This window comes from Streptomyces polygonati, from assembly GCF_042650325.1.
Classification (GTDB): Bacteria; Actinomycetota; Actinomycetes; order Streptomycetales; family Streptomycetaceae; genus Actinacidiphila; species Actinacidiphila polygonati.
In genome coordinates this window covers 1-115343 of sequence record NZ_JBHSBB010000013.1, presented here as the reverse complement: position 1 = coordinate 115343, position 115343 = coordinate 1, and the positions used below count along the sequence as shown (strand labels likewise).

Annotated in this window: 83 protein-coding genes and 3 pseudogenes (1 of these 86 running past the window's edge); 40 read left to right on the top strand and 46 right to left on the bottom strand. The window is 71.2% G+C overall.

Annotated elements, in window-relative coordinates; genetic code table 11:
* Positions 1-1106, bottom strand: the 5' portion of a protein-coding gene (locus ACFO3J_RS18690) for a hypothetical protein (protein ID WP_386430585.1). The gene continues 196 nt to the left of window position 1, outside the view; 1106 of the gene's 1302 nt are visible here — the first part of the coding sequence; the start codon lies at positions 1104-1106; its stop codon lies beyond the left edge, outside the window.
* 303 nt (positions 1107-1409) lie between these two features.
* Here ACFO3J_RS18690 and ACFO3J_RS18685 point away from each other — a divergent pair, with 303 nt between their 5' ends.
* The 9 genes from ACFO3J_RS18685 to ACFO3J_RS18645 all read left to right on the top strand — a co-directional run bounded on the left by ACFO3J_RS18685 (position 1410) and on the right by ACFO3J_RS18645 (position 15009).
* The gene (locus ACFO3J_RS18685) at positions 1410-3539 is read left to right on the top strand and encodes a transglycosylase domain-containing protein (protein WP_386430584.1); all 2130 of its coding nucleotides are present in this window, start codon (positions 1410-1412) and stop codon (positions 3537-3539) included.
* A gap of 833 nt (positions 3540-4372) precedes the next feature.
* On the top strand, positions 4373-5629 hold the full coding sequence (locus ACFO3J_RS18680; protein ID WP_386430583.1) for a hypothetical protein: 1257 nt from the start codon (positions 4373-4375) through the stop codon (positions 5627-5629).
* Positions 5622-7847: a tetratricopeptide repeat protein gene (locus ACFO3J_RS18675; RefSeq protein ID WP_386430582.1), complete on the top strand. Its 2226-nt coding sequence runs from the start codon at positions 5622-5624 to the stop codon at positions 7845-7847. The genes ACFO3J_RS18680 and ACFO3J_RS18675 overlap by 8 nt, the downstream gene beginning before the upstream one ends.
* Positions 7848-7942: 95 nt before the next feature.
* Entirely contained in the window at positions 7943-9859 is a 1917-nt protein-coding gene (locus tag ACFO3J_RS18670; RefSeq protein ID WP_386430581.1) for a RiPP maturation radical SAM C-methyltransferase, read from the top strand.
* A 78-nt stretch (positions 9860-9937) separates the two neighbouring features.
* A complete protein-coding gene (locus ACFO3J_RS18665; RefSeq protein WP_386430580.1) occupies positions 9938-10600 on the top strand; it encodes a DUF5825 family protein in 663 nt (220 codons plus the stop codon).
* Positions 10601-10833: 233 nt separating this feature from the next.
* Positions 10834-12459 (top strand): Rieske 2Fe-2S domain-containing protein, encoded by a 1626-nt coding sequence (locus tag ACFO3J_RS18660; protein ID WP_386430579.1) that lies wholly within the window; start codon positions 10834-10836, stop codon positions 12457-12459.
* A gap of 240 nt (positions 12460-12699) precedes the next feature.
* Entirely contained in the window at positions 12700-13395 is a 696-nt protein-coding gene (locus ACFO3J_RS18655; protein WP_386430578.1) for a class E sortase, read from the top strand.
* 114 nt (positions 13396-13509) lie between these two features.
* Positions 13510-14355 (top strand): SDR family oxidoreductase, encoded by an 846-nt coding sequence (locus ACFO3J_RS18650; protein WP_386430577.1) that lies wholly within the window; start codon positions 13510-13512, stop codon positions 14353-14355.
* Between the two features lie 165 nt (positions 14356-14520).
* Positions 14521-15009 carry a DUF5709 domain-containing protein gene (locus ACFO3J_RS18645; protein ID WP_386430576.1) on the top strand — a complete coding sequence of 163 codons (489 nt, stop codon included), beginning with the start codon at positions 14521-14523 and terminating at the stop codon, positions 15007-15009.
* Between the two features lie 66 nt (positions 15010-15075).
* Here the strand turns inward: ACFO3J_RS18645 and ACFO3J_RS18640 are convergent, their stop codons facing one another.
* The 3 genes from ACFO3J_RS18640 to folE form a co-directional block, all read right to left on the bottom strand.
* Complete coding sequence (locus ACFO3J_RS18640) at positions 15076-15678, bottom strand: NUDIX hydrolase (RefSeq protein WP_386430575.1); 603 nt, start codon at positions 15676-15678, stop codon at positions 15076-15078.
* Positions 15675-17039 carry an MFS transporter gene (locus ACFO3J_RS18635; protein ID WP_386430574.1) on the bottom strand — a complete coding sequence of 455 codons (1365 nt, stop codon included), beginning with the start codon at positions 17037-17039 and terminating at the stop codon, positions 15675-15677. The genes ACFO3J_RS18640 and ACFO3J_RS18635 overlap by 4 nt, the downstream gene beginning before the upstream one ends.
* 71 nt (positions 17040-17110) lie before the next feature.
* The gene (folE, locus tag ACFO3J_RS18630) at positions 17111-17638 is read right to left on the bottom strand and encodes a GTP cyclohydrolase I (protein ID WP_386431019.1); all 528 of its coding nucleotides are present in this window, start codon (positions 17636-17638) and stop codon (positions 17111-17113) included.
* A 322-nt stretch (positions 17639-17960) separates the two neighbouring features.
* On the opposite strand from folE, the gene ACFO3J_RS18625 reads away from it, so the two are divergent.
* From ACFO3J_RS18625 to ACFO3J_RS18615, 3 genes are all read left to right on the top strand, one after another.
* Positions 17961-18611 carry a TMEM175 family protein gene (locus ACFO3J_RS18625; RefSeq protein WP_386430573.1) on the top strand — a complete coding sequence of 217 codons (651 nt, stop codon included), beginning with the start codon at positions 17961-17963 and terminating at the stop codon, positions 18609-18611.
* Between the two features lie 186 nt (positions 18612-18797).
* On the top strand, positions 18798-19124 hold the full coding sequence (locus tag ACFO3J_RS18620) for a DUF397 domain-containing protein (protein ID WP_386430572.1): 327 nt from the start codon (positions 18798-18800) through the stop codon (positions 19122-19124).
* 93 nt (positions 19125-19217) lie between these two features.
* Positions 19218-20141 (top strand): helix-turn-helix domain-containing protein, encoded by a 924-nt coding sequence (locus ACFO3J_RS18615; RefSeq protein ID WP_386430571.1) that lies wholly within the window; start codon positions 19218-19220, stop codon positions 20139-20141.
* A gap of 81 nt (positions 20142-20222) precedes the next feature.
* Here the strand turns inward: ACFO3J_RS18615 and ACFO3J_RS18610 are convergent, their stop codons facing one another.
* Positions 20223-21062 (bottom strand): SAM-dependent methyltransferase, encoded by an 840-nt coding sequence (locus ACFO3J_RS18610; protein ID WP_386430570.1) that lies wholly within the window; start codon positions 21060-21062, stop codon positions 20223-20225.
* A gap of 309 nt (positions 21063-21371) precedes the next feature.
* Between ACFO3J_RS18610 and ACFO3J_RS18605 the strand changes: the two genes are divergently transcribed.
* From ACFO3J_RS18605 to ACFO3J_RS18590, 4 genes are all read left to right on the top strand, one after another.
* Positions 21372-21878 (top strand): DUF6328 family protein, encoded by a 507-nt coding sequence (locus tag ACFO3J_RS18605; RefSeq protein ID WP_386430569.1) that lies wholly within the window; start codon positions 21372-21374, stop codon positions 21876-21878.
* Between the two features lie 151 nt (positions 21879-22029).
* The gene (locus tag ACFO3J_RS18600) at positions 22030-24630 is read left to right on the top strand and encodes an ATP-binding protein (RefSeq protein WP_386430568.1); all 2601 of its coding nucleotides are present in this window, start codon (positions 22030-22032) and stop codon (positions 24628-24630) included.
* A gap of 58 nt (positions 24631-24688) precedes the next feature.
* On the top strand, positions 24689-25699 hold the full coding sequence (gene pip / locus ACFO3J_RS18595; RefSeq protein ID WP_386430567.1) for a prolyl aminopeptidase: 1011 nt from the start codon (positions 24689-24691) through the stop codon (positions 25697-25699).
* A gap of 204 nt (positions 25700-25903) precedes the next feature.
* Entirely contained in the window at positions 25904-26857 is a 954-nt protein-coding gene (locus tag ACFO3J_RS18590; RefSeq protein WP_386430566.1) for an alpha/beta hydrolase, read from the top strand.
* 88 nt (positions 26858-26945) lie between these two features.
* Here ACFO3J_RS18590 and ACFO3J_RS18585 read toward each other — a convergent pair whose 3' ends face one another.
* Complete coding sequence (locus tag ACFO3J_RS18585) at positions 26946-30131, bottom strand: discoidin domain-containing protein (protein WP_386430565.1); 3186 nt, start codon at positions 30129-30131, stop codon at positions 26946-26948.
* Between the two features lie 415 nt (positions 30132-30546).
* Here ACFO3J_RS18585 and ACFO3J_RS18580 point away from each other — a divergent pair, with 415 nt between their 5' ends.
* Positions 30547-31383, top strand: coding sequence for an LLM class flavin-dependent oxidoreductase (locus ACFO3J_RS18580; RefSeq protein ID WP_386430564.1), 837 nt, complete (start codon positions 30547-30549; stop codon positions 31381-31383).
* Between the two features lie 125 nt (positions 31384-31508).
* Entirely contained in the window at positions 31509-31988 is a 480-nt protein-coding gene (locus ACFO3J_RS18575) for a nucleoside deaminase (RefSeq protein WP_386431017.1), read from the top strand.
* Between the two features lie 87 nt (positions 31989-32075).
* On the opposite strand, the gene ACFO3J_RS18570 is transcribed toward ACFO3J_RS18575, so the two are convergent.
* The 8 genes and pseudogenes from ACFO3J_RS18570 to ACFO3J_RS18535 form a co-directional block, all read right to left on the bottom strand.
* On the bottom strand, positions 32076-32528 hold the full coding sequence (locus ACFO3J_RS18570) for a cupin domain-containing protein (protein ID WP_386430563.1): 453 nt from the start codon (positions 32526-32528) through the stop codon (positions 32076-32078).
* Positions 32529-32587: 59 nt separating this feature from the next.
* A complete protein-coding gene (locus ACFO3J_RS18565; RefSeq protein WP_386430562.1) occupies positions 32588-33811 on the bottom strand; it encodes an MFS transporter in 1224 nt (407 codons plus the stop codon).
* Between the two features lie 51 nt (positions 33812-33862).
* Entirely contained in the window at positions 33863-35119 is a 1257-nt protein-coding gene (locus ACFO3J_RS18560; RefSeq protein WP_386430561.1) for an ATP-grasp domain-containing protein, read from the bottom strand.
* Positions 35120-35276: 157 nt separating this feature from the next.
* The gene (locus ACFO3J_RS18555; protein WP_386430560.1) at positions 35277-36566 is read right to left on the bottom strand and encodes an ATP-grasp domain-containing protein; all 1290 of its coding nucleotides are present in this window, start codon (positions 36564-36566) and stop codon (positions 35277-35279) included.
* A complete protein-coding gene (locus tag ACFO3J_RS18550; RefSeq protein ID WP_386431015.1) occupies positions 36563-37483 on the bottom strand; it encodes a PLP-dependent cysteine synthase family protein in 921 nt (306 codons plus the stop codon). The genes ACFO3J_RS18555 and ACFO3J_RS18550 overlap by 4 nt, the downstream gene beginning before the upstream one ends.
* Before the next feature lie 114 nt (positions 37484-37597).
* Positions 37598-38833: pseudogene (locus tag ACFO3J_RS18545) on the bottom strand (ATP-grasp domain-containing protein); the annotation flags it as partial.
* Positions 38834-38912: 79 nt separating this feature from the next.
* Positions 38913-39521 (bottom strand): serine O-acetyltransferase EpsC, encoded by a 609-nt coding sequence (gene epsC / locus ACFO3J_RS18540; protein ID WP_386430559.1) that lies wholly within the window; start codon positions 39519-39521, stop codon positions 38913-38915.
* A gap of 61 nt (positions 39522-39582) precedes the next feature.
* Entirely contained in the window at positions 39583-43629 is a 4047-nt protein-coding gene (locus ACFO3J_RS18535; protein WP_386431013.1) for an amino acid adenylation domain-containing protein, read from the bottom strand.
* 1909 nt (positions 43630-45538) lie between these two features.
* Here ACFO3J_RS18535 and ACFO3J_RS18530 point away from each other — a divergent pair.
* Positions 45539-46549 (top strand): alcohol dehydrogenase catalytic domain-containing protein, encoded by a 1011-nt coding sequence (locus ACFO3J_RS18530; RefSeq protein ID WP_386430558.1) that lies wholly within the window; start codon positions 45539-45541, stop codon positions 46547-46549.
* A 122-nt stretch (positions 46550-46671) separates the two neighbouring features.
* Positions 46672-47397 (top strand): TetR/AcrR family transcriptional regulator, encoded by a 726-nt coding sequence (locus tag ACFO3J_RS18525; protein ID WP_386430557.1) that lies wholly within the window; start codon positions 46672-46674, stop codon positions 47395-47397.
* 45 nt (positions 47398-47442) lie between these two features.
* Here ACFO3J_RS18525 and ACFO3J_RS18520 read toward each other — a convergent pair whose 3' ends face one another.
* Positions 47443-48720, bottom strand: a complete 1278-nt coding sequence (locus tag ACFO3J_RS18520) for an MFS transporter (protein ID WP_386430556.1) — start codon at positions 48718-48720, stop codon at positions 47443-47445.
* A 75-nt stretch (positions 48721-48795) separates the two neighbouring features.
* On the opposite strand from ACFO3J_RS18520, the gene ACFO3J_RS18515 reads away from it, so the two are divergent.
* The 5 genes from ACFO3J_RS18515 to ACFO3J_RS18495 all read left to right on the top strand — a co-directional run bounded on the left by ACFO3J_RS18515 (position 48796) and on the right by ACFO3J_RS18495 (position 53789).
* Entirely contained in the window at positions 48796-49848 is a 1053-nt protein-coding gene (locus ACFO3J_RS18515) for a DUF5937 family protein (RefSeq protein ID WP_386430555.1), read from the top strand.
* A 214-nt stretch (positions 49849-50062) separates the two neighbouring features.
* A complete protein-coding gene (locus ACFO3J_RS18510) occupies positions 50063-50737 on the top strand; it encodes a hypothetical protein (RefSeq protein WP_386430554.1) in 675 nt (224 codons plus the stop codon).
* A 362-nt stretch (positions 50738-51099) separates the two neighbouring features.
* Positions 51100-51414 (top strand): chaplin family protein, encoded by a 315-nt coding sequence (locus ACFO3J_RS18505; protein ID WP_386430553.1) that lies wholly within the window; start codon positions 51100-51102, stop codon positions 51412-51414.
* A 24-nt stretch (positions 51415-51438) separates the two neighbouring features.
* Entirely contained in the window at positions 51439-52758 is a 1320-nt protein-coding gene (locus ACFO3J_RS18500; protein WP_386430552.1) for a hypothetical protein, read from the top strand.
* A 71-nt stretch (positions 52759-52829) separates the two neighbouring features.
* Entirely contained in the window at positions 52830-53789 is a 960-nt protein-coding gene (locus ACFO3J_RS18495) for a hypothetical protein (protein ID WP_386430551.1), read from the top strand.
* Between the two features lie 16 nt (positions 53790-53805).
* Here ACFO3J_RS18495 and ACFO3J_RS18490 read toward each other — a convergent pair whose 3' ends face one another.
* The 8 genes from ACFO3J_RS18490 to ACFO3J_RS18455 all read right to left on the bottom strand — a co-directional run bounded on the left by ACFO3J_RS18490 (position 53806) and on the right by ACFO3J_RS18455 (position 67617).
* Positions 53806-54201, bottom strand: coding sequence for a HEAT repeat domain-containing protein (locus tag ACFO3J_RS18490; RefSeq protein WP_386430550.1), 396 nt, complete (start codon positions 54199-54201; stop codon positions 53806-53808).
* An 87-nt stretch (positions 54202-54288) separates the two neighbouring features.
* The gene (locus ACFO3J_RS18485; RefSeq protein ID WP_386430549.1) at positions 54289-59091 is read right to left on the bottom strand and encodes a DNA repair ATPase; all 4803 of its coding nucleotides are present in this window, start codon (positions 59089-59091) and stop codon (positions 54289-54291) included.
* A gap of 909 nt (positions 59092-60000) precedes the next feature.
* Positions 60001-62040 carry an SPFH domain-containing protein gene (locus ACFO3J_RS18480; RefSeq protein WP_386430548.1) on the bottom strand — a complete coding sequence of 680 codons (2040 nt, stop codon included), beginning with the start codon at positions 62038-62040 and terminating at the stop codon, positions 60001-60003.
* A 106-nt stretch (positions 62041-62146) separates the two neighbouring features.
* Positions 62147-62818, bottom strand: a complete 672-nt coding sequence (locus tag ACFO3J_RS18475; RefSeq protein ID WP_386430547.1) for a hypothetical protein — start codon at positions 62816-62818, stop codon at positions 62147-62149.
* Positions 62819-63266: 448 nt separating this feature from the next.
* The gene (locus ACFO3J_RS18470; RefSeq protein WP_386430546.1) at positions 63267-64640 is read right to left on the bottom strand and encodes a hypothetical protein; all 1374 of its coding nucleotides are present in this window, start codon (positions 64638-64640) and stop codon (positions 63267-63269) included.
* 294 nt (positions 64641-64934) lie between these two features.
* Entirely contained in the window at positions 64935-66173 is a 1239-nt protein-coding gene (locus ACFO3J_RS18465) for a copper resistance D family protein (protein ID WP_386430545.1), read from the bottom strand.
* Positions 66174-66530: 357 nt separating this feature from the next.
* Entirely contained in the window at positions 66531-67046 is a 516-nt protein-coding gene (locus tag ACFO3J_RS18460) for an SRPBCC family protein (RefSeq protein ID WP_386430544.1), read from the bottom strand.
* A gap of 13 nt (positions 67047-67059) precedes the next feature.
* Entirely contained in the window at positions 67060-67617 is a 558-nt protein-coding gene (locus ACFO3J_RS18455) for a cupin domain-containing protein (protein WP_386430543.1), read from the bottom strand.
* A 314-nt stretch (positions 67618-67931) separates the two neighbouring features.
* Between ACFO3J_RS18455 and ACFO3J_RS18450 the strand changes: the two genes are divergently transcribed.
* A complete protein-coding gene (locus ACFO3J_RS18450) occupies positions 67932-69446 on the top strand; it encodes a cryptochrome/photolyase family protein (protein ID WP_386430542.1) in 1515 nt (504 codons plus the stop codon).
* 58 nt (positions 69447-69504) lie between these two features.
* Positions 69505-70266 (top strand): alpha/beta fold hydrolase, encoded by a 762-nt coding sequence (locus tag ACFO3J_RS18445; RefSeq protein WP_386430541.1) that lies wholly within the window; start codon positions 69505-69507, stop codon positions 70264-70266.
* 6 nt (positions 70267-70272) lie between these two features.
* Here the strand turns inward: ACFO3J_RS18445 and ACFO3J_RS18440 are convergent, their stop codons facing one another.
* From ACFO3J_RS18440 to ACFO3J_RS18425, 4 genes are all read right to left on the bottom strand, one after another.
* The gene (locus tag ACFO3J_RS18440; RefSeq protein ID WP_386430540.1) at positions 70273-71016 is read right to left on the bottom strand and encodes an endonuclease V; all 744 of its coding nucleotides are present in this window, start codon (positions 71014-71016) and stop codon (positions 70273-70275) included.
* A gap of 60 nt (positions 71017-71076) precedes the next feature.
* Positions 71077-71694 carry a nucleotidyl transferase AbiEii/AbiGii toxin family protein gene (locus ACFO3J_RS18435; RefSeq protein ID WP_386430539.1) on the bottom strand — a complete coding sequence of 206 codons (618 nt, stop codon included), beginning with the start codon at positions 71692-71694 and terminating at the stop codon, positions 71077-71079.
* Entirely contained in the window at positions 71694-72017 is a 324-nt protein-coding gene (locus ACFO3J_RS18430) for a hypothetical protein (protein ID WP_386430538.1), read from the bottom strand. Before ACFO3J_RS18430 ends, ACFO3J_RS18435 begins: the two co-directional genes overlap by 1 nt.
* A gap of 432 nt (positions 72018-72449) precedes the next feature.
* Positions 72450-73364: a LysR family transcriptional regulator gene (locus ACFO3J_RS18425; RefSeq protein ID WP_386430537.1), complete on the bottom strand. Its 915-nt coding sequence runs from the start codon at positions 73362-73364 to the stop codon at positions 72450-72452.
* A 120-nt stretch (positions 73365-73484) separates the two neighbouring features.
* Between ACFO3J_RS18425 and ACFO3J_RS18420 the strand changes: the two genes are divergently transcribed.
* The 4 genes from ACFO3J_RS18420 to ACFO3J_RS18405 all read left to right on the top strand — a co-directional run bounded on the left by ACFO3J_RS18420 (position 73485) and on the right by ACFO3J_RS18405 (position 77596).
* A complete protein-coding gene (locus tag ACFO3J_RS18420; RefSeq protein ID WP_386430536.1) occupies positions 73485-74327 on the top strand; it encodes an LLM class F420-dependent oxidoreductase in 843 nt (280 codons plus the stop codon).
* 173 nt (positions 74328-74500) lie between these two features.
* Positions 74501-74908 (top strand): hypothetical protein, encoded by a 408-nt coding sequence (locus ACFO3J_RS18415; protein ID WP_386430535.1) that lies wholly within the window; start codon positions 74501-74503, stop codon positions 74906-74908.
* Position 74909: 1 nt separating this feature from the next.
* The gene (locus ACFO3J_RS18410) at positions 74910-75938 is read left to right on the top strand and encodes a hypothetical protein (protein WP_386430534.1); all 1029 of its coding nucleotides are present in this window, start codon (positions 74910-74912) and stop codon (positions 75936-75938) included.
* The gene (locus tag ACFO3J_RS18405) at positions 75935-77596 is read left to right on the top strand and encodes a hypothetical protein (protein ID WP_386430533.1); all 1662 of its coding nucleotides are present in this window, start codon (positions 75935-75937) and stop codon (positions 77594-77596) included. The genes ACFO3J_RS18410 and ACFO3J_RS18405 overlap by 4 nt, the downstream gene beginning before the upstream one ends.
* On the opposite strand, the gene ACFO3J_RS18400 is transcribed toward ACFO3J_RS18405, so the two are convergent.
* The 11 genes from ACFO3J_RS18400 to ACFO3J_RS18350 all read right to left on the bottom strand — a co-directional run bounded on the left by ACFO3J_RS18400 (position 77577) and on the right by ACFO3J_RS18350 (position 94431).
* Positions 77577-79319, bottom strand: a complete 1743-nt coding sequence (locus ACFO3J_RS18400) for an APC family permease (protein WP_386430532.1) — start codon at positions 79317-79319, stop codon at positions 77577-77579. The genes ACFO3J_RS18405 and ACFO3J_RS18400 overlap by 20 nt on opposite strands.
* Before the next feature lie 247 nt (positions 79320-79566).
* On the bottom strand, positions 79567-81312 hold the full coding sequence (locus ACFO3J_RS18395; protein ID WP_386430531.1) for a trypsin-like serine protease: 1746 nt from the start codon (positions 81310-81312) through the stop codon (positions 79567-79569).
* A 49-nt stretch (positions 81313-81361) separates the two neighbouring features.
* Positions 81362-83050 carry a trypsin-like serine protease gene (locus tag ACFO3J_RS18390; protein WP_386430530.1) on the bottom strand — a complete coding sequence of 563 codons (1689 nt, stop codon included), beginning with the start codon at positions 83048-83050 and terminating at the stop codon, positions 81362-81364.
* Positions 83051-83213: 163 nt separating this feature from the next.
* A complete protein-coding gene (locus tag ACFO3J_RS18385; protein ID WP_386430529.1) occupies positions 83214-83909 on the bottom strand; it encodes a protein phosphatase 2C domain-containing protein in 696 nt (231 codons plus the stop codon).
* The gene (locus tag ACFO3J_RS18380) at positions 83906-84712 is read right to left on the bottom strand and encodes a hypothetical protein (RefSeq protein ID WP_386430528.1); all 807 of its coding nucleotides are present in this window, start codon (positions 84710-84712) and stop codon (positions 83906-83908) included. The genes ACFO3J_RS18385 and ACFO3J_RS18380 overlap by 4 nt, the downstream gene beginning before the upstream one ends.
* 14 nt (positions 84713-84726) lie before the next feature.
* Positions 84727-86391 carry a hypothetical protein gene (locus ACFO3J_RS18375; RefSeq protein ID WP_386430527.1) on the bottom strand — a complete coding sequence of 555 codons (1665 nt, stop codon included), beginning with the start codon at positions 86389-86391 and terminating at the stop codon, positions 84727-84729.
* 7 nt (positions 86392-86398) lie between these two features.
* The gene (locus ACFO3J_RS18370) at positions 86399-87388 is read right to left on the bottom strand and encodes a hypothetical protein (protein WP_386430526.1); all 990 of its coding nucleotides are present in this window, start codon (positions 87386-87388) and stop codon (positions 86399-86401) included.
* The gene (locus ACFO3J_RS18365) at positions 87388-90669 is read right to left on the bottom strand and encodes a hypothetical protein (protein ID WP_386430525.1); all 3282 of its coding nucleotides are present in this window, start codon (positions 90667-90669) and stop codon (positions 87388-87390) included. Before ACFO3J_RS18365 ends, ACFO3J_RS18370 begins: the two co-directional genes overlap by 1 nt.
* Entirely contained in the window at positions 90669-93047 is a 2379-nt protein-coding gene (locus ACFO3J_RS18360) for a hypothetical protein (protein WP_386430524.1), read from the bottom strand. The genes ACFO3J_RS18365 and ACFO3J_RS18360 overlap by 1 nt, the downstream gene beginning before the upstream one ends.
* Positions 93048-93820: 773 nt before the next feature.
* Complete coding sequence (locus ACFO3J_RS18355) at positions 93821-94243, bottom strand: cyanamide hydratase (RefSeq protein WP_386430523.1); 423 nt, start codon at positions 94241-94243, stop codon at positions 93821-93823.
* The gene (locus ACFO3J_RS18350) at positions 94222-94431 is read right to left on the bottom strand and encodes a hypothetical protein (protein ID WP_386430522.1); all 210 of its coding nucleotides are present in this window, start codon (positions 94429-94431) and stop codon (positions 94222-94224) included. The genes ACFO3J_RS18355 and ACFO3J_RS18350 overlap by 22 nt, the downstream gene beginning before the upstream one ends.
* Before the next feature lie 633 nt (positions 94432-95064).
* Here ACFO3J_RS18350 and ACFO3J_RS18345 point away from each other — a divergent pair.
* A complete protein-coding gene (locus tag ACFO3J_RS18345) occupies positions 95065-95469 on the top strand; it encodes a pentapeptide repeat-containing protein (RefSeq protein WP_386430521.1) in 405 nt (134 codons plus the stop codon).
* A 143-nt stretch (positions 95470-95612) separates the two neighbouring features.
* On the opposite strand, the gene ACFO3J_RS18340 is transcribed toward ACFO3J_RS18345, so the two are convergent.
* Complete coding sequence (locus ACFO3J_RS18340; RefSeq protein WP_386430520.1) at positions 95613-98012, bottom strand: ricin-type beta-trefoil lectin domain protein; 2400 nt, start codon at positions 98010-98012, stop codon at positions 95613-95615.
* Positions 98013-98715: 703 nt separating this feature from the next.
* On the opposite strand from ACFO3J_RS18340, the gene ACFO3J_RS18335 reads away from it, so the two are divergent.
* Both ACFO3J_RS18335 and ACFO3J_RS18330 read left to right on the top strand, forming a co-directional pair.
* Positions 98716-101328: a lectin gene (locus tag ACFO3J_RS18335; protein ID WP_386430519.1), complete on the top strand. Its 2613-nt coding sequence runs from the start codon at positions 98716-98718 to the stop codon at positions 101326-101328.
* Positions 101329-101366: 38 nt separating this feature from the next.
* Complete coding sequence (locus ACFO3J_RS18330; RefSeq protein WP_386430518.1) at positions 101367-102821, top strand: glycoside hydrolase family 76 protein; 1455 nt, start codon at positions 101367-101369, stop codon at positions 102819-102821.
* Between the two features lie 152 nt (positions 102822-102973).
* Here the strand turns inward: ACFO3J_RS18330 and ACFO3J_RS18325 are convergent, their stop codons facing one another.
* Entirely contained in the window at positions 102974-103180 is a 207-nt protein-coding gene (locus ACFO3J_RS18325) for a hypothetical protein (RefSeq protein WP_386430517.1), read from the bottom strand.
* Positions 103181-103214: 34 nt separating this feature from the next.
* On the opposite strand from ACFO3J_RS18325, the gene ACFO3J_RS18320 reads away from it, so the two are divergent.
* Positions 103215-103535, top strand: coding sequence for a hypothetical protein (locus tag ACFO3J_RS18320; RefSeq protein WP_386430516.1), 321 nt, complete (start codon positions 103215-103217; stop codon positions 103533-103535).
* Positions 103536-103647: 112 nt separating this feature from the next.
* On the opposite strand, the gene ACFO3J_RS18315 is transcribed toward ACFO3J_RS18320, so the two are convergent.
* Positions 103648-104061, bottom strand: a complete 414-nt coding sequence (locus ACFO3J_RS18315) for a hypothetical protein (protein WP_386430515.1) — start codon at positions 104059-104061, stop codon at positions 103648-103650.
* A gap of 143 nt (positions 104062-104204) precedes the next feature.
* On the opposite strand from ACFO3J_RS18315, the gene ACFO3J_RS18310 reads away from it, so the two are divergent.
* Positions 104205-104453 (top strand): hypothetical protein, encoded by a 249-nt coding sequence (locus ACFO3J_RS18310; RefSeq protein ID WP_386430514.1) that lies wholly within the window; start codon positions 104205-104207, stop codon positions 104451-104453.
* Entirely contained in the window at positions 104446-104868 is a 423-nt protein-coding gene (locus ACFO3J_RS18305) for a hypothetical protein (protein WP_386430513.1), read from the top strand. The genes ACFO3J_RS18310 and ACFO3J_RS18305 overlap by 8 nt, the downstream gene beginning before the upstream one ends.
* Positions 104869-105332: 464 nt before the next feature.
* On the opposite strand, the gene ACFO3J_RS18300 is transcribed toward ACFO3J_RS18305, so the two are convergent.
* Positions 105333-105503 carry a DUF5670 family protein gene (locus tag ACFO3J_RS18300; protein WP_386430512.1) on the bottom strand — a complete coding sequence of 57 codons (171 nt, stop codon included), beginning with the start codon at positions 105501-105503 and terminating at the stop codon, positions 105333-105335.
* Between the two features lie 151 nt (positions 105504-105654).
* On the opposite strand from ACFO3J_RS18300, the gene ACFO3J_RS18295 reads away from it, so the two are divergent.
* Positions 105655-106155, top strand: a complete 501-nt coding sequence (locus tag ACFO3J_RS18295) for a YetF domain-containing protein (protein WP_386430511.1) — start codon at positions 105655-105657, stop codon at positions 106153-106155.
* A gap of 764 nt (positions 106156-106919) precedes the next feature.
* Here ACFO3J_RS18295 and ACFO3J_RS18290 read toward each other — a convergent pair.
* The 4 genes and pseudogenes from ACFO3J_RS18290 to ACFO3J_RS18275 form a co-directional block, all read right to left on the bottom strand.
* Positions 106920-108509 (bottom strand): WD40 repeat domain-containing protein, encoded by a 1590-nt coding sequence (locus tag ACFO3J_RS18290; RefSeq protein WP_386431011.1) that lies wholly within the window; start codon positions 108507-108509, stop codon positions 106920-106922.
* A gap of 162 nt (positions 108510-108671) precedes the next feature.
* Positions 108672-110771, bottom strand: a pseudogene (locus ACFO3J_RS18285) (nSTAND1 domain-containing NTPase); the annotation flags it as partial.
* On the bottom strand, positions 110768-111169 hold the full coding sequence (locus ACFO3J_RS18280) for a hypothetical protein (protein WP_386430510.1): 402 nt from the start codon (positions 111167-111169) through the stop codon (positions 110768-110770). The pseudogene ACFO3J_RS18285 and the gene ACFO3J_RS18280, both read right to left, overlap by 4 nt.
* 480 nt (positions 111170-111649) lie before the next feature.
* Positions 111650-112087 (bottom strand): IS3 family transposase, encoded by a 438-nt coding sequence (locus tag ACFO3J_RS18275; protein WP_386430509.1) that lies wholly within the window; start codon positions 112085-112087, stop codon positions 111650-111652.
* Positions 112088-113524: 1437 nt separating this feature from the next.
* Here ACFO3J_RS18275 and ACFO3J_RS18270 point away from each other — a divergent pair.
* Both ACFO3J_RS18270 and ACFO3J_RS18265 read left to right on the top strand, forming a co-directional pair.
* Positions 113525-114774 (top strand): annotated as a pseudogene (locus ACFO3J_RS18270) (IS256 family transposase).
* Positions 114774-115142 carry a hypothetical protein gene (locus tag ACFO3J_RS18265; RefSeq protein WP_386430508.1) on the top strand — a complete coding sequence of 123 codons (369 nt, stop codon included), beginning with the start codon at positions 114774-114776 and terminating at the stop codon, positions 115140-115142. Before ACFO3J_RS18270 ends, ACFO3J_RS18265 begins: the two are co-directional and overlap by 1 nt.
* Positions 115143-115343 lie beyond the last annotated feature (201 nt).

Here is a 115343-nt window from a genome sequence, read left to right as displayed (position 1 = left end):
TCGAAGTGGTTGCCGATGAAGAGCGGGGCGCGGCTGCCGTTGTAGACACGCTCGAAGCCGTCCAGGTAACCGTCGCGGGTCTCCTTCTCCCACGCCGGGTACTTCGCCGGGTCGCCCTCGGTGACATCGCCGCCGGACTGGTTGTAGAGGAAGTTGAAGTCCATCGACAGGGCCTGGAAGTCCTTGTCCGGGTACGGCATCAGCTGGAGCGGGAAGTCCCACACGCCGTCCTTCGCCGGCCACAGCTGGAAGTCGCCCTGGGAGCTGGCGTCGTAGCGCCAGCCCATCGCCTTCTCGGCGGGCAGCAGGTTCTTCTGCCCTTCCAGGCAGGGGGCCCGGCCGCCGACCAGTTCCGTCGCGTAGTCGAAGGGGAGCGGCGGGATGTCGGTGAAGCCGGTGTTGGTCTTCCAGTGCTCCACGAAGGAGTACGCCTGGGCCGTCTCGTTCTTCCAGTCGGCGGTGCTCCACTCGCCGCCGGCTCCCGGGTCGGGGGCGCAGAAGTGGCCGTTGAAGTGCGTGCCGATCTCGTCGCCCTCCTCCCAGGCCAACCGAAGTTGCTGCAAGGTCCACTTGATGTGCTCGTCGGTGGGGAAGTCGATCGCGGAGGAGCCCGCCGGGTGCATCGGCGGGTGGTAGAGCGTGCGTTTCGCGTTCGGCAGCAGATAGATGCCGGACAGGAAGAACGTCATGTTGGCGTTGTACTGCTGGGCGAGTTCGCGGAAGCGGGAGAACAGATGGTCGTCGTTCTCCAGCGCGCCGTCCCAGGAGAAGACCACGAACTGCGGTGGCTCCTCACCGGGTTTCAGCTTCTCGGGCTTCGGCTGGTGCGGCTGCGGGCCGGTGTAGGAGGTCGAACCGTCCCCGATCACCTCGTGCTTGCGGGAGTCGGGCTGCGGCGCGGCCGGCGCGCTCGGCGAATGGACCACTGTCTTCTTCGCCGACCGCAGCTCGGCCGAGCCATGGCTGCCCGTGGCTCCGCTTCCCCCCAGCTCCACGCCGGCCACCGTCGCACCGGTCAGGGCGACGGCCAGCACCCCGCAGACAAGTAACGTACGGGGCCGGTTGGCCGGGCTCACAAGGGATTTCCGGATGCTGGAGCGGTCCATGGGAAGGCCTCTCGACGGGCGAGCACCGCTTGCCGGGGCCGGCTGCCGGGCCCGGACAACGGCGGACCCGGGCCTCGCCCCAGCCTCCGGTCCTCCAGTGACAGGCTCTGGCCCATAGCGTCACAGGACCGTAACCGAGGCACGGTCGCCGACTCCCGCTGGTAATAAGGCAGTCAAGCCCTCGCCTCGGCTGTTACAGACCTGTGGCGAACTCATCGCGGGGGCGTCCGACGGGGTTCCTAGGCTCCTGAGGTCCAGACGGCGAGCGCCGTGACCGACGACCCGTCAGAGGTGGGAATTACCGTGCGGCGGCTTACGACCAAGGACGTGGCGGAGCGGCTGCGAGCGGTACGGGACGCCGTCCGGTCGGCGACGGCCTCCCGGCCGGGGCCGGCGCGGGCGCCGCGCGGGCCGCGGCGGCCGCGCGGCACGCGCGGGCTACGGCACCTACGGCATCTCGGCCGACTGCGTCCCCGCTACCCCCGCCCCGGCCAGCGCGGGCCGCGCCGCTGGCTGCCCTCGCTGCGGCAGACCCTGCTGCTCGGCACCTGGGTGATCCTCGCGCTGGCCGCCGCCGTCGGCATCGCCTACGAGCGCACCGCGATACCGAAGGACCTCAACGCGATCGCCGTGCAGCAGGACAACGTCTACTACTGGGCGGACGGCACCGAGATGGCCAGGGTCGGGCCGATCGACCGGCAGGCGATGCCGCTGAGCCGCATCCCCACCTCGGTGCAGTGGGCGGTGATGGCGGCCGAGAACGCCAACTTCTACGGGGACCACGGGGTTTCGCCCCGGGGCATCGCCCGCGCGCTGACGAAGATGGCGACCGGCGGCGATGTGCAGGGCGGTTCCACCATCACCCAGCAGTATGTGAAGAACGTCTACCTCGACCAGGACCAGACGCTGTCCCGGAAGTTCACCGAGATCCTCATCTCGGTGAAGCTGGACGACAAGGTGAGCAAACAGCAGATCCTGGACGGCTACCTCAACACCAGTTGGTTCGGCCGCGGCGCCTACGGGGTGCAGCGCGCCGCCAAGGCCTACTACGGCAAGGACGTCTCACAGCTCAACGCCAGCCAGGGCGCGTTCCTGGCCACCCTGCTCAAGGGCGCCGGGCTGTACGACCCTTCGGTGAGCCCGGCCAACCACAAGCGCGCCGTCGCGCGCTGGAACTGGGTGCTGGACCGGATGGTGAGCATCGGGCAGCTGTCGGCGCGGGAGCGCGCCACGTACAAGGTCTTCCCCGAGCCCAACGCCCCTGCCGTCCCACCGGGGTTGAGCGGGCAGACCGGCTATCTGGTCGACACCGCCCGGCAGTACGTCTCCGCGCACAGCGGCATCTCCGACGCGCGGTTCGACCTGGGCGGCTACCAGATCTACACCACCTTCGAGAAGCCCAAGGTCGACGCGCTCGCCGCCGCGGTGAAGCAGCGGCTGGGCGGCCTGAGTCCGGCCACCCGGCCCGCCGACCGCGACGTACGGGTGGGGGCCGCCTCGGTGGCCACCGACGGCCGTATCCTCGCGCTCTACGGCGGACCCGACTACATCAAGCAGGGCTTCGACGACGCGAACGTGGCGGTCGTGCCGGCCGGTACCACCTACGCGCCCTTCGTGTACGCCGCCGCCCTGCGCGACGGTGTGGTGCGCCAACGCGACGTGCCCCGCGCCACGGTGGGCCCGGACTCGCTCTACGACGGCGACGACCACATACCCATCCGGACGCCCGAGGGGCCCTACTGGAACCGGGACGGGAAGATCGTCAAGACCGCCAACGCCGGCAAGCGCTCCTGGGGGCGGATCAGCCTGCGCCGGGCGGTGGCCGACGGGGTCAACGGTCCGATCATGCAACTCGGTATGGATGTCGGTCTGAACCTGGTGCGCCAGGCGTCGGTGGACGCGGGGCTGCTTCCCGACAGTGGTTTCGGCGAGCAGATCCCCGCCTTCTCGCTGGGCACCGCGACCCCCAGCCCGATCCGGATGGCCGACGCCTACGCGACCTTCGCCGCGCACGGTACGCACACCGACCCCTACTCCGTGCTCCGCGTCACCCGTGACGGCGTCCAGATCCCCGTCCAACGGCCCGTCGCCACACACCCGTTCAGCCCGCAGGTGGCCGGCGCGGTGGACGACGCGCTCCGGGACGCGGTGACCGACGGCGCGGCCCGGCGCGCGGGCGGTACCGGGCAGGCCGACCACAGCGACCAGTCCGGCCAGGGGCTCGCCGGGCTGCCGGGAACCGCCCCGGACGGCACCTCGGGCTCCTTCGTCGGCTACGACCGGACGACGGCCACGGCGGTCTCCCTCTTCCGGATCGACCCCGCCACCCAGCGGCTCCTCCCCCTGACCGGACTCGCCGGACGCCCCGGGGTGGAGGCGAGCGGCACCTATCCCGCCGACATCTGGGACCAGTACATGAAGTCGGTCTCCTGACTTGCCCCATGGGAGCCGCCGCCCACCGCCGCCTGTCGGGCCCATATGCCGGCGGGCGGCGGCAGTTCAGCCGGAAAACCCACCGGCAAACCACCGGCAGCTCATTCATGAATTTCACATGATCCGCATCGCTAATCCGTGCGCGGCAAGCGGTTGAGCACCGTGAACCGCCCCGGCATGATCGGAATTAGGCCGGCCGGCGGCTATTGACAGACACTTCCCGAAAAAATCCGCGGCGGAAAAGGGAGAACTCGCAGCCTGTCGAACGGCGGCGCCCGATCTACGTATCCGGAATCACCCGCCCGGCGCCTGCCGTATCCGGCGGATGACGCAGACACCGTGCGTCCTCCGGAGGCGCGGGACGGGCGGATACGGCTGGGCAGTACGGCGGACGGCCGAAGCAATGGTGTTTATCCCGGCTACCCAGCGAAAAACCCAGTTCACCCGCGTTGTCGATGCCCGCTGAAAGAAAACCGGGCGGAACGCCGGAGAGCGCGGCATGGAAACAGGGTCTTGTGCCTTTCGAATCCGAGAAGTGATACTGCCAGGGCAGAGGCGGCCCGGCCCCTTCCGGCGGCCGGCCGTCCTCACCATTCATTTCGAGGGGAGGTTCTCCATGAAGAAGATCAATATCCGTCCGACCGCTCCGGTCAGGCTCACCAGCGCCGCGGCTTCGTTCTACAAAGCGGGATGCGGCGGCATCACCGTCCGGATCGGCGGCTAATCCCTTACTCGTTGATCCCGACCGGCTGTCGGGGGGCGGCTCCGGCACCGCGCGGTCCCCCGGCAGTCCCCGCCGTGAGCTACGCGTACCACGAACCGTCGGAGCGTCCATGGACAACGGCACTGTTCCGCTGCACCGGCTCACCTTCGTCGACGAAGGCCACGACGTGCTGATCGGGCGGCCCGAGATCGAGTCGTTCGCGCTGTTCCCCCCGGACGGCGCCGAGTTGGTGCGCCGCCTCCAGGCCGGGGACACCGTCGCGCAGGCCGCGCGCTGGTACCGCACGGCCTACGGCGAGGACGCCGACCTCGACGATGTGGTCGAAGCGCTGCGGAGTCTGGGCTTCGTCCGCACCGAGGACGAGGCCGAGGCGAAGTCGTCGGCCCCTCCGCTGCGTTGGCGGCGGCTGGCGAATGTGCTGCTGTCCCCTCCGGCGTATCTCTGCTACGTCGTGCTCGCCGCGGCGGCGGTGTATCTGGAGCTGCGCCGACCGGAGTTGCGTCCCGACTCCGGGAACTTCTTCGTCGGCAGGTCGCTGCTGCTGGTGATGGCCGCCGCTTATCTGGCCGAAGTGGTCGGGCTGTTCCTGCACGAGGGCTTCCATGTGCTGGCCGGCCGGCGGCTCGGGGTCGGCAGCCGGCTGGGCATCAGCCGCCGTCTGTACTTCATCGTCTTCCAGACCACGCTGACCGGGCTGATGGGAGTGGAGCCGCGCAAGCGCATCCTGCCGTTCTGCGCCGGGCTGCTGGCCGACGCGATCAACTACAGCCTGATGATCGTGGTGGCCGCGATCGACACCCGGATCAACGGCGGGCTCACCGTGGTCGGCCATTTCGCCCTGCTGCTGGCCTATCTGACGCTGCTGCGGATGTCCTGGCAGTTCATGATCTTCATGGAGACGGACCTCTACTACGTCTTCACCACCATCGCCCACTGCCCGAACCTGCTCCGGCTGACCCGGCAGCGGCTGCGCCGCGCGGCGCTGCGCGCGCTGCGTCTCCCGGCCCGTACCGGCGGCGAACTGGCCTCGACCCCGCATGAGTTGCGGGTGGTGCGGTTCTACCTGCCGGCGGTGGTCGTGGGCACCGCGGTGATGCTCGCCGCCGCCGTGGTGTTCGCGGTGCCGGTCACGATCGAGTTCGTCGTCCGGCTGGTGCACGGGATCACCGGCGGCCCGCTCGACGAGCGGTTCTGGGACTCGGCCGCGGCCGGCGGCCTCACCCTGGGCCAGATCGTCATCGTGGCCGTCGTCGCGATCCGCGAACGCCGGGCCCGCCGGACCGCCGAAGGCGCCGCTTCCGCGCCGGCACCTTCGCCGGAACCCTCTTCCGCGCCCTCATCGACAGGAGCGACCGACCATGAGTGACATCTCCGGCCACACGCATGTCGTGGGCGCGACCCGGGCGGACCGTCTCGCCGCCGTCGAGCGCGTGTGCGGGCAGGGCGCCGCCGCAGCCGGGCACACGGCGGACACAGCCGGCCCCCGGGTGCTGCGGGTCGACTGCCACCGCCGGCTGCGGGGCCCGTACACCGGTCTCGGTGGCGTCCTGCGGGCGCTCGTGCCGGAGATCCACGCCGCCGATCCCGCGCCGGCCCTCGCGCACCACCGGGAGATCGTCACGGTGGCCCCCGAGCTGACCGCGCTGCTGGGGACGCCGGCCGGCACGCTGACCTCGGAGTCGCGCGAGGAGGAACGCACCCGGTGGTATTCGCGGTTGCGCGCCCGGCGCGTCGCACACGGCATCGTGGACCTGCTGCGCGCGTACGCCGACGGTCCCGGCTCCGTACGCACCCTGGTCCTGGACGCGCTGCCCGAAGCCGACTTCACCGACCAGGAGTTCATCGCCATCGCGCTGCGCCGGCTGGACCCGGCCCGCCTGCGGCTGGTCGTGGCCGGCCGCGACGACGCGGTGAGCGCGGAACTCGAAGCGAGCCTGCGCGCGTACACCCGGCGGGTCGACGCCCCGCTGCTGGCGATCGCGCCCGGCGGCCTATCCGACGACCTCGAACGGGCCCGCGCCTTCGTCGACTCCGACGGCACGGACGACGACCCCGCGCTGCGCGCCGCCTACCAGCGGATCGGCGCCGACGACCGGCTGCGGCTGCACGACCGGCGGGCCGCCGAACTCGACGGCGCCGAGGAGACGTTACGACTCGGCGCCGTCCCCTACCACCTGCTCAACGGCACATCGGCGGACAGCGCCGGCTGGGACGCGGTCAGCGAGGCGGCCGACTACTGCCTGGCCACCGGGTTCTACGACGCGGCCCTGGAGTTCGCCGGCCAGCTGACCACCCGCGCGGACTACGACCGGGCGCCCCACCGGTACTGGGACGGCTGGTACCGCACCGCGCACGCGCTCTCCCAGTCGGACCGCGTCGACGAGATCAAGCCGATCTACGACGACCTGCTCGCGCGCTTCGACTCCCCCCACCCGCAGATGACCATGCACTACGCGCTCAGCATGCTCTACACCCGGCTGTACGGGCCCGAGGAGAAGGACCACCGGCTCGCGCTCGGCCACGCCAACACCGCGGTGGCCATGGCCGGTCTGCTGCCCGAGGAGGACAACCGGGCGTTCCACATCGCGTTCATGAAGAACGGCCGCGCGCTGGTGCAGATGCACCTGGGCGATCTGCGGGAATCGCTGAGCCTGGTGGAGGACGGCATCGCCCGGCTCGACCGCGAACTGGCCCCGGAGCGCCAGCGCCTGCACCGCTCGGTCCTGCACCACAACCGGGCGCAGCTGCTCGCCCGGCTCGGCCGCCCCGACGAGGCGATGGCCGAGTACGACGAGGTGATCCGGCTGGACCCTTACTACCAGGAGTACTGGTTCGACCGCGGCAATCTGCGCTACGAGCTGGGGCAGTTGGAGTCCGCGGCGGCCGACTACGAGCAGGCGGTCGCCCTCGGCTCGCCCTTCACCGAGCTGTTCCAGAACCGGGGGGCGCTGCGGGCCGCCGTCGGGGACCTGGAGGGGGCGGTGGCCGACTACCGCTATGTCCTGGACCTGGAGCCGGACCACCTGGACGCCCATGTCTGCCTGGCCTCCCTGCTGGTGGACCTCGGCCTGCCGCAGGACGCCGAGGTCCAGGCGCGGGCGGGGCTGAAGGCCGCGCCGGACGACGCGCGGCTGAACGCGCTCAGGGGGCTCGCGCTGCTGGGCCTGGACCGGACCGAGGAGGCCGGACAGGCCTTCGACCAGGCACTGGAGCGCGACGCCGGCAACCCGGTCGCGCTGGTCAACCGGGCCGTGATCGCCTGCGAGTCGGGCCGCCACGCCGACGCCCTGGCGGACCTGACCCGCGCGCTGGCCGACGACCCGGACAACGCGGATCTGGTGTTCAACGTCGGCTTCGTCCACGAGGCCGCCGGACGCGCCCTCGACGCGGTGGGCGAATACACCCGGGCGCTGGAACTGCCGGGCGCCGACCGGGCCGAACTCCTCTACCGGCGCGGCTCCTGCCACGCCGGACTCGGCCGCAGCGCCCAGGCGCACGCCGACTACGAGGCCCATCTGGCGCTGGGGCCCTCGCCGTACGCCACCGAGATCACCGCCTACCTGGAGACCGCGGCCGGCGTCTGACACCGCCCACCGCGGCGCCGGAACCTCCGGACCACCCCAACCGCCGCACCACCACCGCCGCACCACCACCGCACCGAACACTGTCGAGGAGAGACATGCGCGTACTGCTCGTCAACACCCCGTGGGCGGCGATCGACGTGCCGTCGCTCGCCCTCGGCATTCTGCGGCACAGCGTGCGGGACGCCCTGCCCGACGCCGAGGTCGAGGTGCTCAACGCCAATCTGGACTATGTCGACTGGATCACCGAGCGCTCCGACTTCGGCCTGGCCGACTACACCTACTACTCACTGGACACCTACTTCCTCGGCTGCGGCGACTGGGTCTTCTCCTCGGCCCTCTACGGCGATCCGCAGTGGCACGTCGAGCAGTTCACCGAGATGTACGCGGCGGTGATGACCGACGAGGAACTGGCGATGAACCTGCGCCTGCACGAACTCGCCCCGCAGTTCATCGCCGAACTCGCCGGGCGCATCGCGGCGTTCGAACCGGACGTGGTCGGCTTCACCTCCACCTTCCAGCAGAACGCCGCGGCCCTGGCCACCGCGCGGGAGCTCAAGCGCATCAACCCCGCCATCGTCACCATCTTCGGCGGCGCCAACTGCGACGGCGCCCAGGGCGAGGCGATGCACCGGAACTTCGACTTCGTGGACTATGTGCTGCGCGGCGAGGGCGAGGCCTCCTTCCCTGCCTTCCTGCGCGCGCTGACGGGCAGTCAGGACTTCGCGAAGGTCGAAGGCCTGTGCTGGCGGCCCGAGCCCGGCGCCTCCGCGGTGAATCCGATGAGCACCAGCCCGCTGCCGCCCGCCGCCATCCTCAGCCCCGACTTCGAGGGCTTCTTCGAGCGGCTGGAGCTGTCCACGGCGAGCAGCTGGATCGAGGGCAGGCTCGTCATCGAGGGCGCCCGCGGCTGCTGGTGGGGCGAGAAGCACCACTGCACCTTCTGCGGCCTCAACGGCTCCTTCATGCAGTTCCGCAGCAAGAGCCCGAACAGCTTCCACGACGAGATCCTCGCGATGATCGAGCGCCACCAGGTGCTGGACCTCATCGCCGTCGACAACATCCTGGACATGGAGTACCTCGGCTCGGTGCTGCCCCGGCTGATCGAGGCCGGCTACGACCTGCGGGTGCAGTACGAGGTCAAGTCGAATCTCCGCTTCGACCAGCTGCGCACCCTGGCGGACGCCGGCGTGGTCAGCATCCAGCCCGGCATCGAGAGCCTGAGCACCTCGGTGCTCAAGCTGATGGACAAGGGCGTCACCGGCTGCCAGAACATCAGGATGCTGCGGGACTCCCAGTCGCTGGACCTGACCGTGCTGTGGAACTACCTGCTCGGCTTCCCGGACGAGGACCCGGACGCCTACGAGGCGGTGATCGCCCAGCTGCCGGCCCTCTACCACCTGGAGCCCTGCTCCGGCACCTCGCGGGTGGCGATCGAACGCTTCAGCCCGTTCTTCAACCGGCCCGAGCTGGGCTTCTCCGAGCTGCGCCCCGCCCCGCAGTACGCGATGATCTACGACCTGCCGGAGCGGGAGCTGATGGACTTCGCCTATCTCTTCGCGGCGCCCGTCCGCGGCATCGGCGCGGACCTGGCCGATCGGCTCGACAGGGCGGTGACCGACTGGCAGCAGGAGCACCGGGCCAGCAGCCTGTCCCACACCGACCTGGGCGACAGGGTGATCCTGGTGAGCAACCGCCGGCACTTCGACTGGCATCTGCTCACGCTGGCCGACCCGGTCGAGCTGGCCGTCTTCCGGCTGCTCGAACAGCCGCGGACGGTGCCGGTGCTGGTGCGCAAACTGGCCGAGGCGGGCCACGCCGGGGCGGACGCTCCCGCCGTCGAGGCGATCCTCGCCCGTTGGACCGCGCTGGGCATCGTCTTCCACGACGACAGCGCGTACATCCACGTCGTACCGCTCGCCACCAACCAGGAACTCGTCCGGGTGGACCTGCGCAGGACGATGCTCCCGCAGCCGGCAGCCGAACCGGCCGACCTGACCCCCGCGATCGCCTGACGGCCCCCGCCGTCCCCAGCCGACCGGTCGGAGGCAGTCCGACCCGTGCCGAGAAGTCCGAAGGAGAAGGAGGACGCGTTGACCACGGCCACGCAGGACCAAGGAGCCGATATCGCGCTGGTGCACCGCCGGCACGCCGACCCGGCGACGATCACGCTGGAAGGGATGGGCGCCAGGGCGGCCACGCTCGGGGCCGATCCGATCGGCGCGGTGAGCGCGCTCTGGGAGCAGGGCGCCCGGCATGTCGTCCTCCCGGAGCCGGTCGACCTGTCCGCCGCCGGGGACGGGGAGCGGGCGGTCCGCGCGCTGGTCGCCCTGCGCGAGCTGACCAGCCGGGCGATCGCCGTCGAATGGCGGCTGCACCTCGGCGGCGACGCCGAGGCCGTGACCCCCTTCCGGCATCTGGCGCCGCCGCAGGCCGTCACCGGCGTCCCGGACGCCGCGGGGCTGCTGGACCAGTGGCGGACCGACTACTTCTTCGGCGCCTGCGTCTTCCGCCGGGGCCCCGGCTTCCTCCAGGTCAGGGACAAGCGGGACGGCCAGCTCAGCCGGATCACCATCGACGAGGCCGACTTCATCGCCGCCGTCGACGCGCTCGAAGCCGGGGCCCCGGCGGACGCGGTGTCCGCCGGGATCGTGGGCGATCTGGCGGCCGAGGGCCTGGTCGGCCGGGCCGGCGCCCATGTGTGGTGGACCCCCTGCCGGGTGCTCCGCTGGCCCACCCCCGCCATGCTCTTCTGAGCCGCTGACCTGGGCGGACGACCGCCCGCTGACGACCGTCCGCTGCCCCGCCGGCCCTGACCGGCGGGGCAGCGGCCGTTCCGCCGGGCGCGCGCCCCCGCGCGAGGCCGCCGTCACCGACCCCGTCATCCATCAAGCGCACTTAAGGGTGCGTACCGCCAGAAACCCGGACATAGTTTTTTACGTCTGGTGTATCTGACGTTTCCGGCGGATCGGGTTGAGGTGCTGCGACTATGCGTATAACGGGACTTGGGCACGCGGGGCTGTTCGTCGAGACATCGGCGGGGTCCGTGCTGTGCGACCCCTGGGTCAATCCCGCCTTCTTCGGCTCGTGGTTCCCCTTCCCCGACAACACGGATCTGGACTGGGCGCACTACGGACGGGCCGCGGACTACCTCTATGTGTCCCATCTGCACCGGGACCACTTCGACGCGGAGAACCTGCGCCGCACCGTACGCAAGGACGTCACCGTACTGCTGCCGGCCTTCGCCACCGACGAGCTGGAACGCGAGCTGCGCGCACTGGGGTTCAGCGAATTCCTGCGCACCCGCAGCGGGGTCCCGGTCGAGCGCGACGGCCTGCGCATCATGATCACCGCGCTGACCGGTCCCGGCGACGGTCCCATCGGCGACTCGGCGCTGTCGCTGGACGACGGCGAGACGGTGCTGCTCAACCAGAACGACGCGCACCCGCTGTCGATCCCGGCGATCCGCGAATTCGGCGAGGTCGACGCCTACTTCGCGCAGTTCTCCGGCGCGATCTGGTATCCCATGGTCTACCGGCTGCCGCACTCGGCGAAGCGGGAGTTCGCGGCCCGCAAGCGCCAGGGGCAGTTCGACCGCGCGCTGACCTACATCGACGCGGTGCAGGCGGCGCATGTCTTCCCCAACGCGGGGCCGCCGTGTTTCCTCGACGACGAGCTGTTCGAGTTCAACGGGACGGGCCGCGACGGGGAGAGCATCTTCGTCGACCAGCGGGAGTTCCTGGCACAACTCGCCGAGGCCAGGCCCGACTTGGCAGCGCACATGCTGCTGCCGGGGACCGTGGTGGAGCAGAAGGGCGCGGTCTGCGAGACCGACCACCCGTACTCCGAGGCGGAGATGGACCGGATCTTCATCGACAAGCGGGCGTATCTGCGGGACTTCGCCCGCCGGCAGCAGCCGGCCCTCGCCGCCGAGCGCGCCTCGCGGGAGCCCGCGCTGCCGCCCGAGCGCCTGCTGGCCGAGCTGAAGCGGTGGTGGGAGCCGCTGATGGCGCGCGCCGACCGGATCTGCACCGGAGTCGGCGGCCCGGCGCGGCTGGACGTGGGCGACACCGCGATCGTGGTCGACTTCCCGGCCCGGGAGGTCCGGTTGTGGGCCGGCGAGCGCTGCCGCTACACGCTGTCCACGAGCGGCGACCTGGTGGCCACCAACATCGCCCGCCGCGAGGTCGACTGGTCCAACAGCCTGCTGCTGTCGATGCGTTTCACCGCCAGCCGGGTCGGGCCGTACAACGAGTTCCTGTACGTGTTCTTCAAGTGCCTGTCCATGGAGCGGGTGGAGTACGTGGAGAACTACTACGACTCGCGCGAGGACGAGGGCGAGGACATCGAGGTCGACGGCTGGCGGATCCAGCGCCGCTGCCCGCACCTGGGCGCCGACCTCAGCCGCTTCGGGCAGATCGAGGAGGACGTGCTCACCTGCACACTGCACGGCTGGCGCTACGACCTGGCCAAGGGCCGCTGCCTGACCGCGGACGACCACGACATCCGCGCCACTCCCCTCGCCCCCGCCGAGCCCGCGGCCGCGGCCGTGTCGGCCGGGGACCGCGAGTGGGCCGCCGTCGTGGACACCGACGACCAGGCGGTGAACGCCTGACCGGCCGGCCGGAGCGGGCCGCGCACACCGGGTGACCTGCGGTGCACCCATCGGAGCCGGACGGCGGCGTACGTCCGGCTCCGTTTGACGTCCCGGGGGCGGAGTCGGACATTTGACGGGAAACAACCTGCCCGGCCGACGCCGTACCCCCGTCCACCAGGGGCCGGCGGCCGGCGCCGAGCACTCGGCGTCCAGGGCGGGACCCATCCGGCCACCGGTCGGCTACCCGTCAGGACTGCCATGCGCCGAACCCGAGCTGTCGTCCCCGCCCTCGCCGCCACCCTGGTCGTCGGGCTGGCCGGCGCCGCCGCCGCGCGGACCGGAGACCACCCCGCCGGCCAGCCCGCCGCCGCCCGCGCCCCGGTCGCCCAGGTCGCCGCCAAGACCCCCGGCGGCCCGCCGCCCGCCGCCACCGAGCCGCGGATCATCAACGCCTCGATGGCCATCCCGTCGATCGGCATCCGCTCGCTGGCCATCGTTCCCTACCAGGGGACGACCGACGACGCGCCGGGTACGCGGATACAGGACCGCGGCATCGCCGCCAGCCCCTTCGGACCCAACGGCGGCGTGGGCCCGGGCCAGGTCGGCAACTACCTCGTCACCGGTCACCGCGACTCCGCCGGCGGCCCGCTGCACATGGTCCCGTCGCTGAAGAACGGCCAGCAGGTCGTCATCACGGCCGGCGGCAAGGTCTACACGTACAAGATCACCCAGACCCGGGTCACCGACTTCCGCTCCCCCAGCTCGCTGGTCGAGCAGCGGGCCGCGGTCCCCGGTTTCCCCGGCAGGACCCCCACCCAGGCCATGATCACCGTCTCCACCTGCGCGACGCTGGAGGACCACGCGGCCGGCAACTTCTGGCACGACGCCGAGGACAACCCCCAGCACCGGATCGACAAGATCGGCGTCCTCGTCAGCACGCGTCCCGCGTCCTGACCCGCCGGGCTGCCGGCACCGTCCGCCGCGTCCGCCGTGTCCGCCCCGAAAACGCGTCCGCCCCCGGAAACCTCGCCCGCGCACGGCCGCCGACCGGCCGAGGAGAGAGGGATCATGAAGATTCTCGTCACCGGCGCCACCGGCACCGTCGGCAAAGAGGTGGCCGAACAACTGTACGAGCAGGGTCACGAGGTCAGGGCGCTGGTCAGGAATCCGGCGAAGGCCGACCTCCCCGGCGACGTGGACGTGGTGACGGGCGACCTCACCGAGCCGGACGACGTCCGCCGGGCGCTGACCGGCATGAACCGTGCCTTCCTGAACATGGCCGACGACGACGGAGCGGCCTTCGCCTCCGTCGCCGGTGAGATGGACCTCCGGCATGTCGCGCTGCTGTCGTCCTTCACCGTCAGCGTGCGGCTGCCCAGTGGTCCGGACAACGTGGTCACCGCCCGGCACGCCACCGGGGAGCGGCTGCTCGGCGAGGCGGGCGTCCCGTCGACCTTCCTGCGCGCCGCCGGATTCGACTACAACGTCCTGCTGTGGGCCGAGTCCCTGTCCGACGGGGTGGTCCGCACCCCCTTCCCGGACATCCGGCTGCCCGTCGTGCATCCGGGGGACATCGCGGCCTGCGCGGCGGCGGCGCTGAGCGCCGAGAAGCCGCCGGTCGGCGTGTTCTCCATCACAGGCCCGGAGCCGCTCTCCACCCGCGACCAGGTGCGCACCCTGTCCGAGCTGACCGACCGGCCGGTGAGCGTCGAGCAGATGACCATCTCGGAGGCGGTGGACGAGGCGTTCCCGGCCGGCACCCCGCAGTTCGTGTCGATGTCCGTCCTGGAGACGCTAGGGCTCGGCGGCCAGGCGGCCGCGCTGCCCGTCTCGGACGACGTCGCGATTCTGACGGGGCGGCCGCCGCGCGACTTCCGCCAGTGGGCGACGGAGAACCTCGCGTCCTTCGGCTAGGCCGGTCGGGCGCCGCTCCCGCGTCCTGACCGGGCGCCTCACCGTGCCCCACCGCGCGTCGCCCTGCCTTAAGCGGAGGGGGGCGCGGGGCCGCATGAGCCGGGGCGGACGGCTGCCTCTAGCGTAGGGGGGACGACAGCCGTCGAAGGACCGTGGAGGTTGGGCATGCCCGAGGACGAACTGATGGGCGATCAGGTGTATCAGCCCGACGGATCCGAGGTACAGGACGACGAGGGGCTGCTCGACCCGCTCGACACCCTGGAGGACCGGGGCGTCGAGGACGACGAGGACGAGGGCTATTCGCCGCCGGAGCGGCCACTGGGCGTGAACCGCTTCGGCGTCACCGCCCAGGAGCAGCGCACCGGCGAGTCGCTGGACCAGCTGCTGGCCGAGGAGGAGCCCGATGTCGCCCCGATATGGGGCGACGGCGTCGGCGACGCGCTCACCGACGGCGAGGCGGTCGACCCCGAGGCGGGTGAGTACCGCAGCGGGCGGCTGCTCTCCCACGACCCCGCCGTACCGCTGCCGGAAGGGGAGGCCGCCGACCTGTGGGCGACCGACGTCGGCATCTCCGGCGGCGCCGCCTCCGCCGAGGAGGCGGCGATGCACGTGGTGGACGACCCGCAGCAGTCCTCGTACGACGACGACCTCTGACCCCGGCCGCGCCTCCGGCCGGCGGTGGCGTACCCGGGCCGGGTACGCCACCGCCGACCGGAGGCGTCAGGTGGCCAGCAGCCGGTCGGCGTGCTTCTCGATCATGTGGGCCACCGCGAAGGTGAGCCGGTGGGTGCGGGCCTCGTCGAGGGAGAGCCAGACCGGGGACTCGCCCTCGTCGTTCACCGTCACCTCCGGCGCGGTGGGGAGGTCCAGGAGGTAGGCGTGCCAGAAGTGGGCGTCGGAGCCCCTGCGGCAGGCGTCGCCCAGCAGGTGCGCGCTCGCGATGGGCCGCAACGTCCCGGCGCGGATTCCGACTTCCTCCATGAGTTCCCGCCCCGCGGCGGTCTCCGGGGCCTCTCCGCGATCGACATGACCGGCCGGGACCGTCATGGCGAAGGGAAAGGCCCGCCGCCGGAAGAACAGGAATCTCCGTTCGGGGTCGCGGACGAATACGCCGGCGCTCTCGTGCCAGTATTCGCCGCTTTCGTCCGTCCACCAGGAAATTCCGGGATCGATGACGACGGCCCGGTCGGCCCGCTTGCCGCACGACCGGCAGACGGCTTTCTTTCTGCCGTCCGCGGTGAACCATTCGACGGCCGCCGCGTGGCAGTGCACGCAGTATTCGCCATAGGTGTCGTCGTACGGCTGGAGGAAATCGATTCTCATTCCGGCCTCCGGTGCAGGGCGTCCGCGGGTGCCGCCGCATCGGGTCCGTGACCGTGACCGTGCCGGTGACGTGAGCTGTCCAGGTGCCCTTGTCCGTGCCCGTGCCCGTGCCCGATGAACTGGGGCTGCCGGGGCGGGGACGGCGGCACGGTCTCCGGCGGGCCGGTCGTGGCGCTGCGGGCGGTGACCAGCAGCAGCCCGGCGCCCAGGGCCGTGAAGATCAGTGTCGCGACGACCGTACCGCCGCCCCACCCCGCCTGCCCCACCACCAGGCCGAAGAGCGGTGGTCCGGTCAGAATCCCCAGGCTGCCGAGCTGGGCGAGGGCGCCGCCCGCGAGATCGACCTCCTCGGGGCGCCGGGCGATGGCCGGCACGGCGGCGAACACCGCGGAGATGAGCAGCCCGTCGACCAGCAGGGCGAGGAAGGCCGCACCCACGGCCGCCGTGAGGGGCACGCTCCGGGAGAAGGCGGGCAGGCAGGCCGGCGGCATCAGGGCCGCCAGCGGGACCAGCGCTTTGCTGGGGACGCCCCGGCGCAGCAGCGCGCCGGCGAGCAGGCCCCCCAGCGCGCTGCCGGCCGAGACGAGGGCGACGACGGCTCCCGCCCGCGCGGAGGTCTCGTGCCGCTCCTTCATCAGATAGGTCGGCAGCAGGACCACCAGGGCCACGCCGACCAGTGACAGGCAGGCGTACGCCCCGGCCGGTCCGAGGAACCGGACCCAGGTGGCCGCGCCGGGCGGCCGGCGGCCGGGCGGGGTCGGGGCGGGCGGCGGGCGCGGCAGGGTGACCGCGAGGAAGGCGGCCAGCAGCAGGGGGCCGAGCCCGGTGACGCCCAGCCAGTCGTTCCAGCTCAGCATGTCCGCCAGCGCCCCTCCCGCCACGGCGGCGAGCGCGAGCCCGGTCGGCACGCACGTCCCCCACAGGGCCAGGGCCGCCGCCCGCGTACGCCCCCGGGTCAGTCCGGTGAGCACGATCGGGCCGGCCACGAAGACCAGGAGATAGCCGGCGCCCTCGGCCGTCCGCAGGCCGAGCAGCAGCGGCCAGGAGGAGGCGAGCGCACTGAGTCCGGCCGCCGCCGAGATGACGACGAGGCCGGCCGGCAGCGCGCGGCGGGCGCCGAAGCGGCTGGTCCACCAGCCGACCGGGACGCCGAACACCGCGCCCACGGCGGTCATGCCCGAGGTGGCGCAGGCGACCGTACTGAAGGACAGGCCCAGCGACGACTGGACGGCGGAGCCCACCGGCGCGACGGCGCCGAGTCCCACCGCGGCCTGCACACCGGCGAGCCAGGTCGCCACCACATGCCGCCAGGGCGAGGCCGGACGCTCGCGCCCGCGGTGACTTCCGTACCTGCTGAGCATGGGTTCTCCCGGTCGCGGCTCTGACGCGTGGCGGGAGGGAGACCGATCACCTCCCGCCACGCGCGCCCGGATCATTCAGCCAGGCCGTACTTCCCCAACAGCTCCTGGTGGCCGGCCACATAGGACGTGTCGGTGATGACCGTCTGGTCGGAGGGCCCCCGGCTGCACATGCACAGATGCCGGCCGCTGGAGGTCACCCGGACCGCCTGGGCGCCGCCGGAGGACATGATCTCCTCGGCGATGTCCCTGACCAGGTACTCCTGGATCTGGAAGCGCCGGCTGTAGGCCTGCACCAGCCGGGGGAACTTGCCCAGTCCGAGGATCCGGTCGCCGGGGACGTACGAAATGCTGACCTTTCCGAAGAAGGGGAGGAAGTGGTGGGCGCAGATCGAGAAGAAGTTGGCATCATGGACGCGCACGACTCCGTGATGCCCTCCTTCCACGAGGCAGGTAGTCTTGAGGATCTTCGAGGGATCGATCTCGTAGCCGCTCAGCAATTCTCGATAGGCGCGGATGATCCGGTCTTCGCATTCCGGTCCGCTGTACCAATCGAGTGCTCTCTCGTCGGTCGTGACATTCTGTTTCAGCCACTCCGCCATGGTCACGGTTGACCTCCGTTCCGCTCTCGCCAACAGGCCCAGAAGGGCTCAGATGGAGTAATGCGACTGTCGCGTCAAAATCAGCTTTTGGATAGACCTTTCCCCAATTGCCACTCGTCCAGCGCAATTTCGGGATGATCGCACCATCGGAAAGGCCGGCGATTACGCCGCCGGAGGCGGGGCGGAAGCGGGGCGGACGCCGAGGCTGGAGCGCGGGCGGCGAGCCGGCGGCCCGCCCCCGTTCGGCGCAATGGCCCGCTCCCGGGGGGGCAGTCGCGGGAAGCTCGGGGTCCGGAGCGGGCGAGGTGAGTGGCGGGGCGGCGTGGCAGCGCAGGACAGGCACTCTCTCAGCCGGCTGACGACACTGACGGACGGCGTCTTCGCGATCGCGCTGACGGTGCTGGTGCTGCAGATCCCCGTGCCGCGGATCGCCGATCACGACTCCGCCCGGCAGCTGCGCGCCGCGCTGGCCCGGCTGGAGGGGCAGTTCGTCAGCTACGCCGCCACCTTCGTCATCATCGCGGCCTTCTGGCAGCAGCACCGCCGGGTGTTCCGGCTGACCGGCCGGCACGACGAGACGGTGGCCCGGCTGAACTCCCTGTTCCTGCTCCTGATCGCCTTCCTCCCCTTCCCGTCCGCGCTGGTGGGCCGCTACGGGTCCAACGCCGCCGCGGTCGTCTTCTTCGACCTCTGCGTCATGGCCGTCGCGCTGGCCTTCATCCTGCTGTGGCTGCGGCTCCACCGGTCGGGCGACTTCACCGACCGGCTGCCGAGCGCCTACAGCCGGTGGATCCTGCTCCGTACCGTCTGCGTCTTCCTCGGCCTGGCCGTCTCCGCCGTGGTCGCCCTCTTCGACGCCGACGTCGGCACCTATGTGTGGCTCGGCGTCTTCCTGATGCTCTTCGCCCTGAACCTCCTCTTCCGCCCGGTGATCCGCCGCGCCGACACCACCGGCGAGGACACCGACGGCTGATCCCCCGCGTCGGGGCCCGGGGCGTGGCCGGGCGGCGGCCGGGCGGCGGCCCGCGTGCACGCCGTGCGCGCGGGAGTGCGGTCCGGATTCCCCGCACCCGCCGAGCACCCGCCCCGCATCCGATGGCGCGCGCTCCCGTGCCGCCGCGGCGCATGAAGACACCGGCCAGCGGTCATCCTTCAAGAGGTGCCGCCGCATCTGCATTTGCAGACGGCGCGCTTGATCATCGTTGCGGTGACAAGGAGAGGGCTCATGGCCGGTCAGAGGGGCAGTGCGGGGCGGGACGAACGGCTCATGGGGGAGGACGGCATCGCCGCTTCAGCCGTGGTGTGGCGGAAAAGCAGCCACAGCAACCACCAGAGTGCCTGCGTGGAAGTGGGCGACTTCGGTCACGAGACGGTCGGTTTACGCGACTCCAAGGACCCCGAAGGAGCAGTTCTGACCTTCAGTCGCAGCCAACTCCGGTCTTTCATTGCCGCGGTGGTGGCGGGCGAGTTCACTGGGGATCGGTAACCGGCCACTTCTGGCGGCAACTTCCGCCCCCATATGACTGAGGCAGGATGAGGGGTCCAGAAGCCGCCCCCTCGCACGAAGGAGCACCAGCCCGTGCCTGCCCAGCCGTCCCGCACCCCAACCCGATCCGCGCAGGGAGTCCGCAACGTCCGCCCGCTGTCCGGCCGCGCGCCGACCGCCCAGCGCATGATCTTCGGCGAGACGCTGCGAAAACACCGTGAGGCCCTCGGTCTCAAGGAGAAGGAGGTCGCGGAGGCGATCGGGGGGTGCTCGGCGTCCAAGATCAGCCGGCTGGAGAACGGCGAGCACGACTTCAAGGAGAAGGACGTCCTGTGCCTGCTGGACGTCTACCAGGTCGCGGACCCCGCCGAGCGCGAGCGGCTGCTGGCCCTCTCCCAGGAGGCCAACCAGAAGGGGTGGTGGGAGGCGTGGCGGGACGTGGCTCCCAAGGAGCTGCAGACCTACGTGAGTCTGGAGGACATAGCCGCGCGGATCCGCTCGTACGAGAGCGGTCAGCTGCTCGGGCTGCTGCAGACCGCCGACTACACCCGGGCCCTGGTCCAGGCGAACTCCCTTGAGCCGAGCGGCCGGACGGCCGACCGGATCATCGAGCTGCGGGCCATGCGCGCGCAGCGCTTCCTGGAGGAGTCCGCCACCCAGCTGATCTGCGTACTGGACGAGGTCACCCTGTCGCGCGGCTACGGCACGAATCAGATCATGCACCAGCAGATCGAGCACCTGATAGACCTCGCCGAGCACGAGCGGATCAGCTTCCGGCTGGCCCCCTCCGCCCGGCTCAATCTGCCGGTGCAGATCGGCACCACCACGATCTTCGACTTCACCGCCGACCAACTGCCCGCGATCGTCTATGTGGAGCGCTGCAACGGCGGCCTGTACTTGCAGGACCGGCACGAAGTCGACAGCTACGAAAGGGGCTTCGACCGGCTGATGGTCAACACCCTCGGCCCGGTGGCGTGTCTGCAGAAGCTGAAGGACTACAGCAAGAAGTACCGCTGAGGGCGGTCCCCGGTGGCGGCGGCATCCCCCGTACCGCCGCCGGCGGTCGTACGCCCCTGCGTCCTACGCCCCTGCCGCGGGTCAGGGCTTGCGCGCCACTCCCACGTACAGCGACGCCTCGGCGTCCGAGATCAGGCTCGGGCCGCTGGCCGCCTCCGGGTGCCACCGGTGCGCCACCTGCACGCCCGGCTCGGTCAGCTCCAAGCCGCCGAAGAACTCCAGCACTTCGGCGCGGCTGCGGACCCGGAGCGGGGTGCCGCCCTTGGTGTACACATCGACGATGGCCGCCCACGCGTCCGGGTCGAAGTCCGGGGTGCAGTGCGAGATCGTCAGATACGACCCCGGCGCGAGTCGCTCCACCAGCTCGCGCACGATGCGGTAGGCGTCCGCGTCGTCCGGTACGAAGTGCAGGACCGCGTTCAGGCTCAGCCCCACCGGCCGCGCCAGGTCCACGCAGCCGTCCCGCCGCACCACGTCCAGCAGGTGCGCGGGGTCGCGTACATCCGCCTCGACGTAACCGGTGGCGCCTTCCGGCGAGCTGCGCAGCAGGCTGTCGGCGTAGACCAGCACGATCGGGTCGTTGTCCACATAGGTGATCCGGGCCTCGGGCGCTTCGCCCTGGACCACTTCGTGCAGGTTGGGCGTGGTGGGGATGCCCGTCCCGATGTCGAGGAACTGCCGCACGCCGTGGTCCCGTGCCAGCAGGCGCGCCGAGCGGTGGACGAAGGCGCGGTTCACCCGGGCGACGGTCCGTATGGCCGGAAAGCTGCGGATGACCTTCTCCGCGGCGGAGCGGTCGACCTCGTAGTTGGTGTTGCCGCCGAGGAAGTAGTCGTACATCCGCGCGCTGTGCGGCAGATCCTGCCGCAACCGGTCCTCGACCTCGCCCCCAGCGCTGGCCTGCGGTAATTCTTCGCTCACACCGTGCCCCCATCGATCGTGCCCTGCCCGGTACGGGAATGGACCGAGGCCGGGCCCGCACCGCGCATCTGCTGACAGCACCTTATGCACGTGCGGGCGTCTTACTGAATACCCACCGTCCCCGGCCTCATCCCCCCGAGCCCACGGCCGGGGTGCGTCGCCCCGTAGCCGGGCAGAGATGGAGGGAGAGGCCCGTCGTGGTCGTGGTGGTGTCCGGCGCGGGAGGCAGGGCGGGCGGCGGTGGGCGGGGACGATGGGGGCCGGGGCCCGCGCCGCGCCGGGCGGCCTTCCGGAGGGAGAAGAGCGACGATGACGGAACACGGGAGCGGGCCGGGCAAGGGCGGTTGGGGACGGGACGAGACGCCCGAGGAACGGGCCGACCGGAGGTGGGGGGATCTGCTCCAGGAGCTGCGGGTGGCGCAGACCGGGGTGCAGATCCTCTTCGGGTTCCTGCTGACGGTCGTCTTCCAGCAGCGCTTCACCGACCTGTCCGCCGCCGACCGCCACATCTACACGGTCACGGTGGTGCTGGGGGCGGCCACCACCGGCGCGCTGGTGGGTCCGGTGTCCATGCACCGGCTGCTGACCGGGCGCCGGCTCAAGCCGGAGACGGTCCTGCTGGCCTCCCGGCTGACCGTGCTCGGGCTGGTGCTGCTGCTGTGCACCATGGCGTCGTCGCTGCTGCTGGTGCTGCGGGTGGCGATCCAGGACAGCTGGGCGCAATGGCTGGTGGGCGTGATGGTCGCGTGGTTCGTGCTGTGCTGGTTCGGGCTGCCGCTGTGGGCTCGCTACCGCAGCAACCCCGAGGAGGGGTAACGGATCAGTTGGCGGCGGCGGTTGGGCCGGTCCGGCCGGTCGGCGGCCGTCGGGGCCGCCCTCGGACGTGCGGAACCGCCGCCGCCGGACGGCGGCTCCTCGTAGGGTGTCCACTCCGGGTACGCCATCCGGCACAGGGAGTGGAGAGGGGGTGATCGAGGTGGACGCGATGTCCGAGGGCCCGGACGGTGCGGATCATCCGGGTCGGTCCGACGGGGCGGACCGGTCCCACCCCCCGAGCGACAGCCAGCACAACACCATCACCGGCGGTGTCTTCTTCCACGCGGTGATCCAGGGCCGCGACATCAGTGTCGTGCTGCCCCCGCGGATCACCCCGGCCCTGGCCGGCCTGCCTCCGCGGTCCAGCGTGTTCACCGGTCGTGAGGAGGAAGTACGCGGGCTGCTCGCCACCCTGGCCCCCGACTGGAAGGGCCGGCGGGCCGTGCTGGTGTCGGCGCTGGCGGGTATGGCCGGTGTCGGCAAGACCGAGCTGGTGCTGCAGAGCGCCGCCCGAGCGGTGAAGGAGACCGGCTGGTTCCCCGGCGGAGTGCTGTTCGTCGACATGTTCGGCTACGACCCGGACCGGTGCCTGTCCGCCGAGCAGGCGTTGGACGGTCTGCTGCGCGCGCTGGGCATGCCCGGGGACCACATCCCCACCGGGGCGCAGGACCGCTCCCGGCTGTACCGCAGTGTGCTGGCGGCCTTCGCCGAGCAGGGCCGGCGGATCCTGGTGGTCATCGACAACGTCTCCTCCGCCGAGCAGGCCCGCCCGCTGCTGCCCGGCGACGAGAGCACCGCGACCCTGATCACCTCCCGGCACACCCTGGACATCGACGCCCGCCTGCACGACCTGGACATCCTGGATCCGGATGCCTCGGTCCGACTGCTGCGCGAGACGGTCGAGTTCCGGCGCGAGGGCGACACCAGGGTCCGGGACGCGCCCGAGCACGCCGCGACGATCGCCCGCCTGTGCGCCGGTCTGCCACTGGCGCTGAGCGTGGCCGCGGGACTGCTCGTCGCCGCGCCGACCCGCCCGCTGGAAGATCTCGCCGACAAGCTCCAGGCGGCCCACACCCGGCTCAAGGAGTTAGGAGGTCCGGCGGGCGAGGACTTCCCGGTACGGGCCGCCTTCGAGCTGTCCTACCGGCAGTTGACCGAGGACCAGCGCCGTGTCTTTCGGCTGCTGCCGCTCAATCCGGGACCGGACCTGTCCACCGAAGCCGCCGCCCAACTGGCCGGCGCCGACCAGGAAACGACCGACAAGCTCCTCCAGTACCTGGCCCGGGCCCACTTGATCGAGCCGGGCCGTTCCTGGGGCCGCTGGCGGCTGCACGACCTGATGCGCCTGTACGCCGACGAGAGGGGACAGGCCGACGCCGTCGCGGACGGACGGGATCGGGCGTCGAGCCGTCTGCTCACCCACTACGTGATGAGTTCCGACCGGGCCGTCGCCCGACTCCGGGACCTCGCCCCGGACACCACGGACCGGTTCGCGAACGCCCAGCAGGCGGCGGCCTGGCTGGAGGAGGAACGCGCGAACCTGATCAGCGCGACCCTCGCCGCCACCGCCTCGGACCGCCCGCTGCCGGGCGTGGTCCTCTCCCTTTCCCTCGGCTGGTTCCTCGCCTCGAAGCGCGCCTTCGGCGAACTGCTGCTCGTGTCCGTGGCCGCCATGCTGCCCTGCCAGCTCCACGGGTTGCCCAGGGAACTCGAAGCGCCGGTGCTCAACCTCGTCGGTATCGCGATGCGGGAGGCGCGGCGGTTCGACGAGTCCGTCGCCGTTCACCGGCGCGCCGCCCTTTTCCAGCGGGAGATGGGCAACCGCTCCGGCCAGGCGGAGGCGTCGGTCAACCTCGGCCTGGCGCTGCGCGAAGCGGGACAGTCGCTGGAGGCGGCCGCAGCCCACACCGAAGCCATCGCGATCTACGAGGAGTTGGGCGACGACAGCGGCAAGGCCTCCTCGCTGACCGGCCTCGGACTGGCGCTCGCCGAGGCGGGGCGGGCGCGGGAAGCGGTCGAGGCGCACAGCGGCGCCGTGGCGATCTTCGCGGAACTGGCCGACGCCCGGGGCGAGGCCGGAGCCCTCAACAACCTCGGTATCGCCCTGCGCGCCCTCGAACGGCTCGACCGGGCCGGCGAGGCGTACGGGCGGGCCGTCCGGATCTACCACGAACTCGCCGACGCCTTCGGCGAATCCACCGCCCTGCGGAATCTGAGCACGTGCTACGCCGACACCGGGCAACTCGACCTGGCGATCGACGCCTCCGCGCGGTCGGCCGCGATCTGCCGGGAGACGGGCGACCGGGAACGCACGGCCGACGCCCTGGCCGACGTCGGCACCCTGCTGACCCAGGCACGCCGTACCGAGGAGGCCGTCGACACCCTGACCCAAGCCCTCGCTCAGTACCGTGACTTGGGCCATCGGCGCGGCCAGGCCGTCGCGTCGACCCACCTCGGACTCGCCCTGCAAGGGGAATACCGCTTCGACGAGGCCGCTCGTCATCACACCGAAGCCGCCGACATCTTCGCCGCCCTGGAGGACCACCACGGCCGGGCGACCGCGCTCAACAACCTCGCCGTCGCGCTGCGCTGGGCGAAGCGGTTCGACGAGGCCGCGCGCGTCGGCGCCGAAGCCGCCGCCCTCTTCCGTACGACAGGCGATGCCGCCGGCGAGCGGACCGCACGGGGCAACCGCCGCGACGCCCTCAACAAACGGCGGAGACCATGGCGTTGGCGCGGACGCCGCCGATGACGGCGGGGCGCCGGGAAAATCAAGGGACGCCGACCTGGCCCGCCCATAAGGTGCTCCGATGAGCCTCTACCCGGAGACCGAACCGTACGACCACGGCATGCTCGACGTCGGTGACGGCAACCACGTCTACTGGGAGGTGTGCGGCAATCCGCACGGCAAGCCCGCGGTCATGCTGCACGGCGGCCCCGGGTCCGGCTGCGGCCCCTGGTTCCGGCGCTACTGCGACCCGGCGGCCTACCGCATCGTGCTGCTCGACCAGCGCGGCTGCGGCCGCTCCACCCCGCACGCGAGCGCGTACGGCACCGACATGGGCGTCAATACGACCGGCCACCTGATCGCCGATCTGGAGCTGCTGCGTCAGCGTCTGGGGATCGAGCGGTGGCTGGTGTGGGGGGTGTCCTGGGGGTCGGTCCTCGGGCTGCGCTACGCGCAGACCCATCCGGCGGCCGTGTCCGAACTGGTCCTCACCGCGGTCGCGACCGGCTCGAACCCGGAAGTGGCGCTGCTGACCAGGGGACTCGGCAAGATCTTCCCCGAGGCGTTCGAGAAGTTCCTGGCGGAGCTGCCCGAGAGCGACCGCGGGGGGAATCTCGCGGCGGCCTACCACCGGCTCCTCGAATCGCCCGACCCGGCGGTGCGGGCGCGCGCCGCGCGGGCCTGGACCGACTGGGAGACGGCGGTCATTCCGGCGCCGCCGCGGTCGGTCGAGCGCTACGAGGACCCTCACTTCCGCATGGGCTTCGCCCGGACCGTCACCCATTACTGGGGCAACGACCACTTCCTCGGCGACAGCGACGCCGACAGCGGGAGTGGAAGCAGGAGCGGGAGCAGCGGCAACGACGCGGGCGTCGTGCTGCGCGACGCGCCCCTCCTCCGGGGCATCCCCGGCACCCTCGTCCAGGGCAGCCTCGACTTCGGCAATCTGCTCGGCACCGTGTGGCGGCTCCACCACGCCTGGCCTGGCAGCGAGTTGGTCCTCGTCGATGACGTCGGGCACACGATGGGGGCGTCCGGAGTGGTCGACGCGCTGGTGGCGGCGACCGACAAGTACGCGGCCACCGGGGCCTGAACCCGGCCACCGAGCCCAGCCGTAGGGCTTGCGGCCGAGCGGCCGGGACCGGGGCGCGCACCCAGGTGCTCACCCGGGTGCGTACCCCCGCGTCGGGAAACCCGCAGGTACAGGAGGTGCACCCCCCTGCACGGCCGCGAAGACACCTGTGCGAACGTCACTCCTGTCACATCTGGTCCGCGGATCAAGATCAGGAGAACGACCATGAGCAAGCCCGTACTCGAACCGGCCGCGCAGGAGTTCGTCACCGCCACGGCCGAGCCGCCGTACCTGTTCGACCTGGGCCCCGTCGAGGGCCGCACGACTGTCGACACCGTGCAGAGCCCCGAGATCGACGTGCCGGGTACCGAGAGGGAGTCCCTCACCGTGCCCGGCGGCCCGTCCGGCACGCTGTCGCTGACCATATTCCGGCCCACCGACGCCTCCGGTCCGCTGCCGGTCGTCCTCTTCATCCACGGCGCTGGCTGGGTCTTCGGCAACGACCACACCCACGGAAGGCTCGCCCGGGAACTGGCCCTCGGCGCGGGTGCGGCGGTGGTCTTCGTCAACTACTCGCTGTCCCCCGAGGCCCGTTACCCCGTCGCCAACGAGGAGAACTACGCGGCCGCCCAGTGGGTGGTCCGGCACGGCGCCGACCACGGCCTGGACCCGGCGCGCATAGCCGTCGCGGGCGACTCGGTCGGCGGCAACATGGCCATCGCGCTGACCCTCAACGCCAAGGAGCGCGGCGACGTCGCGCTCGCCGGCCAGGTCCTCTTCTACCCGGTCACCGACGCGTCCTTCGAGACCGGCTCCTACCACCAGTTCGCCGAGGGCTACTTCCTGCGCCGCGACGGCATGCAGTGGTTCTGGGACCAGTACACGACCGACCCGGCCCACCGCGCCGAGATCACCGCGTCCCCGCTCCGCGCCACCACCGACCAACTCGTCGGCCTGCCGCAGGCGTTGGTCATCACCGCCGAGGCCGACGTCCTGCGCGACGAGGGCGAGGCCTACGCCAACAAGCTCCGCGAGGCCGGTGTCCCCGTCACGGCCGCCCGCTACCAGGGCATCATCCACGACTTCGTGATGCTCAACCCGCTGCGCACCACCCACGCGGCCGAGGCCGCCATCAACCAGGCAGCCGCCTTCCTCGGCACCGTCCTGGGCACCCGCTAGGAACCGGCGCACACGAAAGGCGCGGCTCCGCCGCCGGGGGAAACCCGGCGGCGGAGCCGCGCCCGTGGTGTCAGCGGATCGGGTCGGGTCAGCTGTTCCAGACCTGGAACTCGGAGATCTGTCCGGCCGGCCAGCCGGTGTTCGCCGTGACGGTCACCCGGAAGTAGCGCTGGGTGGTCGCGGGGAAGGTGATGGTCACCGAGTCACCGGAGTTGGGGTCGAAGGTGTACGTGGCGGACGCCTTGACCGTGGTGAAGGTGCTGCCGTTGGTGCTGCCCGACACCGACAGCGTCTGGTTGCGGGCACCCCAGCTCGCAGGAAGCTGGAGGACGACCCGGCTCGCACTCTGCGCCGAGCCGAGGTCCACCTGCACCCACTGCGGGAAGGCGTTGTTGGCACTCTCCCAGTAGCTGCCCTGGTTGCCGTCCGTCACATTGCCCGAACCGTAGACATCCGTGTGCGAGGACTCGCCGGTGGCCTTGCCGGCCGCCAGGTTGGTGTTCGCGGCGACCGCGCCGGTGCCCGACAGGGTGACGGTGGTGGGGCTGTTCGTCGCGTTGCCGCTGATGGTCAGCGAACCGGTCCTGGCGCCCGAAGCCGTAGGCGTGAAGCGGACGTTGACCGTGCAGGAGGCGTTCGCGGCGATCGACGTACCGCAGGTGTTGGTCTGCGAGAAGTCACCCGAGGTGGCGACGGAGGAGACCGAGGCGGCCGCCGTTCCGGTGTTGGTCACCGTGACGGCCTGGGTGGCGCTGCTGGTGGAGACGGCCTGGCTGCCGAAGGTCAGCGCGGACGGGTTCGCCGTCAGGGAGGCGCTGCCACCGCCGCCGCCACCGCCGGTGAACTGGAAGCTGTTGAGGTTGAAGCCGCCGTTGTCCTGGTTGAGGGTCAGCACCTGCTGGCCGGCGGGCAGCGTCACCTGGGCGGTCGCGTTGCCCCAGGTCTGCCAGTCGCCGGTGGCCGGGAGGTTGACCGCGCCGCTGAGATTGGCGCCGGCCGCGTTGGACAGGTGCAGGGCTCCGGTGACGGCCGCGGGCGCGGCGACCCTGAAGCTCACCGTGTACGTACCGGCCGTGGCGACCTTGACGGTGTAGCGGAACCACTGACCGCCCGCCGTCCAGCCGACGTCGTAGCCGCCGCCGGTGTCCGAGGTGGCCTCCAGATTGACGCCGTCCCCGCGGTAGCCGTTGCCGTTGCCGTTGACCGAGGAGACGCTGTAGCCGACGCCCTGGCCGCCGGTGTCGTAGTTCTCGGCCTGCAGGACACCCGGGATCGCGGGGGCGGTGCCGCCGTACGGCCCCTCGCCGCCGCCGCCTCCGCCGCCGTTCTGCCAGCTGTTGCCGCTCAGCGTCGCGGTGAAGCCGGCCGAGTTGTTGATGAAGGGCTGCATCCCGTTGGCGGTCGCCAGGCCGGTGACGGTGTTGCCGGTGATCGTCGCCGATCCGGTGGGGGCCGGGTAGAACGGCGGGGCGATCACGATGCCGTTGCGCCAGGGCGAGGTCACCGTGTTGTTCTGGAGCAGCGTGTTGGTGGAGGTGGAGAAACCCACCCCGTCGTACAGCGAGTTGATCACCGTGTTGTTGGTGACCGTGACATGGTCGACGACGCCGACGTTCTGCCCGTCACCGCCGTTGCCCACCTGGAGGGCCGGCTGGCCCTGGCTGTAGCCGTTGCCGCCGGAGCGGACGACGGTGTTGCCGTTGACGGTGGCGGTGAGCAGGTCGCTGCCGTTGACGCCGAACCGGCCTGCGCCGAGACCGATGTAACGGGCGGTGTCCGAGATGTAGTTGCGCTCGACGTCCTGGTTGCTGCCGCCGTAGATGCCGATGCCCTTGCCGCCCCAGGGCGCGATGACGGTGTTGTTCGTCATCGTGATGTGCGACATCGCGGTGTAGTACGTCTTGTTGCCGTTGGAATCGGTGTTGTAGTTCACCGAGTTGATGGCCATGCCGTCGTCGCCGGTGCCGCGCACGAAGTTGTTCGTGGCGGTGATGTTGTTGCCGACGGTGTTGTTCAGCGACACGTTGTTGAGGTTGATGCCGTCGGCCCACACCGCGGTGACGCGGGCGTTCTCGACGGTGCCGCCGGTGCCGGAGGCCCAGTAGCCGGACTCGACGTGCTGGCTCCAGATCCCGTCGGACACCCAGTTGGTGCCGGAGGTGTCCATCGCGCCGCCACCGCCGTCGACCATCTCGCGGCTGGTGGAGTTGGAGTCCAGGTGGAAGTTCTGGACGTGGCACGAGGTGATCTGGAACAGGGCGCCCAGCGGGGTGTTGTTGGGCAGCGGGACCTGGCGGTAGATCGTGCTGTACCACATGCCCGCGCCCGCGATGGTGATCCCCTGGGCCTGGAGGCCCGCCGTGCCCTTGAGATAGAAGGTGCCGGCCGGGATCCACAGGATCTTGTTCTGGGACTGCGCCTGGTTGATGCAGTTCTGGATCGCCCCGGTGCTGTCGACGGAGGCGCTGTCCCCGGTCCCGTTGGTCGGGGTGTTGTCGGCCACCGCGCCGCAACTGGTGATGGAGATGGAGTTGGCGGGCTGGGCCACGGGGGCCGGCGGGTTCTCGGTGTCGACGACGTCGATGTAGTAGAAGGCGGCGGTGTTCGCGGCGTCCTTCTTCAGCGCGATCGTGCTGCCGGCCGCGATCGGTGTGCCGGTGACGAAGGTGTGCGACTCGTCGAAGAAGTCGCGGGGGTTGCCGTCGGCCGGGTTCTGGTCGCTGCCGTTGTAGTGGTTGCTGCCGCCCTCGTAGAACCAGCTCTGCCGCGAGTTGAGGTTCAGCGCCTGCCGGAACACACCGTCGACGTAGAGGTCGAGCGTCGCGGTGCTGCCGCCGCCGCTGGCGGAGTCCGGGATGCTCTCACGGACGTTGAGCGCGCTGATCGGGGCGCCGGTGGTGTTGGTCCACTGCACACCCTGGCCGGTGCCGGTCAGCTGTACGTAGGCGTGTCCGGACGCCTCGACCGCGGCACTGGAGTACTGCGTGGTCGGCGCGGAGGTCAGTGATACGGCGGTGGCTCCCCCGCTGAGGGTGCCCGCCTCGGCCTCGAAGCTGGTGAACGGGAGCGTCGCCCCGACACCGGCCGCCGCCGCGGCGGCACTCGTGGTGGCGGCGTTCGCCGCGGCCGGGTGGGCCGCCGTCGCGTGCGCGGCGGTCGCGGGTACGGTGGTGGCGCTCGGCGCGGCGGCGGCCACGGCCGCGGCGGCCGGGACGAGCCCGGATGCCGCGAGCAACGCCGTGACGACCACCCCGATCCAAGGTCGTGCGGCCATGTGCGGTAGGTGTCTCATCGGGTCCCTCCGGGTGGAACTCTCGGCGTGGGGGTGGGCGGACGACGTGGACGCGGCGGGAGAGCAGTGTGCGCCGGGGGGAACGTAGTCGGGTCGACAGCACAGCGCAATGGTTTGATGCATCTCTGCAAATATTTGACTTCTTTGCGGGTGTCACCCCCGGGCCCGGTCGCCGTCCGCCGCCGGTCGCCGGGGCGCCCCGGACCCCGCCGCGCGGTCCGTGAGAGGGGGTGGCCGCGACTTCCACGGCGGACGCGGCAGCCAGTACACTTCCCGGGCACCGGCCGAAAATGCCGGTGCTCCGGGCCCCAAAGCATTTTTCGCCGCCGGTCCGCCGGGCGGCGCCGGAATCGGGAAAGCCTCTCAGCGCGCGGTGCGGGCTTGCTAGCCTTGTGCCATGCGGATAGGCGTGAATGTCCCGAACTTCGGACCGGGCACCAACCCGGACGGCCTTGCCCGTTGGGCCAAAAATGTGGAGGGTCTCGGCTTCGACCTCTTGATGGTCTCCGACCATGTGGCGGTGACATCGGATGTCGCCAGACAGTATCCCGCCCCTTTCTACGAGCCGTTCACCACGCTCGCCTGGCTGGCCGGTATCACCGACCGGATAATGCTGGGCACCACGGTTCTTATTGTTCCTTATCGCCACCCCCTGCTGATGGCCAGAATGGCGGCCAATCTCCATCAGCTCAGCGGCGGCCGGCTGATTCTCGGTGTCGGCGTCGGCTGGGCCAAGGAGGAGTTCGAGGCGCTCGGCGTGCCCTTCGAGCAGCGCGGCGCGCTGACCGACCACCATCTCCAGGTCATGCGCGACGCCTGGGAGGACGAGGCCGACTACGGCTGCGGGCAGATCCCGATCTGGGTGGGCGGCAACAGCGACGCCGGGATACGCCGGGCGGTACGCCTCGGTGCGCCCTGGCATCCGCTGCGGTTCACCATGCCGTGGTACCGGGAGGCGCTGGACCGGCTGAAGGGCTTCGCCGTCGAACTCCAGCTGCCGATTCCGGACTTGGCGCCGCGCATCACGCTCCGGCTGACGGACGAGCCGGTCGACCACACCGAACGCCGAGCCGGTGAGGGCACCTTGGAGCAGATTCTCGACGACATCGAGGAACTGCGCCTGCTCGGCGCCGGCACCGTGATGCTCGATCCGTACAGCGGGGATCCCGACGAGACCCTCCGGCCCGAGGTGGCGTGGCAGGCCCTGGCCACCATCGCCGCGCACCGGGCATAGCCACCAACCGGGCACAGCCACCACCACACAGAGACGGAGCAGCAGTGACCATCGACAACCGCGACCTTCCCGAGGGCGACGCCGAGGGTGCCGCCGAGCGCGCCGCCGGCGTCCGCGAGGCCGATCTGCCGTATCTGCGCCGCTGCGTGGAACTGGCGACCGAGGCGGTGGAAGCCGGCGACGGGCCGTTCGGTTCCGTGCTTGTCGACGCGGCCGGCAAGATCCGCGCCGAGGACCGCAACCGGGAGCTGAGCACCGGTGACGCCACCATGCACCCGGAGTTCGAGCTGGCCCGGTGGGCCGCCACCAACCTGACCGCCGAGGAGCGGGCCGGCGCGACCGTCTACACCTCGGGCGAGCACTGCCCGATGTGCGCGGCCGCGCACGGCTGGGTCGAGCTGGGCCGGATCGTGTACGTGACCTCGTCCGCGCAGACCCGTGGCTGGCTGGCCGAGATGGGCTTCGTCAGCAACTCACCGCTGACCCCGCTGTCCATCCAGCAGGTCGTCCCCGGTCTTGAGGTGGCCGGGCCGGTCCCCGGACTCGCCGACGAGGTGCGCGAGCTGCACCGCCGGTTCCGTACCGCGCGAGCCGCGGCCAAGTGATCGTCGCCTGATCGGGGCACGCGTACGGGCCCGGCAGCGGAAACCGCTGCCGGGCCCGTACGCGTTTCGGTCCGACGAACCGCCGGATCAGACCATGTACTGGTCGTACTTCGCCATGTGCTCGGCCAGTTCGTCCAGGCTCGGGTTGCGGCCGTTCGCGGTGAGGCGCCCGAGGCCGCGGAAATAGTCGTCGCGATTGTTCATCGGGTAGAACATGATGAGCAGGGTCGCGTCCTCCGAGCCCACATTCGTGAATCCGTGCGGCGCGTTCTTGGGGACGTAGGCGAAAGCGCCGGGCGTACCCACTTCCTTGGTGTCACCTATGGTGAATTCGATCTCGCCGCGCACCACGTAGAACATCTCCGTGGCCTTCTTGTGGACGTGCGGACTGGCGCCGGAAGCCTCCGGGGCCATGTGGTGCTCGAAGAAGCCGAACTCTCCGTCGCTGTCCGGCGTGGTCAGCTTGAGATAGGTCCTCTTCGTCTCCCGGATGTTCACGAACTCGCCCTCGCCGGCCGGAACGTACAGGGGAATCGACATTTCTCTCCTTGGTTGGTGAACGGTGGCCGCTCGGCCACCGGGTCGACATGGGGCAGTGGTCATGTGGCCGGGGTTGGACTCGGCTCCGGCTGCTCCCTCAGGGCCTCCTGTGCCTGCGCCCACCGGCCGATGGCCGGCGCCGCGAGGCCGCTCAGCGCGAACACCACGGCCAGCACCGTCCATCCGGTGGTGCCCGCCGTGACCACCACGCTGAGCAGGACCGGGGCCGCGATCTGCTGCACGGCCACGCTGAGCCAGAACACCGAGAGGTAGACCCCCTCCTGGCCCGGCACCGCGAGCAGATACGATCCGCCCCAGCCGCCGGCGGACTGCCACAGCTCGCCGCCGGTCAGCGCGATCATGGCCAGCAGCAGCACGCCGACGGCCACCCCCACCGGCACCTTGGGCACCGCGATGAGCAGCAGGCAGCAGGCCGCCAGGGACAGGCCGGCCCGCACCAGGGCCCGGGTGGCGCCCGGGATGGTGTCGGTCCCCCGGCTGGCCCGCAGTTGCAGCAGGACCGCGAGCACCGTGTTGACCGCCAGCAGCGGGGCGATCAGCGCGGGTGAGACCTTGGTGTGTCCGACGATCCACAGCGGGAGGCCGATGCTGAGCAGGGTCATGTGCATGGTGAGCACGGCGTTGATCCCGGAGAAGGACAGGAACGACCCGTCCCGCAGCACCTTGCCGGAGAACCGCCGGCGCAGGTTCGCGGCCGGCGCGTTGAGCAGCGGCAGCCGGGAGGCCAGCGTCGCCAGCACCACGAACGAGGCCGCGTTGACCAGCAGGATGGACGTGTATCCCGTCCGGGTGCCGATCAGCAGCCCGATGCCGCCGAGCATGGCGCCGACGGTGAAGCCGACGTTGCGCATCGACCGCAGGACCGCGATCACCCGGACCCGCTCCTCGGTCGGCACCGCCTGCCCGACCAGGGCCTGTTCCATCGGCGCCGCCGACTTGTCGACCAGGCCGAGCAGGCACACCACGACCAGGAACTGCCACAGGTTGTGGATGAACGGATACACCAGGAAGCAGGCGCCCCGCCACAGGCTGACCCCGACCAGGACCTTCTTCGGGCCGATCCGGTCGGCGAGGATGCCGATCGGGATCGCCGTGGCCAGCGCGATGGCGGCGGCCACGGTCAGACCGACACCGAGGTCGCCGGACGACAGGTGCACCGATCTGGTGATGAACGGCACGGAGACGGCCAGGAAGGCGCCCGTCCCCACCGCGTCGATCATCGCCATCACGGCCAGGCGTACGCCGACCGAGCCTCCGGGCATGGATCCGCGCAGACCGCGGATTCGCTGCCACAGACCAGACATATGTACCTCTCAGCCGGTTGTGATGCGGATAGCCGCATCCGCGTCCAGGACGCGCTGCCGTGTGGCGGCAGCGTCCGGCCCGGTCGCGATGACGTGCCCGGCGCGGTCCCAGGACGATGCCCAGGGGCGGACTTCCTGCCCGACCTCGACATCGACCTCGACGGACTCGACGCCGGGGAGCGCCTCCGCCGTGTCCACGCCGGATATCGCGGTGACGGTGCCCGGCGCCGCGGCCAGGAACCGGATCGCCGAGGTCCGCCGCGCGGACCGGGGCAGGGTGACCGGACGGCCGGCCAGCAGGTCGATCAGGGTGACCCTGATCTTCGTGTCGTAGGCCAGGTCGTTCAGATCGATCAGGTAGTCACCGGGGCAGCGGCCGGCGCATTCGACCAGCGTCGGGCCGGCCTCGGTCAGGATCCACTCGGCGTGCAGGATGCCGGTCTGGAAGCCGAGCGCGGCGATCAGCGCGCGCATGGCCGTCCCGAAGGCCGCCTGCGTGTCCTGGTCGAGCGGGGCGGGCAGCAGATGGCCGAGTTCGACCGGATACGGCCCGTCGATCACCGTCTTGGCGGTGACGTTCTCGAAGATGATCTCGCCGCGCCGCACCAGTGCCTCGACGCTGAACTCGGGTCCCCGCAGGCGTTCCTCGGCCAGGAAGCGCCACTTCAGCGCCCGGTCGGGGACCTGTTCGTACTCCGAGGCCGTCGAGGTCCGCTCCCAGGCCAGCGCGGCGGAGGCGGCGTCGACCGAGTCCAGCAGCTGCACGCCCACACTGGCCTGGCGGTTGGCCGGCTTGACCACCACCGGACCGCCGCCGGCGAAGGCCATGATGTCCTCGGGACCGTGCACCTCCCGCCAGCGCGGATTGCGGACACCGCCGGCGCCGGCCACCTCGCGCAGCCGGACCTTGTCCCGAAGGGCCTGCGCGGCCGGTTCGGTGGCGCCCGGCAGCCCGAGCTTCGCGGCCAGCGCGGCGGTGGCCGGCACCGCGTACTCCAGACCGGGGACGACGGCGGACACCGGCCGTGCGGCGGCCAGTTCGACCGCGGTGTCCAGGGCCTCGGTCGACTGCTGGTAGCTGGCCGGGGCGATCCGGCTCAGGCAGTCGAAGCCGTCCGGCGCGTCCTGCAGTTTCCGCTTGCGGATGATGTCGGGTTCCTCGATCACCACAACGGATCCGCTGGGGACCCGTCCGTCGATCGCCCGCAGGTAGGCCGCGTTGTAGCCGACGAACAGCACCTGGGTGTCCGTGTCGGGTGAGGTCATGCCGACCTCCTGGGTGATGGGACGGACCACTGCATGATCACTGCCTTTCTCCGTCTTTCTCCGTGCTGGCTCCGGACGTGCTCCGGACGTGCTCCGGGTGTTCGCCGGGCTTGCTCCGGGCCTGCTCCGGTGTGGTGGATCCCGCGACGAACGGCGCCTATACGGGTGTGCTGAGTGCCGCGGCCCGGCCGTCCGCCCGCTGGGGCGCGCCGTCGACGACGATCTCGATGGCGGCGAGTACTTCCGCGTAGCGGGCCCGCGCCTCCTCGGGGGAGGCGCCGGAGACGATCACGTGCCCGTGCCGGCTCTTGGAGTCGCGGACCGCCGACGCGATGTCGCCGGGTCGCAGCCGGACCGTCAGTTCGTCAACGTAGCCCAGCCGGCGGGCCGTTTCCAGGCCGCGGACCTCATCGACCCGGCCGGGCGGGAAGGTGAAGAACCGCACCATCGCCGTCGCGGTCGGGGCCGGCGACTCGACGGCGGTGCCCGCCATGCTGCTGAAGATCGCCTGCTCGATGTCGAGTCCGGTGGCCAGTTCGACCAGCCGCGGTATCCGGTCACCGCCGAGCCGCGCCTGCGACTCGACGACGCGCGGGCCGCGCTCGGTCCAGATCACCTCGGTGTGCGCGGGCCCGAAGCGGTAGCCGCACGCGGTGAGGAGATCCGTGGTCAGCTCCGCGATGGCCTGCTCGCGGTCGTGGGGCAGCGGCGCCGGGTGGACGTGCCCGATCTCCACGAACAGCGGCGGCGGTCCCAGCACCTTCTCGGTGATGCCGACGACCTGGTGCCGGCCGCCGCTGCTCAGCGTCTCCACGCTGTACTCGGGACCGCGCAGATACTCCTCGACCAGGAACGGGCCGTCGTAGCCGTACCGCTCGACCACCTCGGTCCAGGTCGCCTCGTCCTGCGGCCCCTGCCACAGGAACACACCGCGGCTGCCGGCCAGCGAGGTCGGCTTGACCACCGCCGGGTAGCCGATTTTCGCCACCGCGTCCGGTACTTCGCGGCGGGTCGCCGCGGTCGCAAAGGCCACCGGGGACAGTCCGCGCTCGGCCAGCAGTTCGCGCATCGCCTGCTTGTCGGCGAGGAAGCGGATCGCGGCGGACGGGTTGAGTTCGGCGTGGAGTTCCTCGGCGACCTCGTAGGCGCCGACCATCGTCTCCTCGCGGCCGATGTGGTAGATCACCGAGGCGTTGTGCTCGCGTGCCACCGTGCGGATGGTGGCGCGCAGCGCCTCCTCGTCCTGGAAGTCGGCGAGCACGAAGACGTCCGCCAGGTCGCGTACGTCGTCGAGGTAGTCCGGTGTCTCCAGCCGGGAGTCCCAGATCGCGCCGACCCAGAAGCCCGCGGCCTGCGCCTTCCGCACGAACTGCCGGTAGGGCATGACCATGAGCAGCCGGGGCCGGTCGTCGGTGGCGGGCCCGGCCGCGGGGACGGGGGCCGTCATCGCGCACCGCCGCCGTTGGCGGCGCCGGTGAGCACCGGCGCGGCCTCGCGGCCCAGCAGGCTCAGATACCGCTCGCCGGTGTCGGGCAGCAGGGTGACGATGCGCTGGCCGCGGAACTGCGGCCGGCCGGCCACCACACCGCACGCGTGCACGACCGCGCCGGCCGAGACGCCGACCATCAGGCCGGCCCGCAGCGCGAGCCGCCGGGTGGTGTACAGCGCGTCGGAGTCGGAGACCGGGATCACCTCGTCGATGAGGTCCTGATCCGTGGTGGGCGCGATGAAGCCGCCGTTGAACCCGGGGATGCCGTGCGTGCCGGGCTCGCCGCCGGACAGCAGCGGCGATCCCTCGGGTTCCACCGCGACGATGCGCAGCGAGGGGTTCCGCTCGCGCAGATACCGCCCGGCCCCGCTGAGCGTGCCGCCGGTGCCGACGCCGCAGACGAACACGTCGATCCGGCCGCCGGTGTCCGCCCAGATCTCCGGGCCGGTGGACTCGTAGTGCGCCCGTACGTTGTCGGGGTTGTCGTGCTGGCAGCAGAACCACGACCCCGGGGTCTCCCGGTGGATCTCCTCGGCCTTCTCGACCGCGGCGGCGTAACCCCCCGTGTGCGGGGTGCGCACCACCTCGGCGCCGAGCGAGCGCAGGATGGACACCCGTTCCGGGGTCGCGTTGTCCGGCAGCACGATCACGCAGCGGTAGCCGCGGGCGGCGGCCAGCGCGGCCAGCGAGATCCCGGTGTTGCCCGAGGTCGCTTCCACCACGGTGCCGTTGCCCGGGGTGAGCAGTCCGCGCTCCTCGGCGCCGCGCAGCATCGACAGGGCGGCGCGGTCCTTGCTGCTGGACCACGGGTTGAACAGTTCCAGCTTCGCCAGCACGGTGGCGTCGCCGGTGGCGTCGTCCACGATGCGGTCCATCGGCAGCCGCAGCAGCGGGGTGCCGCCGATCAGCTCGACCAGCGAGTCCGCGACCGGGCGCCCGGCGGCCGGCGCCGGGACCGGCTCGGCCGGCGCGACCGGCTCGGTCTGGATGATGATCTCGTGCGCGGCGGCCTCCGCGGTGCGCTGCGCGAGCGGCGCGGTCTCGGCCACCACCAGCACATGGCCGGCGCGGTCGCCGTTGCGGCGCAACTCCCGCAGGACGTCACCGGGCTTGGGCTTGAGGACGACCTCGCGTACGCCCGGCATGGCCGCGGCGCGCTCCTGGCCGCTGATGGACACCACCCGGCCGGGCGGCGCGGTGAGGTAGCGGATGGCGGCGCCGCCGGCCGGCTGGGCCGGCAGCACGTCGGCCGGCAGCGGCTGGCCGAGGTACTGCCGGATCGCGAACTCCAGCGAGCTGATGCCCAGCGCGCAGTCGACCAGGTAGGTGATCTTGCCGCCGGCCGGCCTCGGGTTGATCTCGATGAGCTTGGGCCCGGACTCGGTGACCTTGATCTCGACATGGGCCATGCCCATGTCGAACCCGACCGCACGCAGCGCGTCCACGGCCAGATCACCGCAGGCGCGGACGACCGGCTCGGGCAGGCTGGACGGGAAGCTGTGGCCCATCTCGACGAAGTAGCCCTGGCCGCCGACCGACTTGTCGGTCACCCCGAGCACCACGCACCGCTCGCCGTCGGCCAGCACCTCCACGCTGACCTCGGGGCCGCTGAGATACTCCTCGACCATCAGCTCGTGGTAGCGGCTCTGGCCGCGGGTGTTCTCCGGCCGCGACTGGATGAGCGCGACATGCTCCGCGGCCTGCGCGGGAGTCGCCACCCGCCGGACATCGGCGCTGCTGGTCTCGTCGGCCGGCTTCACCACGCAGGGCAGGCCGACCTCCGCCGCGGCCAGCTCCGCCTCGGCCGGGGTCTCCACCGTGCGGAAGGCCGGCATCGGCACGCCGACCTCGGCGCAACGTCTGCGCATCAGGGCCTTGTTGCGCGCCACCTCGACCCCGCTGACGCTGACCGTGGGCAGTCCGAGATGGACCGCGACCTCGGCCGCGACCACCACGTCGTACTCCGCCAGCGTCAGGAACGCGTCGAAGGGGCGCTTGGCCGCGATCGCGTGCACGTGCGGCAGCAGTTCTTCGAGCACGTTCGTCTCGCAGTGCACGATCTCGTCGACGTAGTTGTCGAAGTAGGCGGGCCCGCCCGGCACTTCGAGGTATCGCTCCAGGTCGCGGGTGAAGAAGGTGACGTGGCAGCCGAGTTCCTTGATGATCTGTAAGCCCTCGAACCCGGACCCGGAGAGATTGCTCTCCTGGACACCGACATGGATCATGTGAATCTCCCCTTGCGTACCGGCACTCGGCCGGGTTGGGATACGACGGAAAGTGGTTGGGGCCGGGTCGGGCCGGTCGTCACCAGCAGCCGGAGCTGGCCAGCGCGCGCAGCACCTGCGCGGATTCCTCGCGGTCCTCCGGTGACGGTGGTGACACGATCTGCGCCGCCGGGGCCAGCACCCGGGCCCCGGCCGGCACATCACTGAGCACCAGCGAACCGGCGCCGATCAGCGCGTCGTCGCCGACGGTGATCGGGCCGAGCACGATCGCGTTGGCGCCGATCACCACCCGGTTGCCGACGCTCGGGTGGCGGCGGGCACCGGGCTCACGCCGGTCGTCCCGCCACCAGCCGACCGCGCCGAGCGTGACCTGGTGGAAGATCGTGACGTCGTCGCCGATCACGGCGGTCTCCCCGATCACCACCGAGGCGCCGTGATCGATGAACACCCGCCGGCCGAGCCGCGCACCCGGGTGGATCTCGATCCCGCCGGTCGCGGCCCGCGCCAGATAGGACACGATCCGCGCGAACCACCGGTGGCCACGGGTGTGCAGGGCGTGGGCCAGCCGGTGGGTCCACATCGCCGGCAACGCGGGATGCAACAGCGCCTCCGCGCGATTGCGGATGGACGGGTCTCGCGCGACGATCATGGCGAGGTCTTCCCTCGCCCGGTCGATCGTCCTACGCATGCGGTCCTCCTTACGTGGTGGCGTGTTCACCCGGTGGCCGGGTCGGATGGGGTGGCCGGGCTCAGTAGTTGGGGACCTTGACCAGGTTGCCGGTGCCCTTGACGATCTCGGGGAGGTAGACCTTCTCGTTCCAGACGTCCTGCGCTACCGGTTCGAGGGCGATCGACACGGCGCCCTCGCCGACCGAGAAGGCGGTCTGGACCGCGCTGGTGATCGCCTCGACCAGGGTGGATATCTGGGTGGCGTCGAGGCTGTTCGGGAAGTGCTTGATGTTGACGTGAGGCACTGCGGTGACCTTCCTGGTGAGCCGTGCGGACTGGATGGCGGTGACGAGTTCGGTGATGCCGGACGCGCGCAGCAGGGCGTAGTGGTCGGCGTCCAGTTGGGTGACCGCGGGCGCCGTGCTCGACGACACCTGGCCACTGTCGAGGAAGGAGTCCTGGTCCCCGGTGGCCCTGAACACGGTGATCGGCGCGCTGATGCTGCGTTCGGCCAGTTCGTGGGGGGCGTACTCGAACAGGAAGGTGCGCCACACCACGCCGACGATCCGGCGGGCCAGATCGCGGTTCAGGTGCTCGAACCGGCCGCAGACGAAGTCGAGGAAGGAGTCCTCGTCGTAGCTGGCGGCCACGCACTCGTCGATCGCCGACTGCTCCAGGTTGCCGGCGAACACCGAGTACAGGATCGAGACGAAGGTGGGGTCGGCGTAGCTGACCGCCGCGTCGGTGGCGGCCTCCTGGCGGATCTCGACCCGCGGTTTGCCCGGCGCGATGAGGACCACTTCCTCGACCTGCTCGCCGGCCCGCTCCAGTTGGTAGGCCACTTCGAAGGCGACCCGGGCGCCGAAGGAGTAGCCCCACAGCACATACGGACCGACCGGCTGGACCCGCTTGATGATCTCGATGTCCCGGGCGACCATCTCACCGAAGGTCTCGTACGGGACTTCGCCCGCGTTGATGCCGTGGGACTGGACGCCGAAGAACGGCCGGCCCAGGTGCAGCCGACTGGCCAGCAGCCGCAGGCTCATCGGATAGCCGCCGAGCCCCGGCCAGCAGAAGGTCGGCCGGCCGCCGCCGTCGCCGCGCAGCCGCACCAGCCTGGACAGTTCGGTGGCGGGTTCGCGGTCGACCCGCCTGGCGAGTTCGGCGATGGTCGGCGAGTCGAAGAGCACCTGGAGCGGCAGCGCGCTGCCGAGTTCCCGGTTGATCTCGGTGACCAGATTGACCGCGGTGAGTGAGTGGCCGCCTACGGCGAAGAAGTCTTCCCGCGTAGAAACGTGCGAACGGCGAAGCGCCTTCTGCCACAGCGCGGCGATGGCCTCCTCGGTGGGCGTGGACGGCGGGACGACCGGTGTTTCGTCGTCGTCCACGGTGGCCTCGTCCATGGCGCGCAGCGCCTGGTGGTCGATCTTGCCGTTGGGCGTGAGCGGGAAGGAGTCCAGCACGGCGACCCGGTTGGGCAGCATGTAGCGGGGCAGGCAGTCGGCGAGGTCGTCCTTGATCATCTCGGCCGGTCCCCGCATGTGCACGGAGTCCTCCTTCATACCCTCGCTGAGCCGCTGCTCGGCGCTGATCCGGCCGCCGATGGCGAAGTAGGAGGCGACGTCGGGGCCGAGGGAGGCGATGTCCGCGATCCGCCGGGCCGAGGGCAGGTCGTTGCCGGTCTCCGAGCTGTAGCCGGAGGACATCAGTCCCAGGCCGATGTCGTTCAGCTGGAACCGCTGCAGTACCCGGCCGAGGTCGACATAGCGCTGCCAGGGCTCGGACGAACCGCTGATCATGCTGATCCCGAAGCTGGCGCGCTGGTAGACCTCCTGGTTGATGGCGATGACATGGCGCTTGCGCACCAGTTCGTCGGACACCCGCACCAAGTCGGGTCCTTCGTAGCGGTACTGACCGGCGGCCAGATCCGCGATCCGGCCGGGATGCGCCTGGACGTACAGCTCGACCGGGTCGGGCGACGCCGGGGCGGCGAGCGTCTCCACCTCGTACGTGGCCAGGTAGTAGTCCTCGTCCGGGCAGCGCAGCAGGTCCTTGACGGCCGGGGTCCGGTCGCCGGGGTTGATCCGCAGACCGTACTCGGGGAGCACCGCGTCGAAGAGACCGACCATGTGACCGGCCTCGAACTGCAGGACTTCCTGGATGTTGTTGCGGTAGACCGGCTCGATGGCCGCCCGGTGCCCGATGAAGTGGACCCGCAGCCGCGGCGCGCCGACCGGGGCTGCGCTGATCAGCGACAGCTGGTGGCTGACCGGGTGGTAGTAGTAATAGCCGGGTTCGATGCCCGCGACACCGGACAGCTCCAGATACAGCTGCGTGCTGTAGAGCGAACCGGGCGACGCGTAGCCGTACTTGGGCAGCAGCCGCTCGGCGCTGGTGAACTGGCCGAAGTAGCGCAGCAGGGTGCCGAGTTCGGTGCGGGTCAGGGTGTCCGGGGTGCGCGGGGCGGCCGGCTGCTGCTCGGTCGGGGCGAGCAGGCGCAGGATGTCGTCCCTGGTGACGTCACCGCCTTCGAAGAAGCGGTACGTCTTGCGGGCGAACACCGTACGCCGCTGCTCGGCCGTCGGCGTGCGTCCCGGCAGGTCGACGACCGGGAGTCCGCTCTCCTCGCGCAGTCCCAAGTTGGCCAGCTGCGCCCGGAGTTGCACCTTGCTCTGCTTCGACTGGTGGTGGGCGCCGTGATTGCCCTGGTCCATCAGCGCGGCCTCGTTGGGGTCGAGCTCGATGAAGGCGACGAGGTTGGCGCCCGTCTTCGGGTCGTCCCGGACCACGACGGCCGCGCGCTTGACCCAGTCGCGGGTCTCGATGGCGACCTTGATCTCGTCCAGCTCCACCCGGAACCCGCGCAGCTTGACCTGGCTGTCGGTACGGCCGAGGAACTGCACGGTGCCGTCGTCGTTCCATCGGGCCAGGTCACCGGTCCGGTAGAGACGGGCATAACCGGGGTCGGTGGAGAACGGGTTGGTGATGAACCGTTCGGCGGTGAGGTCGGGGCGGTACAGATAACCGCGGGCGAGCTGGCGGCCCGCGACGTAGATCTCACCCGACTCGCCCGGCGCGACAGGATGCAGGGCGGGATCGAGGATGTGGAAGCTCATGTCCCGTACCGGCCGGCCGATGGAGATGATCTCCGGGCCGTGCTGGACGGTGGCGCGGTCGACGCGGTGGGCGGAGGCGTTGATCGTGCACTCGCTGGGGCCGTACAGATTGACCAGTTCGCAGTCGGGTAACGCGTCGAGCAGCTGGATCGCCAGGCTCTTGGTGAGCGCCTCACCACCGCTGAACAGCTGGGTGAGGGAGGTGCAGCGGGACAGCTGCCCGGTGTCGAGGAGCGCCTGTAAGAGGGTCGGGACGCCCTGGAGGGTGGTCACCTGGTGCGCCACGATCAGATCGATGAGGCGGCCGGGGTCGCCGTAGGCTCCCGGTTCGCTCATCACCACGCTGCTGCCGCAGGCCGGCGCCAGGATCTCCCACTGCGCCGCGTCGAAACTCAGCGGCGTCTTCTGCAGCACCGTCCGGCGCTGGTCCAGCGCCTGCTCGGCGGCGAGCCAGCGCATCTGGCTGACGATGCTGTGGTGCTCGATGCCGATGCCCTTCGGGTTGCCCGTGCTCCCGGAGGTGTAGATGGCGTAGGCGAGCTTGTCCCCCTGCGTGGGCGCGGCGGCCGACGGGCCGCCGACGGGGCAGACGTCCTGCTCGGCCGGGTCGGACGAGGTCCGCGACGCGTCCCGGTGGGCGCGGGCGTCGGCCAGGGTGACGATCTTGGTGTCCGGCGGCGCCATCGCGGCCAGCCGCGACACCAGGGCCTCGTCCACGAGGATGACCTTGGTCCGGGAGTCCGCCACCATGTAGCGCACGCGCTCATCGGGGTACTCCGGCGACAGCGGCAGGTAGGCCGCGCCCGTGTACAGGACGCCCCAGACACTCGCCATGAGGTCAATGGACGGCTCCATGAATATGCCGACCAGTTCGTCCGGTGCCACACCGAGATGTCTCAGGTGACCGGCTATGTTTTCACTTCGCTGACTGAGCTGTTGAAAGGTCAGTCGATCCGTGCCGCAGGAGACGGCGGTCCGGTCGGGCTGGACAAGCGCGACCGTGCGCAGCATGTCCGGCAGGCATAATTCATCGGGCACCGTTAATGTCGCCATCATCACCCCTCGAATTCATCGTGTTCGAGTGCATCGCGAGTAAGGGTTTGTCGCCGATCTGGCAGATGTAAAGGCAGGCACCATGACTGACCATCCGTTGTCGCGTTACACGCCCCAGGACAGCAGGAAGCGGACAGCACAACAGAATGGTGAGGTGGATTCCGCGCGGAAACGGTAGGATTCACATGACAGTTTCATGAACGGCTGTTGCCCCTCACGAACTTCTCATGACCGCATGGTGTCCTCAGGACACGCATACCGCCCCTGCGTCCGGCAACACGGTACGAGGCGACAGAGGTATCGACGTTCCCCCTGCGGGCAACCCTGCAGATACACCCTCACGCCTCTACCCTCTTCAGCCGGTTTCACTTACGTCGAACAGCCACGCCTGGTGAAAGCACAAGCCACTGGCTGCCGTCATCACCGGGCGAGACTCTAATCCAGAAGTATGCCGCTGTAAATCCCCGAGTGAAGCTTCCTTGCGGGGTTAGACATCAGCGGCCGGGCGCGTGTGGGCCACGAGGAGGTAGTGTCGCGCGGGAAGCGGAGGAAGTAAAGCACAGTAACGGTGAGTGCTCGCCGCTCCGTCGACTTCAAACGGAACGTCGCACCCCGCCCCTCCATCCCGCCGGCCGCGCCCGCGCCGACGGCGCCGCGGGGGGCTCGCCATGGGTGCCGGGCGCCGGCGGAACCGGGGCAACCAGGACGTGACAGCCGTTCACCGACCGGGCGGGGGTCGGCACTTCACCTGGTCCGCTGGCCGCGGTCGGCCGCCGGGACCGCCGACGGGGGCTTCAGGTACGGCCGTTCGGCCCGGCCGTCCGTCGATACGGTCGCCGCGGCGGCCCCGGCCGGCCGGGCGATCGGACCGGCACTTTTCCGGCAAAAGGCCACCAAGGGGTTGCTCGGCGAGCGCGTCACCGTCCCGGGCCCGGCGGCCCGACATGATTGAGATCACCTTCCGGCCGGGCCGGTCGGCGCCGCCGGGATTTTCGATCATCGGGCGGATCGCGCTTACCGGCGGCGCCGGCGACGCCGAGATGTCGCGGACATTTTCGAGTTCATCAACCTGGACGACGATATTCCGACGTACTCCCCGAAGCTTCGCCCGAAACCGCGGCGGCAAAGGCGAAGCGCCGGCGGCCGGTATCACGCCGGTGAATCCCACCGCCCGGGCCGATAAGCGGAGTGGTGATCGACGCGGCCGACGCCACATGGATGTCCCGGTGTGCCGGACTCCGGGAACTCAGCCTTTCCGGCGGCCGGTTCAACGCACCCGCCGCCTGCGGACACCTGCCGCCGGCCGTGAATTCGGCAGGGTACGCCGTCCCGCCGCATTCCTTCCCGCCGCTTTGCCGTCGTCTCATCTCCCGGACACCCAGGAAGAGTTCGGCGTACTCCTCGCGGGGCGCCCGCCCGGGCGGTCGCGCGACACGAGCGCGCGCCGCCCCCACGGCGGGGCGGAGCGCCCGGGCGACCACCGCCGGCCGTACGCACCGGGCGGGGTGTGAACCTTCGGTCAATTCCACGGGCTCCGGGTCCCCGGCTGTTCTTCTCCCTCATTTCGGATTGCTTCCCTGCGTTGGCCCCTTCCCTTGCCGTTGAATCCGGAAGAACTTCTTCGGCGCCCGGCGCCCCATAGGGAGCCGTCCGCCGCCGATCGTCCACGCCATCGGTCCGGGGCCGGCTTCGCCCGCCCCGGGGGGCGGGTCGCCGACCGACGCCGCCCCGTAGCGTCGCTAACAGATTGGGGGTAGCGATGATCTCGTTCTTCTGTTAGTTTTGCTACGCACGGTTCCCCGCCGCGCACCGCCCAGCAGGCTGCCGCCCGTGGCAGCTCCCTTCTCGTACCCCTAGGAGCACCGCCATGCGTGCCGCCATCGCCAGCGCCGTCGACGCACCGCTGACCCTCACCGACCGGGAGGTTCCCGAGCCCGGCCCGGGCGAGGTCCTGGTCAGGATCACCGCGTGCGGCGTCTGCTACTCGGACCTCAATCTGGTCCGCGGCCACTACCCCTTCGCGCGCTTCCCCGTCGTCCCCGGCCACGAGATCACCGGAGTCGTCGTCTCGGCCGGCGCCGGCGTGACCTCACCGGTGCCGGGGACGGCGGTCGGCGCCCAGTTCCTCTACGACTCCTGCGCCCACTGCGACTACTGCGTGCGCGGCGAGCAGATCCTCTGCGCCCGCAAGCGCGTCACGGGCATCGTCGCCGACGGCGGTTACGCCGAATACGCCCTGCTCAAGGCCGATTACGTCACCCCGCTCCCGGCCGGGATCGACCCGGTGTCCGCGGCGCCGCTGATGTGCGCGGGGATCACCGCCTTCAACGGCCTGCGCCACGGCGGCACGAAGGCGGGCTCCCGGGTCGCCGTCATCGGCTCCGGCGGGATCGGCGCCCTCGCGGTGCGCTACGCGGTGGCCATGGGCGCGCGGGTCGCGGTCGTCGGCCGGTCGGCGGCGGGCGAGGCGCGGGCCAAGAGCCTGGGGGCCGAACTCTTCGTCTCCACCGCGGACACCGATCCGGCGGCCGGTCTGAAGGCCTGGGACGGCGGAGCCGACGTCATACTCAACGCGGCACCGTCGAATGCCGCGGCAGCGGCGGCTCTCGGCGGCCTGGCGCCCGACGGCACCCTGGTCCTGTGCGGCTACAGCGCGGAGCCGCTCGTGCTGCCGGTCCAGCCGATGGTGCTCAACCGCCTGCACGTGATGGCCTCACCGTCCGGCTCCCCGCACGATCTGCGGGACACCCTCGCCTTCTCCGCGAGGCACGGCATATTCCCCGAGGTCCGGCCGATCGGCCTGGACGAGGCACCGGCCGCGCTGGAAGCCCTGGGCGGCGGGCACGCCGCCGGACGCTCCGTCATCACCTTCGGCTGACCCGCTCAGGCCGGCGACCGTCCGTCATCCGCTCGCCGCACAATGGTGAGCCGCGGAGCATGCGCCCGGTCCGCGTATCACCATTGACGCGGCAGCGCCGCGTCCGAGGAGAGCATCTGCCCATGAACACCCGTGACCGCATCCTGTCGGTGGCCGTCGACCTGCTGGCGCGGTCACCGGACGGCGACATCTCGACGCGGGCGGTCTGCGACGCCGCGCAGATCGGCGCCCCGGTGCTGTACCGGCAGTTCGGCGACAAGGAGGGGCTGCTGTCGGCCGTCGTCGACCACGGCTTCGACACCTATCTGGCGACCAAACGGGACCGTCACCCGGGCAGCGACCCGGTCCAGGACGTGCGCGACGGGTGGGACAGCCATGTCGCCTTCGCACTGGCCAACCGGAACCTCTACCGGCTGATGAACTCCCCCGCCATGCGCAGGCCGCCGTCGTCGGCGCTCGAATCGCAGCGGATCCTCACCCGCGAGCTGGAAGCGGCCGCGGCGCAGGGCAAGTTGCTGATCTCCCCCGCGCTGGGCGCCCAGATGATCATGTCGGCGAACGTGGGGGTCGCCCTGATGCTGATCTCCCGGCCGGCCATGTTCCCCGACACGGAGACCTCGCCGCGCGTACGGGACGCCGTGCATGCCTCGGTCTTCACCCCGACGGCGATGCGTCCGTACGGCGCGGCCGGCATCCCCGGGGAAGCCGCCGTCACCACGCCCACCGCCGCCGCCCGGCTGGGCGCGCTGCTCCGCAGCTCACCGTCCACATCCCTGACCACCGCCGAGACCGTACTGCTCGACGAATGGCTGGAGCGGGTCGCGAACTCGACCGACCCCGCGGCCTGACCCCGCCGCGCTCCCGGCGAGGTCCGGCCGGATCGGCGGGGCAGGTCAGCCCTGGCGCGTCACGGCGGGCCGGGCGTCCGCGACGGGCGGTGCGCCGGCCGGAGCCGGCCGGCGGGGGGCGAGCGCGACGCACAGGAGGGTGGCGGCGCCGGCCGCGGCCATGGCCGTGCCGGTGCGGAAGGGCAGGGCGAGGGCGCCGAAGACCGCGGGGGCGACGCCCTGGAAGGTCATCGTGCCGGAGGCGAGCAGCCCGAAGGCGTGCCCCTGGGCGCTGTCGGGGAGGGCGTCGAGGAAGGGGCGTTGCAGGCCGAGGCCGTTGGCGAAGCCGGTGCCGGTGATCAGCAGCAGCGCCGCGCTCCAGGCGACTCCCGGTTCGAGGGCGAAGCACAGCAGCGGCGCCCCCATCACCGCGATCAGCGGCGCCACCAGCCGCTCCCGGGTGACCGGCCGCAGCAGGCGCCCCACGACGAGGTCGCCGAACAGCATCCCGACCGGCAGGCACGCCATCAGCACCGCGTACGCACCGGACGGGAAGTGCCGCGTCCCCGCGTAGGCGACGATCAGGCCCTCCGCGCCGGCCACGCACGCGCCCGGCAGCCACTGCGCGAGCAGCAGTCGCCGGGTGCGGTGGGCCCGCAGCAGCGCGCGGGTCGCGGCCAGGCTGGCCCGTACCGGAGAGCCGGCCGCTGTCCCGGCCGGCAGCCGCGGCAGTCCGGTCCGTACGCAGGCCGCCACCGCGAGATAGAGCCCGGCGCCGATCAGCAGCGCGTGCCGGGCGCCGAGCGCGGAGACCGCGGCGCCGCCGAGGGCGAGTCCGGCGAGCTGCGCGCCGGAGGACGCCATGTTGCTCAGGGAGCGGCCGAGCACATAGGCGTCGCCGGTGAGCCAGCGGGCCACCAGCCTCGCGGACGCGCCGCCGAAGACGGGGGTGAGCAGCGCGACCAGGGCCACCAGCCCCAGGCTGGCCCCGACGGGCAGCGGCCCGAGGGCGAGCAGCAGCGCGGTCGCGCACTCCAGCAGGTAGCCGCAGGTGATCAGGGCCCGGGGCGGCAGCCGGTCGGCGAGCGAGCCGAAGAGCGTGGTCCCGATCATCTGCGGCAGGAATCCCGCGCCGAAGGCGATCCCGCTCAGCAGCGGCGACGACGTGGCCGCGAAGACGAGCACGGAGAAGGTGGTGATGCGCAGCGAGTCGGCGGTGATCGCCACCGTGCGGGTGAGGAAGAGCAGCCTGAACCGGGGTTCGGCCAGCACCTCGCGATAGGTGGTCCGGGCGGGGGTGCGGGTGGTCGGCGTGGGGGTGTCCTCGGGTGCGGGCGTCGGCATGTCCAGCACCCTGCCCGGGGGCGGCGGCGCCCGCGAATGATTCGTCCCCGCACGTAAGGTCGTAGCCTGGCGGGCATGCTTCGCTTCGAGGTCGACGCCGAGGAACTGCTGCGCAGCCGCTTCGCGCTGTCCCCTGCCTTCGAGCTGGAGCATCTGCTGCGCGGTCTCCACCGTGGCGGCCCGGGCGAGCGCGACGCCCGCCGCCGCCCGCTGCCCCCCGCCTGGGCGGCCCGGCTGCGGCCGGGGTTCGAGCGGCTGCGGCGGGAGACCGAGCTGGACGCGGCGCTCGCGCTGCACGCACCCCGCTACGGGGTGAACTTCGTCGCCGCCCCGCCCCGCGGCCTCACCCAGAGCTGGGCGGACGACCTGGCCTCCATCCGCGCCACTCCGCTGGCGCAGGCCCGGGCCGAGATCGCCCAGGCCACGGCGCTGGCCGGCCGCCCCATCGCCCCGCGGGTGCGGGAGATCCTCGACGCGCCGGATGTCGTCGAACGGATCGCCACCGTGCTGGACCGGGCCTGGCACGAGCTGCTGGCCCCGGACTGGCCGCAACTGCGGGCCGTCTGCGAGCGGGACGTGGTGCACCGGGTGGGCGTGATCGGCGAGCACGGCTGGGCGGCGGCCATCGCCGCACTGCACGACAGCGCGGCCTGGCGCGCGGGCGGCATCGAACTGGACGACGCCAGCGCGGTGGGGACCGTGCGGCTGGGCGGGGAGGGGCTGCTGCTGATCCCGTCGGTCCTGGTGGGGCCGGGATTCGCGGTGCATCACGAGGAGCCCTGGCCCAAGGCGCTGGTGTACCCGGCGCGGGGGACGGCGGCGCTGTGGGAGGCGCCGGGCGCTTCCGTACCCGGTGTGCTGGCGTCCCTGCTCGGTCGTTCCCGGGCCCAGTTGCTGGCCGCCCTCGACGCGCCCGCGAGCACCACCCAGATGGCCCGCCAGCTCGGGCTGGCGCCGGGCGCGGTCGGCGACCACCTCGCGGTGCTGCGCCGGGCCGGCCTGCTCACCCGGGCGCGCTCCGGCCGCTCCGTCCTCTACTGGCGCACCGCCCTGGGCGACGCGCTGGCCGACAGCACGGCATACCCGCCCGATCCGGCGCCGCCCGATCCGCTGCCCCCGCCCCGCTGATGCCGCGGCGGGGCGGGGGCGGGGCCGGACCGCGCGGTCGTACGGCCGTCCGCCGCCGACCGCGCGGACACCCCGACTGACGCATCGTCAATTCGCTTTACGGCAAGGGGACATCAGCAGACGTACCTTGCGCGGGAAGCCGGCCGGAGCGCGGACGGCTTCCCCTATCCTGACCACCCAAAGCTCTTATTGTCATGAAACAGGGGGGTTAGTCATGCGTGTGCGCATACGCAAGCGCGTGCTCGCGCTGGGACTCGCAGCGCTGATGGGGGTGACGCTCGGAAGCGCGACGACGGCCGGGGCGGCCACCAAGTCGGTCACGACCGGCGCGACCGGCACGACGGCCGCGACCGCCAGGGCCGGCCGGGTCACCACGGTCTCGCCGATCACCATCGTCAAGCGGGCGAAGGTACTGCCGATCTGGCGGGTCGTCATCAGCGGCACCGCCAGTGGTCACGCCTTCCGGCGCGCGGCCCTGCTCGCCGTCGCACCGACCACGACCCGGGTCACCACCAACAACGTCAACCCGATCGACCTCTGCCTGATCTCGGGCACCCCGTCGGTCCAGCCGCAGCCCGGCGCGATCCACTTCAGCAGCAACTCGGCCTGCTACGGCTACCGGTCGCGCCTGGACATGGGGTACGTCCGCGTCACCGGCGGCACCGCGGCCTTCGCCCCGGACTCACGGCTGTCGGCCACCTTCGTCAACAACCACACCGGCTCCTACGGACTGACCGCCTGCATCTACTACCCGGTCGCCGGCAAGGGCAGTTACACCTTCTACTCCAACGGTGTGGTCAGGGGCACCGTCGGCCTGTCCGGCTTCGCCGGTCTCGGCTGCGGCTGGTCCAAGTACGTCGCCTCCATCGCGGGCAGCCGCGCGCAGTGACACCGCGGCGGGCCGGGGCGGCAGGGAGATCTTCCGCCGCCCCGGTCCGCCGCGCCCACCGGCTCCCGTGCTCGGGGGCGGGCCGGTGGAGGCTCTTCACCGGCCCGCTCCCGAGCTGTGGCCCGGCGAGCGGTCGGCCGACCCGCCCTGACCATCCGCCGAACGGGTGAGGTGCCCGTCCTCGGCGCTGGCGGCGGCGCCCTGGGCGCCTCTCGCCTGCGGTTTTACCGGTTTTCGTGCGGGGAGTCCCGTGACGGGCCGCGGGCGCGGTCGTTGGTCGGGGTACGGCCCGAATCGGTCCGGCAGATGTGGTGGGTACGGGCACCGGGGTCAGGTCCCGGGTCGGACGGAGGAGGTTCGCGATGAGCGTGGAGACGCGGAGTTCGGGCGGCGGGGCGGCCAAGGCCGGGGTGCGGCGGGCCGCGGTGCTGGGCGCGGTGGCGGGGGCAGCGCTGCTTCCGACCGGCGCCGCCCACGCGAGCGTCATCGGCGTCGGCAACGCGATGTTCGGCAACGCCTGTGTCAACCAGGACGACGGCGCTCGCTCTTCCGGGGCCACAGTGGCCGGCAGCGGCGTGGGCGGCGGCAATCAGGCGGGGCTGCCGCTGAGCCTGCCGCGCAACCACTGCGGCAGCAGCGGCATCGTCTGCACCGCGCTGTTCAGGTCCAGTGTCTGACCCGACGGCGCGGGAGAGCGGCGGGTGACGGGTCCGGCGGCGGACGCGACGGGGACAGCCCTCCCCGCGCGGGAGCGGGTAGCCGGAGACCGGGCCGTCGGGGACCGGGCTGTCGGGGACCGGGCGGTCACCGAGCTGCTGGCCCTGAGCGGCCGGGCACTCCCCCTGCTGCGCGCGTGGGCGGCCTCCGACCCGGACTGCGGTCTGGCGCGCGGCCTGCTGGTGCTGGCCACCTGCGACGGCCTCGGTGACGTAGAGCTGAAGGACCAGCTGGTGATCGCCCACCGGGACGCGCGAGCCGCGGGAGAGCGGCAGGCGAGCCTCGTCTACGGGGTGTATCTCTTCTCGCACCGGCAGTACGGACTGACCGCGGATCACCTGGCGGCGCACTTCGCCCGCTGGCCGGCCGACGAGACGGCCGGGCTCATGCTGGGCGCGTTCCGGTCCTCGCCGGACACCGCTCACCCCGCACGCGGCGACGCCCTGATCGAGGAGCAGGCGGCATGCGCGGGTCCGGACAACTGGCCGTGGACGAGCTGGCTGGCCGCGACCAGGGCGGAGCAGGGCCGGGTGAGGGAAGCGCGGCAGCTGTCCGAGCGGGCGCTGGCGCTGTACCCGCGCTCGGGTGTGGCAGCGCACGCCCTCGCCCACGCGGAGCACGAGTCGGGGGCCGGCCCGGCGGGCGTGGCGTTCCTGGACGCCTGGCTCGCGGTGGACCCGGGGGCGGCGCAGTCGCGGCATCTGAACTGGCATGCCGCCCTCCAGTCCATCGCCTGCGGCGACTTCCCGGACGCCCGCCGCCGCGCGGACACCGTGCTGGCGCATGGGGACGTGGGAATGCGGGCCGCGGTGAACTGGCGGTTGCTGCTGGCCGGGCAGCAGCCGGCCGGTCTCAGCGACCCCGAGCACGTACGCGAGCTGCTGGCATCACCGGGCGGCATGGCCGAGGTCTTCCACACCTTCAATCTGGCGCTGGCCCTCGCTGTGGAGGCCGCCACCGATGACCTGCGCGCCCTGTCCCGCCGCGCCGCCGCCGACCCGCGCCCGGAGTTCCACGAGGTGCTGGCCCCGGTGGTCCGGGCGCTGGCGGAGGTCACCGCGGGCCGTCCCCGGACCGCCGTCGAGCTGCTGACCGGCCTGGGCGAGCGGGCGGGGCGGATCGGCGGTGTGCGGGTGGAGCGCGAGATCATCCAGGACACCCTCGCACGCGCCCTGGCGGACGCGGGCGAGCACGTCCGCGCCGCCGAACTGCTGCACCACCGCACCACCGCGCGCCGCCACCACACCTATGAGGACCTGCTCCTCAGCACCACACCGTCTGCCGTCATGCCCGCGCCCCGCTGAACCCGCCCCGCAGGCGCGGCGGCCGGACACCTCCGCCCCGCCTTCCTCCCGCTTCCTCCCGGAGATGTTCCATGGCCGTGGCCCAGCTGATCGTCGTCTCGCCGCCCGGCAGCGGCACCCCGCTGCTGGCCGGCGTCACCACCGCGCTCGGCTACACCTCCTACGGCACGATGAGCGGCGATCCGGCCGCGGCCGGCGCGCAGCCGGGCCCCGGCGAGGTCTATCCGCTGCTGACCGCCGCCTACGGCCCGGACCGGGGCGCGGGGCTGCTCGACCGGCAGCGGGCGGACCGGGACACGCTGGAGGTCGCCTTCCACGCGGCGGTCGGCGCGCTGTGGCGGGTCTGGTGGACCCGCCTGGGCCAGCCGACCACCCTCGCCTCACCCGTCGACCCGGACATCGAGGCCCGCCTGACCCGGCTGCCGGGCTCCGCGCTGCTCGGGCTGCTGCCCGGCCGCGGCTGCTGGTACGTCACCGGCCTGGACCTCCGGCGCGCGGACGCCGGATTCCTGCGCAGCTGGCACTCCGGCGGCCGGCCGCCCATCGTCTTCCACCACCGCGACATCCGCGACCGGATCGTCCAGCAGATCCGCGCCCTGTCCCAACCGCCGGGCCGCGTCGGCTCGATGCCCGAGCACCTCGTCTACCGCGACATCCTCGCCACGTTGCCCACGCTGGACGCCAAGATCACCCTTGCCTTGACCGACCCCGGCTTCCCCGGCATGCGGGAAGCCCGCCACAGCCAGTGGCTCCGCCACCATCCGGCGATCCACGTGATCACCCACGAGGAACTCGCCGTCCCCGGCCGCCCCCGCGAGCAGGCCCTCACCCGCCTGCTCCACGTCCTCGGCCACCCCGGCCCGCCGCCCGCCGTCGCGGAAGGGGACGCCGAGGACGCCGGCGACGTACCGATCGGCGCCGGCCGCCACTTCTTCACCCCGGCCCACGAAGAACTGCTCCACCGCCACCATGGCGGCCTCCTGCCCCCCGTCGCACCGGCCGGCGTCCCCGCGCCTGCCCCCGCGCGGTGACCCCCGGTCCTTCCGGTCATCTCCGCGCGTGCGGGGCGGTCCGCTCGTAGATGCTCCCGCCGGGGATGAACCAGCCCGTCTTCCTCCGGACGGCCGGGCTCGGATCCTGGGCACGGGACGTCCTCAGGGCGGCCAGGGCGACGGCGTGGCTGTGGGCGAACTCGCCGACGAGTTCGGCGGCCATCGCCCTGGCCCGCGGGTCGGGGTCGGCGGCCAGATGCCGCAGCGCCGGTCCAAGCACCCGGTCCGCCCCCGGCGCGCAGGTGTCGCCCTTGCACCGATCACAGGCCAGGGCATGGAAGGCGGCGATCCTGACCTTGGCGTCGAGGTCGTCGGCCATGGCGATCAGCTGGTCCAGGGACTCGGTGTCGACCAAATGGTCCACGTTGTCGGTCCTGACGAATCCGAGCATGCGTCCGCTGTCGAACGATCGGGGCAAGCGGGACAAAGGGTTTTCGCCTCGCTCCGAGGAGGTACGGCTCCAGCTTCCGCGGCGGCGTCACCGGGACGAACCGGGCCCGCCGACCCGGCCGGGCGCGCATGCCGACGCCTGGTCCGGTCCTTGCGGAACCGCCGGGCCCGGCGTCCGGTAGCCCGCGCGGAGGGCCTGCCAGCGTGCTGTCTGCGCCGCGGTGGCGCGGCCGCGCAGCTGGGCGAGTTTGAGCAGGCTGGCCTCGGCGGCGCTGCCGAGGGACTGGGCCTCGGCGAGATAGTGCTCGTCCAGCAGGGCTTCGAGTTCGGCGTCGTTGAGGACCGGGTCGACGCGGGCGGCGAGTTGGGCCATCGTCCGGTAGGAGCCCTGGAGCAGGAACGGCGGCTCGACGCGGTCGGCCTCCTCCTGGCCGGCGGAGGCGATGTAGCAGCGGTTGACGGCCAGTACGGTGCGCTGGAGGGTGCGCAGCCTGGCCAGCGTGGCCAGGATCCGTTCCAAGTCCGCGACCGGGCGGGTGAGTTGGTCGGCCTGGACGGCCGGGTCTCCGTCGGCCAGGGCGACCAGCAGCCGCAGCTCGGCCGGATCGCTTCCGGCGAGCGGGGCCAGCACCGGATTGGCGGCCAGCGCGTTCTCCAGGAAGGACAGGGCGAAGAGGTCCTGACGGGCCGTCATCACTTCGCCCAGGTTCCAGAGGTCGGCGCGGTTGGCGAGCATGTCGGGGACCTGGAAGCGCTGTCCGCCCGCGCTGTAGGGGTTTCCGGCCAGGCAGACGGCGAAGCGGCGCCCGCGCAGGTCGAAGCTGCGCGCGCGGCCGTCGCTGACCGCCTCGATGCGGCGCTGGGCGTCGCACAACGGGATGAATTTCTCCAGGAGTTCGGCCGAGACATGCTGGATGTCGTCCAGGTGCAGCAGGACGTTGCTGCCCGCCTCCAGCGCGAAGACGATCTTCTCGACCTCGCGCCGGGCAGCGGCGTCCGGGGCCCGGTCGGGGTCGAGCGAGCTGGTGCCCGCGCCGAGGGCGGGGCCGTCGACGCGGACCATCAGCAGGCCGAGCCGGTCGGCGACGTACTCCAGCAGTGTGGTCTTGCCGTATCCGGGCGGGGACAGCAGGAGCAGCAGGCCGCTGCGGTCGGGGCTGCCGCCGGGCGTGCCGAGCTGCTTGGCCAGGTTGTCGCCGATGAGCGGCAGGTAGACCTCGTCGATCAGCTGGTTGCGGACGAAGCCGGCCAGCGGGCGGGGGCGGTAGTCGTCCAGGCGCAGCCGGGCGCGTTCGGCGGCCAGTACGTCGGCGCGCCGCCGCTGGAAGGCTCGGAAGGCGGTGACGCGCCGCTCCTTGAACGTGGCGGCCTCGTAGGGGAGTCGGTCGATGCGGACGGTCAGTCGGCCGTCGCGCACCCGGGGATGGGTGCCGAGCAGGCCTTCGACGGTCTCGCCGATCGGCGCGGCGATGTCGTAGCGGGGCAGGGCGGGGGCGCAGAGTTGGGCGACGGCCTCCGGGAGGCCGTCGGCGGCGGCGACCGTGGCCGCGTACGAGCCCAGCCAGGCGGCGGCGAGTTGGTGGCGGGCCGGCAGGTCGTCGTCGAGGGCGGCCAGGTCGGCGGCGAGCAGCGGGGCGGCGGCGGTGCGCCGGAAGGCGCCGAGCAGGGACCGGGAGGCGGCGCTGGTGGCGAAGCCCTCGTCCGGGCCGGCGAGTTCTTCCAGCAGGTAGCCGCCCGCGGGCATCGTCTCCGGCAGACCGGCGGCGCCGGTGAACTCACCTACGGCGACGGACAGTTCGGCGGCGAGATCGGTCAGGGCGGCCGAGGCGGCAGCCGGGCCGAAGGTGCCGCGCGCCAAGGTGAGGGAGCGGGCGCGGCGCTGCCAGGCGGCGCGGCGGCCCTCGTTCGCGCCGTACGCCCAGAAGAGCTGTGCGGCGGCCCGTACTTCGGCGGGGTGGACCAGCAATCCCGCGCCGGTACGCAGCCGGAGCAGCGCGGCGAGGATGAGCGCCGCGTCATGGTCGTGCACGCCCCGCTCGTAGCCCTCGTCGTAGGCCTGCTCGGCCGTGCGCCGCACCTGGACGAGCGGCGGTTCGTCGGTGGCGCCGTCCAGCAGCCCGGTGGCCAGATACTCCGCGCGGTAGAGCGCGGGCGACTCGCTGACCAGCGGCTGGGTCCAGAACTCGCAGCCGGCCAGCAGCTCCGGAAGGTCCGCTGCCCGGCGGTAGGCCGTCCCGGTGACCGCGAAGACCAGCGCGTCGCCGTCCAGCTGGAGGGTCAGTTCGACCGGTTCGCGGCGGACGGCGAAGCGGTGCCGGCCGAGGCGGACGGTGGCGCCGCCGTCGGACGAGAGGTCGGCCCGGTCGCGCAGGGCGCGCAGGGCGGTCCGGCCGGCGCCGACGAGGTCGTCCTCCAACTCCTGTGCGCGGACCTGGTCGTCGAGGTTACGCAGCTCGGCGGCGGCGGAGCGGATCCGCAGGGCCATCGGATCGGCGGCCAGCGCGGCGTTGACGTCCTCCGGCGAGCCGAGCCCGGCCAGCCTGCGGCGCAGCGCTTCCAGGGCGCGCAGCGCGGAGGCGGCGAGTCGGTCCACCCGGGCGGCGGACTCGTCCAGCAGGGTCTGCCGGCGGGCGGCGAACGCCTGCTGGACCTCCGCTCGGCGGACGGCCAGGTCGGCGGCGAGATCCTCGGCCTCGGCGAAGCGGGCCTCCAGGCCGTCCAGCCGCAGCAGCAGCCCGGCCAGCCGGTCGTCGCAGGCCGCCGGGCTGTCGGCGGCGGCCAGCGCGGCGGTCGTCGCCTGCGCCAGCAGGGCGGACTCGGCGGCGTGAGCGGCGCGGTGCTCGCTGTCGAGCAGCGAACGGCGGCGGGTCTCCAGCACGGCGCGGGCGCGGTTGACGGCGGCCAGCACCTCGCCGATGGCGAGCAGCACGGCGGTGCCCGCGCCCGGCTCGGCGGTCACCGCGCTGGTGACGAGATCGGTGACCACGGCCAGGGAGTCGGCCTGCTCGGCGAGTTGCTCCGCCAGCCGCGCGGCCTCGGCGGCGGTGGCGGTCTCGGCGGCGGTGCCGGCCGCCGACCGGGCGGCGGCCAGGGGCGCGGCGAAGGCGTCGGGGCCGGCGAAGTAGGCGAAGGCGCGCTCGGTCGCCGCCGCCAGCTCGGCGGACAGTCCCGCCTCGACGGAGTCCAGTGCGGCCAGGTCGAGTTGGGGCAGCTCGCGCACGGTACGGGTGCGGCCCTGGGCCCGGCGCAGATCGGCCAGCAGCGCGGTCCAGGTGTCGGCGTCGACCGGGGGCTCGCCGTGCGAGCGGCGGATCAGCGCGGCGGCCTCCTCCCGTACCCGGCTCAGCGCCTCGGCGGCGCGGGCCGCGAGCACCGCCATCCGGGCCTGCTCGGCGGCGAGTTGTTCGGCGGCCGCGCGCAGCTCGGTGAGCGGTTCGAGCAGGCCGGCGTCGGCGAGCCAGTAGTGGCGGTCGCCGACCTTGGCGCAGCCGTCCAGGATCAGCGCGGGCAGCGCGGCGGCCGGCTCCGGGCCGGCCGCCGGGCTCGCGGAGGTGTCGGCGCTCGCGGCGGCCGCTGCCGTACGGACGACGTCGAAGCAGTCGGCGATGCCGCGCACCAGGTCGGCGTTGCCGATGCGTTCCAGCGGGCCGTCGCCGACCGGCTGGGCGGCGGCGTACTCGGCGGACAGGAACGGGGTCTGCCACAACTGGAGTTCATGGGTACGGACCGGCTCGCGGTCCGGCTTGAGCAGGGCGAGCGTGCCGTCGGGCAGGACGGCGTAGGCGGCGCCGTGCAGCGCGGCGGCGGCCTCGCGGCGGACGGTGTTCCACGGCAGCAGCAGGGTCTGGGCCCGGCCGGGGCGGCGCAGGACATAGAGCAGGTCCTCGCCGTTGGGCGAGGCGAGCACGGCGTCGAAGCGCAGCTCGTCGGCCGGCGACGACGACGCGGCATCCGCCGCCTCGTCCAGCCGGAAGGCCCGGTGGCTGCCGTCCGCCAACTCGTAGCCGCCGGGGAAGATCAGGCCCTGCTCGGCCGGCAGGAGCCGGGCCCCGCCGCCGAGCGAGTCCTGGCGGCGGATTGTTCCGGTACGGGTGTTGACCACCAGGAAGCGGTCGGCGCGCTCGTTGTAGGGGCGGACCCGGAGCAGGAGCAGCGGCCCGGACGCGGCGTAGGCGACGCCGGCGTCGGCCAGGCTCTGCAGCGGGTCGTCCACCGGTTCCTCGAACAGCGGCCGGCCGCCGGGCACCGCGTGGACGGTCAGCAGACCGCCGGTGGTGGCCACCGACACCGTGCCGGCGGCGCCCTCGATCCTGATCCGCCCCTGGTCGTGGTGCTCGCGCCCGGTCGTCGTCCACGGCAGTTCGAAGGCCGGGGGCAGGGGCAGATCGCGCTCCCCGTGGTTGTCCAGGTACTCGGCCCCGCGCCGGGTCAGCTGCCAGCGCAGCACCCGGATGTCACCCTCGTTCTCGCCCGTACGGAACACGGCGAGCAGCAGACCCGAGGCGGTGCGCACCAGGTCGACCAGCTGGGAGCCGCGGAAGTAGCGCAGCAGCTCGGCGAGGTCGCGGTGGAACCGCTCGTCGTCCAGCAGACCGGGGACGGCCGCGGGATCCAGCGGCGAGCCGTCCGGACCGTGCAGGGAGAGCAGCCCCTCGGCCAGGCTCGGGGCGGACGTCCCCAGCAGCAGTACGTCCGGCCGGACCGCCACGACGCCGCAGGCGCTGGCCTGACCGGCGGTCCGCGGCCGCGCCGAACCCGCCAGCTCCAGCCGGCGCGACCCGAACGCCTCCTCCCGGCGACCGTTCAGCTCCGCCGCCCGCCGCCCCAACTCGGCGGCACGGTCGGCGAGCCGCGCCCGCAGGATCTGATAGGTGCCGTCCTCGACGCCCATGGCTTCCGCTGACTCCTTGTCTGTTCCAGTTTTACCTTGCGGGTCGCGCGGGTCGCGCGGGTCGCGCGGGTCGCGCGGGTCGCGCGGGTCGCGCGGGGCCCGTGCCCGGAGCGCGGCGCGATGTCGGCTGACGGCTTCGGCGCCTTCGGCCCCGGGCCCGGGCTGGGCACGGACTTCGGCCCGGGCTCCGGGTCGGCGTCGGACATCGGCCCCGGCTTCGGGCTGGCCTCGGACTTCGGCTCTGGCTCCGGCCGCGCCGGACTCAGGCTTCACCCCCAGCTCCGGGCCAGCCTCGGACTTCGGCCCCAGCTCCCGTCCGGGCTCGGACTTCGGCTCCGGGTCCGGGTCGGACTCGGACTTCGGGTCCGGCTCGAACTTCGCCCCCGGCCCCGGCTCCGAGCACCGGTTCCGGGCCGGACTCGCACTTCGCCCCCAGGACCGGCTCCGCGCAGGACTCGGGCTTCGCCCCAGGACCGGGCCGGACTCGAACTTCGCTCCCTGTCCCGGCTCCGGGCACCGGTTCCGGGCCGGACTCGGAACTTCGCCCCGGGCTCCGGGCTCCGGGTCCGGGCCCGGGGCTCCGCCCCCGCCCCGGCTCCGGCCGCCCGCTCGGCGGCGGGCCGGCGGCCGGGACAGGCGGCCCGGCAGTCCCGGTCATCGTGCCGGACGGCACGAGTCGCAGCCGGTGCGAGGCCCGGCCCGTGGCCGGTTCTGTGCCGGAAGGACCGGAAGGACCGGAAGGACCGAAAGGACCGAAAGGCGCCGCCCGCTGCGCGGCGTCCGGCGCCCCCTCCCCCGGCCGCCGCCGGGAGAGAGCGGCCCCGTACCGCGCGTACCCGGACGGCTGCGGCGACGCGGCGAGGCGTCGTCCCGGGCACCGCGAGGCGGTGATCCATCCCGCTGACGGCACTACGCCTGCGGCTGCTTGCCGGCGCCGTTCACCAGCGCCGCCGGGTCCGCGGGCACCGCGGCGTCCGCCCCGGTGCCGGCCAGCAGCTTCATCAGCATCGCGAGATTCCACGGGCCGCCGGCCGCCAGCGAGCCGAGCACCTCGGTCGCGTCCGCGCCGAAGCTCCGCTCGCCGTCGAGCCAGTCGGCGCCCAGAGTGCGTACGGTCTGCGAACTCGCCACCGCGGCGTCGATGCCCTTGCCGAAGGACACCGCGCCGACCAGCCGCTCCAGGAACATGCTGTCGCCGCCGACGATGTCGATGTCCGCGCTCTCCAGCCCGGCCGCCAGCACCGACGCCTGGGCCTCGGCGACCTGCCGCTGGACGTCCAGCGCGGCCAGTCGGACCTCCTTGTCGGCGGCGAGGCGCAGCCGGAACTCCTCGTGGGTCCGCGACACCTCGTCCAGCGCGGCCATCGACGCCGCCTTCTCCTTGAGCCCGGCGGCCTCGCCCAGCAGCCGCTCCCTGATGCCGGTGGCCTCCGCCCGGGCCTTGCTCTCGGCGACCGCGGCCTCGGCCATGCCCACCTTCTCGATGGCGCTCGCCTTCTGCTTGAGGCCCTCGGCCTCACCCTCCAGCCGGGCCCTGATCCCGGCCGCCTCGGCCATCGCCTGGCGCTCGGACACCTCGGCCTGCGCCAGCCCGACCGCGCCGGACCTGGCGCGTTCGCCCTGCGCCGCGAGGGTCGCCGCCGCCGCGTCCAGCTCCGCGCTCTTCTGCCCCGCCTCGGCCAGCACCAGCCGCTCCCGCGCCCGGAAGTGCGCCGACTGCTCGGCGGCCTCGGCCCCCTTGATGTCCTTGACCAGCTGTTCCTGCGCCTGCGCCTCGGCGCCGATGATCACCGCCTGCCGGGTGCGCTCGGCCTCCTGGACCACCCTGACCCGCTTGATCTCCTCCTCCTGCTCGGCGACCGTGCGCTCCACGGCGACCCGCTCGCGCACCACCTCCGCCACACCGCGCCGCTCCACCTGGACCTGCTTGTCCATCTCGGCGCGGGACAGTTCGACTTCCCGCTCCCGGTTGACGACCTCCAGCAGCCGGTCCTTCTCGATGCGCTCGGTCTCCACCGAGATGACCCGCTCGCGGTTCTTCTCGGCGACGGCGATCTCCCGCTGCTGGTTCTCCCGCTGGACGCCCAGCAGTTCCTCGGTGCGCAGCAGCGCGCTGTGCGCCTTCAGCCGCTGCTCCTCCTGGACCTGGGCGGTGGCCGCCTCCTCCTGGGCCCGCAGCGTCTCGATCCCCTTGCGCTGCCGGATCTCCGCCTCCGCACGGCGGCGCTCCAGCTCCAGTACGGCCTCGCGGGCGTCCACGTCCTGGCGGGTGATCTCCATCTGCTCGTTGCGCTGGAAGTCGTTGGTACGGATGTGTTCGAGCGCGGTCAGTTCGGTGATCTTCCGGATGCCCTGCGCGTCGAGGACGTTGGCCGGGTCGAGCTGCGCCATCGGGGTCTGTTCGAGGTGGTCGATCGCGGCGTCCTCGAGGTGGTAGCCGTTGAGGTCGGTGCCGATGGCCGCGATGATGCGGTCCCTGAACTCCTCGCGCTTGGTGTAGAGGTCGATGAATTCGAGCTGCTTGCCGACCGTCCGCAGCGCCTCGGCGAACTTCGCGCTGAAGAGGGTCTGCAGGGTCTCCTGGTGGCTGGCCCGGTCGGTGCCGATGGCCTGGGCGACCTTGATGACGTCCTCGACGGTCTTGTTGACCCGGACGAAGAAGGTGATCTGGATGTCGGCGCGGATATTGTCCTGGCAGATCATGCCCTCCCGGCCGGTGCGGGAGATCTCGATGGTCTTCACCGAGATGTCCATCACCTCCGCCCGGTGCAGCATCGGGACGACCAGCGCGCCGGTGAAGGTGACATCGACGGTCCTGGGCCGGGAGATGATCAGGGCCTCGCCCTGGACCACCTTGCGGAACAGCCTGCCGAAGAGCAGCAGCGCGCCCAGGCCGATGAGCAGGAGGACGGCGATGAGCACGCCGATTCCGATGGTGACGACAGACATGGCTGGTCCCTTGGACGACCTTGCTGAGAAAAATGGATGATGACGTCGGCACGCGGAGCGGCCGTGCCGCCGAACGCCGTTGACGCGGTGGGACGGTGACGTCGCGTCAGCCGGAGTAGAGGCCGGGCATGACCCGGAAGAACTCGCCCTCGGCGTCGTAGTCATAGATGAGCGCCGCCGCGCCCGACCTCAGTACGCTTCCCGGCCCGGCCGCTTCGTCGAGGCTCTGCCGGACCTGTACGAGCGCCGCGGAGCCGTCGGCGGCGTGGACCTCGGCCTGGCCGAAGTCGGGGCCGACACGCCCGGTGCGGATGACGCAGGCGCGGCCGACGAAGTCCCGGCGCGAGGGCGGCGGGGCCGGCGCCGGCATCAGCCGCCGCAGCGGCCAGATCAGCAACCGCGCCCCGGCCCACCCCCCGGCCAGCGCCACGGGCAGCACGATTCCCCCGTCCCCGGCGCCGAGGACGACCCGGCCGACGAGGGCGCTGAACCAGGCGAAGGCGATCACCAGCGAGACCGCCACGGTGATCGGTACGCCGCCCAGGCCCAGTATTTTCCGCACTCCCCCGTGGCTGTGCCGCCCCCCTCGGCCCCCGCCCCGGCCCCCGCCGTGACCCTGGCGGCCCCCCTGCCCCCGGCCGCCCCCATGGCCCTGGCGTCCCCCGTGGAAGTGCACGCCCCCGACGAGCACCACCGCCCAGTACGCCACCACGACGACCAGCGCGAAGGAGAAGAGCACGGTGGGATATCCCGTAGCCGCCCTCAAAAAGCCGCCCACTGCTGTCGCCTGCCTCTGCGGAATCCTCGGCGATCACCCCACCGCGTCGCCGGGGCCAGCGTGGCAGCGCGGGAACGGCCGCGCACTGCGCGATCCCGGCAGTTTGGAGGCCCCGTTGATGTCCGGGATCAGCGCACAACCATGGTGGCCGGCAGCGTGTCGCGCCGGCCTGGGACACGGCGGCAGCCCCGGTGTTCCCCGGTGCCGAACGCGCCGCGCAGACCCCGGACCGTCCCCGGCCACCCGGCCACCGCGTGCAGGGCGTCAAGGAGGGGCGGCAACCGGCGTAAGCAGAATTGTTTTCCCCGGTGGTTCTCCGCCGGAAAAGCACTCCACTGCGCCGGGCGGGACCACCGGGGCATATGCATACGGCATGGACGATCCCAGCGTGTTCTACCTTTCCGCTCGCGGCCCCTGGACCCCCGGCGCAGCCGGCGCGGAGCTTTCGTCATCTCCTCCTGCGCTCGGCGGACAGCAGCCGCCCGCGCTCCCGGACGCTGTCGGCCTGCCGGTGGCGCTGGTGGGGGCGCAGCCTGGCCAGCATGCGGCCGAGGGCGCGGTCGGCCTGGAGGGAGGTGAGGTGGGGGTAGAGGTCGAGGAAAACGTGCCAGTGGGCGCAGGCCTCTTCGAGGTGGCCCAGGGTCAGCAGGGTCTCGGCGATGGCGGCGTTGGTGAGGGCGGCGGCGCGGCGCTGGTGGGCCGGCCGGTGGAGGGCGGAGTCGCGCAGCGCGGAGAGTCCGTCGGTGAGGCGGCCGAGCGCGAGTAGGGTCTGGCCGCGCTGGTAGTCGAGCCCGGCGCGGGGGTAGTCGCTGAACGGTCCGGGCGGGCCGCTGGCACCGCGGTGGTGTTCCTGGGCGGTGTCGAGGTCGCGCAGGGCGGCGTGCGGGTGCCGTTGGTAGGCGTGGGCGGCGGCGCGCTGGGTCAGCAGGAAGGCCAGCGCGGCCGGCGGGGCCGCGGGGGTGGCCGTCCGTACCGCGACTTCGGCGAGTTGCAGGGCCGGGCGGAACTGCCGTACGCGCAGCGCCTGCACACTCATGGCCCGCAGGGTGATCGCGTAGGTGGGACGGCTGCCGCCGGCGTGGGCGAGCCCCATGGCGGTGCGGTAGTAGCGTTCCGCGAGCGCGGGGTATCCGGCGTCGGCGGTCATCTTGCCGAGCAGGTGGGTGAGTTGGGCGCCGGCGGTGAGCAGGTCGCGGCGGACCGTTTCGGGGGCTTCGGCGGTGAGGACACGGCCGGCGTCGTCGGCGAGGTAGGCGGCGAGCGCGGATCTGATGTGACCGCCGCCGTGGTGTTCGGCGAGATCGGCGAAGACCCGGGTCATCTCCTGGAGGGTCTGCGCGTCGGCGGCGGTGGCCCCGGCCCGGGTGGGTCGCGCTTCGGCCGGCGGGCGGTCGGGCCATTCGAGCAGGGCGAGGACCGCCGGGGAGTAGAGGGACCGGGGTTGGCCGTCCTGGAGGAAGAGGGCCCGCCGGGCCGGGTCGCTGTCGCCGCGCGTGAGGTCGATCAGATGAGCGGCGGGGTCCCCTTGTCCCGGCCAGGGGCCGGGCGGCGCGGCGTGGCCGGGCGGGAGCCGGGTCAGACCGGTGTCCTCCGGGAGCAGCAGGCGGCCGGTGCGGGTGCTGAGGACTTCGGCGACCAGGGCCGGGACGGGCGCGCGCGGACGGGACCCGGCGAGCCAGTGGGCCACCGAGGTGCGGTCGTAGCGCAGGGCCAGGGACCGGGTAGTGCCGAGCGCGTTCACCGCCCGGGCCAGCTCCCCCGCGTTCCAGCCCGCCTCGGCCAGCAGCGCGGCCAGCGGCCGGTTGGGTCTCTGGCGGCTCATGGCCCGGCTCCCGCCCTCCCCGCCGCGGGGCTCCGACCCACCGGGTCCTCGCCGACGCCGCGGCGCCCGCCGCCCGGACCGGCCGGTCCGCCGCGGGGGCGCTCATCAGGGGGAGTTCCCGCTCAGCAAGGTCGATAAATGCAGTCGGCGGGGGGTGCCCCGGCCAGCGGCTCACAAGCACGCAAGCGTTCAACGCGTGCACGGTACGGAGGCCGCGGGGACGTTTGCCCGCGGGATTCCCCCGTGCCGGAGTCCGGCGGCCGGCCGTTTGCGACACCGGCCGTCGCCGCCGGTTCACGCCGTGATGAGGTCGCCCGGGTCGGTCGTCGTCACGGCCGTGGCGGCGGCGGTACGGCGGCGGGCGAGGACTCCGGAGGCCCAGTAGCCGACGATCATCACCGCGATGACGGCCAGTGTTTCCGACGTACCCCACACCCATGTGGACGCGCTGACCTCCTTGGCGGGGATCTTCGGCAGGTCGTCCAGCGAGACCGCCGAGTGCTTGGCCGCGCTCGCCTGGAACGCCTGGTTGCGTGCCGAGCCGTGCAGGAAGGGCGCGACGAACAGCACCGTCATACCGAGCAGCGCCTCTACGGTGATCACGACCGGGAAGTCCCGTACCAGGATCGTACGGAGCGGGCGCTCGTCGCCGGTGGCGCGCAGCGCGTCGACCCGCGGGTGCAGCCAGAACTGGTTGAAGGCGCCGAGCAGCAGCAGCGCGCCGAAGATGAGGATCTTCACGCCGAGCACGCGGCCGTACATCGTGGTGAACAGCTGCGAGGGACCGTCGACATGCTCCCAGTACAGGAACAGCCCGGACAGCGAGATGGCGGCGACGCAGCTCATGGCGGCGACGGAGAAGCGGCGGATCACCGGGGCCCAGAACTCGCCCCGGTCGGCGGGGGCGACGGCGCCGCGCAGGGCGAGCAGCGCCAGGCCGGCGAGGCCGCCGAGCCATAGGGAGCCGCCGATCAGGTGCAGCATCCACATGACGGTCTCAAAACTGGTGCGGCCCCAGTCGTCGGGCACCGCGTCGGGGAACTTGGTGGTGCCGAGTGCGACCGACCCCGCGCCCAGACCGGCCCCGAGCAGCCATGCCCGGGCCGGCCCCGCGGCGACCTTGCGGACGGTCAGTGGGGCGACGAGCGCGGCGCCGACCAGGACGAGGGTCACCTCCAGGCCCAGCAGACGGCCGCCGTTGGAGCCGTCGTAGAGCGAGTTCCACGCCGCGCCGTAGTCGTAACCGCCGCTGTCCGAAGCGCCGTGGGCGAGGTCGGTGAGTACGGCCGGCCCGGCCAGCACCCCCAGCACGACCGCGACCCGGCTCAGCCGCGCCGTCACCGCGCCGAGCGTGTCCGGCCCGATCCGGCGGGCGACCGGACCCACGGACACCAGCGCGAGGGCGGTCAGGCCGACGAATCCCATCAGCGTCACCCAGGTCGTCCAGGTCACGGCGCTGTCCTCGAACGGACCGAGCGGGGTGGAAGGCGCCGCCGCCGCCAGTGGCAGGGCATGCGGAAACAGGCTGGACATGGGCATGGCGGACCATCCTCGGGATCGGACCTGGGGACAACAGGCACGTTAGGGTAGGCATACCTAAGTTGCTCGGTCAATGCGCGAAAACGACCAGCTCGGCGGCGGAGGGCGGCTCGGCCGGCGCTCCGGCGGGACGCCGAAGGTGGCGCAGACGTGCGGCGGATGTGCGGCAAGCGCGCGGCATGGGCGCTGCACCAGCTGCGGCATGGGCGCGGCGTGCGTGCGTGCGGCGACGCCCGGGATGCGGCCGACCGGGCGCGCCCGGTCGGCGGGCCGCGTCCGCCGGGCCCGAGGCCAACAGGGCCCGCCGCCAAAGTCCGTTCGACACGCCCCGCCCGGTACGGCTCCAGGTCGTCAGGGACGGGCGAACTTGCCGGGCACGGCGTGGCTCGTGTCCGTCACTCTTCCCGTTTCCATGAGCTGCTTCAGCCGGTGCAGATTCGCCGCCATCTCCGCGGCCGGGGGCTTTCCGATCAGAGCCAGGCCGGTCTGTCCGACTTTTCCGAGCGGGAGTTCCATCACCTCGCGCACCTCGGTGCTGTCGGAACGGGAATCGGCCGTGAAGGAGATGTTCCAGACGGTTCGGAGTCCGCGCGGCGAATTCGTCCGGTAGCGGATCAGGGCATTCGTGTCCTCGTCGGTCACCTCGACGGTCCAGTGGATTCCGACCCGCAGCGGACCTTGTATCGTCCACCGCGAGGTGGTGTCCCCGGTCGGTTCGACCGACATCACATCGCCCAGGAAAAGCGGAAGGTTTCGGAAGTCGCGGTAGAAGGCGAAGATCTCCGCCGCGGGGCGGTCGATCCGCACCCGGGCCTCGATCTCCGTCGGCTTGCCGCTCGGTTCTCCGTGTCGGGGACGGACGGGCATGCCTCCAGCCTCCTCAGTGGCTCGGCGGCGTGAGGTCGTAGCGCTTGACCACGTCATCGAGCCAGTCCGGATTGCCGTAGCTGAGCCCGTACTTGGTGGCCAGCTCCTCGAACTCGGTGGTCTCGTGGCGGTCGCTCGCGGCGGCGGCTCCGCCGGAGGGGTCCGATCCCTGTCCACCCGGCGCCAGCAACTCGGCGAGTTCGCGGAAGTAGTCCTCGAAACCACCCGGAGTGATGATTTCGACGATACGGCCGGGTGTGTCACCGGCATTCCACATCGCGTGCATCTGCCCACGGGGCTTGGTGATGAAACCACCGGCCCCGAGGACCACCTCGCTGTCGTCGGACCGGAAGCCTATCTGCCCCTGGATGACGATGGAGTGCTCGTCCTCATGAATGTGCTGGTGCGGCGCCGTAATCGTGCCGACGGCGAAAGGATGCTCCACGATCGCCACCTCGCCACCCGTATCGCGGCTGTAGAGCTTGAAGACCGCGCCGAATCCCGGAATGGCGACTTCCTCTCCCTTTCCGGGGAGCATGACCTTGACTTCGTTGGCGCCGCCCGCGTTCATCAGGATTTTCCTTCCGTGGACTCCACGTGGCCGTACCTGATCGGGTCCCGCAAAGCGGCACCCTGGCCGCGACAGTTCTTTCCAACGTAGCCGCCTGCCAATACCCGGTCAAAGCGGACGAAGTCGCCGGCCTGCTCACCGCCCCGCGGCGATCCCACCCGGTGATCGCCCGCCGCCCGCAGGCGCCGGTGCGTCGGCGCACGCACCGGCGGCGGCCCCCGTAGCGTGGCTCCCGGCACCGGCTCGACCGGGCGCGCGGCCGGCTGGGCGCCGCGGACGGCGACCGGCGGGCCGGCGAACGGTAGGACTGGCTGATGACCGCACGCCCGCACTGGCTCTTCGGCGACCAGTTGGGCCCGCACTTCCTCGACCCGCGGCACGGCGGGCCCGACCCGCAGGCCCCCGTCGTGATGATCGAGGCGCGCTCGGTCCTGCGGCGGCGGCGCTTCCACCGGGCCAAGGCGCATCTCGTCCTGTCCGCGATGCGGCACCGCGCGGCGGAGTTGGGCGACCGGGTGCGGTACGTACGGGCGGAGACGTACACCGAGGGGCTGGAGCGGGCGCGCGGCCGGCGGCGGGACGCGCTGACGGTCTGCCATCCCACCTCGCGCGCGGCGCTGGAATTCGTCCGTACGCTCGACGGGGTCGAGGTGCTGGCGGCGAAGGGTTTCCTGGTGCCGCACGAGGAGTTCGCGCGCTGGGCCGGGCGGCACGGCGGCCGGGGCCTGCGGCAGGAGGGCTTCTACCGGTGGGTCCGCGAGCTGCGCGGTCTGCTGATGGACGACGGCGAGCCGGCCGGCGGGCGGTGGAATCTCGACCGGGACAACCGCGAGCCGCCGCCGCGCGGCGCCACGACGCTGGACATCGAGGATCCCTGGCGCCCGTCCGAGGACGCGATCGACGACGAGGTCCGCCACGACCTCGACCGCTGGGAGCGGGCCGGCGAGGTCTCCTTCGTCGGGCGCGACGGACCGAGGCTGTTCCCCGCGACCCGGCGGGAGGCGCTGGCCGCGCTCCGCCGCTTCATCGCCCACCGGCTGGCGGACTTCGGCCGCTATGAGGACGCCATGCTCGCGGCCGATCCGGTGCTGAGTCACAGCCTGCTCTCCGCCCCGCTGAATCTCGGACTGCTCGATCCGGCCGAGTGCGTGCGGCGCGCCGAGCGGGCCTGGCGGGAGGGCGCGGCCCCGCTGAACAGCGTGGAGGGCTTCGTCCGGCAGATCGCCGGCTGGCGGGAGTACGTATGGCAGCTGTACTGGCACTTCGGCGAGGACTACCGGAGCCGCAACGCGCTGGAGCACCACGCGCCGCTGCCGGACTGGTTCCTCGATCTGGACGCCGAAGCGGTGACGGCGCGCTGTCTGTCGACAGTGCTGGCGCAGGTACGGGACACCGGCTGGACGCACCACATCCCGCGGCTGATGGTGCTCGGCAGCCGGGCGCTGCAGGACGGCTGGGATCCGGCGGCGGTCACCGACTGGTTCCACCGCTGCTTCGTCGACGGCTACGACTGGGTCATGCTGCCCAATGTCGTCGGCATGTCGCAGTACGCCGACGGCGGGCTGATGACCTCCAAGCCCTATACCTCCGGCGGGGCGTACATCAACAAGATGAGCGACCTGTGCGGGCCCTGCGCCTACCGGCCCGCCGAGCGGACCGGCGAACGCGCCTGCCCGTACACCACCGGCTACTGGGCCTTCCTGCACCGCAACCGCGCCCGGCTGGGCGGCAATCCCCGGACGGCTCAGGCGGTCCGGGGACTCGACCGCCTCACCGACCTGCCCGACCTGCTGGCCCACGCCGACCGCCGGAAGGACGCGGCGCCCTGAACCGGCGCCGGCCACCGCGGCTGCCTTCCTCTCATCCGGCGCCGGTACGCTCCGGCGCATGCTGAGTCCCGCGGTGTCCTTCTTCCCCGGCCGTGACGGTGTGCGCCTCGCCTACCGGGAGGTGGGTGCGGGCAGACCGCTGGTCCTGCTGCACGGCATCACCGGGGACGCGGGGTTGTGGCTGCGCCACGGCCAGGCCGAGGCGATAGCGGCCGGCGGCCACCGCGTGATCCTGCCGGATTTCCGCGGGCACGGCGCGAGCGCCCGGCCCCATGACGCTGCCGCGTATCCCCCCGACGTGCTGGCCGACGACGGCTTCGCCCTCCTCGATCATCTGGGGCTGGACGACTACGACCTCGGCGGCTACTCGCTGGGGGCGCGCATCGTGGTGAGGATGCTGGTACGCGGCGCGGCACCGGGGCGGGCGGTGGTCGCCGGTCAGGGTCTGCGTGAGGTGCTGGGAGTCGGGGGCGGGGCGGGATCGTTCCTGCGACGGGTCTTCGCCGGGGCCGAGACCTTCGAGCCGGGCTCGGCGGAGGAGCGGGCCGCCCAGGGGCTCCGGTCGAGCGGCGAGGACCCGGTGGCTCTGCTCCATGTGCTGGACTCGATCGTCGCCACCCCCGCGGAGCCGCTCGGTGGCGTCCAGGTCCCGACGCTCGTGGCGGTGGGCAGCGACGACGAGCGCGCCGATTCGGCCGACCAGCTCGTCGCGGCGCTGGGGAACGGCACGCGGGCCGTGCTGCCCGGAGACCACCGGACAGCGGCGGCCGCGCCGGAGTTCGTCGCCGCGATCGTCAATTTCCTCGCGGCCCCGCGGTGACCGCCGCTATGTCGGCCGACTCCCCTTCTCGCGCAGCCGGCTGCGACTGATCCGGTCGGCCCACCGCGTCGTCTCGGGCAGTCGGTAGCGCCGGGCGAGGTGGAGTGTGTGGGCGCAGGCGTTCTCGATGCCGATGGCGCTGCCCACCGAGACGAAGACCGGCTTGACCCTGTCCTGGGTCCGCAACGCCCGTCCGACGATCTCGCCGTCGTCCACGAGCGGCGCGCTGTCCCCGCGCCGGGGCCCCGGACTCTCGAAGCCGAAGGTGAACGGAGACTTCGCCACGCCGAAGCACGGCAGGCCCGTCAGCACCCCCAGATGCACCGCGAGCCCCGCCCGCCTCGGATGAGCGATCCCGTAGCCGTCACACACCACAAGGTCGGGGACGCGGGTCAGCTTCTCCAACGCGGCGAGCACAGAGGGCAGTTCACGGAACGCGAGCAGGCCCGGCGTATAGGGAAACGTACTCACCCCCTCGACGACCGCGACGTCGACCGGCTCCAGCGTCCCCATCTCCAGCACGACGGCCGCCGCGACCAGCTCGTCACTGTCCTTGCCGTACGAAACATCCACCCCGGCCACCCACCGCACCTCACCCGGCCCCGGCCCCGCCGCATCAAGGACCGCGACCCCCCGCAGCGCCTCCTGAACCACCAGCGCCTCCGCGACCGACGACGGCCACCGATCCCCGACCGGTGCCGAGGTAGTGGGCGCTGTACCGGATGCCCTTGAGACCTGCGGTTCACCCATACGAGGGACCAATCCGGTAGAAAGCTGGTGCCCGCGCAGAGGGGTCAACGACTACGGGGGTCACGATCCGAATCCTCCAGGCCTGCCCTCCCTGGCTTGGTCGACCCCGTACACCAGGAACTGCCGGTCATTGAATCGCCCCGCACCGGCGAACATCTGGGCCAGGACAGTTGTATCGAAGCCCGAGTCCCGCTCAGCCGCGAGCTCGATCAACCGCTCCCGCGTATAGCCGGCCTGGACAAGAGCGTCGACATCGATGAAGTCGCGGGCTTCGGCGCGGGAGAACAACGCCTCCATTTTTCCCGCTGCTACGTCGTCCCGATGGAGTACCGGCCCCCACTCGGACGCCACCGGTGGCTGCTGGAGGAACTCCGCGACCAACTCGATCTTGGTGTCCTGCCCGCTCACCAGGTCCGTGACCATCAGCCGCACATAGGTGTCGGCCTGCTGGACGATCTTCACCCGGTACCCGTGCTCACGCAGGACACCCACGATCCGCTCCGTTGCGGCCGGCATTTCGTCCCGCCGTTCGATCGGCGCGAACAAATCGACATCGTCGCTCAGCCGCTGAACGATGCGGTGCGCCTGAACGGCGTACCCTCCGGCCAGAGCGAAGCCGAAATCGTCGCTGAGCGCTTCTAGGCCGAGCCGAATCAGCCGCAGGTGCAGGTCGTCCACTACGCCGCAGCCACCCGGCGAGCCGCAAGCTCCGGGAACCGGCGCTCCCAGAGCACCCTGACCGGAGCCGGCAGCACCAGCCGCCCCCACAGGCGACGCAAGCAACCGCCGTCGAGATATGTCTGAAGATCGTCCCGCGAGCGCGCCTCACGCAGGACCCGCTCGTACATCACCGCGATATCCGCCGCGTCCGCGAGGTCGTACTCGTACGGCGGCCCCCAGTCGAGATGCCGGGGCAGCCGGACAACACCCTCCGTGGGGCCGTCCAACTCCTCCAGCGACTCCGACACCACGTACAGCCGCGCATCCGCGTACCTGCTCATGACACCAGGATGCCCCATCGGGCCATCGGCAGCGAAGCGCTCCTCCCTCAGTCCTGAGAGGGCAGGGCGCCACGTCCATCGCGGGCCTGACCCACTTGAGCCGCTGTACGCACGACGGCCGCTTCCGGGATTGCCTCCGTGTACCCGTTCGACACCGTGCGCGTACGGCCGTGATGGACGGTCGCCGCGGACCGGGTTCCGCCGCGTCAGCGGCTCGGGCCGGCGGCGTCCAGCCATTGGGCGAGACCGGTGGCCTCGCTGTGATCGAGGTCCTACGTGGCGGTGAGCAAGGTGACCTTGTCGCGGGCGGCGGGGTCGCGCAGGGGCGCTACGGACGGCCGGTGGTCGGGGGCCTTGCCTGGCGCCGCTGAGGATCCGCGCGCCGAGGCGGTATGCACGGTCACCATTTCATCGGCGGCCTGGCCCGCTGGCTCATCGAATAGCGGGGGCGGCCCCAGAGCCCGCCCCGCAGAGGCAGCAGGCCTCGACGAAGACCCGGACCGCCTCGCGGTGGTCCCCGGTGCGCCAGACGACGGCGAGCTCGCTGGGCGAGAGGCCGGTGACCGGCCGGCAGGTGACGTTCTCCCGCTGGTAGATCCCGGCGTTGCCCGCCGACAGAAGGACGATCCCGAGTCCTGAGGCGACCGCTTCGAACGCCTCGTCGGCGGTCGTGGCGGTCACCGCGACGCGGGCCGGTGTCCGGCGGCGGTCGTTGCCGAGCCAGAAGTCGCGGAGCGGTCCGGCCGTCGCCGGAAGGGCGATGCAGGGCTCGGCGGCCAGATCCCCGAAGGAGACGACCGGGTGGTCGGCCAGCCGGTGATCGGTGGGAAGCGCCACCCAGCGGTCCTCCCTGGTGATCACCTTCCGCGAGAAGCCGCCGCTCGCCGGGAGGGGCAACCAGGCGACGGCGACATCGACCTCACCGCCGGCGAGTCCCGCCGTCGGGTCGGCCCAGCTGATCTGGCGGAAGCGGAGCCGCCAACCGGGAAGCAGCTTTTCCATCGTGGCGGTGACGGCCGGGACGAGTCCGCGGCCGATGCTCGTCTGGAAGCCGACCGTGAGGGTCGTGTCCTGGGCCGCCACCGCGTCGACGACCGCGCGCCGCGCGCCCTCCCAGCGCTCGATCAGCTGCCGGGCGTGCGGCAGCAGGGCCCTGCCCGCGGCGGTCAGGGTGACGGTGCGCCGGTCGCGCTCGAAGAGCGCGGTCCGGAAGGAGAGTTCCAGTCGGCGGATCTGCCGGCTCAGGGTCGGCTGGGAGACGGAGAGCCGGTCGCTCGCGGCCCGGGTGAAGCTGAGTTCCTCCGCGAGCGCGACGAAGTAGCGCAGGTCCCGGACATGGACATCCATAGCCGAAGGCTATAAGAGCGGGACTTGGACAGCCGGCGCGCGGGATCCCACGATGGACCGCGTGGGGGCGGGCGGGGCACCGGCGTTGCCGGTGCCTGGGGCGAATGGAGGTGCGTACTCGTGGAGTTGGGTGTCAACGGGCTGAACGCCAAGGCCGTGCTGGGCGCCGCTGAGACGGTCCGACTGGCCCGGCTGGCCGAGGAGTTGGGGTATCGGTCGTGGTGGGCCGGTGAGCATGTCGTGCTGCCCAGCCCCCGGTCACCGGACGCGCCGATGGAGCCGACGGATCCGATTCTCGACCCGCTGGTGCATCTGGCCTATGTCGCGGCCGTCACCGAACGGATCGAACTCGGCACCGGGATCGTCATCCTGCCGCAGCGCAATCCGCTGGTGCTCGCCAAGCAGGTGGCGAGCCTCGACGTGCTCAGCGGCGGCCGGCTGCTGCTGGGGGTCGGCGCCGGCTACCTCGAACCGGAGATGACCGCGGTCGGAGTGCCGTACGCGGAGCGCGGCCGGCGCACCGACGAGTATCTGGACGCGATGAGGGCGCTGTGGACCCAGCCCGCGCCCTCCTATCAGGGCCGGTATGTGTCCTTCGGCGGTGTCGACGCGCACCCGCGGCCGGTCGGGGAACACGGACCGCGGATCGTGGTCGGCGGCCACAGCCCGGCCGCTTTCCGGCGGGCGGTCGCGCGCGGCCACGGCTGGCTGGGCAACGGCGACAGCCCGGACGATCTCGCCGGGCACCTCGCCGGGCTGCGGCGAGCGGCCGCCGAGGTCGAACGCCCGCCGTGGCTGGGCCGACTGGAAACCGGCTTCATGCAGCTCTCCCCGGTGACCGCCGACGCGGCCCGGCGTTACGCCGACCTCGGCCTCGACCGGCTCCTGGTCTACCCGCTTCCGCTGGAGGACCCGGCGGACGTCGCCGCGTTCCTCGAACGGCACGCCGCCCTGCCGCACTGACGTCGTCCGCGTCCTTCCCCCTGCTCGGCCCACCAGGTACCCCATACTGGCTGGTAGCCCAACTGACAGCCGAAATGGTCCGGTTGACCGGCGAGGCAGGCGGCTACTACCGTCGATACCGGTGTCATGGATCGGTTCCCCGGTCTGCCGAGGGACCAGGGGGAAGGGACATCGTGGTGGCGAGGCGCATCGTGGTCAAGGTCGGCGGGGTGATCGGCCTCGACGACTCCGAGCAGTTGGCCGCCGAGCTCGCACGCGAGACCGGGCTGGACTGGCGCGAGGAACCGGTGCCGCAGGGCCGGCATCTGTCCGGCGGACTCGCCGAGTTCCTGCTCGCCGCCGCGGTGAGCGGCGCGGCGAGCAAGGTGGGCGAGTACGCCTACGGGAAGAGCGTCGAAGCGGTACGTGCCGTGGTCGCCCGCTGGTCCGCGCGGCGCTTGGACCCACTGGACGTCCAGGTCGACCTCGAAGGCGCCGACGACGGAGCGCCGCCCGATCCGCGGCCCGGCGCGCAGGCGCCGGCCGGTGACCTGCCGCAGCCGCGGGGCGAACTGCCCCCGGACAACGCGGACCAGCACTGACATGGCCTCCCGCGCGATCGTCATCGGACCCGCGAACTACGCCCGCGACTCCGGCATCGCCAGCCATCCCGAGATCGCCCACAGCGCCAGGATGTACGGGCAGGTACTCGGGAGCGATCCGCGGTGGGGCCCGGAGGCCGTCGAAGTGCTGCCCCCGGAGCAGCTCACCACGATCAACGACGTCATGGGAGCCGTGCAGAGCGCCGCGGACCAGGCCGAGCCGGGAGACACGCTGCTGGTCGTCTACATCGGCCACGGCGCCTACTGGGCCGATGTGCCGGGCGACCAGGTGCATTTCGCGGTCGGATCGTCCCGCCTGCGGCAGCCGCACACCTGGATGTCGAGCTGGTACGTCTACCGCGCCATGCGCCGCAGCCGGGCATCGCTCAAGGTGCTGATCGCGGACTGCTGCTACTCCAACATGCTGCCGCAGCTGAGCGCGGAGGGAACGCTGCGCGGTGTCCTCGGCATCGTGCACGAGGGCACCTGCGTACTGACCGCGACGAAGAACGACCGCAACGCGGCAGACGCGGCGGGCTGCCCCCGGCTGCCCGCCGACCTCCAGGAGTGCACGCCGTTCAGCGGTCACCTGCTCAACGTCCTGACCAGGGGCACCAAGCACTACAACGACGAGGTCACCCTCGGGCTGATGCTGGACGTGGTCCAGGAGGACATGCAGCGCTGCGGCACACCGCACGACCTGCCCAACATGATCCTCAACGGCGGCCGCGAGGGAATGCCGCTGTTCACCAACCGCATGTCCCCGCCGGATCGCGAGCGGATGCCGTCCGCCCCGGCCTCCGCCGAGGAGTGGGTCGAGACCATGAAGCGGGAGGGCGCCCAGGGGTTCGACCGGCTGCTCAACGATCCGGTGATCACCGGCCAGGTCGTCTCGCTGCTCTACCAGCAGTCCGAGGAAGCCGTCCGGCACATCGCGTTGCGCGTCAACAAGCGGGCCAACCAGCACTTCGACCGGCCTGAGCTGTTCGCCCAGTACTGGGCCGAAGTCGGACCGACCCTCTCCGCATGACCGACGCGGGGCTCGACGACTGGGTCGTCACCGAGCCGGTCCCCGAGGTGGCGAGGCGGTTGCAGACGATCCGCGAAGGGCTCCGCGTCGGGGGCAAGGACTCCCTCCGTCCCCGGCCGGCCGAGGTGATGCGGCTGCTCAAGGTGTTCGCGCTGCACCGCTCCATCGACGACCTGCTGCGGATCGATCCCACCGCCGCGGACACCGCCGGCTTCGACGCCCTGGACGTGCGGATCGTGCTGGCGCTGGCCACCTTGACCCGCCCGGTCGGGCAAGCGGCCCAGCTCGCGATGAAGCAGTGGACGAAGGAGTCCGGGCAGGACGCGGCGGACCGACCGCTGACCCGCGACCTGGTCCATGACATCACCGCCCAGCGCGTGGTGCCCGAGGTCGCCGAGTTCATCAGCACCTGCCGCCAGGAACCGTACGCCGCCGAGCTGGTGGCCCAGACGCTCCGCGCCTTCGTGGCGGCGGCGTCGGGCCGCACCACGCTCGACAAGGCCGCCCTCTTCGTCGAACTGCGAGCCCGGGGATGCGAGGGGGAGGCCGACACACTGCTGGAGCTGGCGCTCCAGGCAGCCGCCGCCCCGGCGGGGACGAGCGTCCCGGAGGGCCGCGTCGGCATCGTGGGCGCGCTGCGCCACCTCAGTCCGTCGGAGACGATCGTCGAGGACTGGATCACCCGGCGCATGGCGGCCGTCTACGAGCTGGGCAAGACCATGGATCTGGTCGCCGGCCTGGTGGTGGGCGAGCCCGAGAGCAATGGGAAGCTGGCCGAGTACGTCGGTCGCAGCTGGAAGGCGCGCCGGGTGATCGACCTCTGCGAGCGCCTGGCGCGGGCCCCGAAGGACCGGTGCGCCCTCGTCCGCCGCTACGCCGCCGCCCGGTCGGAGCCGGACTTCCTGGCCGAGATCATCACCTACTGGCACCGGTCGGTCATACTGTCCGGCACCTTCAGGGAGCTGCTCGCCGACATCGTCGCCGCGGGCGCGGACCGCGACGCGGGACCCCGCAGCATCGAGTTCCTGGAGAACCTGCGGCAGACGCTGGTCAATGACCGGGCCCCGGACCGGTGCCTCAGCGAGCTGCGTGTCGCCGTCGCCGCGCATGTGTGGGACCGGACGGGAGCCGAGACCGCGCGGCTTCTCGGCCAGGTCGTCGGCTCAAGAGAGCTGCGACGCGCCGCCCAAGCCGTCAACCAGCGGCTGACCTCGCGTCTGCTGGCCGGTGCCACGGCCCCCGGCGCCTTCGTCGAGTACCTCCAGGCGCTGCGCGAGCAGCGGAACGCCTCCACCCTCACCTTCCTCGCCCTGCGCGAGCTGACGGATCCGGTGGCCTCGGACCACGCGCTCGAGGGAACCGCCGCGGTGATCGGGGAGATAGCGGCCCAGCTGTACCGGCAGGACATGGCCGACGTGGGATTCGACCTGCTGGAGCGCTGCCTGGAGAACGACCAGTGGCTCAGGGCGGAAGACGTGGCGGGCATCGTCGGACAGGTGCGGCTCAGCGCGATGACGCGGGACGAGCGGTGGGACTCGCTGCTCGGCGCGACGGTCGGCCGCTGGGCCGAGTGGCGCCGCAGGGACGACGTCGTGGCCGAGCTGCGCCGGCAGAGCTTCGGTGCCGAGGCGGAGGCGGTCATCCACTTCGTACAGTGACGGTCGGCTGGTGCGGTGTCGAGGGATCGGCGGCCTTGGTGACGGGGGCCGGCGTCGGGAACGTCGGGGCGTTCTTCTCCATGTAGCGCACGGACTGCGCCACCAGCTGGCGGAAGACGAGGACCGCGAGCACCGCCAGCGGGATCGCGCTGGCCAGCTTGACCAACGGGTGGGACGGCCACAGGAACCTGTTCGCGCTCGACGCGGCGGTCGCCACCATGAAGTAGCCGTACAGCAGGGCGGCCGAGCGCGCGGCCGGATTGGTCCGCACGTAACGGAGTTGGGCCGCGTACGCCTTGGCGTCGTACCAGCGCGAGGCCGGCGCGACCAGCGGGAGGGCGAACAGCAGCAGGCAGCCCGCGGTCAGCGCGGTCATGCCGGGCCACAGCAGGTCCCAGCCCGCGAGGTAGAAGATGACGGCGCACGAGACGAAGCCGGTGGTGGCCAGGAAGCGGGACCTGCGCCGGGGGAAGAGCTGCGGGCTGCGGAGCTGCAGCGAAGCGAGGACCACGCTCGGCGTCGCGTAGACGACCAGGGCGAGCACCGTGGTGATGTGGCCGAGCACGGACCATTTGCCGCCGAAGGCGAGCAGCGCCAGCGCGCTGACGACGAGATCGACGAAGAGGATCAGCCAGTAGACGTCCAGCCGGTCGTCGCCGAACAGCCGCGCCAGCCGGCCGCGGCCGAGCGCGATGGTCGAGAACCGGCTCTTCTGCAGGCCGCGGTGGGTCAGGTGGGCGCGGCTGAGTGCGGCGACCTCGCGGGTGAGCACATAGGTGTAGACCATCCCGGCACCCGCCGGGGACAGGACGGTGTCGACGTTGATCAGCCAGACGAGCGGCGAGGCCACCCAGCCCGGGGCGACCGCGGTGACGAAGTGGGCGTACACGGAGGCGTCCGCGGGGATGGGCCCGGAGGACCGGTGGCGGATGTAGATGACCACGAACTGGAGGGAGACGTACAGGAGCATCGACCCGCAGACCGTGCCGTAGACGGCCCGCCGCAGCCGCGCCGCCTCGCCGATGCCGCTCCGCCTGACACTGCCCGCGAAGTCCAGCGGGCCCTGGTAGCCGAGGTACGCGTAGATCACCCCGCTGCTGGTCACCGTGGCGACCACGGAACCCACGTCGTAGTGGTCCGATTTCCCGGTCCCGTGCTCGGACTCGGGGAAGTCGAAATACGGGGTGTGGCTCGGCGGGTGGATCTTCGCGTAGACGAGCAGGAGCACGATCAGCAGCGGCACGAGGATCTTGAACGTGGTCAAGGCGTTGTTGACCTTGAGGAACAGTCTCGGGCCGAGCAGGTTGACCGCGGCGATGAGCAGCATGAACAGCAGGGCCAGGCCGATGCCGGGCCAGGTCAGTCTGTCCTCGCCCGGTATGGTCAAGCCGGTCTTGTGGTAGGAGGCGCTCAGGCCGCGGATCATCGCGGCGGCCTCACTCGCCGGGTTGACCGCGTAGAAGACCCATACGCCCGCCGCGACCACGGTCGCCACCAGGGGGCCGCTGCTCTGCAGGGGAAGGAAGACCAGGCCGCCCGTCTTGGGCGCCGCGGTGCTCACCTCCACCATCACCGCGGCGATGACGACCAGCAGAGTGCCGCCGATCAGCCAGGAGAACACCGCCCAGGACCCGGCACCCCGGTCCGCGTCCACCGCCCCGAGCAGCCACCCGGAGCCCACCACCCCGCCCGCGCCGAGGAAGAGCAGATCGTAGAAGGACATGAGCCGTCGCTCGGTCCTGTCCCCGACGCTCACCGATGTCCCCCTGCTGGCCCGCGGTCCGGCTAATTCACTCATCCGTACCTCTCGCGTCCCCTTGGTCCCCCACGCGTGCTGCGGCTTGCGCCAGAGTACGGCGGATGGGAAAAGGTGTCTCAGGGAACATCCGAATCGACACGAAACGACCCGTCCACCGCCGCTTCCGGCGGTGGACGGGTCGCTTCGGGCAGGACGGCGCGGGGCGCGCCGGTCAGCTCAGGCCGCTGTACATGTTCCAGCCGGTGCCGATCCGGACCGGCGCGGCGAGCGTCGCCGAGCCGGTCTTGCCGGTGCCCTTGAAGAGGTAGAGCGAGCCGGAGGGGACGCGGGCGAGCAGGTCGGGGTGGCCGTCGCCGTCGTAGTCACCGGGGGCGATCAGCTTGTCGTAGCCGTTCCAGCCGCCGGAGATCAGCACCGGCGGCTGGTAGCGGATGTACTCGTTGCCGTTGGCGCCGCGCAGCAGGTAGAGGTCGCCGGTCTTGGGGTCCCGGGCGAGGACGTCGGAGATGCCGTCGCCGTTGAAGTCGCCGTGTCCGACGACCGTGTCGTACTGCGACCAGTTCCCCTGGGTGGTGAACGGCGGGCCGAAGGTGCCCGCGTCCCCGACCCTCCCGTAGGTCCACACCCGGCCGGCCGAGTCCTCGACCAGCAGTTGGGGGAACTGCTCCCAATAGCCCAGGTCGGAACGGGAGATGATCGCCTTGACCGCTCCCCAGTGGGAGCCGATCTGGGTGTACTTGTAGGTGGCGCCGTCCACCGTGCGCCGGGCCAGGAACACATTGCCGGTGCCCTTGGCCCGCAGGACGAAGTCCTGGTAGCCGTCACGGTCGAAGTCGTCCTGGACCACGGTGTCGTAGTTGCTGAAGGAAATGGGCGCGGGCACCCGGGACTTGTAGCCGGTGCCCGTCGAGGCGTAGAGGTACGACTCGCCGGCCGGAGTCCGGGCCAGGATGTCGGCCTTGCCGTCCCGGGTCACATCGCTGTCGCTCATCTGGGTCGCCATGTCGGCGATGTAGTTGCCGAGGCTGGTGACCACGTCGTACGTGCCCGGCACGTTGCAGTCCTGGGTAGCGGTGCGCACGCCCAGATACGAGATCACGCCCACCAGCGCGCCGTACTGCGACACCACCGGGTCGCCCTCGTCCCCCACGCATGCGGTCTTGCCCGTGGTGTCGTCACCGGTCCCGCCGGCGCCGACGCACAGCATGTGCCCGGCTACGAAGGCCAGCGGATCGCCGGTGGCGGTGGCCAGCGCGTCGCCGCAGGTCTGGTCGGGGACCCCGGCCACGTCGATCCGCTGCAGGGACACGCCCTGGTTGGAACTGCCCACTGCAGAATCGGTGTTGCCCCAGCCGTAGACGGTGACCGGGCCCGGACCGGCCCCGGACCCGATGGAGGCGGATTGCGGGGGAAAATCGTTGTAGTAGGAGCTGACCGGCCGGTCCAGGGTGAGGATCGCCAGGTCGTTGTCGATGGTGAGGCCGCTGGCCGTGGGCTTGTAGCCGGGCGCGAGCCACTGCGCGTGGACCGTCATCTCGGTGCTGCTGGCGGAGGGGCCCGCGGTAGCCGAGCCGACCACGACCTCACCGTTCTTGGTCCAGTCCCGGCCTGCCACGCAGTGTCCAGCGGTGAGGATCTTGGTCGGGGAGATGGCCGTACCGGCGCAGAAGCCAGCGCCGGGCGTGCCCGGTTGGTAGACGAGTTGCACGATCCACGGCTTGAACAGGGACTCGGCGGGACGGCCGCCGATGAGGCGCGGCTTGGCGGTGCCGGGGCTGGGGCTGGGGCTCGTTACGGTGCCGGTGGCGGTGCTCGTCCCGGTGCCGGTGCCGGTCCCCGTGCCGGCCTGGGCCGGAGCGGCCAGCGCCAGGCCGGCGGCGCACAGAACGAGCGCGGTGAGCGGGGCGACGACGCGGGGACGATACCGGCGGCGGCCACCCCTGCGGAGAGCTCTCATGTGACTCCTGTCTTTGCATGCCATGGCATGTCCTACGGCAACTGCTGGGTCAGCCGAGGAGGTTGTACATGTTCCAGCCGGTGCCGATCCGGACCGGCGCGGCGAGTGCGGCCGGGCCGGTGTTGCCGGTGCCCTTGACCAGGTAGAAGGACCCGGAGGGCACGCGGGCCAGCAGGTCGGGGTGGCCGTCGCCGTCGTAGTCGCCGACAGTGAGCAGCTTGTCGTAGCCGTTCCAGCCGCCCGAGATCAGCACGGGCGCCGCGAACGGCGCGGTGATCTCGCCGGTGCCGGGCAGCAGGTACAGATCGCCGGTGGCGGCGTCGCGGGCGAGGGCGTCGGGGAAACCGTCGCCGTTCAGGTCGCCGTGGCCGATCACCGTGTTGTACCGGTTCCAGTTCAGCCCGGTCAGGAAGGGCTTGTTGAAGCCCTGGTTGGGCTTGCCGGCGTAGACCCAGAGCCGGCCCGCCGAATCCTCGGACAGCAGATCGGTGATGCCGTCGCCGGTGACGTCACCGGGCGCCAGCATCGCCTTGACCGGCCCCCAGCCGGAGCCGAAGTGCGTGTAGACCAGGCCGGTGCCCGTCCAGGGGTACAGCGGGCGCTGCGCGGCGAAGACGTTGCCGGTCCCCTTGGCGCGCAGGATGTAGTCCTGGTGGCCGTCGCGGTCCAGGTCCGCCTGGATCACCGTGTCGTAGTTGGTCAGCGAAACGGGCGCGGGCACGCGGGAGTTGTAGCCGGTGCCGGTCGAGGCGTAGAGGTACGACTGCCCGGCCGGGGTCCGCGCGAGCACATCGGCCTTGCCGTCCTCGGTCGCGTCGGTGGTGTCCATGTGCTGCTGGATCAGCGCGTAGTAGGTGGAGATCTTGGTGAAGACGGGGTAGGTCCCCGGGTAGTTGCACGTCTTGCCGCTGGCCGGATCGCGCAGCGGCGAGATCAGGCCGATCAGCCTGCCGCCCGCCACCAGTGGGCCGCCCTCGTCGCCGAGGCAGGTGGTCTTGCCGGTGGCGTCGTCCCCGGTCCCGGGGGTGCCCGCGCACAGCATGTGCCCGGGCACGTACGTGGCCGGGTCACCGTTGACGGCGTCGGTCGCGGCCGCGCAGGTGGCGTCGTCGTTCATCGGCAGTGGCACGCCGGAGAGCTGGTAGGGCCGGGTGGCGTCCGGTTCGGCGGACGTGTTGCCGTAGCCGTACGCCACGGCCTGGGTGCCCGGCTGGTACAGAGCGGTGTCCTGCGGCCGGGCGATCGGCAGCGGGAGGAGCTGGTCGCCGAAGGGGAACGGCGTGTTCAGCGTCAGGACGGCGACGTCGTTGTCGTCCGTGACCGCGCCCTTGTGGTAGGCCGGATCCACCCACACCGAGCGGACGGACGAGCTGATCCCCACCCCGTAGGGGGCCACCGTGGTGTTGACGCCCCCGCTGTTCGCCTCGATCCCGCAGTGCCCCGAGGTGAGCACCTTGTTCGCGGCCACGAGGACACCGTCGCACCAGAAGGCCTGGTTCGAACCGGCGCTCTGCACCCGGACCATCCATGTGGTCTCGTCCGAGTCGGTCGGACCGCCCCCGACGATGCGCGGCGCGGCGGTCGCCCCGCCGGCGCCACCGGTGACCGCGCCCGCGCTGCCCGCGTCCGCGTGCGCCGGGACGCCCACGGCCAGACTCGCGGCACACAGGGCGAGCGCTGCGAGCGGGGCGACAGCGCCGGAACGGGACCGGCGAGCACCCCCCCTGAAGAGTTTCATCTGACTCCTGTCCTGTCGGAGCTGCACCCGGCGCGGCCACCGAACACCCACGAACCCCCCGTGGCCGCACCGGACTCGAACAATTGCTTGCCCGCACACCAACAGGACTCCCGGCCGGCCCGGGGGGTTGTACGCCTTCCCGCACGGCCCGCGGGGCCCGGTGTCAGGCGAAGCCGCGGAGCAGGGTCAGGTCGTCGTCGGCGATCTCGCCGCGGTCGCGGCGACGGGTCAGGAGGTCGGCGAGATGCGCGATCGTCAGCCTGACCAGTTTCTCCCAGTCGCCCGCCGGGCGCGTGGCCGCCCAGCGGGCCGTGGCGTCGGTGGCCAGGATGACGGTGTCGCCGGTGCGGAGTTCGAGGCTGGCTCGGGCCGGCGGATCGGTGTCCCAGGTGGTCACGAGCGGCGGCCGGGCGGGGAACTCGCCGGACACGGCGATCGGGTGGGCGAAGTGCGGCCGCCCGTCGCGGACGACGTACACGCAGGTGTCGCCCACCGCGGAGACGTCGAGCAGGTGGCCGCCCGGCGAGGTCGTGGCCCGGACGGCCGCGATCGTCGCTCCGCTGCCGCCGTTCGCGGCGCGGCGGACGCGGTCGCCGGCGGCGTGCAGGTCGAGACCGGCCCGCCAGTCCGCGCCCGCGGCGGTCACCCACGCCGCGGGATCGCCGTACAGCAGCGGTTCCGGCTCCGCGATGAAGCGCCGCACCAGGCACCGCGCCCATTCCCTGGACGCGAACTGCGAACCCGCCCCGTCGCACACGACGGCGAGACCCGCTCCCTCGTCGAAACCGCAGGCGTCCTCGCCGTCGTCGGCCACCCCGCCGATCCGGGGCACGGAGACCGCGTCGAAGCGGAGCCTCATATCACCCGCCCCGGCGTGCCCCACATGAAGAACCGCAGCAGCGAGGCGGCACCGCCGTTGAGCACGAACCCGCGCGCGCCGGGCTCCAGCGGGAACAGCGACGATTCGGCCAGCTGCGGCGGGATCGTGCTGGAGACGGCGTAGAGCCAGCGCCCGAACTCGTCCTCGATCCGCGGTGGGCGGGACGGATATTCGATCATATCGGCCGTGTTGCCCGACATGTGCAGATTGAACAGCAGGACCGCGCCGTCGCTGGTCCGCAGCCGGGTCAGCTCGGTGACCTGGTCGGTCGGATCGGCGGTGTTGAACTGGGCGTCGGTGATGTGCAGCACCACCGGCGGGAAGGAGTCGGGATGGGCGGCCACCCAGCGGCGGACGAGCGCGACGGTGACGGTGAACGCCTCGCTCATCGGGGTGATGCCGTCGCTGAGCGGCCGGATCCAGTGGCGCGCCGGCGCCAGCGGGTCGTGCGCGGCGGCGGTCGTCTCCGCGTACGAGTCGAGGACCGCGGTCGACACGAAGACACCGGCGGGATCGCTGCCGGCGTCGAGTTCCCGGCTGGGCCGCTGGAGCATCGAGCGGACGCCGTGCCCGCCGTACCCGATGGCGGCGATGTCGCACCAGGGCATGACCCGGCCGCTCTTGTCGAGGCAGCGCTGGACCAGTTCGTCGAGCAGCTGGTCGGCCGCGGCGGCCAGCGCCGTCGCGCGCGAGGTGCCGGCCGAGTCGCCCGCGATGGGGTTGCCCATCGACGCCGACTGGTCGATCAGCAGGAGGACGCAGCCGGGATACCTGCTGCTCATGCGCCGGGAGTACGTCATGCGGTCCGCCACCGTCCGATCCCGACGGCGCAGGCCGCCGCGACGAGTACCGCCACCCCGGCCAGGTGCACCACCGGTACGGCCGTGTCCCACGGGTCGGGAAGCGCGGGCCAGGACAGCGGATGGGCGGCGGCCACCGACCGGGTGACGAGGACGGCGGCGGCGCCGACCAGCCATCCGGCGCTGCGCCTGGCGACCGGGAGCCAGGCGGCGAGCAGCGAGACCCCGACGGCCGCGGCCGCGATCGACGGTGCGGAGCGTTCGATGCGGCCGGCGTCCGCGGACGGCCAGCCGAGGGCGGCCGCCTGACCGAGCGCCACGCTCAGCACGCCGACGAGGTACAGGTGGGTGGCGGCGCGTGTCGCCGGCCCGGGGGCGGTGACCGGGCGGAGCGCCACCGCCGCCACGACGGCGAGGGCGAGCGCGAGCACGGCGGCGGTGAGGGTCGGTATGAGCCGCGGGCCGGCCTCGTCGGCGACGAGCGTGACGAGGCGGGGCAGGTCGAGCGCGATGTACGCGGCCGCGGCGCCGCCCGCCACCCCGGCCAGCGGCAGCCGCGCGTACGACCAGGCCAGGATGCCGACGAAGGCCACCGACCAGGCGGCCGCGGCCGTCACCGGCTCCGCCGGCTGCCCGGGCAGCCGGTCCGCGAACAGGTTCCGGGACAGATACACGGCGAGCACCGCGAGGCCGATGAGCCAGACGACCGCGACCGGGACGCCCGGTACGCCTGTCGTCGGGCGCCACCATCGCGGGGCCGCCCAGGTGCGCGGGGTGGCCGACTTCACTGATGCCTCCAACGTGGTGACCGCTCGTGGGGACCTGCCGCACATCGCGGCGAGCCGCCCGGCGAGCGCGCGCACGAGCGGATCGGGGGAGCGCGCGAGGTCCTGCCACACCGCGGTCGTACCCGGCGCCGCGTAGTCGTCGGCGACGAAGATCAGGTTGTGCTCGTCGTGGTACCGGTCCCAGAGTTCCGGCGCGACCGCGAGCGCCCGCAGCGACAGGTAGATGACATGCGCGGCGAAACGGTCGCCCTTCGCGCCCCAGTGCCGCACGGTGGCCAGCGGATGCTGGTAGTTGGGGTGGCCGGCCTCGGCCGGCGGCCGCAGCCGGGCGAGCGTCGGGGTCCAGATGCCGTCGGGGTCGATCAGGGTGAAGGAGCGGTCGCCGACGAGCACGTTGCCGTGCTGGAGGTCCCCGTGCGCCACTTTCGCGGCGGCCATGCGCCGCACCAGGTCGCGCCATCGCTCGGCCGTGGTGAGCAACCACGCCGCGTCGTGGTGATGCCGGGAGACCGCCTCGTGCAGCGGCTGGTCGTCGGCCCACGGCCCGACGAGGATCGGCAGCCGCTGCCCGTCCACCGTGATCCCGTGCGCTTGCCACTGCCACCCGCAGATCTCCGGCAGCGCCGCGCCGGCCAGATAGCGGCCGATCTCGAGGTACCGGGCGTCGTCCGCCGAGCCCGGGTCCAGGAAGCAGCGCACGGCGAACCGGCGGCCGTCGGGGTGGTCGAGGCGGTAGACGAACGCGTGCTGGCCGATGCGCTGTTCGGGACGGTCGCGTGCCCCGAGGACGGGGCGGCTCCGCCGGAGTTCGGGATCGGACAGCGCGGTCCGCGGGTTCGCCAGGGCGGCCGCGTACTGGAGCGGCTGCGGCATGAGCCGGTCAGTCGGTCCCAACGAGCACCCGCCCCGGATAGGTGATGCCTTCGACGCGGGCCCAGAGCCGCAGGCAGGCGAAGACCTGCCCGTCCTGGCCGGATGTCCGGGCGTCGTTGACGGACTGGCCGCGGAGGTCCTCGTACCGGCCGGTCAGCACCGTCAGCTCGACGCCGGGTGCCGCGCCCGCCGCACCGACCGTGTCCGCGCGGACACGGTCGTACCACGCCGCCCACCAGCTGCCGTCCTCGGCGGGCGGGCTGTGCCGGACGGAGCACAGGGCCTCGTCCACCGCGATGAGACAGCGCGCCTTCTCCTGCCCGTCGCCGGCCTGGCCGTACGCGCGCAGCCGCCCGATCAGCTCCCATCGCAGCGCCGCCAGATCGGCGGGGCGGTGCGGCCGACGGGCCTGGCCGTAGCCGCTCGCGGTGGGCAGGTAGTCGTTCAGGTCGTTGTCGTACGAGGCCAGCGTGAGCAGTTGGGTGGCGGCGACCGCGATCCGGTGGTCGATGCCGAGGTCGCCGTCGCGGAGCCGCAGCGCGTCCCGCACCGCGGGATCGAGGGCCGCCTCCGGCCGCAGCCGCAGCCCGTGTCCGGTGCCGGGGTCGAACACCGCCACGCGCTCGCCCATACTCGGCACGTCGGTCCAGCCGTCGCTGCCGCTGGGCTCGCCCGGCACGTCGGGGAGCGGGTCCGCCCGCCGCAGCGCCGCGACGCCCGGCACCGGAGGAGGCGGCGCGACGGGCTCGACGTGCTGAACGGGAGCCGGGGCGGTGACCGCCGGGGCCGGCGGCTCGGGCCGCGCGGTGATCGCGGGCGGGCTGTGCAGGAGTGCCTCCAGATCGCGCCGCAGCTCCCGCAGGGCCTCCAGCCCGGCCGGATCGCCCGGCGCCGGCGCCTCGGCGAGCGCCGCGTCCAGCCCGACGAGGAAGCCGCGGACCAAGGTGGCGGCCGCCTCGTCCCGCAGCCGCAGCAGTTCACTGAGCTGGCGGTACATCACTGCAGGCCGTTGAACGGGTCGGAGTCGTCGTCCGCGAGGGCGCGCGGCGGCATCGGGGTGCTGAACACCGCGCCCGGGCGTTCGTCCATCTCCCGCAGCGTCTTCACGGTGAGGTAGTCCGGTCGGCCGAAGTGCAGCCGGAACACGCCCTGGTCGTCGAGGCTCGCGTACATGCCTTTGCCACCCGCCTCGGGTAGGGCGTCGCGGACGGAGACCCGTTGCACCGGCGCGTCGGGCCCGTCACCGATCAGGGCGAAGCGCCAGCCCTGCTCGCCGGCCTCGGGCAGCGGCTCGCTGCTGATCAGGCCGTTCCGTTCGGTGCCGTCGCTCTCGTCGATGAACCGGTGGGTCCACGCCGGGGGGTCGGGCAGCTTCGGGAACACCTCGCGGGTCAGGGACCGGTCCGCGTTGCCGACCGCGATGCGCAGCCGGCGGGCCAGCGCGAAGGCGTCCGGCGCGGACAGCGGGCGGGCCGCGTCCGGCGGCGCCAGTTTCGTGCCGCCGTGCTGCTCCACGCTGTGCAGCGGCCGTGGGTCGCCGGCGTCAGAGCGCCACAGGGTGAGGGTCAGCTCCATCTGCGGATTGATCCGCACCCGGACGAGCTTGTCGTGCAGCCACCGGTCGTCGGTACGGCTGGCGCCCGCCGGCGGCAGCGCCGGCTCGTACCTCTGCCGCTCCGCGACGTCCATGACGTCGAAGGAGCCCCAGAGCACCGGGTGCTCCGTGTCGCCGTCGATGACCCGGTGGATGTTGATGGGCCGCCGGAGCTGGCCGAGATCGCGGTCCAGTACGCGCTGGTCACCGTCCGCCAGGAACTCGGTGTCCGCCTTGAACACGATGTCCCAGCCGGTGCTCATGGTGACCGTGAACGTGGCCGCCAGGGCCTGGAACACGTTGTCCACGTCGACGCGGATGTCCAGACCGCCGTTGCGCACCACCTGCTTGCTGTCCAGCCGGGCCAAGGTGCGCATACGCTCGGCCCACACCGCGCCGATCGAGGTGGCGGACTTGGCGTGGTCGACGTCCAGCCGCAGCGCCATCGGATCCCACAGCAGGCTCGGGTAGTTCCTGGCGGCGGTGGCGAAAGCGTCGTCGAAGACCTCGCGCACCAGCGGCAGGCTGCTGGCCCGGCCGGTCAGGACCAGCCGGTCGAGGGGTTCGCGGCGGTCGCCGAAGCGATTGGCGACGAGTTCCACGGCGAGCTTCGCCAACCGCTCGACGATGGCCGTGACCAGGGTGCGGAACCGCTCCGCCGGGAGCGAGACGGAGACACCGGTGGTGCCGAGCAGCTTCGCCACCTCGTCGGGACCGAGTGTGAAGTCCCTGCCCTTGCCCAGGTGCTCGATTTTCGCGTTCTCGGCGGTGTTCCAGAGCCGGTGGAACACCGGGCGCAGCTCGGGGTCGTCCCGCCAGCGGGTCGGCACCAGCTGCTCGATGGCGGTGCGGTGCGCGGGCACCTCCTGCTGCGCCCGGCTCCACCGGTCGGCGGAGTTGAGATAGCTGAGCTCCGCGGCGGTGAGCGCGCCGGGCACCGGCGCGCCGTCGTGCCACCAGTCGCCGGTCTTGTCCATATGGGTGACCGAATCGGCGACGGCGCCGCCGCCCGAGCCCTCGACGTGCGCGGCGAGCAGCGCGTCGGCGATGGCGGCCTTCAGCCAGTGGAAGACGCACAGCGTGATGTAGTCGCCGCCGCGGTTCTCCCGGCCGTTGCTGCCGCGCAGCGACGGCGACACGTGGTACAGCTTGCCGGGTCCGAACGAGGTGGTGCCCACGTTGACCGGTGAGACGTCGTGCAGGTGCATGGCGAACAACGCGATGTCGGTCGTACCGCCACCGATGTCGACGACGAGCAGGTTCTCGGTGAAGGCACCGGGGTTGTTCGTCGGGCGCATCCGGGCGCGCAGCGACTCGATGCCGATCTCCGGGTCGCTGCCGATGTCGCGCATCAGGTAGTAGAAACCGGCGGCGATGGCCTCGTCGTAGCGGTTGTTCACCTCCAGCACGCCGGTCAGCCGGCGCACGTCGTCGACCAGCTTGGCGCGGGCCGCGCCGTGCAGGACTGTCGGGTAGGTGACGATGATCCGGTTCAGCGGCGCGTGGTCGAGCGAGGAGTCCTTCCTGATCGCGGCGGAGCTGCGCGCCACGAGATCGGCGATCGCGCTGACGACGGTCCCGTCGGTCTTGTCGAGGAGGTCGCGGTGCCCCGGCGGTCGTCCGAAGTGCCGTTTGATGCTGTAGACGACCAGGTCGTCGTTGTCGTCCTTGGGCGGGCCGACCCGCACCGCCCCGCTGTCGCGGTCGACGCTCACCACGCTCGACAGGACGGTGTCGCCCTTCTCCAGGGGCAGTTCGTGCAGTTGCCACCGTTCCGGGGCGGGCGCCGCGAACGCTTCGTCGTGCGCCGCGTAGAGCCGCCCGGTGAGCCACTCGCGTACCCGCTCGTCGGCTACCGCGGCGTGCGACTCCAGCTGTCGCAGGGTTTCGTGCAGTAAGGGCGCCGAGGCGTCCTTCTCCCCGCGCACCGCGTCGGACAGCGCGGCGCGGGACAGGTCCGCGCCCAGCACCTCCTTGGCGAGGGTGGCGGTGATCCGGTGCCACGCGGGATCGGCGACGCCGCCCGGGCCGGCCTCGCCGAGCAGCTCCGCGATCCGGCCGCGCAGCACGACCGTCTGACTGCGGGGCAGCGGCAGGACGGACCTCTTGTCCTCGTCCCACAGGGTGGCGGTGCACGCGGTGGTGCCGAAGTCGACCGCGAGCAGGCCGTGATGGTGCTGTTCGCTCGTGTCGTCGTGACGCCCGGTCCCCTCGGTCCCGGTCCCCTCGGTCCCTGCGTCCTCGGTCCCGGTGCCCTCGGGCCCGCTTCCGGCCGGGTCGGCCGGGCTCGCCCAGAACATCCGCAACTGGCTGGTGACCATCACGCGACGGGGCACCCAGTCACCGGAGATGCTCTGCTGCTGGACCTCGGCGGCCACGGTGAGCGTGACGTCCTGTCCTCCTCCCGGCGCCAGGAGCAGGGCGTCGGACGCGGGCAGCGTCAGGTGGCCCTCCACCGCTACGGCCTGGCCCCGCCAGGCCAGCTCGAGCAGCGACCGAGCCGTCTCGTCCAGCGGGGGATCGGCCGCCTCGACGGTGACCTTCAGCCGGTGCAGCCACAGCGTGGCGCCGGCGGCGTCCAGCCGCATGTCGGGCAGGCGGACGCCGTGGGCGCCGGCGTCGAGCCGGTACCGCTGCCGGGGGTCGAAACCGGCGGTCAGCGAGATCGACAGGACCGGTGCCATCAGATGATCTCCTCGTCCTTCTCGAAGTCGCCGAAGTCCGCGGGCGCCTCATCGGGCATCGCGTCGCGCAGCACCGGCGGATGGGCCGCGAGCACGAACCGGGTCCACTCGGCGGGAGGGCACCACTCCCGGTCGAGCTGTTCGAGCGCGTCACGAAGCTCGGCGGTCAGCACCCGGAGCCTGGCCGCCCAGGCGTCGAGGCCGGCGCGGACGACGGCCGCGCTCAGCGCGTGCTGCAGCCGCGCGATATTGACCTGGTGCAGGTCCGCGGGCAGGGCGCCGGACTCCGGATGCCACGCCAGCCGGTACTCGCGCCGCAGCGGGAACGGGTCGCGGGGGTGCCGGGAGGCCGCGTCGGCCGAATCGGCGGGGTCGCCGGCCTCGACCAGCTGCGCCTTGAGCCATTGCACCTGCACCGCACGGGCCAACTGCCGGCGGTGAACGTCGAACTCCGATCCGAATCGGTCCCGCACCGGATCGATGGCGGCCTTGAACTGCTTGACCCGGTCGCCGATCTCCTGTCGCCGGCGGGTGAGCCACAGATCGACGACCAGGTCCGCGACCGCCCGCCCGTCCTGCTCGGCCGCGGCCCGGGCGAGGGCGAAGTCACCGCGGAGCTCGTCGCCGACCATCGGATGGCTGCGCGGGTTCGGCCAGACCTGCCGGTCCTTGACGGTGTCCCACAACCGCGTCCAGACCGGCCAGGCGCCGATGTGCCGCAACGCTCGGCGGGTGACCTCCTCCTGCGCGGTCAGCCCGTTGTCCAGGCGGAAGTCGCGCCGGAACACATCGACGTCGCACCGTTCGAGCGTGGCGAGCAGCTCCAGTCTGGCCGGCCGGATCACTTCGGCGCGCAGCGCGTCGCGGTCCGCCTCGGCGTCGTCGCGCCGGGATTCGTACCACAGGCGCAGCGCCACCTTGGCCGGCAGCAGCGCCTCGTCGAGTTCGGCGCGCAGCTGGCGCATCCGTTCGAGCTTGCGGGTCAGGCCGACCCGTGCGACGTGCCCGGTCAGCAGCTCGCGGAGCCGCCCCATGCCGCCGTCGTCGCCGTAATCGGCCAGCGGACCCGCGATCCCGCGCCGTTCGGCGCGATCGCCGAGGGCGCCCCACACCCGTGCGCGCCGCGCCTTGGCCTGGCGCCACTGCGCGAGCGAGCTGTCGGCCGGCACCGGGACGGGCGGCGGCGTGTCGGCGCCTTCGAGCGCCCACGCCGTGACGGCCGACGCGAACACCACGTCATGCCCTGCCTGCTCATCCACACCGGTCGCGGTCGCCCAAGCCGCGGCCAGACCGCTCAGCGAGGGCACCTGCCGGATGGCCGCCTCACTGATGACGCCGAGCCCGGCCTCCAACTCGGGGGCCGACGCAGGGTACTGGTCGAACTTGTTCACCACCGTGATCGCCCGGGCATGGCCGCTCGCGGCGGCGAACTCCCGCTGCAGCTCCCCGACGACGGCGGCGTCCGGGTGGGCGGGGTCCATCACCACGACGAACGCGTCCAGCTCGGACATGAGCCGCCGCAGCAGCAGCTCGTCACGGACCCGCGCCGGCGACGCGCCGCGCCCGGGGGTGTCGCAGAGCACCAGCTGCTCGGTCGAACGTCCCTCCAGCGGCCAGCAGCGCTGCGGCACCGTGACCGTGATCCGGACCCGTTCGACCAGGCGGCGGCCGGCCGCCAGCGTGGCGGGCTCCAGGAACCGCGGTGCGGGGACGGGGGGCGGCGGCGTCCAGCCCGGCGGTCCGGTGCGCGGTCCCGAGGACTCGCCGATCATCAGCAGGTGCTTGCGGGCCAACTGCCACGGCACCTCGATCGACGGGCCGTCGGCGAGCTGGGGCAGGCCGCACACGGCGTCGCGCAGGTCGATCAGTTCCAGCACGCGCGGCCGCAGCTCGGGCCGCGGCCAGAGGACCGTCTGGCACCATGCGCTGAGCTGGGGCCAGGAATCGCCGTCGGGGCCGGAAAGCCCGAACGGCGCCGCCTCGGCCCGCAGCGTCTTGACCAGCTCGTCCCGGTACTGCTCGACGGTGGCCCGGTCGAAGTACCGCACGGTCGCGGTCGGCGACGGGAGCGTCGCGGCGACCTGGCCCACGACGGGGTGCACTTCGATGATCGCGCCGGTGGCCGCCTGGTCGGCGACGGGCAGCAGCCCGGCGTCGCCGAGCAGGTATCCCATGAGCACCGACTTGCCGGTCTTGAAACCGCCGCCCAGTCCGGCCCGCACCGGCGCCGCGGCGGCCACCTCTAAAGCGGCGGCGCACGCGCGCACCCGGTCGAGTAAGGACGGGTCGATCTCGTCCCGCCCCGCGTGCTCCAGCACCAGCGCCGCATCGCGGGCGGCCCGTGCGCGAATGCCGGAAATTATGTCTGTCGTGAACATGCTGCTTCCCCCCCGGGCGGTGCTGCGGCGCCAAACATAAGGGACCGCATGTATGGGGTGCAACCATTCCATCTGGCAAGGAAAACCGGCATACCAGCGCTCAACAGCGCGCCGTTCGGGGACGCTCGGGCTCTTCCGACCGCCATGGATCCCTTGCCGTGCCGGGCTCCCTCGCCCCCCGGATCGACCAGGCCGCGGCAAAAGGCCTGCGTCGCGCGGCTCGGCTTCGGCGGACCGCTGGCCGAGACGGATCTCGCCGCCGCCGTGCCATAGCGCAGCCCCGCGAATTCGGCCGACGGGCCGCGGAAGCCTGTCGCGTCAGGGCCGCTTCCCCGCCCCGGTCAGGCTCTCACCTCTTGGCGGTACAGGCGGTTCGGCCATTCGGCGTATGCCTTTGGCGCTCCCCGGCGCAAAACCCGCGGCCATGAGGGCGGCGAGGAAGCGTTCGGGCCGGGTGACCAGCGGGCGGGTCGACCGGACGACCGCCCACGCGGGCGCCGGCCGGCCGGCATCCGCCGGTCGCGAACGTAGATCGCGTCGGGCTCGACGCGACCCGGCCGGCCGCGGCCACTGGTACCCGGACGGCGGCCGCCAGGTCGCCGGGGACGCGAACGCGCGGAAAGAGGTCGGACCCGGCCACCAGTAACGTATCGACGACCGGCTCCGGGGAGACAGCGCCGCTGACCGCGATCCCGACCCCGAGGTTCGACGCGACGTCCGCACCGGTCGGCGACAGCAGCACGGCCGGTGGGCCGCCGAGGACGCGGGAACGCTCAGCCGCGGGCCTCCAAGGGGTTGTCCGCCATGAGGTTCTCGAGGCCGACGCGCACCATGCGGGCCGCGGAGCTGTCGGGTTTGCGGGCGGCCTGTGCCTGGAAACAGGCAAGGAAGTCCGCGGCGAAGTCGAGGCGGGGGTAGCGGGCGAGCACTTCGCTTCGGAAATCGGCGTCGAAGTCGTCCACGTTCGCTCCGACGACATCGGTGGCCGTGGAGTTGGCCAGCAGATGGCCCTCGGGGTCGGTGGACGCGTCGACCTCGAGCCACATGTGGCGGACGATCACCTCCGGGAGCCGCTGGCGGCGCTGCGCCGTCCATCCGGCGCCCGCCGCGAACACACTCGCCACGTGGCCGCCCGCCTCCTCGAAGGCGACCGTATGGCTGTCGAAGACCGCCGTCAGGCCGAGGTCGTGAAGCATCGCCGCCACATAGAGCAGTTCCGGGTCGAAAGGGATAGCGCGAGCGGTGCCGCGGGCGGCTGCCACAGATAGGCGCGCACAAAATGGTTGAACAGTCCGGGCGACAAGTACGCCGATGCCACCTCCCGCGCGGCTGCCGACACCGCGGTGTCGGGAACAACGACTTCATTCAGGGTCGTGCGGCTCATCAGCGCGTTCCTTCGGCCGGGTCAGGAGTGACGTGGAGAACGTCCTGCGGCAATCGGGGTCACGTCCGTCACATCCGGACGCACAATCTCGTCGACAAAATGGTGCACGGCGTCTTCGGGCCGCACCGAGGTTTTGCCGCTCCCTGCCGGGCGCCGGGCACCGGGTACTGGGCCGTTATTCGACGTCATACCGTTAAAAAGACGTTTCGATATCTTCCCCGTCGACATTGCCGCGATCCCGGCTATCTTTCCACCTTCGTACGGCCGAGCACACCTCGAATCCGGACATGCGGCGCCCGCCGCTCCCCCGCGCATCAGGAAGGCGAACGGCGCCAGGGCCCGGCTCCGACCCGCACCCGCAGCTGCGCCTGCGAACTCAGCGGGCCCGGACAGCCCATCGCGGCCCCTCCTCACCGCCTCCTTGACGTACCCGCACGGCACGGCGACCATAGATATGACAACGTTGTCGCCCTTTGCCCGCTTGCCCTCCTTGGCGCGCCGCCCGCCCGACCCCTGAATCCAGGACTCATAGGAGCTCTCATCGTGCACGACGCCTTCCGCCCCCCGGTTCCTTTGCTCTGCTCCGGTCCGAACACGGCTGCGGTGCACCTTGTGCCCGGCACTCTGACCGGTATGGACCTGGAGGGTTCACGGCTCGCGGGATGTGATGTGAGTTATGCCGACCTCCGGTCGGCGCACTTGGCCGGCGCGGACCTGACCAGGGCACGGCTGAACGGCGTAATGCTGTGTCAAGCGGACCTGTCCGATGCCGACCTGACCCGTGCGTCATTGCGTGACGCCTGCTTGTGCGGCGCGGACCTGTGCGGCGCGGATTTGAGGGGCGCCGACCTGAGGGGCGCGAACTTGACGCGCGCGAATTTGCTCGGCGCCCGGCTGGACGAGGTGACGGCCGACAGCTTGGGCATGATCATCGGTTCTCCCTTGAACAGCATGCCGTTCACCGCATGGCGGCCCACGGCTCGGACTCCGCACCGGACGGCCGATTCGGCGGCGCGGATGCTTGACGCCGGTCGTTGACGTCAGGAGACATCAGGAGAGCCGCCGGACCTCTCGATCCGCCATCGGCCGGAGGTGAACCCCCGCTGACGCGAGGCGGCGAGGAAGGACCGGGCGGGCGCGTCATGATGTGCGCCCGCCCGGGTCGGTTCTTCAGGCAGGGGTCAGCTGGAAGGGACGGTCCAGCGCTGGTTGTTGCCTGTGTTGCAGTCCCAGATCTCCAGCTGGGTGCCGTCGGTGGTGCTGGCGTTGGGGACGTCGAGGCAGCGGCCGGACTGGGGGTTGACCAGTGCGCCGGTCGAGGCGTTGTAGGTCCACTTCTGGTTGTTGCCGCCGTTGCAGTCCCACAGCTCGATCAGGGTGCCGTTGGCGGTGCCGCCGCTGCCGGTGACCTCCACGCACTTGCCCAGGACCTGCAGGGTGCCGTCGCCGGCCACGGTGACCTGCTGGGCGGCGGAGTTGTTGCAGCTCCAGATCTGGATCTTGTTGCCGTTGGTCGTCGAGGCGGTGTTGTCGTCCAGGCACTTGCCGCCGTTGGCCGACACCACGGCCCCCGTGCCGCCGGGCGTGCCGCCGGTTCCGCCGCCGGTGCCGGGGGTGATGGCGAGGTTGTCGAACTGGTCGGTGCGGTAGCCCTGGATGCCCAGGCCGGCCTGGCCGCTGGAGAAGGAGGTGTCGGTGACCGATCCGATCTGGTTCCCGTCGACCTTGGCGCTGATCGTCGAACCCTGGAAGGTGAACGCCAGGTTGTGCCAACTGCCGGTCCCCAGCGCGGTGGTGGTGCCGGTGGCCAGGGTGTGGTTGGACCCGTCGGTGTACATCTTCTCGATCCACCACTGGCCGGTGTCACGGATCCGCAGGTAGTAGGCGTTCATGTGCGACTGCGGGCGCTGCTGGGTGTTGGCCCGGCCGATCAGCTCGGTCGTGCCCGCACCGCGCAGGAGCACATCGGAACTCACCGTGTAGTTGGACCAGGTGGTGTCACCGATCAGGGAGTACGAGTCGGAGTCGTCCTGCCACTCGATCGGCTTGACCGGCGCCATCTGCTGCACGCACTGCCCGGAGCGGCCGGTGCAGGGCTGGACCTCGAACGAGCCCTGCATGTCGGACAGGTACTTTGCCTCGCTGCCGTTGACATCGTTGTCGAAGTTGTCGGAGTACGGCAGCGCGAGCGCGTGCGCGGCCGGCGCCGTCGCGGTGCCCTTGCCCTGACCGCCGATGGTGCTGACGGTGTAGACGTAGCCGGGCTGCATGGTCAGCGCGTACGACCCGTTGCTCGGCGTGATGTCCTGGGTGTGCACGAACGATGTCGCGGCGGAGGGGCTGTTGACGTTGGTCGCCCAGACGTGCACGGTCCCGGTGGACAGTCCGCCCTTGACGGAGAAGTTCACGGTCTGCGACGAGCCGGAGGTCGTGGTCTCCAGGATCGTCGAGTAGTCGCTGTTGTTGGTGGACTTCAGGGTCACGTACGTGCCGTTGGACTCGCTGCCGCCGAGATAACCCGACGCCGAGTCGATGAACTTCCAGCCGGGCTGGGTGAATTGGGTGACCTGCGCGGTCGCCCAGGTGCTGGCGCCGATCGTGTAGTTGCCCGACCACGGCGAGCCGGCGGTGGCCAGCCCGACGGTGCTGTACGGCAGGTTGGGGTAGATCGCCGCGATCAGCGGCCAGTTGAAGTAGCTGGTCATCTTGGCGTCGATGTAACCGCGGGTGATGGCCCGGATCAGCGCCGGAGCGCCGGTGTTCATGTCCTGCGAGCCGTTCTCGCTGTCCCACAGCGGCTTGCCGTTGTTCTTCGCCACCGTGGTGGACGAGCAGCTTGTGGCGTCGCCGCCGTCCCCGCCGTTGCAGGAGTAGTGCGCCCCGATGATCGAGACCGCGTTGTTGAAGGCGGAGTTGCTGGCCATGTCATCGGCCACGCCCCAGCCGGAGTCGTCCGCGACGAGCTTCACCCCGGAGTAGCCGGCGTTGTTGAGCGCCGACCGCAACTGGACGTACCAGTTGGCGTCGTGGCCGCGCTCGTTCCAGCCGCCGAGGTAACTGATGGTCAGCCCGTGCTGCTTGGCGCAACCGAGCCAGGAGATGAGGTAGTTGATCGTGTCGGTGGACCAGAAACCGCCGTTGATCCACCCCGGCGCCGCCCAGGCCAGCCCGTACAGGCCGATGGTGGGATTACGGGCCTTGGCCTGCTCGGCGAGCCAGAACTCGTACCCGGCGTTGCAGTTGATCGTGCCCTTGGCGTGCTCGATCGACGGCTCGGAGCCGTCGGTGGAGTTGGCGTCGCCGCCGATCTCCAGCTTCAGCAGCTGGAGGTCCGCCCCGTAGCCGGGCTTGAACAGGTAGTCGAGGATCTGCGACTGCTGCGCGGCCGGATAGTCGGTCAGCAGACGGGAGTTGCCCCCGCCGCCGCTGATCGCGCCGATCCCGTCGAAAGTCCGGCCGCCCTGCGTGCCGTCGACGCTGATGGCCGTGGTCGCCGCCTGGGCGGGAACGCTGCTCACCGCGAGGACGGCTGCGAGGAGTGCCAGCACCCACACGGGGGCGAGTCTCCGAAGTCGTGACACGAGTGCTCCTTTGGTGGAGGGATTGGCGCACAGTGTGCTGTCGTGTTCATTTGCCGGTCAAGACTCCCGGCAAGAACACAGAAACAAACAGCACACGCCGAATCCACTCGCGTGGAGCGACAATGAGCCACCGCGACGACTTCCGGACCATCCCCTTCGGTCGCGCTGCTGGACAACGTTGTCAGCTTGAACTGTGATCCGTTCGCAGGCCTCATGGGAACTCCCTCGCTACCTGGACCCGATGCGGTGAGCCGCGGTGATGACAACTGGAGAGCGCTCTCCGAAGCTAGTCAGCGACCCTGGCCGCGTCAATGGTCCGGACGTATGGTCGGACCACTTCGGCCGTCGCACCCCGGTCGCGGCTCCGCGGCGGTCGCACTCCCGGGACTCCGGAGCGCCAGCCGCGCCGGGGCCCGGCATCCGCTCCGTCCCCGCCGCCGGCGACCGGTCCGCACCTGGCTGACCTGCGATGACACGCCGCACGGGTATGCCCGGACAGGCATCGCGCCGCCCCGGGCCCCCAGGAGATCCGTCCGCCCGGCACAGCTCATCACGTTCAAACGCCTTTCCTCCGACGTCTGTTGAGTCGTGTTGGCTATTTTGGTCGATCGTGTTGACAGGCATTCAGAAACTGCCCTTTGCTGTGCGGGTCTCACCCCCCACCGGTGCGGCAACAGCCGTGCCGCCCGCACTGGAGCCGCAAATGAAGCGATGGCGTATCCCCCTGGCGAGCTGCCTCCTCCTTCTCGGAATCGCCGCCCCCACCACCGCCGCGCACGCCGCCACGCCGGCCGCGGTGAGCGATCCCGCCTCCCTGGTCAATCCGCTGCTGGGCACGTCCAACGGCGGCAACACCTTCCCCGGCGCCGACGCCCCCTTCGGCATGGTGTCGTGGAGCCCCGACACCTCCTCCCGTCCCCCCGGCGGTGACTACGCTTACTCCGACAACGTTGTCACCGGCTTCAGCCTCAACCACATCTCCGGACCGGGCTGCGGCGCGATGGGGGACATCCCCGTCCTGCCGACGCTCGGAAACGTCGACGGCGGCGCCACCCAGACGTTCAGCCACAGCAACGAGTCGGCGAGCGCGGGCGCGTACTCGGTGACCCTGGGCAACGGTGTGAAGACCGAGCTGACCGCCACCGCCCGCTCCGGCATGGCGCGCTTCACGTTCCCGTCCAGCACGCAGGCCAACCTGCTGTTCAAGCTGAACGCGGACAAGGCCACCAATCTGCACTTCACCAAAGTGAGCAGCACCGAGGTCAGCGGGTCGGTGGACGCGGGGCTGTTCTGCGCCGCGGCGCCGTCGTACACCGCGTACTTCGACATGGTCTTCGACCAGCCGATGACCGGCAGCGGGACCTTCAGCGGCGGCGACTCGGTCACCTTCAACACCACCGGCAACCAGGTGGTGCAGGCCAAGGTCGGCCTGTCCTACGTGTCGATCGCCGGCGCCACCGCGAACCGCGCGGCCGAGAACGGCGGTTGGGACTTCAACGGCACCCGCACCGCCGCGCACAACGCATGGAATTCGGTGCTGGGGAAGATCGGGATCAGCGGCGGCACGTCCGACCAGCAGAAGGTGTTCTACACCTCGCTGTACCACGCCCTGCTGCACCCGAACCTGCTCAGCGACAGCGACGGCCGCTACTGGGGCTTCGACCACCAGGTGCACACCGTCTCGGGCAACCAGAAAGCCCAGTACGGCACCTACTCCGGCTGGGACATCTACCGCGATCAGGCCCAGCTCGAAGCGCTGGTCGCCCCGCAGCAGGCGTCGGACAGCGCCCAGTCGCTCGTCAACGACTACGCGCAGGCCGGCTTCTTCCCCAAGTGGTCGCTCAACTCGGCCGAGACACAGGTGATGAACGGCGATCCGGGTCCGGCGATCGTCGCGGACTACTACGCCTTCGGGGCCCGGAACTTCGACACCGCCACCGCCAAGGCGGACATGGTGAAGGAGGGCACCACCACCAACCCGATCCGGATGGGCCTGGATCTGCAGACCACGTACGGATACCTGCCCTCGGACGGCACCTACCCCAGGGACTTCTACGGCTCGGTGGCGACCCTGCTCGAATACAGCGCCCAGGACTTCGCGACCTCCGCCTTCGCCGGCGCGCTGGGCGACACCACCACCCAGTCGCAGTTCGCCAACCGCGCCCAGGACTGGAAGAACGTCTTCAACACCGGCTCCGGCTTCATGCAGCCCAAACTGGCCAACGGCTCCTGGGCGCAGGGCTTCAACCCGACCAGTAGCGACCAGTTCGTGGAAGGCACCTCCTGGCAGTACACCGGCGCGGTGTCGCACAACGTCCGCGGCCTGGCGGACGCGATGGGCGGCAACACGAAGTACGCCGCCTACCTCGACAGCGTGCTGTCGGACCTCCACGGCTCCGGCGGCTCGCACGCCGACCTCGGCAACGAGCCCTCGATCGAGCTGCCCTGGGAGTACGACTACGTCGGCCAGCCCTGGAAGACGCAGCAGACCGTCCGCCAGGTCCAGGACCGGCTCTGGCCGAACAACCCGGCCAACTGGGGCGTGGGCAATGACGACTTGGGCACCATGAGCGCCTGGTACGTCTGGTCCGCGATGGGCTTCTACCCCGAGACCCCCGGAACCTCCGACCTCGCCCTGGGCAGCCCGCTGTTCACCAGCGTGGATGTGACCCTCGGCAGCGGCGGGCACCTCCTGGTCAACGCCCCGGCCGCCGCGGACAACGCCCCCTATGTGCAGAGCGCCACCCTCAACGGCGCCACCTGGAACAACGCCTACCTGCCCGCGAACTTCGCCACCGCCGGCGGCACCCTCAACCTCACCCTCGGCACCACCGCCAACACCGGCTGGGCCACCGCCTCTTCATCCGCACCCCCTTCGTACAACGGCAACGGCGGCGCCAAGCCCCCGGGTCCGCCGACGGGCTCCACCGGCGCGGTCACCTCCGACAACGCGGGCAAGTGCCTCGACGACAACAGCAGCTCGACGACCAACGGCAACAAGATCCAGATCTGGAGCTGCAACAACTCCGGCGCCCAGCAGGTCACCAAGGCCGCCGACGGCACACTGCAGATCCTGGGCAAGTGCGTGGAGGTCACCGGCAGCGGCGGCACCGCGAACAACACACCGATCGAGCTGTGGGACTGCAACGGCGGCAACAACCAGAAATGGACGTACAACGCCGGCACCAAGGCCCTGGTCAACCCGCAGTCCGGCCGCTGCCTCGACATCCCGAACTCCAGTACCACCGACGGCACCCAGCTGCAGATCTTCGACTGCAACTCCACCAACGCACAGCGCTGGAACCTCCCCTCCTGACCGCTGCGCGACTCCCCCCACAAGGAGCGGAACGAAGGATGAAAACAGTCACGTTGAAGAGATGGACCGCGCGGGCGGTGACCGCTCTGCTCGGCCTGCTCCTGCTGATCCCGGCCACCCCCGGCGCACAGGCCGCACCGACCCCGGCCGCCAGCAGCATCGCGGTGCTGATGCGGTCGTACAACGCGGACACCGGCCGGATAGACGCCAACGGCTGGTGGACTTCGGCGGTTTCGCTGAGCACCGTGATGACCTACCGCCAGGCCACCGGCGACACCCAGTACGACTACGCCATCTCCGGCGCGTTCGCCAAGAACAGCAACTTCACCAACGACTACATCGACGACACCGGCTGGTGGGCCCTGGTGTGGATCCAGGCCTACGACATCACCGGCAACACGAACTACCTGAACATGGCCAAGACGACGACCAACTACATGCACAACTACTGGGACTCCCAGTGCGGCGGCGGCGTCTACTGGAGCACCGCCAAGCAGTACAAGGCCTCGATCGCCAACGAACTCTTCCTCGCCGCCACCGCCGGACTGCACAACCGCATCGCCGGCGACACCACCTACGGCGGCTGGGCCACCGACGAGTGGAACTGGTTCAAGAACTCGGGCCTCATCAGCGGCAACCTCGTCCAGGACGGTCTGAACGTTCCCAACTGCACTTTCAGCACGGCGAACTACTCCTACAACCAAGGAGTCATCCTCCAGGGGCTCATCGAGCAGTCCCGCGCCACCGGCGACACATCGCTGCTGACCACGGCGACATCGATCGCCACCGCCGCGACCGCGCGGTTCAACCACAACGGCGTGCTCTACGACGGCTGCGAGCCCAACTGCACCGGTGACGGCTCGGCGTTCAAAGGCATCTTCGCCCGCTACCTGCGCGCCCTGGCCACCGCCAGGGGGACCACCCAGTACGACACGTTCCTCACCACCACGGCCGACTCGATCCTGGCCACCGACACCAACAGCTCGGGCCAGCAGGGCAACTCCTTCGTCGGCCCGTTCGCCCTGTGGACCCCCACCACCCAGGCAAGCGCCGCCGAAGCCCTGGTCGCCTCACTCGGCGGAAGCGGCACCACCCCGCCACCCGCTTCCACCGGCGTCCTGCGCGGGCAGGAGTCCGCGCGGTGCGTGGACGTCCCCAACGCGACCCGGAACAACAGCACGCAGGTCGCCCTGTGGGACTGCAACGGCGGCGCCAACCAGTCCTGGACCTCCGACACCTCCGGCGGACTGACCGTCTACGGCACCAAATGCCTGGACGTCCGCACCTCCGGAACCGCCGACGGCACCCCGGTCCAGATCTACGACTGCAACGGCACCGCCGCCCAGCAGTGGACCCTGCGCCCGGACGGCACCGTCCTCAACACCGGCTCCGCCAAATGCCTGGACGCCACCGGCCACGCCACCACCAACGGCACCCTCCTGGAAATCTGGACCTGCAACGGGGGCACGAATCAGAAGTGGGCCAGATCGTAGGGGCCCTTGGCGCAGGGCCGGGTAGTTAGCGTATTCGCGCCGACAACGTGCGGGGGCGGATCTCCGGCCGACCTGTCGAAACTCGCGGTGAATCGTTCCGGGACACGTCAGAGTCTCCATTGAGCCCGGAACGGTTCATTTCGAGGCTTTGGTCAGGGATCGGGTGACGAGAAGGCACTCTCAACGCGGCTGCCGCCCTCGCGGCGGTTCCTCCCGTCACGGCACATCGGCAGCTCGACACCCTGGCCGGCGCGCATCTTCTGGACGAGAGCGGACACCACCGCTACCAATTCCACGACCTCCTGCCCGCGTACGCACTCGACCAGGCCCAGGCCGAGAAACCCGAAGAAGACCGGCACGCTGCCCGTCGCTCTGCAGCCCCTGCCCGACAGCGTGGAAGCAGCCGCCTTCGAAGCCGGCAGAGCGGCCATCGCCTGGTACGAGACCGAACGAACCAATCTCGTTGCCGCAGTCCAGGCGGCATGCACCGGCGGAATGGACCGCATCGCCCGGCAGATTCCCGCCGCCCTCACCATGATCATCGCCGATCGTGAGCCCGCCGACGCATGGCTTCCCGCACAGCAGATGGCGCTCGAAGCAGCACGGCGGGCAGCTGACCGATACGGAGAAGCGATCACCCTCGACAACCTGGGCATCGCCTACCGCCATCTGTTCCGGCTCGCACTGGCAGAAGAACACTTCAGCGGGGCCTAGCGGGGTGACGTCGACCGGGCAGAAACAGTGCTGCGCCCAGCAGTAGACATTCTGTCCGGAGCGGCTACTGGCGGTCCCAAGATAAAGGCAGACAGAAGGGGGGCCGACGCGGTCAACCCAGATGGATATCCCCGTGAATATTGCCTGCCTGAATGACCGCCTGCCGGAACTGCCCGCCGCTAATGGTGTTGTGGACTGCGCCCGGCGCGGCACTCCCCTCTGCAATGAGTTCCCGGAGCACGACTGACGCGGAAGGGTCCTCACGAAGCAGCCGACGCAGCCTGACTCGCCAGACCGCCTCAAGGTCGGCGACTACCGTCGGGTCGCCACCGTCCTGGGCCGCTGTCGCCTCAAGTCGTTCCGAGTCCATTTCAGCCTCGGCCCGATCCGCGTCCTCCTGCGTTGCGCTGCCTCGGCGCACCAGGTCGACGATCCGGGACCTCATCGCATTCCATGCGTCGCTTGCCATGAGAGCAACCACCGTGGTGGCCCCCGACGTCGCGAGCGCCGCCAACTCTGCTTCCATCAAAGCTCCTCGGGATGATCCATCGCCCGGCCATAGCCACGGTAGGCGCATCACCGCCTTCCCGCACCCGTGCACCCGTGCACCCGTGCACCCGTGCACCCGCCAAGTTGCGTTCGAACCCGAGACCCACGCATGACGAGACCGTGAGCGATCAGGCTGCGTGGTGCCGGGTCGTGCCGCCTGATGACGTTCGGGCTGATCAGCACACCGACCGGGACGAGGCGGGGGTGCACCTCGCCATGGAGCTCACTTCGGACGGCAAGGCCAAGGCCGCCGCCGCTGCCGGGCCGGCCGGCGGGCACGTGGTGGTGGGCGCGGGCGTAGGCGCGGAAGGCGGCGGATGCCTGGTCGACGGTGACCTGCCAGCGTTCGGCGAGGATTCCCTTGGCTGAACGACCATATGGCCGGTGCCGCCTTCGGTGTCGGGATCGCCCGGCGCATCGCCCACCAGCACCGCAACTCGCAGCCGGCGCCGACCTGGAGCACATCGCCGAGGAGATCGCCCAGGACCGGCGGATCCTGCTCGACATCATGGACTCGCTCGGCGTGCCTGCCCGACGCTACAAGATCTACGGGGGCTGGGCCGCCGAGAGGCTGGGCGGCCTGAAGCCGAACGGAATCCTGTACCGCCGCTCGGGACTGAGCACCCTGATCGAGCTGGAACCGCTGCGGCTGGGAGTCGAGGGAAAGCCCCTGACCTGGCGCACGCTGCTCGTGGTCGCCACCGGGGCAGGCCCTCTGGACGAATCCCGATTGCGGAGCCGGCTGGAACGGGCGCGGGACCAGATCCAAACCCTGGAGGCGTAGCGGCTCAGGGCAGTGGCGGCAACCTTCTCCCCCGCGGCGAGCTGACTTCCGGCAGCCGACTGGTCCACACGGTTCGGATGGGCCCAGAACATGGGGCGGGTGGTGCTCCCGGGCCTGGCAGGCGACTTCACTGTTGTGCTCTTCGATCGGGCGGAAGCCGACCGCTCGGACCTGTCGGCGTGAGACGGGCAGCGGGGCAGCGGTACTGAACCCTGACGGCTACGCGGGGGACGCCCTCGAGATCTGCGGAGTCGACGACAGCGTCGCCCTCCTGGAACGCCGGGATGCCTCCGGAGGAGGTGGATCCGCTGCGACTTTCCGGAAACACCCCGGCACACAGCGCCTGTCCGCTATCCCACGCCTCATTCGCCCGCCGGCGACATTTCCCTGCACAACGGCGGGCGCCACCCACCTGTGAGGGTGCGCGGCGCCCGCCGTTCGATCTACTGCCTACTGCCGAGAATTTACCAGCGATACCAGCGTCCCCGGCTGCCACTGGAATGCGTACCCCGGACAACGAAGCCCAGCACCCACAGCACGAGCACGACGACGGCGATCCACCACAGAAGGTGGAGTGCGAACCCCGCGCCGAAAAGAATCAGCGCGAGAAGAAGAACGAGAAGCAACGGCCCCATGATTATCAACCTCCAAGAAGCCGTCTGCCCCGCACTCGAACAACCATGCTGACCATCATGTGTCTTCGGCCCGCCAGCCAGCCGCGGGCGACGCGAGCCGCGTCTGTGCGGTGAGACCGGCCCATGGCGTTGTACGGTGTGCCGCGCGGAAATGACGGTGCCCTTCGAGCCGGCCGGGAAGCAGTCATGTCTGCGGCCGACCGGACCGGAAAGCCTCGAAGAGGAGACATCGGATGGGGCACGATCTGTGGGTCGTTCAGGTGCCGATCGCCGAGGGGTCGTACGCACGGTCGCGGTATACATCCTGATCGGGCTGAACACCGCGGTCAACTGGTGGCTCGCGCGCGACACCCGCGCGGAACGGCTGCTGGAGGGAACGGCGACCACCATCATCCAGGACGGTTCACTGGACGAGCGAGCTCTCCGGCGACTGTCCCTGCACACGAGCGAAATCCAGCACGCGGTCCTGCTGCAGAACGGCGACAGCATCAGCGACGTCGCACGAGGACAATTGGAACCGGACGGGCAGCTCCTGATCAGCCTCAAGGACACGGAGCAAGGCGCCACTCGCGGTGACATCCAAGCCCTGCAGGCGAGCCTTGACACCATCGAACAGCTACTGCGTCACCTCACGGCGCCTCGCACCACCTGAGCCGCACCGGGCGAATCCGCCGGAACGATCGGTCCGGCCGTGTCCCGGCCCAGTCCGGCCAGCAGGTGTCGTGCACGCCAGTCCACCAGGTAGTCCCGGACAAGGAAAAACCCCAGGTCACGGCGAGTGAGTCCTGGGGCCTTCCGGAGCCGCCTTCGGGAGCCGCCTTCGGGATTCGAACCCGAGACCTACGCATGACGAGTACGCGAGTGATCATGTCGCTGTGTGTTCCATAGTGCTGCCAGATGCCGTTTCGCCTGGTCAGAGCGGCTTCTGAGAGATGAGCCATGGTGCCCCGTGCCGCCCCGTCCAAAGGCGTCCGCGCTCCCCTTGTGCTCCCTCAGCGCACTGGCGGCTTCCATGACAAGGCGCTCGGAGGGTACCAATGCGGTTCGCGGGTAGTTCGCCTGAAGGCACACGTCCAAGCGTCCGCCAGCAGGAGCTTCCAATCCTCCGTCTGGACAGAGACCTCATGTGCGGATCCCACGAACAGCAGCGCGCGTGGATATGCGGAAGCCCGGGCCACGGCCCCCACTAAGTGCTTGCGGGAGTCCGCGCCGAACTGCCGCAAATTCCGTAAAGTCCGCGATCGTGTGATCAAGCGGTCTGCAGCGCGCTTCCTCCAGTTGCGCCCAATACGCCTGCTCGTAGTCGTCCGGTGGCGAAGTGTTCGAGTTGGCGAAGCCAGCGAAGCCGGAAGGACTCGGCGCCCTTGCGTCGGACGGGCATACCGGGGTGCTGCCGGCGGGGCCGTCTTCGCGGGATTATCCGCACGGCGGATCGTACGCGCGCCTCGGGACGTACTCGCTCCATTCAGAGCGCGTAAAGGTCGTGGTGGAGCAGATGAGCCCCTTGGCCTGATCCACCCCGGTCTGCCATAGCCGCACGGTCCCGTCCTGACCGACGCTGGCGAGCGTGCGGCCGTCCGGGGCGAAGGCCACCGCCCAGACGACGTCTTGGTGGCCGGTGAGGGCGCGGCCATAGGCCGTCGGATGGGCCGGATCGGCGACGTCCCAGAGACGCACGGTTCCGTCCCGGCTTGTGCTGGCGAGCATGCGGCCGTCCGGCCGGAAGGCTACCGAGGCGACAGCGGCGGAGTGGCCGAGGAGGGGCGAGCCGAGGGCTGTGGGATGAGCGGGATCGCGCACGTTCCACAGCCGGATCATCTGGTCGTCTCCGGCGCTGGCCAGAGTACGCCCGTCAGGGCTGAACGCCACGGCGTAGACGGGGCTGTCGAGCTCGTCCGGCTGTTGGCCGAGCGCGGTGGGGTGCGCGGGGTCCGCGACGTTCCACAGCCGGATCGTGTGATCGCCGCTTGCGCTGACGAGAGTGCGGCCATCCGGACTGAACGCCACCGCGTAGACCGTGCCGGTGTGGCCCCTGAGCGGTTGGCCGACCACGGTGGGGTGCGCGGGGTCCGCGACACTCCACAACTGGATGGTGTGGTCGGGGCCCGCGTTGGCGATGGCCAGAGTGTGGCCGTCCGGACTGAACGCCACGGATTTCCCGGTGTCGGGATCGCCAGGGAGAGGATCGCCGCGCGGGGTCGGCCGTGTGGGGATATCCATGTTCCACAAGCGGATCTTGTGATCGCCGCTCGCGCTGACGAGAGTGCGGCCATCCGGACTGAACGCCACCGCGTAGACCGTGCCGGAGGTGCCCCCGACCGGTTGGCCGAGCGCGGTGGGGTGCGCGGGGTCCGCGACACTCCACAGCCGGATCGTGTGATGGTCGCCGGCGCTGGCGAGGATCTGTCCCTTCGGGCTGAACGCGACCGTGTAGACGGTGCCGGTGTGGCCGGTGAGGCGCGTGGCAGGCAGGTGCCATAGCCGGATCGACCTGTCCCGGCCTGCACTTACGAGGGTGCGACCGTCGGGATTGAACGCGGCCGCCAAGACGGAGCCCGAGTGGCCGGTGAGGGGTTGGCCGAGGGGGGTGGGGTGCTTGGGGTCGGCGAAGTTCCACAATCGGATCGTGCGGTCGTCGCTCGCACTGGCGAGCGTGCGGCCATCCTTGCTGAATTCAACGGCGTAGACGGCGGCGCTGTGACCGAAGAGTCGGCCGAGTGAGGTCGGGTGTCCCGGGTCGGTGACGTTCCACAGGTGGATCGTCTCGTCGCGGCTCGCACTGGCGAGAATGCCTTCGGAGCTGAACGCCACTGAGTAGGCCGGCCTGTTGTTGGGGAAGAGGGGTTGGCCCAGGGGAGTCGGCCGGGTGGGGTCGGTGAAGTTCCACAGCCGGATCGCGCCACTGTCCCCGGCGGCGGCGAGGGTACGACCGTCCGGACTGAACGCAACGGAGTGCACAGCGCCGATACGAGCAACAAGCGTCTCCCTCAGCGGGGTTGGGTTCATCGGGCTTACCAGATTCCACAGCCCGATCGCGCCGCCGTCCCCCGTGGCGGCGATCGTACGACCATCGGGACTGAACACAATGGAGTCCACGGCCCCGACGAGGCCAACAAGTGGCCGGCCCAGCGAGGTTGGACGTGTCGGATCCGCGAGGCTCCACAACCCGATCGTGCCATCGTCGCCGGCGCCGGCCAGAGTGCGGCCGTCCGGACTGAACGCCACCGCGTGCACAGCACCCATGCCGCCAACAAGGGGCTGTCTCAGCGGGGTTGGTCTCATCGGATCCGTGAGGTTCCACAATCGGATCGTGCCGTCGTGCCCGGAACTGGCGAGAGTGTGGCCATCCGGAGTGAACGCCACGGAGTCCACCGCTTCCGTGTGACCCTCCAGGGCACGGGACAGCGGCACGTTCGCGTCCGTGACGAGCCGCGTGTACAGGTCGGCGGTCGGCTTCATGTGGTAGGCGGTCAGGTCGAGTTGCGCGGCGAGTGAGGAGTCGGTGCCTCGGACGTTGTCCGCTTCGGCGGTGAGTTGGTTGAAGACCGCCGCCCTGGTCTCGTTCTGCGCGGTGGTCTTCAGATTGATCGCCAGCACGGCGGTGACGGAGGCGATCAGGGCGAGTGCGGTCAGCATGCCGATGACGGCACGGCGTATCACGGTGGCCCGGCGGTCCTGGCGGCGCCCCGCGGTGAGGAATTTGTCGGCGGTGGGGCTGAGTCTGTCGCCACCCACGGTGGCGGCCCAGGTCACCGCAGTCTCCAGACGGTTGCCACGGTAGAGCAAACTGGCGTCCTGCGTCGCGTTTTTCCAGGTGCTCGCGGACTCCTCGATCTCCTGGCGGAGGAGGTTGCCAGCCCGGTCGGTGTTGCTCCATTCGCGCAGTCGCGGCCATGCGCGCAGCAGGACTTCGTGGGTGATCTCGACGCTGCCGTGTTCCCGGGTCAGCAGGCGGGCTCGGGTGAAGACTTCGACGACCTGTGCGGCCAACTCGGGGTCGGCGCTGTGCTCCAGCAGACTGTCGTAGTCGGCACGGCGACGGGTGTCGGCGGTGGAGCTTCCCATCCTGACCAGGGCCAGGATCAGGTTGCGAGCGATGCGCTGGCCGTCGGGGGACAAACGGCTGTACTCACGGTCGGCCGTCGTGGCGACCGCACGGGAGATGCCACCGGTGACGCTGTAACCGTAGGTCGTAAGAACATGCCCCGCGCGCTGCTGCCAGGTCGCTCGTAGGGCGTGTGCCAGCAGAGGGAGGCGGCCGGCCTCGTATCTTCCCGTCTCCGTGAACTCGGTGTCCGCTGAGGAGGACGCGGTGCCGGCTGGTTCACCGAGGTCCTTCAGCAGCAATTCGACCAGACCTGGTTCGACTTCCAGCCCGGCGTCCGCGGCGGGATAGAGGATCGACTCGCGCACCTCCATCTCGGACATGGGTCCCACTAGGACAGGGCCGTTCTGGTGGCTCGACAACAGGTGCGGGTACTTGGTACACGGATCGAGGAAGTCCGACCTCAGCCCATACAGGACCAGCGCAACCGGATCCTGCCCGTCTTCGCCGCGTTGGGACATCGCCTCCAGTAAGGCGAGAAAGCTTTGCCGCTCCTGCTCACTGGCACACTGGGTGAACAACTCCTCCAGCTGGTCGACCACGATGACCCACCGCCCCGGCCTCAGGCGCTCACCCCCGTCGCCGACCCGACCGTCGTCACGGTCGTGGAGCACCCATCGCATCCAGGCGAGTGACGATTCCGGCCCGTGGGCCAGGATCGACGACCACTGCCCGGGATGTCCGGCCGCCTGTGCCAGGCCCCTTGCCAGCGCGTCCAGCGGATGGGCGGTGGGGGTGAACAGCACACTCGGTCACCTCCCCGAGCCGGCAGCGAGGTCACCGCGCGAGATCGCGGCCAGGACACCGGCCCTAAGCAACGACGACTTGCCGGCTCCCGACGGTGCGAGCACCATCAGCGCACCGCCTTGCCATAAGCACTCATCCAGCCGCACCAGTACGTTCGCCGTCAGCGCGTCCCGGCCGTGGAACCAGTGGGCCTGGTCCTCGTCAAAGGAGGCCAGGCCGGGGAAAGGGCACTCGTCCGTGGCGACCCCAGCGAACGCCCTACGTGCGGTACGTACCCCGTCCCGGTAGTGCACGTGCAGATCACGCTGCGCGATGTTCAAATCCCGGAGGGCCTGGTAGATCTGCGCGGAGCCCGACGCTGCGGCGTGAAGACGGACGTTGGGCAGGTCGGGGGTCGGTCCGCCAGGTACGCTCATCGCTCGGTGATGTGCTGGTCACGGCCCGCCTGGTACACGCGCCCATGCCCGGAAGCCGTCGCCTTCATCACCGTCGGTCCGCCAGCTCTGTCCCGGGAGGCCAACAGCGCCGGAAGGAGTTCCTCGTCCAGCAGCCGCCTCAAAGCCGCGACCCGCACCGGATCGTCCGCCACGAGATTGTGCAGCCGTGCGCTCCACTCGTCCACCACCGCCTGCTGCGTGACCGTGTCCTCGATCGGGCGGGCGGCGAGCACACGGTCACGCGACCGATCCAACTCCAGCTCAACCGAATCGGCCTGTTCGGGGCGCACCCTGCGCCACCAACCGACGACCGCCGCCCGTGTTTGCTCCCAGGCGTCCACGGCCATCACGTCCACCACAGCCGCGCCGGCCGCCACAATAATCGGATCCATATCAAGCCCACCCCATGACCTTGTTCGGACACAGCACTTCAGACGCACAGAAGGCCAGGGCCCATATGTTGCCACCGGTCTGTAGGGACGGCAGGCCGATGGGGCAGGTTGACTCAATAGAGTCGTTCCACCGCTGCTGAATTGATGAGAGGCGACACAGCGCGCGTCGAACACAAGGTCCGGTCGAGTGTGGCAGCCCCCAGATGCGAAACTTCCTGCACCGCCTCGATGCCGGGCAGGAATCAGGTTCAACGGTTACGCCTGGAGGCTGGCAGCGCCGGGCGATGGGGCGCCGACGGGAATCCGACCCGCTCCCGAACTGCGGGATCAAGAGAGCTCTCTCCGTGTCCATAATGGTTGGCGAAAAGCTCTGGGCCGAAGCATCCTGACCTTCGAATTGTTTGACCCTGGCCTCACTTCGACCAGCGGTCCGATTCGGTCTCGCCGTCGGCTGTCGCCAGCAACTCACGACAGGGAACAAGTACGATCCCGTAGAACCGTGGATAGTTCTACGCTCCCAGGCCGAGAACCAGCCATCCTCGTCGTCAGTCCGCACCGACGTCGTCCGTCGACGCCAATCCGGTTCTTGCCGTTGGCCTTTGCTCTCGGGCCCGCCCACCTGTCGGCCGGTTGATCCGGGCAATGAGATCGTGCCGAGTGGCCGCCTGTGGGTCGGAGACGGTGGTCGGGTCGTCGTCGGCGGTGCCGGCCTGCCACGCCCGCGGCCCGCATCAGCCGTGCCACCCGGCGGCGGCCACATACGGAGCCCCCGCGCTGGAGCGAGGCGTGGGCGCGGTCCGCGACGCCGGAGCTGACCGCATACCCCCTATCGTGTGTCTCCCCCGAGTAGATGGCATGTCCGCGTCCGGGGCCGCTGGTAGCCCGTGGGGTCGCAGCGGGCACGGACTTCGAGACGTTGGTGGGACTGCCCGCCCAGGACAAGTCCCGAGGTGCCTGTCACGAAAAGGTCCCAGCGGTCGCGGCTCAGGTGGTTCTCGTCCTGCCTGCAGGTGAGGGTGTCCTTCCACCCGGCCTTCCGCAGGAGGGCAGCTACGTCCTCCCGCACCCATTCGTGGCCGGCGACGGGGATGATCCCGCTCCAGCCCACCTCGCACTCGTCGGGCGCGCGGTCCACGGTCCTGCTCGCGGTCGCACCCTGGAGAACGGGAACCTGTCCCATGCGTGCACCTGCTCAAGAATCCGCTGGAGATCGCTCGGTACTGCCTTGCTCGCGGCCTGGCGCTGAACATCCACACCGTTCACGCGGCCCGCGGTGGGCCAAGCAGTGTGTACGCCCCGCTCGGACACCACGGTTTGCTCCTCGTCCAGCGGGTTGTCGAAGGCGGCCCGGTCGCCGAAGGTGTCATGGCCTAGAGCGTGATCGGTGGATTTGCTGCGCCCACCGCCGCCATGCAGCCGAAGAACATCCAGAAACCGCGGCAAAGGGCGGCACGTCCAAACCGACGCGCCCTGAACCGCCTCGTGCGACCATTCGGCGGCGCGATGCCGATGAGGGACGGAAGCAAAGGGCAGCGACCTTGTCGAGTTGCTCCAAAGCGGCCATCAGCAGAACGCTTCGGCCTGACCAACCCGCCAGATGCCGGACTGGCTCCGACTCCGCACCGGAGCCAGTCTGGCGCCCGCCTCGGGCCGCCGGAACCGTGGCCGCGCGACCGCCTTCCGCTGCGCTCCGCAAAGCCGCCCGCAGTGCTCACGGTGTCCGAATGCGCTCCCCTCGCGCTCCCCTGACGAACTCACGTATCCATCCGACCCGCGGCCAAAACCCGCCCACGCGAAGAACACCCAGCTCAGAGGAGCTAGTTGCGCATGAAGGCTCCGCCCACCAACTGATGAACCAACCAGGGACCTACGCATTGCGACGCGTAGACCATACCCGTCCGATTGGCCCGAATTCCAAGGTCAACGGAAACAAGAAACCCCAGGTCAGAGGCCTGACCTGGGGTTCACCATGGAGCCGCCTTCGGGATTCGAACCCGAGACCTACGCATTACGAGACCATGGGGGTTCGTGACGACCGGTTCCAGCTCGTGCTTAGTAGTGCTGTCCTGCCTGGTCAGGGCAGGTGCAAGCCGTTGCGCCATGATGCCCTGTGCCGCCTCGTCCAAAGGCGTCCGGCCGCACTCTGGCCGCACATTGCACTCCGGGAGGTGTTCTCGAACGTCATAACAGCATTGTTACTCTCCTACAGGGTGGGCGGAGCAATGCTCAAGACCTGTGGATCAGCCCCGGGCGGGACGCGGAGGGCGTACCTTCCCGAATGATCCTGTGATGGTCACCGAGTAGGCCCGCGTTCGCAGCGCGGGTCGGGAAGGCACGCCCGTGCTCAGCGTAGTGAATACCGACGGCTCCACCGAGTCCGGCGCCCTGATCGACGAGATCGTCCGCGAGGGCGCACGCCGCATGCTGGCCGCCGCACTGGAGGCCGAAGTCAACCAGTACATAGCTGAGTTGGCTGCTGAGCGGGACGATCGCGGGCACCGTCTGGTAGTCCGCAACGGCCGCCACCGGCCCCGGACCGTCACCACGGCGGCCGGCCCAGTCGAGGTCACCGTGCCGCGGGTGAACGACCGCCGCGTGGACGAGGCCACCGGCGAACGCAAGCGCTTCTCCTCGAAGATCCTGGCCCCGTGGTGCCGCAAGTCGCCGAAGGTGAGCGAGGTTCTGCCGCTGCTCTACCTGCACGGACTGTCCTCCGGCGACTTCGTCCCGGCACTGGAGCAGTTCCTCGGCTCGGCGGCCGGGCTGTCGCCGGCGACCGTGACCCGGCTGACCAAGCAGTGGCAGGACGACCATGCCGCCTTCCAGGACAGGGACCTGTCCGACCGCGACTTCGTCTATGTGTGGGCGGACGGGGTGCACCCCAAGGTTCGGCTGGGCAGGCGCACTCGTGCGTCCTGGTCCTGCTCGGCGTCCGCCTGGACGGCACCAAGGAGCTGATCGCGCTCGCCGAGGGCCTGCGCGAGTCCATCGAGTCCTGGGCCGACCTGCTGCGCGACTGCCGCCGCCGCGGCATGCGCGACCCCGAACTGGTCATTGGCGACGGCGCTATGGGTCTATGGAAGGCACTCGGGGAGGTGTTCCCCGCCGCACGGCACCAGAGGTGCTGGGTTCACAAAGCCCGGAATATCTCGAACGCTCTGCCGAAGTCGGCACAGCCGGGCGCGACGAAGGCGATGCAGGAGATCTACAACGCCGAGGACCGCGCCCACGCCGAGAAGGCGATCGAGGCGTTCGCGAGGACCTACGGGGCGAAGTGGCCCAAGGCCGTCGTGAAGATCACCAACGACCGGGAGGAGCTGCTGGCGTTCTACGACTTCCCGGCTGAGCACTGGATCCATCTGCGGACCACGAACCCCATCGAGTCCACGTTCTCCACGGTCAAACTGCGGACCAAGGTCACCCGCGGCGCGGGCAGCCCGGCCGCGGCCCTGGCGATGGTGTTCAAGCTGGTCGAGTCCGCACAGGACCGCTGGCGCGCGATCACAGGAGCCCACCTGGTCGCGCTGGTCCGTTCGGGCGTGGCGTTCGAGAACGGCCACCTCGTGGAGAGAGAGGAGATCGCAGCCTGATGACCAGCACAGAACCGCTCAGCGACGGGGAACTCGACGAGCTCGACGAACTCGCGCGGGCAGCCACGCCAGGACCCTGGTTCGTTCGCGGCCTTGACGACGAGCACGCGATGAACCTCGTCGCCGTGAGCACCACGCCGGACACCGGCCTGGGCGAGCGCTGGCCGAACTTCGACCACCGCGAGATCGTTGCCGCGACCCTGGTCCAGCAGCCCCGCTACGTGGATGCCGCTGACGAGCACTGGGACGAGAACGCGCAGTTCATCGCCACCGCACGCGAAGCCGTCCCCCGACTCGTCGCAGAGATCAGACGTCTGCGCAGCCAGCTGGAGGCAGGCGCCCAAAGCGAGTCAAGAGAAACGAGCTGATCCACAACTATTGACTATTGCTCGGGTGGGCGTGATGGCGTTGCATCGACCCGGAGCCGTGCCTGTCAGCGACAACATAGTCCTGAGGGAACCCCAATGGTTGGGCGCATCAGTGCCTCGAATCATTCTTCGTTGTCGGCGACGCGTGAATCGTGACCCACTTCCGACGGGTGAAAAGTGACCCCCACTGCGTCAGTTGAT

Bases quoted from the DNA above. Each gene is read 5' to 3' on its own strand.
- ACFO3J_RS18680 (WP_386430583.1), top strand. From the start codon at position 4,373: ATGGACAACGGCACTGTTCCGCTGCACCGGCTCACCTTCGTCGACGAA.
- ACFO3J_RS18675 (WP_386430582.1), top strand. From the start codon at position 5,622: ATGAGTGACATCTCCGGCCACACGCATGTCGTGGGCGCGACCCGGGCG.
- ACFO3J_RS18670 (WP_386430581.1), top strand. From the start codon at position 7,943: ATGCGCGTACTGCTCGTCAACACCCCGTGGGCGGCGATCGACGTGCCG.
- ACFO3J_RS18660 (WP_386430579.1), top strand. From the start codon at position 10,834: ATGCGTATAACGGGACTTGGGCACGCGGGGCTGTTCGTCGAGACATCG.
- ACFO3J_RS18655 (WP_386430578.1), top strand. From the start codon at position 12,700: ATGCGCCGAACCCGAGCTGTCGTCCCCGCCCTCGCCGCCACCCTGGTC.
- ACFO3J_RS18650 (WP_386430577.1), top strand. From the start codon at position 13,510: ATGAAGATTCTCGTCACCGGCGCCACCGGCACCGTCGGCAAAGAGGTG.
- ACFO3J_RS18645 (WP_386430576.1), top strand. From the start codon at position 14,521: ATGCCCGAGGACGAACTGATGGGCGATCAGGTGTATCAGCCCGACGGA.
- ACFO3J_RS18640 (WP_386430575.1), bottom strand. From the start codon at position 15,678: ATGAGAATCGATTTCCTCCAGCCGTACGACGACACCTATGGCGAATAC.
- ACFO3J_RS18635 (WP_386430574.1), bottom strand. From the start codon at position 17,039: ATGCTCAGCAGGTACGGAAGTCACCGCGGGCGCGAGCGTCCGGCCTCG.
- folE (WP_386431019.1), bottom strand. From the start codon at position 17,638: ATGGCGGAGTGGCTGAAACAGAATGTCACGACCGACGAGAGAGCACTC.
- ACFO3J_RS18605 (WP_386430569.1), top strand. From the start codon at position 21,372: ATGACGGAACACGGGAGCGGGCCGGGCAAGGGCGGTTGGGGACGGGAC.
- pip (WP_386430567.1), top strand. From the start codon at position 24,689: ATGAGCCTCTACCCGGAGACCGAACCGTACGACCACGGCATGCTCGAC.
- ACFO3J_RS18590 (WP_386430566.1), top strand. From the start codon at position 25,904: ATGAGCAAGCCCGTACTCGAACCGGCCGCGCAGGAGTTCGTCACCGCC.
- ACFO3J_RS18585 (WP_386430565.1), bottom strand. From the start codon at position 30,131: ATGGCCGCACGACCTTGGATCGGGGTGGTCGTCACGGCGTTGCTCGCG.
- ACFO3J_RS18580 (WP_386430564.1), top strand. From the start codon at position 30,547: ATGCGGATAGGCGTGAATGTCCCGAACTTCGGACCGGGCACCAACCCG.
- ACFO3J_RS18570 (WP_386430563.1), bottom strand. From the start codon at position 32,528: ATGTCGATTCCCCTGTACGTTCCGGCCGGCGAGGGCGAGTTCGTGAAC.
- ACFO3J_RS18565 (WP_386430562.1), bottom strand. From the start codon at position 33,811: ATGCCCGGAGGCTCGGTCGGCGTACGCCTGGCCGTGATGGCGATGATC.
- ACFO3J_RS18560 (WP_386430561.1), bottom strand. From the start codon at position 35,119: ATGACCTCACCCGACACGGACACCCAGGTGCTGTTCGTCGGCTACAAC.
- ACFO3J_RS18555 (WP_386430560.1), bottom strand. From the start codon at position 36,566: ATGACGGCCCCCGTCCCCGCGGCCGGGCCCGCCACCGACGACCGGCCC.
- ACFO3J_RS18550 (WP_386431015.1), bottom strand. From the start codon at position 37,483: ATGGACCGCATCGTGGACGACGCCACCGGCGACGCCACCGTGCTGGCG.
- epsC (WP_386430559.1), bottom strand. From the start codon at position 39,521: ATGCGTAGGACGATCGACCGGGCGAGGGAAGACCTCGCCATGATCGTC.
- ACFO3J_RS18535 (WP_386431013.1), bottom strand. From the start codon at position 43,629: ATGCTGCGCACGGTCGCGCTTGTCCAGCCCGACCGGACCGCCGTCTCC.
- ACFO3J_RS18530 (WP_386430558.1), top strand. From the start codon at position 45,539: ATGCGTGCCGCCATCGCCAGCGCCGTCGACGCACCGCTGACCCTCACC.
- ACFO3J_RS18525 (WP_386430557.1), top strand. From the start codon at position 46,672: ATGAACACCCGTGACCGCATCCTGTCGGTGGCCGTCGACCTGCTGGCG.
- ACFO3J_RS18520 (WP_386430556.1), bottom strand. From the start codon at position 48,720: ATGCCGACGCCCGCACCCGAGGACACCCCCACGCCGACCACCCGCACC.
- ACFO3J_RS18515 (WP_386430555.1), top strand. From the start codon at position 48,796: ATGCTTCGCTTCGAGGTCGACGCCGAGGAACTGCTGCGCAGCCGCTTC.
- ACFO3J_RS18510 (WP_386430554.1), top strand. From the start codon at position 50,063: ATGCGTGTGCGCATACGCAAGCGCGTGCTCGCGCTGGGACTCGCAGCG.
- ACFO3J_RS18505 (WP_386430553.1), top strand. From the start codon at position 51,100: ATGAGCGTGGAGACGCGGAGTTCGGGCGGCGGGGCGGCCAAGGCCGGG.
- ACFO3J_RS18495 (WP_386430551.1), top strand. From the start codon at position 52,830: ATGGCCGTGGCCCAGCTGATCGTCGTCTCGCCGCCCGGCAGCGGCACC.
- ACFO3J_RS18490 (WP_386430550.1), bottom strand. From the start codon at position 54,201: ATGCTCGGATTCGTCAGGACCGACAACGTGGACCATTTGGTCGACACC.
- ACFO3J_RS18485 (WP_386430549.1), bottom strand. From the start codon at position 59,091: ATGGGCGTCGAGGACGGCACCTATCAGATCCTGCGGGCGCGGCTCGCC.
- ACFO3J_RS18480 (WP_386430548.1), bottom strand. From the start codon at position 62,040: ATGTCTGTCGTCACCATCGGAATCGGCGTGCTCATCGCCGTCCTCCTG.
- ACFO3J_RS18470 (WP_386430546.1), bottom strand. From the start codon at position 64,640: ATGAGCCGCCAGAGACCCAACCGGCCGCTGGCCGCGCTGCTGGCCGAG.
- ACFO3J_RS18465 (WP_386430545.1), bottom strand. From the start codon at position 66,173: ATGTCCAGCCTGTTTCCGCATGCCCTGCCACTGGCGGCGGCGGCGCCT.
- ACFO3J_RS18460 (WP_386430544.1), bottom strand. From the start codon at position 67,046: ATGCCCGTCCGTCCCCGACACGGAGAACCGAGCGGCAAGCCGACGGAG.
- ACFO3J_RS18455 (WP_386430543.1), bottom strand. From the start codon at position 67,617: ATGAACGCGGGCGGCGCCAACGAAGTCAAGGTCATGCTCCCCGGAAAG.
- ACFO3J_RS18450 (WP_386430542.1), top strand. From the start codon at position 67,932: ATGACCGCACGCCCGCACTGGCTCTTCGGCGACCAGTTGGGCCCGCAC.
- ACFO3J_RS18445 (WP_386430541.1), top strand. From the start codon at position 69,505: ATGCTGAGTCCCGCGGTGTCCTTCTTCCCCGGCCGTGACGGTGTGCGC.
- ACFO3J_RS18440 (WP_386430540.1), bottom strand. From the start codon at position 71,016: ATGGGTGAACCGCAGGTCTCAAGGGCATCCGGTACAGCGCCCACTACC.
- ACFO3J_RS18430 (WP_386430538.1), bottom strand. From the start codon at position 72,017: ATGAGCAGGTACGCGGATGCGCGGCTGTACGTGGTGTCGGAGTCGCTG.
- ACFO3J_RS18425 (WP_386430537.1), bottom strand. From the start codon at position 73,364: ATGGATGTCCATGTCCGGGACCTGCGCTACTTCGTCGCGCTCGCGGAG.
- ACFO3J_RS18410 (WP_386430534.1), top strand. From the start codon at position 74,910: ATGGCCTCCCGCGCGATCGTCATCGGACCCGCGAACTACGCCCGCGAC.
- ACFO3J_RS18405 (WP_386430533.1), top strand. From the start codon at position 75,935: ATGACCGACGCGGGGCTCGACGACTGGGTCGTCACCGAGCCGGTCCCC.
- ACFO3J_RS18400 (WP_386430532.1), bottom strand. From the start codon at position 79,319: ATGTCCTTCTACGATCTGCTCTTCCTCGGCGCGGGCGGGGTGGTGGGC.
- ACFO3J_RS18395 (WP_386430531.1), bottom strand. From the start codon at position 81,312: ATGAGAGCTCTCCGCAGGGGTGGCCGCCGCCGGTATCGTCCCCGCGTC.
- ACFO3J_RS18390 (WP_386430530.1), bottom strand. From the start codon at position 83,050: ATGAAACTCTTCAGGGGGGGTGCTCGCCGGTCCCGTTCCGGCGCTGTC.
- ACFO3J_RS18385 (WP_386430529.1), bottom strand. From the start codon at position 83,909: ATGAGGCTCCGCTTCGACGCGGTCTCCGTGCCCCGGATCGGCGGGGTG.
- ACFO3J_RS18380 (WP_386430528.1), bottom strand. From the start codon at position 84,712: ATGAGCAGCAGGTATCCCGGCTGCGTCCTCCTGCTGATCGACCAGTCG.
- ACFO3J_RS18375 (WP_386430527.1), bottom strand. From the start codon at position 86,391: ATGCCGCAGCCGCTCCAGTACGCGGCCGCCCTGGCGAACCCGCGGACC.
- ACFO3J_RS18370 (WP_386430526.1), bottom strand. From the start codon at position 87,388: ATGTACCGCCAGCTCAGTGAACTGCTGCGGCTGCGGGACGAGGCGGCC.
- ACFO3J_RS18365 (WP_386430525.1), bottom strand. From the start codon at position 90,669: ATGGCACCGGTCCTGTCGATCTCGCTGACCGCCGGTTTCGACCCCCGG.
- ACFO3J_RS18360 (WP_386430524.1), bottom strand. From the start codon at position 93,047: ATGTTCACGACAGACATAATTTCCGGCATTCGCGCACGGGCCGCCCGC.
- ACFO3J_RS18355 (WP_386430523.1), bottom strand. From the start codon at position 94,243: ATGCTTCACGACCTCGGCCTGACGGCGGTCTTCGACAGCCATACGGTC.
- ACFO3J_RS18350 (WP_386430522.1), bottom strand. From the start codon at position 94,431: ATGAGCCGCACGACCCTGAATGAAGTCGTTGTTCCCGACACCGCGGTG.
- ACFO3J_RS18345 (WP_386430521.1), top strand. From the start codon at position 95,065: ATGGACCTGGAGGGTTCACGGCTCGCGGGATGTGATGTGAGTTATGCC.
- ACFO3J_RS18335 (WP_386430519.1), top strand. From the start codon at position 98,716: ATGAAGCGATGGCGTATCCCCCTGGCGAGCTGCCTCCTCCTTCTCGGA.
- ACFO3J_RS18330 (WP_386430518.1), top strand. From the start codon at position 101,367: ATGAAAACAGTCACGTTGAAGAGATGGACCGCGCGGGCGGTGACCGCT.
- ACFO3J_RS18315 (WP_386430515.1), bottom strand. From the start codon at position 104,061: ATGGAAGCAGAGTTGGCGGCGCTCGCGACGTCGGGGGCCACCACGGTG.
- ACFO3J_RS18300 (WP_386430512.1), bottom strand. From the start codon at position 105,503: ATGGGGCCGTTGCTTCTCGTTCTTCTTCTCGCGCTGATTCTTTTCGGC.
- ACFO3J_RS18295 (WP_386430511.1), top strand. From the start codon at position 105,655: ATGACGGTGCCCTTCGAGCCGGCCGGGAAGCAGTCATGTCTGCGGCCG.
- ACFO3J_RS18290 (WP_386431011.1), bottom strand. From the start codon at position 108,509: ATGAACCCAACCCCGCTGAGGGAGACGCTTGTTGCTCGTATCGGCGCT.
- ACFO3J_RS18265 (WP_386430508.1), top strand. From the start codon at position 114,774: ATGACCAGCACAGAACCGCTCAGCGACGGGGAACTCGACGAGCTCGAC.